General features: G+C 59.5%; 105 protein-coding genes, 8 tRNA genes, 1 other RNA gene, 2 pseudogenes and 1 riboswitch (2 of these 117 only partly in view). Of the genes and pseudogenes, 71 read left to right on the top strand and 45 right to left on the bottom strand.

Annotation, left to right across the window (positions count from 1 at the left end; all coding sequences use genetic code 11):
• On the top strand, positions 1 to 388 hold the end of the coding sequence (locus CARG_RS00295; protein WP_020975387.1) for a glycoside hydrolase family 25 protein. Its footprint begins 686 nt before the window's first position; the window shows 388 of its 1074 coding nt (coding positions 687-1074); the start codon falls outside the window, past its left edge; its stop codon occupies positions 386 to 388.
• Between the two features lie 403 nt (positions 389 to 791).
• Here CARG_RS00295 and CARG_RS00300 read toward each other — a convergent pair whose 3' ends face one another.
• The 9 genes from CARG_RS00300 to wzm all read right to left on the bottom strand — a co-directional run bounded on the left by CARG_RS00300 (position 792) and on the right by wzm (position 12883).
• The gene (locus CARG_RS00300) at positions 792 to 4145 is read right to left on the bottom strand and encodes an arabinosyltransferase domain-containing protein (RefSeq protein WP_020975388.1); all 3354 of its coding nucleotides are present in this window, start codon (positions 4143 to 4145) and stop codon (positions 792 to 794) included.
• Positions 4146 to 4214: 69 nt separating this feature from the next.
• The gene (locus CARG_RS00305) at positions 4215 to 6158 is read right to left on the bottom strand and encodes a galactan 5-O-arabinofuranosyltransferase (protein WP_020975389.1); all 1944 of its coding nucleotides are present in this window, start codon (positions 6156 to 6158) and stop codon (positions 4215 to 4217) included.
• Between the two features lie 66 nt (positions 6159 to 6224).
• On the bottom strand, positions 6225 to 6986 hold the full coding sequence (locus CARG_RS00310; protein WP_020975390.1) for a decaprenylphospho-beta-D-erythro-pentofuranosid-2-ulose 2-reductase: 762 nt from the start codon (positions 6984 to 6986) through the stop codon (positions 6225 to 6227).
• A gap of 118 nt (positions 6987 to 7104) precedes the next feature.
• A complete protein-coding gene (locus tag CARG_RS00315; RefSeq protein WP_020975391.1) occupies positions 7105 to 8577 on the bottom strand; it encodes an FAD-binding oxidoreductase in 1473 nt (490 codons plus the stop codon).
• An 807-nt stretch (positions 8578 to 9384) separates the two neighbouring features.
• A complete protein-coding gene (locus CARG_RS00325; protein ID WP_020975394.1) occupies positions 9385 to 9609 on the bottom strand; it encodes a hypothetical protein in 225 nt (74 codons plus the stop codon).
• A 10-nt stretch (positions 9610 to 9619) separates the two neighbouring features.
• Positions 9620 to 10102 carry a GtrA family protein gene (locus tag CARG_RS00330; RefSeq protein ID WP_081761679.1) on the bottom strand — a complete coding sequence of 161 codons (483 nt, stop codon included), beginning with the start codon at positions 10100 to 10102 and terminating at the stop codon, positions 9620 to 9622.
• A gap of 184 nt (positions 10103 to 10286) precedes the next feature.
• Positions 10287 to 11216: a galactofuranosyltransferase GlfT1 gene (gene glfT1, locus CARG_RS00335; RefSeq protein ID WP_020975396.1), complete on the bottom strand. Its 930-nt coding sequence runs from the start codon at positions 11214 to 11216 to the stop codon at positions 10287 to 10289.
• Positions 11209 to 12021, bottom strand: coding sequence for a galactan export ABC transporter ATP-binding subunit Wzt/RfbE (gene wzt, locus CARG_RS00340; protein WP_020975397.1), 813 nt, complete (start codon positions 12019 to 12021; stop codon positions 11209 to 11211). The genes glfT1 and wzt overlap by 8 nt, the downstream gene beginning before the upstream one ends.
• 13 nt (positions 12022 to 12034) lie before the next feature.
• Positions 12035 to 12883 carry a galactan export ABC transporter permease subunit Wzm/RfbD gene (wzm, locus tag CARG_RS00345; RefSeq protein WP_052331925.1) on the bottom strand — a complete coding sequence of 283 codons (849 nt, stop codon included), beginning with the start codon at positions 12881 to 12883 and terminating at the stop codon, positions 12035 to 12037.
• A gap of 116 nt (positions 12884 to 12999) precedes the next feature.
• On the opposite strand from wzm, the gene CARG_RS00350 reads away from it, so the two are divergent.
• Positions 13000 to 14265 carry an aminotransferase class V-fold PLP-dependent enzyme gene (locus CARG_RS00350; RefSeq protein WP_020975399.1) on the top strand — a complete coding sequence of 422 codons (1266 nt, stop codon included), beginning with the start codon at positions 13000 to 13002 and terminating at the stop codon, positions 14263 to 14265.
• 68 nt (positions 14266 to 14333) lie between these two features.
• Here the strand turns inward: CARG_RS00350 and CARG_RS00355 are convergent, their stop codons facing one another.
• Positions 14334 to 15290, bottom strand: coding sequence for an NAD(P)H-quinone oxidoreductase (locus CARG_RS00355; protein WP_020975400.1), 957 nt, complete (start codon positions 15288 to 15290; stop codon positions 14334 to 14336).
• Positions 15291 to 15348: 58 nt separating this feature from the next.
• Positions 15349 to 15435: transfer RNA gene (locus CARG_RS00360), tRNA-Ser, on the bottom strand.
• A 255-nt stretch (positions 15436 to 15690) separates the two neighbouring features.
• On the opposite strand from CARG_RS00360, the gene CARG_RS10400 reads away from it, so the two are divergent.
• Together CARG_RS10400 and CARG_RS00370 are read left to right on the top strand one after the other, a co-directional pair.
• Complete coding sequence (locus tag CARG_RS10400; RefSeq protein WP_020975401.1) at positions 15691 to 16038, top strand: MFS transporter; 348 nt, start codon at positions 15691 to 15693, stop codon at positions 16036 to 16038.
• A 21-nt stretch (positions 16039 to 16059) separates the two neighbouring features.
• Positions 16060 to 16150, top strand: a tRNA-Ser gene (locus tag CARG_RS00370).
• Positions 16151 to 16512: 362 nt separating this feature from the next.
• Here the strand turns inward: CARG_RS00370 and CARG_RS00375 are convergent.
• The 3 genes from CARG_RS00375 to CARG_RS00385 form a co-directional block, all read right to left on the bottom strand.
• Entirely contained in the window at positions 16513 to 16713 is a 201-nt protein-coding gene (locus CARG_RS00375) for a CsbD family protein (protein WP_020975402.1), read from the bottom strand.
• Between the two features lie 93 nt (positions 16714 to 16806).
• Complete coding sequence (locus CARG_RS00380) at positions 16807 to 17025, bottom strand: hypothetical protein (RefSeq protein WP_020975403.1); 219 nt, start codon at positions 17023 to 17025, stop codon at positions 16807 to 16809.
• Between the two features lie 67 nt (positions 17026 to 17092).
• On the bottom strand, positions 17093 to 17572 hold the full coding sequence (locus CARG_RS00385) for a nucleoside deaminase (RefSeq protein ID WP_020975404.1): 480 nt from the start codon (positions 17570 to 17572) through the stop codon (positions 17093 to 17095).
• A 7-nt stretch (positions 17573 to 17579) separates the two neighbouring features.
• Between CARG_RS00385 and CARG_RS00390 the strand changes: the two genes are divergently transcribed.
• Positions 17580 to 18599 (top strand): prephenate dehydrogenase, encoded by a 1020-nt coding sequence (locus CARG_RS00390; RefSeq protein WP_041747204.1) that lies wholly within the window; start codon positions 17580 to 17582, stop codon positions 18597 to 18599.
• A 49-nt stretch (positions 18600 to 18648) separates the two neighbouring features.
• Here the strand turns inward: CARG_RS00390 and hisC are convergent, their stop codons facing one another.
• On the bottom strand, positions 18649 to 19698 hold the full coding sequence (hisC, locus tag CARG_RS00395; protein WP_020975406.1) for a histidinol-phosphate transaminase: 1050 nt from the start codon (positions 19696 to 19698) through the stop codon (positions 18649 to 18651).
• 86 nt (positions 19699 to 19784) lie between these two features.
• Between hisC and CARG_RS00400 the strand changes: the two genes are divergently transcribed.
• The 5 genes from CARG_RS00400 to tgt all read left to right on the top strand — a co-directional run bounded on the left by CARG_RS00400 (position 19785) and on the right by tgt (position 24139).
• Positions 19785 to 19873 (top strand) — tRNA-Ser (locus tag CARG_RS00400).
• 31 nt (positions 19874 to 19904) lie between these two features.
• A tRNA-Arg gene (locus CARG_RS00405) sits at positions 19905 to 19977 on the top strand.
• A 215-nt stretch (positions 19978 to 20192) separates the two neighbouring features.
• A tRNA-Arg gene (locus CARG_RS00410) sits at positions 20193 to 20265 on the top strand.
• Between the two features lie 130 nt (positions 20266 to 20395).
• Positions 20396 to 22768 carry an MMPL family transporter gene (locus CARG_RS00415; RefSeq protein ID WP_020975407.1) on the top strand — a complete coding sequence of 791 codons (2373 nt, stop codon included), beginning with the start codon at positions 20396 to 20398 and terminating at the stop codon, positions 22766 to 22768.
• A gap of 132 nt (positions 22769 to 22900) precedes the next feature.
• Positions 22901 to 24139: a tRNA guanosine(34) transglycosylase Tgt gene (gene tgt, locus CARG_RS00420; RefSeq protein ID WP_020975408.1), complete on the top strand. Its 1239-nt coding sequence runs from the start codon at positions 22901 to 22903 to the stop codon at positions 24137 to 24139.
• A 157-nt stretch (positions 24140 to 24296) separates the two neighbouring features.
• Here tgt and CARG_RS00425 read toward each other — a convergent pair whose 3' ends face one another.
• The gene (locus CARG_RS00425; RefSeq protein ID WP_020975409.1) at positions 24297 to 24989 is read right to left on the bottom strand and encodes a queuosine precursor transporter; all 693 of its coding nucleotides are present in this window, start codon (positions 24987 to 24989) and stop codon (positions 24297 to 24299) included.
• Positions 24990 to 25019: 30 nt separating this feature from the next.
• Between CARG_RS00425 and gluQRS the strand changes: the two genes are divergently transcribed.
• The gene (gluQRS, locus tag CARG_RS00430) at positions 25020 to 25898 is read left to right on the top strand and encodes a tRNA glutamyl-Q(34) synthetase GluQRS (RefSeq protein WP_020975410.1); all 879 of its coding nucleotides are present in this window, start codon (positions 25020 to 25022) and stop codon (positions 25896 to 25898) included.
• Positions 25899 to 26185: 287 nt separating this feature from the next.
• On the opposite strand, the gene CARG_RS00435 is transcribed toward gluQRS, so the two are convergent.
• Positions 26186 to 26273, bottom strand: a tRNA-Ser gene (locus CARG_RS00435).
• Between the two features lie 111 nt (positions 26274 to 26384).
• On the opposite strand from CARG_RS00435, the gene ffs reads away from it, so the two are divergent.
• The 6 genes from ffs to recR all read left to right on the top strand — a co-directional run bounded on the left by ffs (position 26385) and on the right by recR (position 32395).
• Positions 26385 to 26480: signal recognition particle sRNA small type (ffs, locus tag CARG_RS09750), an RNA gene on the top strand.
• A 228-nt stretch (positions 26481 to 26708) separates the two neighbouring features.
• Positions 26709 to 27986 carry an aminotransferase class I/II-fold pyridoxal phosphate-dependent enzyme gene (locus CARG_RS00440; RefSeq protein ID WP_041746880.1) on the top strand — a complete coding sequence of 426 codons (1278 nt, stop codon included), beginning with the start codon at positions 26709 to 26711 and terminating at the stop codon, positions 27984 to 27986.
• 85 nt (positions 27987 to 28071) lie between these two features.
• Positions 28072 to 28659 carry a suppressor of fused domain protein gene (locus CARG_RS00445; protein ID WP_020975412.1) on the top strand — a complete coding sequence of 196 codons (588 nt, stop codon included), beginning with the start codon at positions 28072 to 28074 and terminating at the stop codon, positions 28657 to 28659.
• 74 nt (positions 28660 to 28733) lie between these two features.
• Positions 28734 to 31169: a DNA polymerase III subunit gamma and tau gene (locus CARG_RS00450; RefSeq protein WP_020975413.1), complete on the top strand. Its 2436-nt coding sequence runs from the start codon at positions 28734 to 28736 to the stop codon at positions 31167 to 31169.
• A 99-nt stretch (positions 31170 to 31268) separates the two neighbouring features.
• Positions 31269 to 31595, top strand: a complete 327-nt coding sequence (locus tag CARG_RS00455) for a YbaB/EbfC family nucleoid-associated protein (protein ID WP_020975414.1) — start codon at positions 31269 to 31271, stop codon at positions 31593 to 31595.
• Positions 31596 to 31738: 143 nt separating this feature from the next.
• A complete protein-coding gene (gene recR / locus CARG_RS00460) occupies positions 31739 to 32395 on the top strand; it encodes a recombination mediator RecR (protein ID WP_020975415.1) in 657 nt (218 codons plus the stop codon).
• A 47-nt stretch (positions 32396 to 32442) separates the two neighbouring features.
• Here recR and CARG_RS00465 read toward each other — a convergent pair whose 3' ends face one another.
• The 4 genes from CARG_RS00465 to CARG_RS00480 all read right to left on the bottom strand — a co-directional run bounded on the left by CARG_RS00465 (position 32443) and on the right by CARG_RS00480 (position 37382).
• Entirely contained in the window at positions 32443 to 33165 is a 723-nt protein-coding gene (locus CARG_RS00465) for a type 1 glutamine amidotransferase (protein WP_020975416.1), read from the bottom strand.
• Entirely contained in the window at positions 33166 to 34449 is a 1284-nt protein-coding gene (locus tag CARG_RS00470) for a MurT ligase domain-containing protein (RefSeq protein ID WP_020975417.1), read from the bottom strand. It abuts the gene before it with no gap.
• 3 nt (positions 34450 to 34452) lie between these two features.
• A complete protein-coding gene (locus CARG_RS00475; RefSeq protein WP_236620146.1) occupies positions 34453 to 36033 on the bottom strand; it encodes a DNA polymerase III subunit epsilon in 1581 nt (526 codons plus the stop codon).
• Between the two features lie 104 nt (positions 36034 to 36137).
• Positions 36138 to 37382 (bottom strand): alpha-hydroxy acid oxidase, encoded by a 1245-nt coding sequence (locus tag CARG_RS00480; protein WP_020975419.1) that lies wholly within the window; start codon positions 37380 to 37382, stop codon positions 36138 to 36140.
• 402 nt (positions 37383 to 37784) lie between these two features.
• On the opposite strand from CARG_RS00480, the gene CARG_RS00485 reads away from it, so the two are divergent.
• Entirely contained in the window at positions 37785 to 38606 is an 822-nt protein-coding gene (locus CARG_RS00485) for a hypothetical protein (RefSeq protein WP_020975420.1), read from the top strand.
• A gap of 188 nt (positions 38607 to 38794) precedes the next feature.
• On the opposite strand, the gene leuA is transcribed toward CARG_RS00485, so the two are convergent.
• Both leuA and CARG_RS00495 read right to left on the bottom strand, forming a co-directional pair.
• Positions 38795 to 40609, bottom strand: a complete 1815-nt coding sequence (gene leuA / locus CARG_RS00490) for a 2-isopropylmalate synthase (protein WP_020975421.1) — start codon at positions 40607 to 40609, stop codon at positions 38795 to 38797.
• A 372-nt stretch (positions 40610 to 40981) separates the two neighbouring features.
• A complete protein-coding gene (locus CARG_RS00495; RefSeq protein ID WP_020975422.1) occupies positions 40982 to 41896 on the bottom strand; it encodes a DMT family transporter in 915 nt (304 codons plus the stop codon).
• Positions 41897 to 42045: 149 nt separating this feature from the next.
• Between CARG_RS00495 and CARG_RS00500 the strand changes: the two genes are divergently transcribed.
• The 5 genes from CARG_RS00500 (at position 42046) to CARG_RS09965 (ending at position 47308) form a co-directional block, all read left to right on the top strand.
• Positions 42046 to 42822 (top strand): AzlC family ABC transporter permease, encoded by a 777-nt coding sequence (locus CARG_RS00500; protein WP_020975423.1) that lies wholly within the window; start codon positions 42046 to 42048, stop codon positions 42820 to 42822.
• Positions 42809 to 43192: an AzlD domain-containing protein gene (locus CARG_RS00505; protein WP_236620147.1), complete on the top strand. Its 384-nt coding sequence runs from the start codon at positions 42809 to 42811 to the stop codon at positions 43190 to 43192. Before CARG_RS00500 ends, CARG_RS00505 begins: the two co-directional genes overlap by 14 nt.
• A 65-nt stretch (positions 43193 to 43257) precedes the next feature.
• Complete coding sequence (locus tag CARG_RS00510; protein ID WP_020975425.1) at positions 43258 to 44523, top strand: aspartate kinase; 1266 nt, start codon at positions 43258 to 43260, stop codon at positions 44521 to 44523.
• Between the two features lie 14 nt (positions 44524 to 44537).
• Positions 44538 to 45584, top strand: coding sequence for an aspartate-semialdehyde dehydrogenase (locus CARG_RS00515; protein ID WP_020975426.1), 1047 nt, complete (start codon positions 44538 to 44540; stop codon positions 45582 to 45584).
• Positions 45585 to 45913: 329 nt separating this feature from the next.
• Positions 45914 to 47308 (top strand): LPXTG cell wall anchor domain-containing protein, encoded by a 1395-nt coding sequence (locus CARG_RS09965; protein ID WP_020975427.1) that lies wholly within the window; start codon positions 45914 to 45916, stop codon positions 47306 to 47308.
• 102 nt (positions 47309 to 47410) lie between these two features.
• On the opposite strand, the gene CARG_RS00525 is transcribed toward CARG_RS09965, so the two are convergent.
• Positions 47411 to 47992: an RNA polymerase sigma factor gene (locus CARG_RS00525; protein ID WP_020975428.1), complete on the bottom strand. Its 582-nt coding sequence runs from the start codon at positions 47990 to 47992 to the stop codon at positions 47411 to 47413.
• A 296-nt stretch (positions 47993 to 48288) separates the two neighbouring features.
• On the opposite strand from CARG_RS00525, the gene CARG_RS00530 reads away from it, so the two are divergent.
• Positions 48289 to 49848: a catalase gene (locus CARG_RS00530; protein WP_020975429.1), complete on the top strand. Its 1560-nt coding sequence runs from the start codon at positions 48289 to 48291 to the stop codon at positions 49846 to 49848.
• A gap of 92 nt (positions 49849 to 49940) precedes the next feature.
• Here the strand turns inward: CARG_RS00530 and CARG_RS00535 are convergent, their stop codons facing one another.
• From CARG_RS00535 to CARG_RS00560, 6 genes are read right to left on the bottom strand one after another with little or no spacing between them, the layout of a single operon-like run.
• Positions 49941 to 50249 carry a monovalent cation/H(+) antiporter subunit G gene (locus CARG_RS00535; protein ID WP_020975430.1) on the bottom strand — a complete coding sequence of 103 codons (309 nt, stop codon included), beginning with the start codon at positions 50247 to 50249 and terminating at the stop codon, positions 49941 to 49943.
• A complete protein-coding gene (locus tag CARG_RS09970) occupies positions 50249 to 50536 on the bottom strand; it encodes a monovalent cation/H+ antiporter complex subunit F (protein ID WP_144198638.1) in 288 nt (95 codons plus the stop codon). The genes CARG_RS00535 and CARG_RS09970 overlap by 1 nt, the downstream gene beginning before the upstream one ends.
• A gap of 4 nt (positions 50537 to 50540) precedes the next feature.
• Positions 50541 to 50969 carry a monovalent cation/H+ antiporter subunit E gene (locus CARG_RS00545; RefSeq protein WP_169733181.1) on the bottom strand — a complete coding sequence of 143 codons (429 nt, stop codon included), beginning with the start codon at positions 50967 to 50969 and terminating at the stop codon, positions 50541 to 50543.
• Positions 50884 to 52437, bottom strand: a complete 1554-nt coding sequence (locus CARG_RS00550) for a monovalent cation/H+ antiporter subunit D family protein (RefSeq protein ID WP_052331926.1) — start codon at positions 52435 to 52437, stop codon at positions 50884 to 50886. The genes CARG_RS00545 and CARG_RS00550 overlap by 86 nt, the downstream gene beginning before the upstream one ends.
• Before the next feature lie 6 nt (positions 52438 to 52443).
• Entirely contained in the window at positions 52444 to 52965 is a 522-nt protein-coding gene (locus tag CARG_RS09760) for a cation:proton antiporter subunit C (protein WP_020975434.1), read from the bottom strand.
• Positions 52962 to 55961 (bottom strand): DUF4040 family protein, encoded by a 3000-nt coding sequence (locus CARG_RS00560; protein ID WP_020975435.1) that lies wholly within the window; start codon positions 55959 to 55961, stop codon positions 52962 to 52964. Before CARG_RS00560 ends, CARG_RS09760 begins: the two co-directional genes overlap by 4 nt.
• Before the next feature lie 122 nt (positions 55962 to 56083).
• Here CARG_RS00560 and CARG_RS00565 point away from each other — a divergent pair, with 122 nt between their 5' ends.
• Together CARG_RS00565 and CARG_RS10130 are read left to right on the top strand one after the other, a co-directional pair.
• Positions 56084 to 57565 carry a YhgE/Pip domain-containing protein gene (locus tag CARG_RS00565; protein ID WP_081761536.1) on the top strand — a complete coding sequence of 494 codons (1482 nt, stop codon included), beginning with the start codon at positions 56084 to 56086 and terminating at the stop codon, positions 57563 to 57565.
• 62 nt (positions 57566 to 57627) lie between these two features.
• The gene (locus CARG_RS10130; protein ID WP_236620148.1) at positions 57628 to 57789 is read left to right on the top strand and encodes a hypothetical protein; all 162 of its coding nucleotides are present in this window, start codon (positions 57628 to 57630) and stop codon (positions 57787 to 57789) included.
• Positions 57790 to 57953: 164 nt separating this feature from the next.
• Here the strand turns inward: CARG_RS10130 and CARG_RS00570 are convergent.
• From CARG_RS00570 to CARG_RS00580, 3 genes are all read right to left on the bottom strand, one after another.
• A tRNA-Pro gene (locus tag CARG_RS00570) sits at positions 57954 to 58030 on the bottom strand.
• 94 nt (positions 58031 to 58124) lie between these two features.
• Positions 58125 to 59204 (bottom strand): metallophosphoesterase, encoded by a 1080-nt coding sequence (locus CARG_RS00575; protein WP_041747213.1) that lies wholly within the window; start codon positions 59202 to 59204, stop codon positions 58125 to 58127.
• A 67-nt stretch (positions 59205 to 59271) separates the two neighbouring features.
• A complete protein-coding gene (locus tag CARG_RS00580; RefSeq protein ID WP_020975439.1) occupies positions 59272 to 61644 on the bottom strand; it encodes a transglycosylase domain-containing protein in 2373 nt (790 codons plus the stop codon).
• A 179-nt stretch (positions 61645 to 61823) separates the two neighbouring features.
• Between CARG_RS00580 and CARG_RS00585 the strand changes: the two genes are divergently transcribed.
• The 4 genes from CARG_RS00585 to CARG_RS00600 all read left to right on the top strand — a co-directional run bounded on the left by CARG_RS00585 (position 61824) and on the right by CARG_RS00600 (position 63788).
• Positions 61824 to 62204, top strand: coding sequence for a WhiB family transcriptional regulator (locus CARG_RS00585; protein ID WP_020975440.1), 381 nt, complete (start codon positions 61824 to 61826; stop codon positions 62202 to 62204).
• A gap of 77 nt (positions 62205 to 62281) precedes the next feature.
• Complete coding sequence (locus CARG_RS00590; protein WP_020975441.1) at positions 62282 to 62443, top strand: DUF4177 domain-containing protein; 162 nt, start codon at positions 62282 to 62284, stop codon at positions 62441 to 62443.
• A gap of 1 nt (position 62444) precedes the next feature.
• Positions 62445 to 62903 carry a RidA family protein gene (locus CARG_RS00595; RefSeq protein WP_020975442.1) on the top strand — a complete coding sequence of 153 codons (459 nt, stop codon included), beginning with the start codon at positions 62445 to 62447 and terminating at the stop codon, positions 62901 to 62903.
• Between the two features lie 72 nt (positions 62904 to 62975).
• Positions 62976 to 63788: an MBL fold metallo-hydrolase gene (locus CARG_RS00600; protein ID WP_020975443.1), complete on the top strand. Its 813-nt coding sequence runs from the start codon at positions 62976 to 62978 to the stop codon at positions 63786 to 63788.
• Positions 63789 to 63876: 88 nt separating this feature from the next.
• Here the strand turns inward: CARG_RS00600 and glxR are convergent, their stop codons facing one another.
• Positions 63877 to 64560 (bottom strand): CRP-like cAMP-activated global transcriptional regulator GlxR, encoded by a 684-nt coding sequence (gene glxR, locus CARG_RS00605; RefSeq protein ID WP_020975444.1) that lies wholly within the window; start codon positions 64558 to 64560, stop codon positions 63877 to 63879.
• Between the two features lie 423 nt (positions 64561 to 64983).
• Between glxR and nth the strand changes: the two genes are divergently transcribed.
• The 5 genes and pseudogenes from nth to CARG_RS00630 all read left to right on the top strand — a co-directional run bounded on the left by nth (position 64984) and on the right by CARG_RS00630 (position 69430).
• Positions 64984 to 65694: an endonuclease III gene (gene nth / locus CARG_RS00610; protein WP_052331881.1), complete on the top strand. Its 711-nt coding sequence runs from the start codon at positions 64984 to 64986 to the stop codon at positions 65692 to 65694.
• On the top strand, positions 65694 to 66299 hold the full coding sequence (locus CARG_RS00615) for a TlpA family protein disulfide reductase (protein WP_020975446.1): 606 nt from the start codon (positions 65694 to 65696) through the stop codon (positions 66297 to 66299). The genes nth and CARG_RS00615 overlap by 1 nt, the downstream gene beginning before the upstream one ends.
• Entirely contained in the window at positions 66286 to 66975 is a 690-nt protein-coding gene (locus CARG_RS00620) for an NUDIX hydrolase (protein WP_020975447.1), read from the top strand. The genes CARG_RS00615 and CARG_RS00620 overlap by 14 nt, the downstream gene beginning before the upstream one ends.
• A gap of 8 nt (positions 66976 to 66983) precedes the next feature.
• A pseudogene (locus CARG_RS00625) lies at positions 66984 to 68191 on the top strand (MarP family serine protease).
• A gap of 354 nt (positions 68192 to 68545) precedes the next feature.
• Positions 68546 to 69430, top strand: coding sequence for an HAD family hydrolase (locus CARG_RS00630; RefSeq protein ID WP_020975448.1), 885 nt, complete (start codon positions 68546 to 68548; stop codon positions 69428 to 69430).
• Here CARG_RS00630 and CARG_RS09980 read toward each other — a convergent pair.
• The gene (locus CARG_RS09980) at positions 69354 to 70088 is read right to left on the bottom strand and encodes a hypothetical protein (RefSeq protein ID WP_144198439.1); all 735 of its coding nucleotides are present in this window, start codon (positions 70086 to 70088) and stop codon (positions 69354 to 69356) included. The two genes, CARG_RS00630 and CARG_RS09980, sit on opposite strands and share 77 nt — an antisense overlap.
• Before the next feature lie 154 nt (positions 70089 to 70242).
• On the opposite strand from CARG_RS09980, the gene CARG_RS00635 reads away from it, so the two are divergent.
• From CARG_RS00635 to CARG_RS09770, 9 genes are all read left to right on the top strand, one after another.
• A complete protein-coding gene (locus CARG_RS00635; protein WP_020975450.1) occupies positions 70243 to 70749 on the top strand; it encodes a phage holin family protein in 507 nt (168 codons plus the stop codon).
• A gap of 65 nt (positions 70750 to 70814) precedes the next feature.
• Positions 70815 to 71753 carry an alpha/beta fold hydrolase gene (locus CARG_RS00640; RefSeq protein ID WP_020975451.1) on the top strand — a complete coding sequence of 313 codons (939 nt, stop codon included), beginning with the start codon at positions 70815 to 70817 and terminating at the stop codon, positions 71751 to 71753.
• A 118-nt stretch (positions 71754 to 71871) separates the two neighbouring features.
• Complete coding sequence (ssd, locus tag CARG_RS00645) at positions 71872 to 72939, top strand: septum site-determining protein Ssd (protein ID WP_020975452.1); 1068 nt, start codon at positions 71872 to 71874, stop codon at positions 72937 to 72939.
• Complete coding sequence (locus CARG_RS00650; protein ID WP_020975453.1) at positions 72936 to 74126, top strand: TadA family conjugal transfer-associated ATPase; 1191 nt, start codon at positions 72936 to 72938, stop codon at positions 74124 to 74126. The genes ssd and CARG_RS00650 overlap by 4 nt, the downstream gene beginning before the upstream one ends.
• Positions 74107 to 74895: a type II secretion system F family protein gene (locus tag CARG_RS09480; protein ID WP_020975454.1), complete on the top strand. Its 789-nt coding sequence runs from the start codon at positions 74107 to 74109 to the stop codon at positions 74893 to 74895. The genes CARG_RS00650 and CARG_RS09480 overlap by 20 nt, the downstream gene beginning before the upstream one ends.
• Positions 74895 to 75452, top strand: a complete 558-nt coding sequence (locus CARG_RS00660) for a type II secretion system F family protein (protein WP_020975455.1) — start codon at positions 74895 to 74897, stop codon at positions 75450 to 75452. Before CARG_RS09480 ends, CARG_RS00660 begins: the two co-directional genes overlap by 1 nt.
• Positions 75453 to 75674: 222 nt before the next feature.
• Positions 75675 to 75812, top strand: coding sequence for a DUF4244 domain-containing protein (locus tag CARG_RS09765; RefSeq protein WP_081761682.1), 138 nt, complete (start codon positions 75675 to 75677; stop codon positions 75810 to 75812).
• A gap of 9 nt (positions 75813 to 75821) precedes the next feature.
• Positions 75822 to 76085 (top strand): hypothetical protein, encoded by a 264-nt coding sequence (locus tag CARG_RS09985; protein WP_020975457.1) that lies wholly within the window; start codon positions 75822 to 75824, stop codon positions 76083 to 76085.
• 5 nt (positions 76086 to 76090) lie between these two features.
• On the top strand, positions 76091 to 76453 hold the full coding sequence (locus tag CARG_RS09770; protein ID WP_144198440.1) for an Rv3654c family TadE-like protein: 363 nt from the start codon (positions 76091 to 76093) through the stop codon (positions 76451 to 76453).
• Here the strand turns inward: CARG_RS09770 and CARG_RS00675 are convergent.
• Entirely contained in the window at positions 76395 to 78701 is a 2307-nt protein-coding gene (locus CARG_RS00675) for a DEAD/DEAH box helicase (RefSeq protein WP_020975458.1), read from the bottom strand. The genes CARG_RS09770 and CARG_RS00675 overlap by 59 nt on opposite strands.
• Positions 78702 to 78905: 204 nt before the next feature.
• Between CARG_RS00675 and CARG_RS00680 the strand changes: the two genes are divergently transcribed.
• The 11 genes and pseudogenes from CARG_RS00680 to rfbA all read left to right on the top strand — a co-directional run bounded on the left by CARG_RS00680 (position 78906) and on the right by rfbA (position 89539).
• Positions 78906 to 79109, top strand: a complete 204-nt coding sequence (locus tag CARG_RS00680; protein WP_020975459.1) for a cold-shock protein — start codon at positions 78906 to 78908, stop codon at positions 79107 to 79109.
• Positions 79110 to 79225: 116 nt separating this feature from the next.
• Entirely contained in the window at positions 79226 to 82111 is a 2886-nt protein-coding gene (gene topA, locus CARG_RS00685) for a type I DNA topoisomerase (RefSeq protein ID WP_020975460.1), read from the top strand.
• Positions 82112 to 82325: 214 nt separating this feature from the next.
• Positions 82326 to 82631: a CD225/dispanin family protein gene (locus CARG_RS00690; protein WP_020975461.1), complete on the top strand. Its 306-nt coding sequence runs from the start codon at positions 82326 to 82328 to the stop codon at positions 82629 to 82631.
• A 110-nt stretch (positions 82632 to 82741) separates the two neighbouring features.
• Entirely contained in the window at positions 82742 to 83074 is a 333-nt protein-coding gene (locus CARG_RS09485; protein ID WP_081761569.1) for a DUF2752 domain-containing protein, read from the top strand.
• Between the two features lie 374 nt (positions 83075 to 83448).
• Complete coding sequence (locus CARG_RS00700; protein WP_020975464.1) at positions 83449 to 84495, top strand: alpha/beta hydrolase; 1047 nt, start codon at positions 83449 to 83451, stop codon at positions 84493 to 84495.
• A gap of 122 nt (positions 84496 to 84617) precedes the next feature.
• Positions 84618 to 84809 (top strand): annotated as a pseudogene (locus tag CARG_RS10660) (M1 family metallopeptidase); the annotation flags it as partial.
• Entirely contained in the window at positions 84801 to 85028 is a 228-nt protein-coding gene (locus tag CARG_RS10665; RefSeq protein ID WP_407637012.1) for a M1 family aminopeptidase, read from the top strand. The pseudogene CARG_RS10660 and the gene CARG_RS10665, both read left to right, overlap by 9 nt.
• Complete coding sequence (locus CARG_RS00710) at positions 85025 to 86233, top strand: hypothetical protein (RefSeq protein ID WP_020975466.1); 1209 nt, start codon at positions 85025 to 85027, stop codon at positions 86231 to 86233. The genes CARG_RS10665 and CARG_RS00710 overlap by 4 nt, the downstream gene beginning before the upstream one ends.
• 37 nt (positions 86234 to 86270) lie before the next feature.
• Positions 86271 to 87296: a dTDP-glucose 4,6-dehydratase gene (rfbB, locus tag CARG_RS00715; protein WP_020975467.1), complete on the top strand. Its 1026-nt coding sequence runs from the start codon at positions 86271 to 86273 to the stop codon at positions 87294 to 87296.
• Positions 87297 to 87331: 35 nt separating this feature from the next.
• Positions 87332 to 88672 carry a sugar nucleotide-binding protein gene (locus tag CARG_RS00720; protein WP_020975468.1) on the top strand — a complete coding sequence of 447 codons (1341 nt, stop codon included), beginning with the start codon at positions 87332 to 87334 and terminating at the stop codon, positions 88670 to 88672.
• A gap of 6 nt (positions 88673 to 88678) precedes the next feature.
• Entirely contained in the window at positions 88679 to 89539 is an 861-nt protein-coding gene (gene rfbA, locus CARG_RS00725; protein WP_020975469.1) for a glucose-1-phosphate thymidylyltransferase RfbA, read from the top strand.
• A gap of 9 nt (positions 89540 to 89548) precedes the next feature.
• On the opposite strand, the gene CARG_RS00730 is transcribed toward rfbA, so the two are convergent.
• The gene (locus CARG_RS00730) at positions 89549 to 90586 is read right to left on the bottom strand and encodes a glycosyltransferase family 2 protein (RefSeq protein WP_041747220.1); all 1038 of its coding nucleotides are present in this window, start codon (positions 90584 to 90586) and stop codon (positions 89549 to 89551) included.
• 73 nt (positions 90587 to 90659) lie between these two features.
• Here CARG_RS00730 and CARG_RS00735 point away from each other — a divergent pair, with 73 nt between their 5' ends.
• From CARG_RS00735 to CARG_RS00750, 4 genes are all read left to right on the top strand, one after another.
• Positions 90660 to 91352, top strand: a complete 693-nt coding sequence (locus tag CARG_RS00735) for a glycosyltransferase family 2 protein (RefSeq protein WP_020975471.1) — start codon at positions 90660 to 90662, stop codon at positions 91350 to 91352.
• Positions 91349 to 91705, top strand: a complete 357-nt coding sequence (locus tag CARG_RS00740; protein ID WP_020975472.1) for a DUF2304 domain-containing protein — start codon at positions 91349 to 91351, stop codon at positions 91703 to 91705. The genes CARG_RS00735 and CARG_RS00740 overlap by 4 nt, the downstream gene beginning before the upstream one ends.
• 69 nt (positions 91706 to 91774) lie before the next feature.
• A complete protein-coding gene (locus CARG_RS00745) occupies positions 91775 to 92641 on the top strand; it encodes a DsbA family protein (RefSeq protein WP_046204033.1) in 867 nt (288 codons plus the stop codon).
• Entirely contained in the window at positions 92641 to 93552 is a 912-nt protein-coding gene (locus CARG_RS00750) for a cytochrome c biogenesis CcdA family protein (RefSeq protein ID WP_020975474.1), read from the top strand. Before CARG_RS00745 ends, CARG_RS00750 begins: the two co-directional genes overlap by 1 nt.
• Here CARG_RS00750 and CARG_RS00755 read toward each other — a convergent pair.
• Together CARG_RS00755 and CARG_RS00760 are read right to left on the bottom strand one after the other, a co-directional pair.
• Positions 93549 to 94472 (bottom strand): GDP-mannose 4,6-dehydratase, encoded by a 924-nt coding sequence (locus tag CARG_RS00755; protein WP_020975475.1) that lies wholly within the window; start codon positions 94470 to 94472, stop codon positions 93549 to 93551. The genes CARG_RS00750 and CARG_RS00755 overlap by 4 nt on opposite strands.
• Before the next feature lie 46 nt (positions 94473 to 94518).
• A complete protein-coding gene (locus tag CARG_RS00760; RefSeq protein ID WP_041746885.1) occupies positions 94519 to 96087 on the bottom strand; it encodes an adenylate/guanylate cyclase domain-containing protein in 1569 nt (522 codons plus the stop codon).
• A 40-nt stretch (positions 96088 to 96127) separates the two neighbouring features.
• On the opposite strand from CARG_RS00760, the gene CARG_RS00765 reads away from it, so the two are divergent.
• The 3 genes from CARG_RS00765 to lpdA all read left to right on the top strand — a co-directional run bounded on the left by CARG_RS00765 (position 96128) and on the right by lpdA (position 98912).
• Entirely contained in the window at positions 96128 to 97312 is a 1185-nt protein-coding gene (locus tag CARG_RS00765; RefSeq protein WP_020975477.1) for a DNA polymerase III subunit delta', read from the top strand.
• 54 nt (positions 97313 to 97366) lie between these two features.
• A tRNA-Thr gene (locus CARG_RS00770) sits at positions 97367 to 97439 on the top strand.
• Between the two features lie 57 nt (positions 97440 to 97496).
• The gene (gene lpdA, locus CARG_RS00775) at positions 97497 to 98912 is read left to right on the top strand and encodes a dihydrolipoyl dehydrogenase (RefSeq protein WP_200895808.1); all 1416 of its coding nucleotides are present in this window, start codon (positions 97497 to 97499) and stop codon (positions 98910 to 98912) included.
• A gap of 54 nt (positions 98913 to 98966) precedes the next feature.
• Here lpdA and ramB read toward each other — a convergent pair whose 3' ends face one another.
• Positions 98967 to 100376 carry an acetate metabolism transcriptional regulator RamB gene (gene ramB / locus CARG_RS00780; RefSeq protein ID WP_020975479.1) on the bottom strand — a complete coding sequence of 470 codons (1410 nt, stop codon included), beginning with the start codon at positions 100374 to 100376 and terminating at the stop codon, positions 98967 to 98969.
• A 412-nt stretch (positions 100377 to 100788) separates the two neighbouring features.
• Here ramB and CARG_RS00785 point away from each other — a divergent pair, with 412 nt between their 5' ends.
• From CARG_RS00785 to CARG_RS00810, 6 genes are all read left to right on the top strand, one after another.
• Positions 100789 to 101544: a succinate dehydrogenase cytochrome b subunit gene (locus CARG_RS00785; RefSeq protein ID WP_020975480.1), complete on the top strand. Its 756-nt coding sequence runs from the start codon at positions 100789 to 100791 to the stop codon at positions 101542 to 101544.
• 39 nt (positions 101545 to 101583) lie between these two features.
• Entirely contained in the window at positions 101584 to 103590 is a 2007-nt protein-coding gene (locus CARG_RS00790; protein WP_020975481.1) for a fumarate reductase/succinate dehydrogenase flavoprotein subunit, read from the top strand.
• On the top strand, positions 103590 to 104339 hold the full coding sequence (locus CARG_RS00795) for a succinate dehydrogenase/fumarate reductase iron-sulfur subunit (protein WP_020975482.1): 750 nt from the start codon (positions 103590 to 103592) through the stop codon (positions 104337 to 104339). The genes CARG_RS00790 and CARG_RS00795 overlap by 1 nt, the downstream gene beginning before the upstream one ends.
• A gap of 83 nt (positions 104340 to 104422) precedes the next feature.
• The gene (locus CARG_RS00800; protein WP_041747222.1) at positions 104423 to 104773 is read left to right on the top strand and encodes a hypothetical protein; all 351 of its coding nucleotides are present in this window, start codon (positions 104423 to 104425) and stop codon (positions 104771 to 104773) included.
• Positions 104774 to 104874: 101 nt separating this feature from the next.
• On the top strand, positions 104875 to 106155 hold the full coding sequence (locus CARG_RS00805) for a DUF445 domain-containing protein (RefSeq protein WP_020975484.1): 1281 nt from the start codon (positions 104875 to 104877) through the stop codon (positions 106153 to 106155).
• A gap of 20 nt (positions 106156 to 106175) precedes the next feature.
• Positions 106176 to 106481, top strand: a complete 306-nt coding sequence (locus CARG_RS00810) for a DUF2516 family protein (RefSeq protein WP_020975485.1) — start codon at positions 106176 to 106178, stop codon at positions 106479 to 106481.
• Here the strand turns inward: CARG_RS00810 and purU are convergent.
• Positions 106478 to 107383 carry a formyltetrahydrofolate deformylase gene (purU, locus tag CARG_RS00815; RefSeq protein ID WP_020975486.1) on the bottom strand — a complete coding sequence of 302 codons (906 nt, stop codon included), beginning with the start codon at positions 107381 to 107383 and terminating at the stop codon, positions 106478 to 106480. The genes CARG_RS00810 and purU overlap by 4 nt on opposite strands.
• Before the next feature lie 73 nt (positions 107384 to 107456).
• Here purU and deoC point away from each other — a divergent pair, with 73 nt between their 5' ends.
• Positions 107457 to 108134, top strand: a complete 678-nt coding sequence (gene deoC, locus CARG_RS00820; protein WP_020975487.1) for a deoxyribose-phosphate aldolase — start codon at positions 107457 to 107459, stop codon at positions 108132 to 108134.
• A gap of 26 nt (positions 108135 to 108160) precedes the next feature.
• On the opposite strand, the gene CARG_RS00825 is transcribed toward deoC, so the two are convergent.
• The 3 genes from CARG_RS00825 to CARG_RS00835 form a co-directional block, all read right to left on the bottom strand.
• Complete coding sequence (locus tag CARG_RS00825) at positions 108161 to 108916, bottom strand: LmeA family phospholipid-binding protein (protein WP_020975488.1); 756 nt, start codon at positions 108914 to 108916, stop codon at positions 108161 to 108163.
• A gap of 325 nt (positions 108917 to 109241) precedes the next feature.
• Positions 109242 to 110066, bottom strand: coding sequence for a methyltransferase domain-containing protein (locus tag CARG_RS00830; RefSeq protein ID WP_020975489.1), 825 nt, complete (start codon positions 110064 to 110066; stop codon positions 109242 to 109244).
• Positions 110067 to 110142: 76 nt separating this feature from the next.
• On the bottom strand, positions 110143 to 110631 hold the full coding sequence (locus CARG_RS00835) for a DUF2505 domain-containing protein (RefSeq protein ID WP_020975490.1): 489 nt from the start codon (positions 110629 to 110631) through the stop codon (positions 110143 to 110145).
• A gap of 24 nt (positions 110632 to 110655) precedes the next feature.
• On the opposite strand from CARG_RS00835, the gene CARG_RS00840 reads away from it, so the two are divergent.
• Entirely contained in the window at positions 110656 to 111798 is a 1143-nt protein-coding gene (locus CARG_RS00840) for a UDP-N-acetylmuramate dehydrogenase (protein WP_081761571.1), read from the top strand.
• Between the two features lie 13 nt (positions 111799 to 111811).
• A riboswitch (TPP riboswitch) is annotated at positions 111812 to 111946 on the top strand.
• Positions 111939 to 113678: a phosphomethylpyrimidine synthase ThiC gene (thiC, locus tag CARG_RS00845; protein ID WP_020975492.1), complete on the top strand. Its 1740-nt coding sequence runs from the start codon at positions 111939 to 111941 to the stop codon at positions 113676 to 113678. It overlaps the preceding riboswitch by 8 nt.
• A 169-nt stretch (positions 113679 to 113847) precedes the next feature.
• Here thiC and CARG_RS00850 read toward each other — a convergent pair whose 3' ends face one another.
• Positions 113848 to 115343 carry the 3' portion of a long-chain-fatty-acid--CoA ligase gene (locus tag CARG_RS00850; RefSeq protein WP_020975493.1) on the bottom strand. It continues 244 nt past the right edge of the window, so the window shows 1496 of its 1740 coding nt (coding positions 245-1740); its start codon lies off the right edge, out of view; the stop codon is at positions 113848 to 113850.

Here is a 115343-nt window from a genome sequence, read left to right on the forward strand (position 1 = left end):
CAACGGCACTAAGTCCGACCTCGACGGCTTCGCAGCAGGAATGAATGTCAACCTCGGCCAATTGCTGACCCCCGGAATTGACCTGGGCCGCACCACTGCACAGCTCGAAGCCCTCGGAAACAAAAACCCCGAACTAGTTGGCGCGATCCTCGCACTGGGCGCTGGCATTGTGGCAGTCTCCACCGTCATGACCGTCGCCCAAAACAACGGGATCGACGTCGGCATGGCTAAGCAGATCGCAGAACAGGCAGAAACACTGGCTAAAGCTGGTCAGCTGCCCACAGGCGACCTGCAGACGATGCTGGCGGTCGGCGACTACACAATCGGCGACCTGCTGATCCTGCTGAAGAACGCTTTGAAGGTTGCCCGCGAAGCTGGACTGATCTAAGAAGCTCACCTGATCTGACGTAGCCGCAGCGAACTGGAGAGCCCGTCACTCCTTGGGAATATGTCCCGGGGGTGGCGGGCTTTGTCAGTGATTCACATACAGGGGTATCTGCGGTGGGGTTGGCTGCCGTGGTTCACTACACTCGCCTGCCCGGGTTGGGCAGGCTCATAATCGTTCACCCCGCCACCATCCTCACCAGATTTCTTGTCAGTGAATCGCTTACAAAGGTGTGGGGGAAGCGGTTGCGTTGGTGCGGTCCGCATCATGGGCAAGGAACAGTCCGCCTTGTCAGCAAATCACTAACAAAAACCGGCAGGCCCCGCCCCCACAGCCTCGCAGCAAACAAGACTGCAGCCAGCACAAAACCTACCGGCCAAACACGATCCAACGGCCGCACCAAAAACTAATCGTCGTCGGACGTCTTCATCGGACCCGGGGTCCACAACCCAGATCGCGTCATCAACTCCGTATCAACCTTTGCTTCCTTCGGATCCTCCCCAAGGCTATTCTTACGCAGCTCGTAGCGCTCCAAAGAACCCCAATCGCGCTGCCAGTCATTACGCAAGTAGGAAGGCACCTCGATGGAGTAGTTGATAGCCTCCGCAACACCCATAATGCCGCCACCGTTGTAGTCCTGCCAGGGGCTCAACGTAATCTTGCCGGGGCGGTCCGGGGAGACACGGAACTGCGGCACATTAGTCACACCGGCATAATGACCAAACGGTGTTTGGCAGGGGAACTGCAGCGCAACCGACCAGTCCAACAGCGATGGCGTATCACCAACAAAGTCGTTCAAGCTCGACAATGTCGGAATACGCGGCGGCGTGAACGCAACCCACTGATCCGGATCCAGGCTGGTGTCCTCCACCACGATTCGAACCACATTCGCTTCCGGCGCAATCCGATCAAGCGGCACCCGCAGGTTGCGCCAGGAAGGCTCCGGGCCAATATCAATCGGCTCGATCTCGCCCAAAGGTTTCGTGGTGCCATTTTCGGTGACACCATACTCAACAACTAGCTTCTGCCCATCTTGCAGAACACCGTTGATGTTGTGGTGCTTGATGCGGCCCGCTGCTGAAACAACGAGTAGCGGCTTGTCCTCACTGTGCTCCGGCAGTTCGTACCACTGGGTGGTGGTTTCTGCCGGGTATTGTAGGCCTTCGGTGTAGCTACCGACGACAGGAATCTGCGTGTAGTCCAGGCCGAATGGCAGGCGGGCCTTGGATCCGTTGATACCTTCCTCCCACCGGAAGCCACCGCTGAGGCCGGATGCCTGGCCGGCGGTGGTGCCGCTGTTGGTGTCTTCGTCGGTGGAACCTGCGATTGATCCCGCACTTTGGGTGGAGGTGTCTACGCCTTCGGGGTCAATGTAGGTGGGGATGTTGTTGGGTTTGAAGTTTCGGGAATCGTCGGTGGTGAGGGATTGCCCGAGGTCGCCATTTGTGGGCTGCAGGAAGGAGTCGTTGGTGTTGGTTTCCACCAGGGCGTCTTCCGCGAGGCCGCATTGTTGGCCTGCGAATGTGCGCAGGTTACCCAGGCCGATGGAGTAGGCGGGGTATTGCGAAATGAATGCCTTGCCGAGGCTGAGCAAAGAGAACGCCAGGACGAGGGCGGAGACGACTGCGATCGGTGCGGTGATGATGCCGCGGGTGGGTCGCGACGTCGAACGCATCGGAATTTTTGACGTTGCGGGGGCTGGTGTCGCAGTGTTTGCTTCGGCGCCGGTGTGGGGTTCTTTGGAGGAGTTTCGGAGGGTTTGTACCGCCGCAGCAAGCAGGACCATGAGTGCGATGAGCAGCATGACGGTGGAAGCTTCGATGCCCTTGAATTGGATGGTCTTGTCCCACCAGGGGATGCCGTAGCTGGAGACGTACCACCAGCCGTTGGTGGAGGACAGGGCGATGGCCAGCAGGAATAGTAGGGCGCCGATGAAGAGGGTTTGGTTGCGGGCGGATTGTGCGACCATGTGGGCTGCGGCGACCGCTGCGAGGGCGGCAAGCGCTGCGCCGATGCCGGCGTATACACCGAAGTGGTGGGTCCACTTGGTGGGGGTGAACATCATGAAGAACATGGTGCCGAAGAAGACCATCATGAGGCGGTGCGAGGGGCCGGCAGCCGCGCCGGGGACTTTGCCGTTGCGGAGGACCGATGCCAGCACGATTGCGAGGCAGGTCAGCATCATTAGGACTGCAAAGCGGCGGGTGAAGGAGCCGTCCACTGTCTGTTGCATGAGGGTTTGGTAGCGGACCCATTCGCTGTACCACGCCAGGGATGGGCCCTTGGCGCTGCGGACTTTGATGGCCTCTAGAACACCTGCGAGTGTCTGGTCGCCGAACACTGCGAGGAGGATGGCGGTTCCCGATGCGAGGAAGGGGGCGAGCATGGCGGCGATGGCGACGCGGCGTCGTGAATTATTTTCTTTGCGCCCTTGGTCGTTGGTGCGTTTGCGGGGGGCGCGGCGTTGAACGACACGGATGAGTGAGGGTAGGCCTGCGAGGAGTGCGGCGACCGCCATGAGGCCGGTGGGGCCTGCACCGAGGGAGATGGTGGCGATGATGACGCCGACCGCGGCAGGTAGCAGGCGGGAAGTGGCGATGGCGCGTTCGATACTGACCCATGTCAGCAGTGCACCGAGCGCGATGACTGGCTCGGGGCGGAGGCCGTTGTTGTAGACGATCCAGAAGCCGAGGAAGGACAGTGCGGCGGTCCATTGGGCGACGGCACGGGTGCTAATTTGCGTGCCGAGGCGGGGTAGGACTTCGCGGGAGATGATGAACCAGGTGATCAGGGCGGCGATCAGCTCCGGTAGGCGCATCCAGATGCTGGCTGTGGATACTTGGGCCATGGCGCCGAGGAGGTCATAGTAGGGTGCGCCGAAGGGGGATTCGGGCACGCCGAACCAACGGTAGTAGTTGGCCATGTAGGTGGCGTCGTGGGAGACGCGGGCCATGGTCAGCAGGTAGCCATCGTCGGAGGTATTGGCTCCGAAGATGTACCAGTAGCCCAGGACTGCGGCGACGGTGACGTCGATGATGCGGGGCTTGTACCAGTTGGGTGGGAGGATTTGGCGGGAGGAGCGCCCGTCGGTGGTGTCCATCAGGTGGAGGCAGATGAGGGAGATGATGAGGAGGGCGACACCCCCAAACATGGTGAGGTATTTCCACAGGGTGGGTGAGGAGGTGAAGCGGGAGTTCACTTCGGTGGTGGCGTGGAGTCCGTCGGTGGTGACTTGGGTGGGGTCGAGTTCGGTGTAGAAGCCGGTGACTTGTGGGCGGACGTCGCCTTCGATGGTGCCTTGGAATTTGGTGCCGGGGACTTCGGCGGTGGTTTCCGTGGAAGTGGAGCTGATGCTTAAGACCGCATCTTCGGGGAGTTTTTGCAGCTCATCGGCGCTGAGTTCTAGGGGGACTTGGTTGCGGACGATGACGTCGACTCCGCTGTCTGTCGAACGCACAAACAGGCCGCGGGCTGTGGGATCCTTGGAGTCAGCCGGGAGGGTGCCCAGAACCAGGGATTGGCCTTCGTTTAGCTTGTTGACGTCGCGGAGCGGAATGTCGGCGCTCCAGGTGACGGGCGCGTAGGAGATGAGGGGGGAAGTGAGGGAGCCGACCTCCTCTTGCGGCCATGACACTTCTGACTGCACTTGGTTGACAGGCATGAAGGGTGTGAGCACAAAGAGGATGAATCCGGCGATGCCGCTGATGATGGCGGCTAGCTGGATTCCCTTTGCTGGCTGCGGAGCTTCTACTGTAGACACGCGGGTAATTCTACAGGTCGCCCTGTGCGGTGCTGGGGATGCTGCGGTGGGGTGGGGGTGGTGTGGGTTTTACATGGGGAGTTTGCTGGCGACGACGAAGGGGCCGACCTGTTGCGTGCGCCATCCTTGGAAGGCTTGGGGGTTGAAGTAGATGCCGCGGAATCGGACGTTGGGGTTGTTGGGGTAGATGTCTTCGGCGAGGTCGTATTTCCAGCCGGTGCTGGAGGTGTCGTTGGTTTGGCCCCGGAAGATGAAGACGTCTGGTGCGCGCCAGGGGAGGTCGTCGATGGAGCGGTTAAAGTTTTTCGGCGCGGTCCATGATGTGGAGGCAAGATGCTCCACGGCGTCATTACGTTTGTCGAATTCTCCGAGGGGGTTTGCGTAGTGGGAGGTGAAGGCTTGGAAGCCGCGGTAGGGGTAGTAGGACATGAAGTTTTGTTCGTCGGTGAGGACGACAGTTTCACCTGGTTCGTAGCCCCAGTCTTTGAGGGTTTTGTCGATGGTGGCGTAGTAGGTGGCGGAGTCGGGGGCGTTTTTGTCGCCGCGTTCGCCGTAGCCGTCGGTGTCGGTGTAGGCCATTTCGATGGCGTGGGAGATGCGGTTGGGGATCTGTTGGGCGTAGCTGAGGCCAGCGATCGCGAGGATTGCGACCATGACGCGGGTGACGGTTGTGGCGGTGGCGGGGCGGGTTACTGCGGGGTAGAAGCGGGGGATTTCGACGAGGCGGAGTTCGGCGAGGGCGAGCATGCCTGCGGTTGCCAGTTGGATGGTGATGATTGCGTCGAGGCGGAAACCGAGGAGTGTTTTGCCTGATAGGGACACGATCATGGAGGTGACGATCCACCCGTAGAACACGATTTGGGCGATCAGCATGGAGCGCACGTCCGGATCGGCGATGCGGACGATGAGGTAGGCGAGGCCTAGGAGGCAGAGCAGGCCGACGAGGTTGAACTGCAGCATCGGCATGGGCACTTGGGCGCCGGTTGGTGGCAGGTAGTGCATGGCGGTGGCGCCGGAGTGCGGCTGGCCGCTGAGGATAGCCGTGAGGTAGGGCGCCCACACGGTGGAGGCGATGAGGGCGGAGCCGGTGCCGATGATGAGAAGCCGCAGGAGGGGTTTGATGCTGTGGTCGAAAACGACGGCGAACAGCGCCGCCATGACGCAGACGGAGAGCGCGACGACGGCGGTAAACAGGGTGTACATGGCGGCGGACACACCGATGTAGAGGGTGAGTCCGATGAGTGGCCAGAGGCTGCCGGTGAGTGCTCGGCGCATCATGACGGTGGCGGCGGGTACGCCCATGGTGATGATGGCGGCGTAGGGTTCGTCGGCGCTCATGACGATGGTGATGGAAGTGGTGACGAGGGCGATGCCACTGGCGACGGTGAGGCTACCGCAGATGCGCTGCCAGACGGGGACGAGGATGCTGCCCGCGGTGGCGAGGGAGATCAGCGCCCAGGGTTGGAACACTTCCCAACCGGCGAGGCCCAGGAGGTTCGCAAGTCGACCGCCAATCCAGAACCATGCCCCTGGGTAGTAGGAGGGCATGTCGATGTAGTTCATGTCGGATAAGTGGATGGTGTAGCCCATCCAGGTGAGGAATTGGGTGCGGAAACCCTGGTCCACGTTGATCCCGTCGAGGTAGAGGCGGGTCGCGGATAGGGGGATACCGAGGGTGGTGATCACCAGCGCGGCGGGGGAGAGGTAGAGGACTGCGTGACAGAACAGTGTGTAGGGGCGGGTGCGGCGTTTGTGCCCGAGTACGGCGCAGCCGCTGGCGACGGCGACGATGATGACGGCACCGGCGGTGGCCAGTGCTTTGGTTTGTTCTGAGTTCGCGAACGCGGGGAGGCTGGTGGTTTTGAGGATTTTCCAGGCCAGGAGGGTGAGGATGGCGGCGCCTAGGCCTGCCGCGAGGATCCCGAGGAGGGTGCGGGGCATGTCATGACGGTCGAGGTCGTAGTCCTCGCAGACGCTGCGGGCGGGCAGGCGGAGTGGCGTGGAAGGCGTCATGGTGTTTTACTTTACCGCCCCACCAGCGCGGTTTCGTGTACTGGTGGGCGGCGGAACAACCGTGGTTTAGAACGGGAGTTTGCGGAAGATGGGCTTGGGGATGTGCTGGAGGACCATCATCACGTATTGGAAGAGGGGGTGGACCCACACGGTGTCTTTTTTATTAATGACGCCGTCCACTACAGCCTTGGCGACATCCTCACGGTCGACGGTGAGCGGCGCTTCTTCAACATCGGCGCTCATCTTGGTGCGGACTTGGCCGGGGCGGACGAGGAGCACGCGGGCACCGAACTCGCGAAGGGCTTCGCCGAGTTGTTCGTAGAAGCCGTCGAATCCTGCTTTGGTGGAGCCATAGACGAAGTTGGAGCGGCGAACTTTAACACCGGCGACGGAGCTGAGTGCGACGATGGTGCCGTGGCGTTGGGCTTTCATCTTTTGGCCCAGCAGCACGCCAACGCTGACGCCACCGGTGTAGTTGATTTGTGCAGATGCGACTGCTTTTTCTTGGTTTTGCCACAGTTCTTCGGCATCACCGAGGGTACCGAATGCGACGATCGCGACGTCAACTTCGCCGTGTTCCCACGCGGCGTCAATAACCTTTGGGTGTGAGGAGAAGTCGGTGGCGTCGAAGTCGATGACGTTGACAGCGGTGGCACCGGCGGCCTCGATTTTTTTGACCGCGGCGTCGAGGTGACTGGAGGTTTTGCGGGCTGCGAGAGTGACGGTGGCGGAGCCGGAGGAGAGGAATTCTTCGACGATTGCCAGGCCGATGTCTGAAGTTCCGCCCAGCAGGAGGATGTGTTGAGGTTTGCCGACGGCGTTAATCATGAATGGTGTCCTTTTAGATTATTGACGATCGAATAGCGATTGTGAACGGTTGAACGTCCTGGTTGTTGGTGACCGGCAGGGTTGTAGCCGGTGACCAACGAAGGCCTATACGGGCTGTTTAGAGCTGCAGGCGACGCGACATGTCGGAGGCGAAGACGCCGTGGGGGTCGATCGCGTTGCGGGTCTTCAGCCAGCCGTCGAGCTCGGGGTACATTTTGTGGAAGTTTTCCGCGGAGGTGCGGGATTCCTTAGCGAGGTAGAGGCGGCCACCGAATTCCATGACGCGTTTGTCGAGTTCGTCGAGGAATGCGCCAAGGCCGGGTTTGATGGGGAAGTCCACGCAGACGTTCCAGCCGGGCATCGGGAAGGACAAGGGGGCCTTATTGCCTTCGCCGAACAGCTTGAACACGTTGAGAGCCGAGTAGTGGCCGCTGCTTTGGATATCGCGGATGATTTCCTTGAAGGGTTCCACTGCTTCGCGCGGGACGATGAATTGGTACTGGAGGAAGCCCTTGGAGCCGTAGCCGCGGTTCCATTCACCAATGAGGTCGAGGGGTTGATAGAACTGCGTGAGGTTCTGCACCTTGTTTTTGTAAGTGCCGGACTTTAGCCACCACAGTTCGCCGACGGCAATCATGGACAGCTTGTTCATGGTGAAGTTCGGGAAGATATCCGGAACCGTGATCAGCTGCGGGGCATTGAACTTGAGGGGCTGTTTCGCCAGTTTGGGTGAGAGTTCTTCCAGCTGGGCCAGGGTGGCTAGCGAGCCGCGGGAAATGGCGGCGCGGCCCAGTTTGGGTTCCGGGGAAATGGCGTCGAACCACGCGGAGGAGTAGGTGTAGTTCTTCTCGGAACCATCGGAGTGGAATTCGATGGTTGCATCGAGGTTCGGGGTGAGGTCACCGTCTGCGATGAAGTAGGCGGTTTCGGTGCGCGTCATTTTAATTTGTGCACGCAGGATGATGCCGGTCAGGCCCATTCCGCCCACAGTGGCCCAGAAGAGCTCCCCATTGGGATCGTCGGGGGTGCCGTTGGGCTCGAGGTGGAGGACGCGGCCGTCAGCGACGAGCAGTTCCATTGATACGACGTGGTTGCCGAAGGAGCCCGCGGAGTGGTGGTTTTTGCCGTGAATGTCCGGGCCGATCGCGCCGCCGATGGTGACCTGGCGGGTGCCGGGCAGTACAGGAACCCACAGGCCGTACGGCAGTGCGGCCTTCATCAGCTGGTCGAGGGTGACGCCGCCGTCAACGTCCACGATGGCGGTTTCGGTGTCGATAGAGTGGATGACGTTCAGCGGCTGCATGTCGACTACGACGCCGCCGGCATTTTGTGCAGGGTCACCGTAAGAGCGGCCCATGCCACGGGCGATGATGCCGCGCTTGAGGTGGTCTGGCTTTTCCGAGTTTTGGTCCGCTACCAGCTTGACGGCTTCGATGATTTTCTCGACGTCGGGGGTGGAAAGTACCTCGGCGGTGGTCGGGGCGGTGCGGCCCCAGCCTGTGAGCTTGCGAGCTTCTGTGTTCAAGCTGCCGTGGGCACCGTGCGAAGCTTCTTGAGCGACGGTGCTGGTCGTGCTTGTGTTGCTAGTCATTGTTTCCTAGGCTACCCGCTTTTTGTTGCTAGTTGGTTGTCGGCGCCTAGGGGCACGGGAGTGTGTTGTGTTGGAGGTTGGGCTTGGTATCAGGTTGGGGGAGCTAGGCGGGCGCGTGGATGTGTTCCACGACCCGATTGGAGGTAACAGAAGGGGCGAAAGTTAACTTTTGGGGTGTTTGTTGCAGATTTTGTAGAAAATTTTTTATGCCGGTCGACCTGCGAAAACGGAGATTTCTTCAAAATTTTTTCGCTCAGGCTGAAACATTTTCGAATCCTGATCGATAGAGTGGGTGAAGGACGGCGCGGCCGGCAAGAGGCCCGCCAACACATGAAAGGACTCGATATGACCGAGCTCATCCAGGACATCGCTAAGGTTTTCACCAGCCTCTTCGCTCACTCCTCCGGCATCGCAACCCAGTTCGTTGCAGACGTCACCAAGTTCCTGACCACCTTCTCCAAGTAATTTCCGGACGCTAGTCCAAAGATTTTCCTGAAAGGATTACCATGAACGACCTTCTCAACAACTTCGTGAACATCTTCACCCACCTCGGCAATGGTGTTCTTAACGCTCTCAAGGATCTCATCAGCAACATTGGTGCTGTGTTCACCTCCTCCAAGTAATTTCTTGGACAGGGTGCAAAGCCCTGCATGAAAAGTGCCCCGCTGGGTTTTCCCAGCGGGGCACTTTCGTCTTTATTCTCAGGCGTGCCAAAAAGTGTGCATCTTGGCCTACTGCCGCAGCATTTCCCCAGGTCGCGGTCTTCTAGGTGGTCAAGATGCACACTTTTTGGCACAACCACTTTGTTTAGAGGTCCATGATGGTTCGGATCTCCTCCGGGAGCTCCTCCTGTGAAGAAATCTGCGGTCCCAAATAGGCATTAAGGATCTCATACACGCGCGTCCGGCTGGCACTGTCCAAGATGGGCAGCTCCTGCGCCATCATCATGGTCATCTCGTTACTGAGCGGAGTGTTGGTTTTCTCCGCAGCCATGTGGACCGACTCTTGGGTCTTCTTCTTGAAACCGAACATGTGTAACACCCTACCGCCTGAAGATGAACAATCGCTGCACAACAAAATTGATGACGGTCGCCGTGCCCTGCGCCAAAATGAATGCAACGCCTGAAGCGATGACGTCAGGCATCATGTCATCGAGTGCGTGGTATCCCAGGGTGTAGCCACGGACGTTGACGAAGTAGGTCAACGTGTACAGCAGAGCAACCGCTAGGAAGCGCCGCATGGAGGGTTCTGCTTTGAACGTCCAGCGGCGGTTGATCATGTAGGCGGTGATGGTGCCTGCAATAAACCCGATGGTGCGGGCGACGTTGGTTGATGTGCCGAAGGCGAACTGGCTGAGCATGGTCAGGCCGAGATCGGGGATGGCCGATAGCGCGCCGGAGATGATGAACTTCAGCCCCTGGGTGGACACCTTGTCGGCGGCCTGTTGGGCGTCGGCTTCGTCCTCGCCGATGAGCAGCGGTGCGGCCGCACCGGTGGCGATCGTCAACTCCAGTTCGTCTTGCATACTGGGCTGCTCAGATTCATGCAGCCCGTGCTGGAGCGTCTCACCCTGCCCGTGCGCCTGGGTGGGTTCTTGCGCGTCGTCGGGAATGTCCTGTGCCATATCCGCCATCTCTCGTGTACTCGTTATCGCTGGTAGAGGCCATTGCCGAAGAGGCCGGCTGAACTGTGGCCTAGTGTCCGCCGGGCTAGTGTCCGCCGGGTCGCTCGAAGTGCTCTTTGCGCCCCATCTGGTGCAGCTTCAACCATTGTTTAAAACCGTTGACGTCGCGTCGCTGAACGAGGAAGAACCACGCGAAGCGCGCATATTCTTGCGGTAGCAGACGCCGCATGCCGGGCTGGTTCATGAGGAACCCGCGGTTGCGGTAGGTGAAGAAGCGTTTGCCTTCGTTGTCTGGGTATTGAGTGTGCATCCGGCCGCCCAGGATCGGTTTAAACTCATCGGAGCCATCCGGGTGCAGGTAAGCGGCAGACAGGCAGGTGCCGAATTTCAGGCCGCTGCGGCTCAGCCGCCGGTGGTATTCAACTTCATCGCCCCGGATAAACAGGCGGTAGTCGGGCACACCGATGCGTGCCATTGCGTCAGCGGAAATCAGAGCGCCATTAAACAGTGATGCGATGTTCGGCAGAAAGTCCTGCTCTTCGACAGGATGCTTGGGGTTGAATAGCTCACTGCGGTAGCGGCGCCATTCAATACCCCTACGCAGCGGGAACGCAAGTTTATCCGGTTCGGCAAGGTTACAGACCACTGGGGAGACCTCGTCCAAACAGTGCCGGGTTGCGCAGTCCATAAGGGTGGCGAGTACCTCGGTGTTTTCGGGGCGGCCGTCGTCATCGGCGCACCACACAGCCTCCGCGCCCAAAGCCAAGGCTTGCAAGAAGCCGTAGGCGAAACCACCGGCACCGCCCAAGTTGGTTGCGGAAGGAAGGTAGACGCCGCGATCCCCCGCGACGTCATTAAGCAAATTGCGAACTGCATCCTCGCAACCATTGTCCACAACAATCACCCACTCAACGGGTCGCGTTTGATTGGCGACGACGTCGAGGGATGCGCGCAGCAGGTCAACGCGCTTGTGGGTGACGATCACCGCAGCGACCCGTGAGTCTGCTTTAAGCATCGGGGGACTCCTCCAGCTTCTCTTCTTCCATGCGGGCCAGAAGGCGTCGAACGTGATCGGCTGCGCCTTTACCCTCGTAGGATTCCACAATGTCATCGACGGCACCGGCTTCACGAATGGTGCCATGGTCCACCCACAGTGCAGAGTCACACAGCTGGGCGAGGAAGTCATTCGAGTGCGACGCAAACACCAAGATTCCGGAGCGTTCCACCAGCTCCTCCAGACGCTTGCGTGCCTTCGCCATGAACGCGGCGTCAACAGCACCGATACCCTCATCGAGAAGGAGGATCTCCGGTTCGATCGACGTCACCACACCCAACGCCAAACGGATACGCATACCAGTCGAATACGTGCGCAGAGGCATCGCAAGGTACTCGCCCAGCTCGGAAAACTCCGCAATCTCATCCATCTTCTGCTTCATCTGCTTGCGGGTCTGCCCCAAGAACAAGCCGCGGATGATGATGTTTTCGTAGCCGGAAATCTCCGGATCCATACCGACACCCAGGTCAAACACCGGGGCGACACGACCGCGAATATGCGCAGAGCCACGAGTCGGTTCATAAATGCCCGACAGCAACCGCAGCAGGGTGGATTTGCCGGCGCCATTATGGCCAACAAGCCCGACGCGGTCACCCTCGCGCAAATGCAGGTTGATGTCCTTCAACGCCTCAACGACGACAACATTGTCACTATTGCGACCAATGGCGCCGCCCGCGGCACCCAGGAAGGCCTTCTTCATGGAGCGGGACTTGGCGTCGAAAATGGGAAAATCAACGCACGCGTTATACGTATCGATGGAAACCATGGGTGTTGCCTTCCTAAACCCAGTAGGACACTCGGAAGCGCCACTGCTTCATAGCTAGTAATGCCAGGAGGAGCCCGGCGACGGTGCAGCACAGCACCACAATCCAGTTGAGGGCGTGGATAGGGGCGCCAATCATCGGAGCACGGATGACTTCCATGTAGTGGTACAGCGGGTTAAGCATGGCAATCTTCGCGCGCTCGCTGACCGCCCCACCCTGCTCGGTGAGGGTTTGGGTAGTCCACACAATGGGCGTGACATAGAACAGCAGCTGCGTCATCGCCTCCAACAAAGGGGAGACGTCGCGATAGCGCGTGGCGATGATGCCAAAGAACATGGTCACCCACACCCCGTTGACGATCAACAGCGCCATCGCGGGGATCGCCAGCAGCAGATCCCAACCCAAAGGCCGGGGGAACACCAGCATCAGCACAACCCAGATCACCATGTTGTGCATGAGGAACAGGGCCTGCTTCCACACCAGGCGGTAACAGTGCACCGACAACGCAGAGGGCAACTGCTTAATCAGGCCCTCATTGTCAATGAAGATGTCAGAACCCTCCTTGATGCATCCAGAAATAAAATTCCACATGATCAAGCCAACGGTAACGTGCGGAAGGAACTCCGCCACCGGGATTTTAAACAGGACGGAATACAAAAGCCCCAGCGCCAAAGCCATCACACCCGTAGCGATGGTGATCCACAAAGGACCCAGGACGGAACGCCGGTAGCGCTGCTTGATGTCTTGCCACCCGAGTTGGAGCCACAGCTCATGCTGGCGGAACCCCCTCACCAGGTCGTTAATCGCTGCCGAGAGCGTCTTTGACTGGGACGGTGGGGAATCCGCGGCGTCAACACGCGTCATGCGAGCAACGTCGGTTGGGCGGTTGGATGATTGGCCTAGCACAGTGAACCACCCTAGCCGCAAAGGCCGCTGCCAGGGGAGAAGCACAGCCTTTAAACTCCTGTAAAGTGTCCTGCATGCCCTATGATGTTGCCTTCACTCGCGGACTGTACAGCAGCCTGAGCGACGGTTGGATCTACCTGAATGGGCAGAGTGCGCCGCAAATTCCCGAAAAGGTCAGTTCCGCTGTAGCGACCGCTTTTCGCACCTCGGCACAGATCGTTGACCCGGAGCCCGTGTCTGGTTCCCATTCGCGGGCGCTGCAGCAAGGATTGTTGGCAGGCTCGCATCATGTGGTGTCGGCGCGTAAAGCCATTGCGGACCTTGTGGGGGCGCGGCCCGACTGCGTATTCTTGGGCCCTAATCGCGAGAGCATGGTGGCGAGTTTCATTCGCGCTATGCGTCGCCGAGTGATGCGCCCTGGCGCTGGGGCTGTACTGACGTCCAGTTTGTCTTCTTCGGTTTATGACGTCGCGTTGGACGCTGTCGGCGTGCAGGGCGGGATTGGCGCGCAGGGTGTGCAAGGCCCGGTGGATGTTCGTGTGGCGTTGGCGGATTTGGGTAGCGGTTATGTCGACGAGCATCAGTTCACAGACCTTGTGGATGGATCTACCCGTTTGGTGGTTATTCCTGCTGCTCACAGCCTTGTGGGCACGGTGACTGATGTGCCAGCGATCGCCGAAATCGTGCGCTCGAAGTCCCGTGCGTGGACTCTAGTGGACGCATCGATGCTCGCACCGTACCGCCCAATCAGCTTTGAAACACTGGGCGTGGATGCGCTTGTTGTAGATTGCGCAGCCTTTGGCGGCCCGCAAGTGGCGGCGCTCGTACTACGAGACACCTCGATGCTGCAAAGGTTGGAACCCGTGGGCGGATCACTGGAACATGGCGCACTATCCAGCGGCCTGCTTGGTGGGGTGTCGGCGATGGTCGACCATCTTGCGTCCCTCGGCGGGGAACTCGTGGGCACGAGGCGCCGCCGCCTAGCCGGGGCACTCGAGGCAACTGCCACATACGTCGACGAGCTCAACGAACAGCTGCTGTTTGCCCTGCAGAACCTCAGCCACGTGCATGTCGTTGGAGTCAGCGGCGACGCAGTGGACAGCCCACCCCCAGCAGGGCGCATCGGCCGCGTCAGCTTCGTTGTACCCGGAGTCGACGCCGACACCGTACACCGACGCCTCCTCAACAACGGAGTAGTCACGGAGGTTAACCCCCCAGACCGGTTGCTGGAGGCAATGGGCGCACAAGAAGCTGGGGGCAGCGTCAGTGTAGGGCTCGCACCCTACAACACTGCCGCGGACATCACCGCTCTAGCTAGGGCGCTGGCCTCACTAGGCTAGGGCGCCCAGCCGGCTGCGCTGGGCCTGACTGGCTGGGCTAGAACCCGGCTTGCACCCAGCCGGATGGGCTACCACTTCAGAACAATTTTCCCGCTCACCTCACCCGATCCAAGCAAACGGTGAGCCTCCGCGGCGTCATCAAACGGCAGCACAGTATTGACCTGGTGGCGGATCGTGCCATCCGCATACATCGGCCACAACACACCCATCGTGTCGTGCACAATACGGGCCTTATCCTCCAAATCACGAGCCCGCAACGCTGTCGCAGAAATGGTGCCACGCTTGGCCAACAACTTGCCGATATTCAACTCGCCCTTAACCCCACCCTGCATACCAATGATCACCATGTGGCCATCCTTGGCAAGAGCCGTGATGTTGCTATCCAGGTACTTCGCACCGATGATGTCCAAAATGACATCAGCACGACCCTTCAGCTCCTCGGCGAAATCCTGCTCCCGATAGTTAATCGCAATATCAGCGCCAATATCCCGGCACAACTGAAGCTTCTCCTCGGAACCTGCGGTCACCGCAACATTTAACCCGAGAGCCTTGCACACTTGAATCGCGCACAAACCGATTCCGCCAGCACCACCGTGGATCAACGCCAACTGGCCCGCGCGAATCTTCGCGAGCATCCCCAAGTTGGACCATATCGTGCACGCAACCTCAACGATCCCCGCGGCCTGCTCAAAACTGAAACCCTCAGGAAGCGGAAGGATCTGTCCCTCCGGCACTGCAACAAGCTCCGCATAGCCGCCACCGGCAAGCAAACAACACACCTCGTCGCCTTCAGCGAAGCTGGTATCGCCCGGGTCGACAATAACGCCGGAACACTCCAGCCCCATGATCTCACTCGCGCCGGGCGGTGGCGGATAGTGGCCAGCCGCCTGCAAGAGGTCGCCTCGGTTAACACCCGCGGCCTTGACCCGGACGAGGGCTTCGCCTGGCGCAAGTTGGGGATCGTCAACCTCAGACACGTGGAGGGAAGTCTTGTCACTTGGGTCGCGTAATGTGATGGCCTTCATGCTGCCCCAGGGTAGCAAAAAACCCCAGATGGCCGACCACCTGGGGTTTTGCTTAACGCGGAGATGAAGGGATTTGAACCCCTGGTCCGTTTCACGGGACGCTCGCTTTCAAGGCGAGTGCATTCGGCCGCTCTGCCACATCTCCATGAGCCACATTCGGCGCCACATCATGGTAACCGAGTTCCACCCAAAATGTTAACCCAACCGCCCACCAGCACCAGCCACACCCCGAGCAGCGGGTTGTGAACAGCTTAGTGCGCAGGCCACTGCGGCATCAGTGTACGAAAACAGCCGGGGCTAACCTGCCGCGCGGGCATCAACAAACCGCATTAAACCCGCAGGAATTGCATACAGCGCCCTCACCGGCGAGGACGCACAACCCGCAAGGACCCATAACAACATGAATAGTCACACTGAAAACAACACAGACAACGAGCGCACAGACAACGAGCACACAGACAAAAAGCGCTGGTTCGCGCTCTACACCCTGGCCCTCGGCCTCGCGATGATCGTCGTCGACGGCGCCATCGTCGGAGTCGCACTGCCCGACATCATCACAAAACTCAACCTCAACCTCACCGACGCCCAATGGGTGAACTCCCTCTACTCAGTAGTGTTCGCAGCATTGGTACCATCCACCGGTCGCCTAGCAGACCGCATCGGACGCCGCCGCATGTTCCTCGTCGGTGCCGCAGTCGGAGCGGCAGTCTCTGGTGCTGTGCGGCCCGCCGATTTGGGGGCACTTTAGCGTTTAGGTAAGGTGGCTAGCGGTAGCGTGTCCGAGCGGCCGAAGGTGCTCGCCTCGAAAGCGAGTGTTGGGTAACCCCCAACCGCGGGTTCAAATCCCGCCGCTACCGCCAAAGCCCCTTCGCTAACACACCCGGTGAGGGGGCATTTTTTATGGGAAGCCCGTGCATGGCGTGCAAGTGGTCCAGCAGTTGTCGCGCGGGTGTGCACAATTATCGGGTGGGGTGGCCGCCTGCGGTTCGCGCCCTGGGGACATAGACGGTGTGGTGCTCGTGCGCCCGATATGTGTGCATGTTTTTCGGCAGGGAGCCACCGGTGTGTTTTGCGACCTGGGGAAACGGTTTTTGGTGGGCTCGCTGCCGAAATTTGTGCACGTTTTCCAAGCAACTCACGGCGGCCTACCCCTACCGACGAAAAAACCCCAGGCAAATAGCAGTTTGCCTGGGGTTTCAGTTCCCTCAAAGGGGCGCGGAGACTAGTCCTTCTTGAAAGCGCCGAGAACCTTGTCGACGCTCTCCTTGAGACGCTCGCCGGCCTCGTCGAACTTCTCCTTGAGCTCAGCCTTCACCTGATCGGACTTGCCCTCAGCCTCAAGCTTCTCGTTGCCGACAGCCTGGCCGACGCCTTCCTTCAGCTTGCCGCCGAACTCTTCAGCCTTGTTCTCAAAACCGCTCATGATGTGCTCCTAATTTGTGCGATGAATTCTCTACCAGCGCTAGCATGATGCGCTTGGTTTCTTTGTAGGTGACGAAAGGAGATAGGGGTGAAGTTACTTAGCCTCGGGCTGCTCACCAGCGGTATCGACAGCTTTGTCGCCCAGCTTGCTGTCGAGTAATTCGTCAGCTTTATTCAAACCCGCTTCAACGGCGCTCTTGGCCTTGTTAGCCATCTCGCCGTCGAGCTTGGAATCGATAACTTTGTCCGCGACTTCTTCGACTTTGCCTTTAAGGCCGTCGGTTACGTTACGGATCTGATCGCCGAATCCCATGTGCACTCCTATCGTCATGAGGCCACCGTCACATGCGCGGGGCCAACATCCCCTAAAGTACCTGAAGTCAGCGCAAATTGCTGAAGAACTCTTCCATTAAGTGTGCGCAGGGTTGCTCCAGCACACCCCCGCGCACCGCAGTGAACCCAGGCAGCACAGGGTCGCGGAGCACATCAATAACCGAGCCGCACGCCCCAGTCTTCGGTTCGTAAGCACCAAATACCACGGTGTTGATTCGTGAAGCCGCAATAGCACCCGCACACATTGCGCAGGGTTCCAAAGTCACGGCAAGGGTGCAGCCCTCCAAACGCCACCCATCACCAACGACGCCGACCGCATCCCTGATTGCGAGTATCTCGGCGTGGGCAGTGGGGTCTCCGTCGGTTTCCTTCCGGTTGTGTGCGTGCGCGATCTCGACCCCCGCGGCGTCATAAATGATTGCGCCGACAGGAACGTCTGCCGGTGGTGTGTCGCGTGCGACGTCAATGGCGCGGCGCAGCATAGTTTCGTCGCGTTCGACCCAGGAGGGAGGAGGCAGGGGACTCATGTGTGCCATGCTAGTAGGCGTGATGAGTATGCGACCTGTCTGCGTAATCGGCCTTGGTTTGATTGGCGGTTCCTTGCTGCGTGATCTCCACGCTAAAGGATGGCCAGTGTTTGGTTTTAACCGTTCACCTTCCGCGGTGAAGCAGGCGTGCGACGAGGGCTTTGATGCCTCGAGTTGCCTGGAAGATACGCTGCAGCGCGCAGAACGTGAGGGTGCGCTGATCGTGTTGGCGACCCCTATGCCCGCAATTCCGAGCATGCTTGATGCAGTGATGGAGCATGCGCCGTCTTGCGGCATCACGGATGTGGTCAGCGTGAAGGCGGAAGTGTACAGCCTGGTTTGTGAGCGTGGGCTGCAGGATCGTTACGTTGGTGGTCACCCGATGGCGGGCACGGCGAATTCTGGTTGGGAGGCCGCGCATGAGGGCCTGTTCCAGGGGGCGGCGTGGGTGGTGACTTTTGATCAGGCTGCGGAGGATCCTGAAGGTGTGAGTGAGCAATGGGTCGGATTGTGGCGTGATGTGGCGACGGTGGCGTCTGCGGTGGGGGCGGAGGTGATTCCGGCCCGGGTGGGGGTTCATGACGCCGCGGTGGCCCGGATTTCGCATTTGCCGCACGTGTTGGCGGAGGCTCTAGCGATCGTCGGGGACAATGGTGGGGCGTTGGCATTGTCGCTGGCTGCGGGCAGTTTCCGAGATGGTACTCGTGTGGCGGGTACGGTGCCTTCGTTGGTGCGCGCGATGTGCGAGACCAACAATGTGGCCTTGTTGGCGGCATTGGACGAGACGATCGATTTGCTGGTGGATGCTCGTGCGAATCTCGCGGGGGAAGAGTCAAGTGTGGAGGAACTGGTGGACGCTGGTTACCGTTCGCGGGTTCGTTACGAGGCGCGGGCCGGGGAGGCGCGTGGTGGGGCGTCTACTGGTGGGAGTAATCGTCCGGTGTTGCGGGTGAAGCCTGGGGCGCCGAAGTGGGTCAGTCAGTTGGAGCAGGCTGAGGCGTTGGGTGCCCGGGTGGACGTGTTTTAGGCACCCCGCATGGCGCTCCTCGGTTATTGGGGCGCCATGCGTGCGGGGTTTAGTTCAGTGAGTCCCAGGCCGCCAGGAAGCGGTCCATTTCTTCTTCGTTGGTGACGGTGATGCGTACGCCTTCGGGGAAGGCGCGGACGAGTACGTTGCGTTCGGTGAGTGCTTGTGCGGTTGCGAGTGCGTCGCCGCCTGCGAGGCTTTCGGCGGGGACCCAGACGAAGTTGGATTGGCTGGGTGCCGCGCCGATGGTTGTGCTGACGCGTTCGCGTTGTGTGATGACGTCGCGGGTGCGGTCGAGCAGTTCACTGCGGGCCTCTAGGGAGGCGAGGGCGGCGGCTTGCGCGAGGGTGCTTACTTCGAAGGGGGCTTGGACTTTACGCATGGCGGCGATGATGTGTGGGTTGCCGAAGGCGTAGCCGATGCGCAGGCCCGCGAGTCCGTAGGCTTTGGAGAAGGTGCGCAGCCCGATGAGGTTGGGGTAGCGTTTGACCAGTTCAGCGGCGTTGGGGGTGCTGGGTGCGGTGTTGTATTCGAAGTAGGCTTCGTCGAGTGCGACAACGATGTGGCTGGGCACTTTGGCCATGAAGGCGTCGAATTCGTCGGCGGTGACGACGGTGCCCGTGGGGTTGTTGGGGTTGCAGACGAAGATGAGCCGGGTGTTGTCGGTGATGGCGGCGGCCATGGCGTCGAGGTCGTTGCGCAGGTCGTCGGTGAGGGGGATCTGCACGGGGTTGGCGCCGGTGACGCGGACGAAGATGGGGTAGGCCTCGAAGCTGCGCCAGGGGAAGATGACGTCTTCGCCGTCTTGGCAGGTGATGGTGACGAGCTGTTGGCATAGGGTGGAGCTGCCGCAGCCTACGGTGACGTGGTCGATGGTGGTGCCCAGGTGGTCGGCGAGGGCTTCGCGCAGTTCGGTTGCGGCCATGTCGGGGTAGCGGTTGATTGTTGACGCCGCGTCGGTGATTGCTGTGTGCGCGGATGGTAGGGGGCCGAAGGCGACTTCGTTGGAGGATAGTTTGAGTGCGTCGGGCATGCGTTTGCCGGGGACGTAGTCGGGCAGTTGTGACAGGTCGTGGCGGAGGTGGGGTTGGGTGTTCATGTCGGCTAGTTTAGCGTTTTTTGGTGTGGGTTTTGCTCGCTTGTGTGGTGTTCGCTATGCTGTCTAGAGCTTGCGTAAGCTTGCGTGGAGGCGTGCCAGAGCGGCCGAATGGGACTCACTGCTAATGAGTTGTCCTTAGAAATAGGGACCGGAGGTTCAAATCCTCTCGCCTCCGCAGTTTCCCGCGTTATGACCGTGGGAACTATGCGCCCGTAGCTCAACGGATAGAGCATCTGACTACGGATCAGAAGGTTAGGGGTTCGAATCCCTTCGGGCGCACGTTTGGGAGATCTCCCGCATCCATCAGGATGTGGGAGATTTTTTTGTGTGCGGGGGTAGTGGCAGGGGGCCGAAACGGAAGGCAATGGGTGATTTCCTACACCCTGCTTCACGGCTGGGTGGCATGTGTAGCCGCCAAGAAACGCCTGGTAATGGTGGGATTTGCGGTAGTTGCTTGATCGGGGTACACTTACTCCTCGTTGCTAAAGCAGCATGCGCCCGTAGCTCAACGGATAGAGCATCTGACTACGGATCAGAAGGTTAGGGGTTCGAATCCCTTCGGGCGCACAGATGATAAAGCCGGATTAGTGTTAAAAACACTAATCCGGCTTTTGTTATAGGGTCTATTTTTTATCCCTCGCTGCACCACGGGTATGTCCCGTGGGCGTGAACCCCAGTTTGAAGGAAGGAACACTCCGTGGGCCGATTCCTCTACGCACTCGGCCGGTGGTCGTTTCGTAACCGGTGGATTGTTGTCGTTACGTGGTTGGTGGCTGCGATTGCCTTGGGTGGATCGTCGGCTGCTTTGAACAAAGGCTTCAACGATGTGTTTGAGATCCCCGGCACCCCCAGCGAGGCCGCCGCGGCGTCATTGATGAAGAACTTTCCGGACCAGCCGAATCCGTTGGAGGCTGCGGGTGTCACCGTGGTGTTTGCGGCTCCGGAGGGCCACACGCTGAGCGAACAGCCTTACGCCGGTGCGGTGGAATCGGTGGTGCAGCAACTGGATGCGACGGTGCCGGGCATTATTGATCGGCAGCGTTTCGGCAACCCCCTGACGCTCGACGGGCAGCTGCGCGAGATGGTGCTTGAGCAGTCTGTGGGCGCCGGGCTGCCGGAGGAAACCGCACGTAAAGACGCGAACAATATCTCGCTGATCAGCCAGGATGGGCGCATTGCCTATACCTCTTTTGCATTGGATGTTCGGGCGCCGGCGGATGTCACGGATGAACAGCGTGCCACGATCACCGCGGCGATGGACACCGGGCGCGAACAGGGCCTGCAGGTGGAGGCCGGTGGTGCTGGATTCGGTGATCCCTTGGTTATTAAAACGACCTCGGAGGCTATCGGCATGGCTGCGGCGCTACTCGTGCTGCTCGCGACCTTCGGGTCGGCACTGGCTGCGGGCATCCCGCTTGTGACGGCTTTGCTGGGGATTGGCCTCGGCACGACGGGTATTTTGTTGGCGACGCATTGGGTGCCGCTGAATAACACGACGCCCACCCTGGCGGTCATGCTGGGGTTGGCCGTCGGTATCGACTACGCGCTGTTCATTTTATCCCGCTACCGCTCGGAGTTGCGCGACCCACAGCAGACCCGCGAGCAGGCGGCAGCCCGCAGCGTCGCTACGGCTGGTTCGGCAGTGGTGTTCGCCGGCCTGACTGTCATTATCGCCCTGGTGGCGCTGGCGATCGTCAACATTCCCTTCCTTAGTTACATGGGCTTTGCTGCGGCCTTTACCGTGGCGGCGGCTGTGTTGGTGGCGTTGACTCTGGTGCCTGCTTTGTTGTCCTTGAGCGGTCGCAGGCTGTTTAGTCGGACGCGCTCCGAGGCGCTTCGCGCCGGCGCCAGCTCTTCTGACCTTCAGGAGGATGATGACGTCGCCTCGGTTGCGGCAGAAGGCTCCGCGGCGTCATCACTTAAAAAGGGTCGCGAGCAGCTGTCGACCCGTTTTTTCCGCAGATGGATCCGGGTGGTGACGAAGTTCCCGGCGATCACCATTGCTCTAGTGATTCTTGGTTTGGGCGCGCTGACGGGGCCGGCGCTAGACCTGCAGCTGTCCCTGCCGAACGACACCCTGTCCAACCGTGACACCACCCAACGCAAGTCCGCGGATCTACTGGCAGAGGGCTTTGGGGAGGGTATCAACGCACCATTTTTGGTTGTGGTTGACGCTCACGACGTTGATGTTGATGTCCCCGTGCTGTCCGGCATTGCCCAGGGTGACCGGGCGAAAGCGATCGGCGCGGCTTATGCCTACACCGTGCAGCAGCTCAGCGTTAACCCCGGCGTGAAGCACGTTCAGATCGTGGGGGCCAGCGCTGACGGTTCCGCCGCACAGATGCTGCTCACCCCGCGCACCGGCCCGAGCGACCCCAAGACGACCGCCTTGCTGGGCGCACTGCGCAGCCAGGACGCAGCCATTGAGTCCGCAACCGGAGTCGACGTAGGCATCACCGGGCTGGCGCCGATCCAGCAAGATGTCACCACCCGCCTGTACAACGCCCTGCCAACCTACCTAGCCGTTGTCGTGGGGCTCGCACTGGTGCTGCTGCTGATCATGTTCCGTTCCATTGCGGTGCCGGTGATGGCCAGCGTCGGGTTCCTACTATCCGTCGGCGCAGCCTTCGGCGCCACCGTGCTGGTCTGGCAGAAGGGCCTGTGGGGGTTGGTGAACACCCCAGGCCCCCTGATCAGCTTCATGCCGATCTTCCTCATTGGCGTGACCTTCGGCTTGGCAATGGACTACCAGGTGTTCCTGGTGACACGCATGCGGGAGCATTTTGAACGCGACGGGGATGCTGACGCCGCGGTGGAAGAAGGCTTCATCACTGGCGCGCCGGTGGTCACAGCCGCCGCACTCATCATGATCGCGGTGTTCGTGGCCTTCATCGACCAGCCCCTGCCGTTCATCAAGATCTTCGGATTCGCCCTGGGTGCTGGTGTGTTGTTCGACGCGTTCTTTGTGCGCATGGCATTCATTCCCGCGGCAATGACCTTGCTTGGCCGCGGCACATGGTGGCTGCCCAAGCCACTTGACCGCGTACTGCCACGCGTCGACATTGACTAGGGCGTTGATTAGCACATTGACTAGGACATTGACTAGCGCGACCACACGACGCGACACCCGCCCCCGCGACGTCATCAAACAACACACGGCGTCGGCAAACCCACAACAAGCAGTTGGATAGGATGAAAACCCATGAGCACCTTTGAGCTGCGCAACACCCTCGACGGCAGCGCCCACGGCCGCACCGGAACCATCCACACCCCCCACGGGGACATCCAGACACCCGCATTCATCCCCGTGGCAACCAAAGCGACCGTGAAAACACTCACGCCCGAACAGATCCGCCAATGCGGCGCGCAAGCCATTTTGTCCAACGCCTACCACCTCTACCTGCAGCCCGGGCCAGACATCGTCGATGAGGCCGGCGGCGTCGCCACCTTCGAAAACTGGCACGGACCCACCTACACCGACTCCGGCGGATTCCAGGTGATGAGCCTCGGCGTCGGGTTTAAAAAAGTCCTGGCGATGGATACCTCTGGCCTGAAAGAAACCGACATCAAGGCCCGCGGTAAGGACCGCATGGCGCACGTCGACGAAGACGGCGTTGATTTCCGCAGCGTGATCGATGGCTCCAAGCATCGCTTCACCCCCGAGGTCTCCATCCAGATCCAGCACCAACTGGGCGCGGACATCATGTTCGCCTTCGATGAGCTCACCACCCTTGTTGACACCCGCGAATACCAGGAATCCTCCGTGGAGCGCACCCACCGCTGGGCCAGGCGCTGCCTCGAGGAACACAACAGGCAGACCCAACTGCGCGCAGACAAACCACTGCAGGCACTGTGGGGTGTGGTCCAGGGTGCCCAGTATGAAGACTTGCGCAGGCAGGCCACCCGTGGGCTAGTGAGCCTGTCGGACGAATTCGAAGCCGAGGGCATGCGGGGGTTCGGCGGCTACGGCATCGGCGGCGCCTTGGAGAAAGAAAACCTCGGCACGATCGTGCAGTGGGTATGCGATGAACTACCCGTAGATAAGCCACGCCACCTGTTGGGCATTTCAGAGCCCGATGACTTGTTCACCGCAGTCGAAGCCGGGGCAGACACATTCGACTGCGTTGCCCCGACCCGTTTGGGCCGCCGCGGAGGGGTTTACACCCTCGATGGGCGGATGAACTTGAAGGGCGCGCGCTTCAAGCGCGACTTCACCCCGATTGATGAAGAACTCGGAGGATACGTGTCAGAAAACTACACCCGCGCCTACATTCACCACCTGCTGAAAGCTAAAGAGTTTTTGGCGGGCACCCTGTGCACGATGCACAACCTGTTCTTCATGCTCAAGCTGGTGGACGATATCCGCGCCAGCATTGATGGTGGCTACTATTACGAGTTCCGTGACGAGTTCATGGGGCGCTACTACGCAGGCAAAAAATAGCACCGTAGCGAAGGATAAAATTGGCGCGGTCGCTGCGAAGATTCTTCCAATTCCATGTGTTGTTTGTCATGACTCTATGGTGCATCGCCGCGAGCAATGCGCGCATCGGGGTTTGTCCGGATTTAGCCTTGATCTACAACCCCGAGGGGCACCCTAGTCAGTAGTTTTCGTGAGTCTTCACCCAGCGGATCACCGCGTAGGTGACCGGCATGATCGCAACCTCTACCGCCGTCTTCCACAGGAAGCCAACGATGGTGTAGTTGATGGTGTCGCCGACGGTGGTGATGCCGATGACCGGTGCAGCGATCAGACAGAACACTAGCGTGTCGCCAAATTCACCCACCACCGTAGAGCCAAGCAAACGTGCCCACAAGGTTTTTTCACCCGTGCGCTCCTTAATCTTCACCAACGCCCACGAGTTCAGCAGCTGGCCAACCAGGTAGCCCATCAGCGAGGCGGTAACGATGCGGGGCACAAGCCCGAGGATTGCCGCGAATTCATTTTGTTGTTCATAAAAGTCAGCTTGAGGCAGCGCGATAGCAATGTAGAAGGAAAACACCGCGATGAGCATCGCAGCGAAACCAGTCCAGATGGCACGACGGGTAGCGCGGAAACCGTAGCACTCTGCCAGGACGTCACCGATGACATAAGCCAAGGGGAACAGGAAGAACGCCCCGTCGGTGATGATGGGGCCGAACATAACACCTTTAGTGGCGGTGATATTCGAGATGATGAACACTGCTACAAACAATGCGAGCAGGATCGGGTAGTAGGACTTTTGGACTTGGATAAAACGGGCGTTACCGGACGACACCGCAGTGTCGCCCTGCCCAGATGCGAGTTTAGGCATGCACAGTATGGTGCCATAAACTTCCTAATTATGTCGGCAGGACGCTACGCACCGAGCCCCAGCGGGGACCTACATTTCGGAAACCTTCGCACGGCGTTGCTCGCCTGGCTGTTCGCCAGAAAAACAAGCCGCGAGTTCATCATGCGGATCGAAGACGTCGACTCGCAGCGTTCTTCAGCCGAATCTGCCGCCCGGCAGTTGGATGACCTGGCCTCCTTGGGGCTGGATTGGGACGGGCAACCGGTGGTTCAAAGCTCCCGCCACGAGGCCTACCAAGCGGCATTATCACAGCTAGAGACCTATGAATGCTTCTGTTCGCGTCGGGACATCCTGGAAGCCTCAGGCGCTGCCCATGTGCTGCCGGGCTGCTATCCGGGAACCTGCCGTGAGCTGACTGCACAGGAGCGGGAGTTGCGGCGTCAACAATTTGCTGAACAAGGGCGCGTGCCTGCCGTGCGATTGCGTAGTGACGTCGAGGAGTTCGAGGTTGTCGATTATTACAACGGCCGCTACGTGGGGCCGGTGGATGACTTTGTTCTGCGGCGAGGGGACTGGGCCTACAACCTGGCGGTCGTTGTTGATGACGCCGCGGGAGGGATCGACCAGGTTGTGCGCGGGGACGATCTGTTGAGCTCTGCGCCGAGGCAGGCGTACTTGGCGTCGCTGTTGGGTTATGCGGTGCCCGAATATGTGCATGTGCCGCTGGTTGTTAACGCGGAAGGAAAGCGTTTAGCCAAGCGTGATGGGGCGGTGACGTTGCGACAGATGCTTGAGCAGGGCCTGACTGTGGGGGATGTTGTCGAGCAGTTGGCTGGGTCGATTGGGGTGCCCGGTGCGCGCACGGCTGCGGAGATATTGGAGCGCTTTGACCCTCAGCTTTTACCCCGCGATGCTTACGTGTGGACGTAGCTTTGACGCAAAGGCAGCCCACAAAATCGCGGCAGTGTCTCGTTGCGTGAAACAGCACAAGTCCCGCAACGACCGCGACGCCGAGGCGAGGCGGCTGCTCGCACTAGTGGGACTAGAAGGCGAGGTAGTTACCCGAACTCCGAGGCTAAAGGAATCGGCTAGTAGCCAGCGGATGAGCGGGGCGACGAAGGGGGCGATCAGGGAATCAGGTGGTGTATCTGATCGTTAGCGGGGATGGGGTTCGGATACGAGAAAACCTCCTAGCTGTGAGGCTAGGAGGTTTCATTTGGCGGAGGATAGGGGATTTGAACCCCTGAGGGATTGCTCCCAACACGCGTTCCAGGCGTGCGACATAGGCCGCTAGTCGAATCCTCCACGTGAACTAAAACGTTCAGACCAAAACCATACACACCCCCGTGCCACAAAGCAAAAACCCAGGGGTGCCCTAGCTGCACTAGACGCGACGCCGCCCCTCCGCTACACTGTTTGATGATCTCGCGTGGCGTTATCTCATGAACTCCCCCAGGGCAGGAATGCAGCAAGGGTCAGTGGGCTCTGTCGGGTACGCGAGGTCCTTTATTTTTATGGGGGGTCGGGGAATGTGCACAAATTTCGGCAGCGAGCCATGTGGAATCGCGTTTTCCCAGGTCGTGTCTTTGTGGTGATGCTCTGTGCCGAAAATTGTGCACATTTTCGTAATCCGTCGCGTTCATACTTAGGATGCACTAGACTGGCCTGCGTACGTGGCGTCAAAAACGCTAGGCACGCCAAGCAAGCACAGCACACCAAGTAGGAAGGCGGCACAAGTCGATGTCAGCATCGCTCACAAGCATGAACCCGGAGGAGCTCGCCCAGTTCACCGCCGAGATCAAGGCCAAATACGAGGAATTCAAAGCACAGAACCTCTCCCTTGACCTCACCCGCGGCAAGCCCAGCTCAGAACAACTGGACTTCTCCGATGACTTGCTGGCACTGCCGGGCAAAGGTAACTTCACCGCCTCCGACGGAACCGACTGCCGCAACTACGGTGGGCTCACCGGTATCAAAGACATTCGCGAGATCTACGCAGAGCTGATGAACTGCGACATTAACAATGTTTACTGTGGCGACGCATCGTCGCTGAACATTGAGTTCGACCTCATCTCCTTCGCTTACATGTTCGGCACCCCGGATTCGCCTCGCCCATGGAAGGACGAGGCAAGCATCAAGTGGATCTGCCCCGTACCCGGCTACGACCGCCACCACACCATCACCGAGCACTTCGGCTTCGAAATGGTCACCGTCCCGATGCTCGAGGACGGCCCAGACATGGACGCCGTGCGTGAACTCGTCAAAGACCCCACGGTCAAGGGCATGTGGAACGTTCCCACCTTCGGCAACCCCACCGGCGTGAGCTACAGCGAAGACGTCTGCCGCCAGCTTGCGGAAATGGACACGGCAGCGCCGGACTTCCGGATGCTGTGGGACAACGCCTACGCAGTGCACACCCTGACCGACGAGTTCCCTCCGGTCCACGATGTTCTCGCCATGTCAGAGGCTGCCGGTAACCCCAACCGCTTCTGGGCATTCACCTCCACCTCGAAGATCACCTTCGCAGGTTCGGGCGTGTCCTTCCTCATCTCCTCCAAGGGCAACCTCGATTGGTACGCCAAGCACGCCAACGTTCGCGGCATCGGCCCGAACAAGATCAACCAGCTGGCACACGCCAAGTTCTTCGGCGACGCCGAGGGCGTGCGCGCAATCATGCGCAAGCATGCGGGTTCCTTGGCGCCGAAGTTCAACCGCGTTCTCGACATTCTCGATGAGCGCCTGGGTGGGCGCGACGTCGCAACCTGGACCAAGCCGGAGGGCGGCTACTTCATCTCCCTGGACGTCGTCGATGGCACCGCCTCCCGCGTCGTTGAGTTGGCGAAGGAAGCCGGCATTGCCCTGACTGGCGCTGGCTCCACCTTCCCCCTCAAGCAGGATCCCAACGACCGCAACATCCGACTCGCCCCCTCCCTGCCCCCGGTAGAGGAGCTCGAGATCGCTATGGATGGTGTCGCAACGTGCGTTCTGTTGGCCGCCGCTGAAAAGCTCGCCAACTAGGACCCGCGGCGCGGGCGAAACGCAGCGCATTGCTAGTCCACGCTAGTCCACTTACGATGGCGAACACGAGGGTGAGTAACTCAAGGTGAACTGGGAAGAGACCGCCTACTGGGTTGATGGGTTGCTGCCTGGCACCCCATCAATCGAGGTCCGCAGCGGATTCCACATCGGAATCACCACGACTGCTGCGCAGGATAATGACGCCGCGACCGCAGCGGCATCACCTGCCTCCGGGCAGCAATCTCCCGCGGGCGACACCATCGCCGTCACCCTTGATTTTTCAAACATCGACACCGGGCTGGAACACGAAGGACGGGACGTGCGCTGCGAACTGCTCGCGGTCGCCCACCAACCCGACATACGCACCCACCTGGTCACAGTCGCCAGCCGACTCCGCGACACCGCGCCCCATGAGCCTGCTCAACCCGGAACGCTCCTGCCTCACGCGCTGCCCGCGACGTCAACACCCCATGTGCTCCTTGTGGTGCCATGGGTATGGAACGGGCCCGTGCCCCAACTCGATGAACCAGAGCGACTGACGCTCATGCTGCAAGTGCTCCCCCTGACACAAGCCGAATACGACTACGCCATCACCTACGGTGTGCCCGCGCTGCAAGAAAGCATCGCGCAGCAGGGCATCGACATCCTTGACCTTGCCCGCGGCAACGGCTAATCGCCCTCGGCAGCTGGGTACCCCAGCCGTCAGCCAGGCCTGCGGGGATAGCCCACAACGGCTAAGGTAGGGGAGTGGCTTTATACCGTAAATACCGCCCGGCATCCTTCGGGGAAGTTGTCGGCCAGGAGCATGTAACCACCCCACTATCCGCAGCGCTCGATAGTGGGCGAATCAACCACGCCTACCTGTTCTCCGGCCCGCGCGGCTGCGGCAAAACATCCTCAGCCCGCATCATGGCGCGCTCCCTGAACTGCGTCGACGGGCCGACCTCAACCCCCTGCGGCAAGTGCCCCTCCTGCGTGTCGCTCGCCCCGGGCGGCCCCGGCAACCTGGACGTCACCGAATTGGACGCCGCCAGCCACCGCGGCGTCGACGACATGCGTGACCTCCGCGACCGGGCGTTTTACGCTCCGGCGGATTCCCGCTACCGCGTCTTCATCATCGACGAGGCGCACATGATCACCAACGAAGGCTTCAACGCCCTGCTGAAGATCGTGGAGGAACCACCAGAGCACCTCATCTTTATCTTCGCCACCACGGAGCCGGACAAGGTCATCCCTACCATCCGCTCCCGTACCCACCACTACCCATTCCGCCTGCTCACCCCGCCCGATATGCGCGGTCTATTGCAGCGCACGTGCGAGGCCGAAGGCGTGCGCGTCGATGATGCCGTCTTCCCCCTCATCATTCGCGCAGGCGGCGGTTCCCCCCGTGACTCCCTGTCCATCCTGGACCAGTTACTTGCCGGCGCGGGGGACGAGGGACTGAGCTACGAAATGGCCGTCCCACTGCTCGGCGTCACTGACTTTTCGCTTATTGACGCCGCGGTTGCTGCACTGTCCGCACGCGACTACGCAGGAATGTTCGGCGCCATCAATGACGTCATCAACGCAGGCCACGACCCCCGACGCTTCGCCACAGACCTACTGGATCGCCTCCGGGATTTGATGGTGCTACAGGTCGTACCAGATGCAGTCGCCGCAGGGCTAATCGACGTGCCTGAAGACTACGTACCCACCCTCCAACAACAAGCCCAGGCGTTCGCGCCGGGCGCGTTGTCATGGTTGGCTGGCGAGCTTAACTCCGGCATCGACGACTTGAAGGGCGCGACCTCTCCGCGCTTATTGCTGGAAGTGCTGTTTGCAAAGATGCTCGCTGGTAAGAGCGCGGCGGTCGCTGCTGTGGGCAATGCGGCGGGCGCTGCTAGAGCTACAGCTCAGGCGGCAACCGCGCCTGCGTCTGGGGCATCTGCACCCGGTGGCTCAGCCATTGGTGCTGCTGGAGCTGGGCCGGGTGCCATCCCCGATAACATGCCTGGGGCCGCCATCCTCCGACGCCGCATGGGGCTGGCTGAGCCTGCACAGCAAGAACAACCTGCCCAGAAACAACCGCCGGCTAAGCCTGCACCCGAGCGCATGCCAGCCGAGAAGCCAGCTGTTGCGCCGAAGCCCGCGCAGGCCGACGCCCCAAAGCCCGCCCAACCCGGGCAGGAAGGGCAACCCACGCAGACTGCGCCCGCCGCACAGAAACCTGCCGAGCACACGCCTGCCGAGCAGGTGCAGCAGCCTGAGCAGCCGCAACCTGAGCAGAAGCAGGCGGAGCAAGTGCAGCCTGAGCAGTCGCAGCCTGCAGAAGACCTGCTTCAGACGCTGAACACCAAGTGGGCACACATCCGCTCACTGATCAGCAACAAAAATGCTGTCGCCGGCATCCTGCTGGCAGAGGCAAAAATCGTTGGAATCAATGGTGACACGGTGCTGATCGGGAATAACACTGGTGCCCTGGTGCAACGCCTCAACGCCTCCAGTAACAATGACGTGATCGCCGAGGTCGTCTCTGCAGAACTCGGGCAGCAAGTCAGCGTCGAATGCGTGGTGGGCACCCACCCCCGGCAGGCGGGCGGGGATAGCGCCCCCCAGCCCGCCGCCCAACCCGCGCGCACGCAACAATCGCCACAGGCAGAGGAACCAGCAGAGAAGCCGGCCGAAAAGTCCGAAGAAAAGCCGGAAGAAAAACCATCAGAGGGGCAAACAACTGCTGCCCAGTGGGCGGCACCCGCGGCAAAACCCTCCAAGGCTGAGCAGCCAGAGGCACAAGACAACCTGCCCCGCTGGAAACAAGCCGCCGCCCGCGGCAATGCCAAACTACGTAACCAACAAACCTTCGGCGACGGTGTACCCTTGCCACCCGAACCAGACGACCCCTACGGCTACCCGCCGGATGAATCCATGCCCGGTGGATTCAATACCCCCGCACAGCCGAAAGCAGCCGCCAGCAACCCGCAGGTCGAAGCACAACCGAACCCCCGCGACGTCAACACCCCACAACCCGACGCCCCGCCCAACACCGCACCCCCACAGCAACACACCAACCCCGCGGACACTAGGGACAGCGAAGAAGAAGAACTCATCCGAGAAGCCCAAGACGCCGGCAGCTACGACCGGCGCGACGCAAAAGCAGTCGCCATGGACCTACTCGCCAAAGAACTAGGCGCCCGCCCGCTCTAAGCGAACAACCGTGACGCCGTAGTGCTCAGGCAGCTAGACTGGCCTAAGCCAGCCGACGTTCAACCGGCCGATAAAAACAACCCTCCCAAGGAGACACACATGACTCAGCCCGATATGAACCAGCTCATCCAGCAGGCCCAGCAGATGCAGGCCCAGTTGCAGGCCGCACAACAGGAAATCCTCAACTCCAGCGTCGAAGGCGAAGCCGGCAACGGCCTCGTAAAGGTCACCATGCACGGCAACGGCACCATCAGCGACGTACGCATCGACCCCCAGGTCGTCGACCCCGAAGACATCGACACCCTCCAGGACCTCATCACCGGCGCACTCCAGGACGCACACACCAAGGTGTCCAAGCTCGCCGAAGAAAAGATGGGCCCCCTGTCCAAGGGCTTCGGCAACGACGCACTCGGCGGACTGTTCTAACCCGCCCTTGACGGGCAATGCGCTAGTACACTTTTGCGCCACGCCCACAACTTAAGCCCCGCAGCCAGGGATCTGAACTAAAGAATCAGCCCGCTTGCGGGGTTTTCCCTTGTAATCATGCGTAACGGGTACACTAGGCACTCGTGTTTGAAGGACCACTGCAGGATCTCATCGACGAACTCTCCCGACTGCCCGGCGTCGGGCCAAAAAGCGCCCAACGCATCGCATTTCACATCCTGCACCAGGAACCCGAAGACGTCGACCGCCTTATCACCGCACTCGACGCAATCCAAACCGGCGTGCAATTCTGCCGCATCTGCTGCAACATTTCCCGCCAATCCGTCTGCCGCATCTGCGCCGACAGTGGCCGCGACCGCAGCCTCATCTGCGTTGTTGAAGAACCCAAAGACATTCAAGTCATCGAACGCACAGGGGAGTTTTCCGGCCGCTACCACGTGCTTGGCGGCGCACTCGACCCACTGGCTGGTGTCGGGCCAAAAGACCTCTCCATCAATGTGTTACTGCAGCGTATCGGCGGTGTTCTTAAGGATCGCGAGCTGGCCGACTCCACCCCGGAAGCCCCACTTTATGATGATGCCCCGGAGGTCACCGAAGTAATTATCGCCACCGACCCCAACACGGAAGGCGAAGCGACGGCGTCGTATTTGGCGCGGCTGCTGAAGGATTTCCCAGGGTTGACGGTGTCGCGTTTGGCTTCCGGAATGCCGCTGGGCGGTGACCTAGAGTTCGTCGACGAGCTGACGCTGTCGAGGGCGCTGAGCGGCCGCCACGTCCTCTAGCCCCGCCAAGCCCAGCGACTACAGCAACCGCGCTGAGAGGCAGTGGGCTAGCGCAGGCGCTCCTTGCGCAGCTGATCAACACAGTCAATGTCCAACGGCGCCAACTCGTCGACAGCAACCCCCATTGCGCGGGCAAGCAGCAGATCCGCCAACTCTGGGTTGCGGGCAAGCGCAGGGCCGTGCATATAGGTTGCGATGATGCTGCCCTGCGTCGCACCCTCTACACCAACATCGTCGGGGCTACGCGAACCATGGGCGTCACAATTGCCGACGCCGCGGGTCAACCTACCCAGCGGTGACGCATCCGACCCCAAAATGGTCGCGCCCATATGGTTTTCAAAACCCGTCAGCGGCGCCGTCAAACCATCAATGAGGGGTATTGATGCAACCTCGCCAATGGTGCGTTTGCCCAAAGAGGAGGTCGTGGCGTCAATCAACCCCAGCCCATCAACCATGCGCCCTGCGGCGCGGAAATTAGTTCCAAGCACCTGCAGTCCAGCACAGATCGCTAGGATTGGGCGCCCAGCCTCGGATGCGCGCTTCAAACCACCGTCAGCAGCCAAGTGTTGTGCCGCCAAAATTTGGGCAGTGTCTTCGCCACCACCCACGGTGTAGATGTCTAAGGACTCTGGTATCGCATCGCCGTAGCGCAGCTGCTTGACTTCCGCGTCGATGCCACGCATCCGCGCACGCTGACGCAACACCAGGGCATTGCCATCGTCGCCATAGGTGCCCAACACGTCCGGTAGGACCAGTCCGATGGTTAACATTTAGGCCTCCTCGGCGGTACGTGCAGATGCTTTTGCAAGGTCGCGCTTCAAATCGCGGAACGCAGTGTAGTTCGCGAGCACCTCGACCCGACCGGGCGGGCACGCACGGATCGCATCAAGCGTGTTCTTCACCAATTCATGCTCGATCGACGCATAGGTCAAACGCACCGCAAGGTCAGTGCCGCGCTCGCCGGCAGCAACCACCGCGACGTCATCAAAATCTTCGAACCTTACATCCCACAACCAGGACAAGTCCTCCCCATCAGCCACCTGACCATTGACGGCAATGACCAGGCCATCGGCGCTACGATCAACCATCGACAGTGCCTCCTGCCAGCCAGCCGGGTTTTTCGCAAGCAGCATGTGCACTTGGCGGCCCTCAAACTCAATGGTGGAGTAACGACCCGCGACCTCCTTGACCTGGCTCACGGCGTCAACAGCCTTCTGCGTATCCGCGCCACCAGTGACCGCTGCCGCCACAGCCTGCGCCGCATTACCGCGGTTAGCATTACCAGGAAGCTGCAGTGACAAGGAGAAACGCCCCTGAGGGGTCACAAGGTCCTCGCCCTCCAACCAATAATCGGGTGCAGGACGGCGGAACTGATGCCCATCCGCCAGGGGCTTAGTCGCACACCAATCCACACCATCCTCCGAACGCACAATGTGACTCTCGGTGCGGGGGCACGAGGTGGAATCCCCCGTCCAACCAGCGCCAGCAGCAACCCACACAACATTGGGATGATCGAATGCAACCGAGGTCACCATGACGTCGTCACAGTTGGCGACCACAGTCATCTCCGGGCGTGCCTGTAGACATTCGCGCAAGCGCCGCTCGATAGTGTTGATCTCTCCGACGCGGTCCAGCTGATCACGCGAGAGATTCAACAGCACCAAACAATCTGCATCAAGCTTGTCCGCGGCGGCAGGAACATGCAGTTCATCGACCTCCAGCACCACACGCTCCGCACCGCGACCCTCCAACAGTGCGGAGATGATGCCGGCGTCCATATTGTCCCCGCCCTCATTGCTGCATACAGTGGAAGTGGTGCGCATGGCAGCGGTCAGCATGCGGGTCGTCGTGGACTTCCCGTTCGTGCCAGTCACGATCGATACCGGCCGGACACCGGCAAGATTCTCCATCAGGCTGGGGTCAATAAACCCCGCCACTAGTCCACCAATCATGCCGCCGGCACCACGACCCGTAGCTCGTGATGCAACGGTTGCGGCTTTCGCAGCAGTGACCGCGACGGCGGTCCTAGCGCGCTGAATAGACTTGCTCTTCATTGCTCACAGTGTAGTACCGGGGGCCACATCTTCCACGAGCGACATGAACTCCGCGTCACTGACCAGGGGGATCCCCTTGCGGTCGCCGTGCATTGCCTTACCCGTTAGGTTGTCCCGCTGATTACACACCACAGCGGAGGTCTGCCGCGTGAGCTTTTCCGAATACGCCAACCCAGTGCGAGCCACCGCCTCGATGATGACATTCGGGTCCATCTCGATCTGCGGCGACACAACAATCTCCATACCCTGCACCAGCTGGTCGCGCAGCACACCCGGATTGATAAATGGTCGCGGTGCGTTCGCGGCGTCAATACGCACAATCGACCGCTGTAAACCAAAGCGATCCCCTTGGATCTCCTTCGGCGTGCGTTCCGCGAGCTCACCTTTGCGCAGCTTATTGAACATTTCCCACACCAATTCGGTGGATTCGCGGGACACGGCGGCCTCCGGCATCATCGCCCTGCTTATTGACGCCGCGGGATCGACGTCAAACCCAAGCGTGCGGGCGCAACCACGAATGCGGGTGTCCTCCAGATAGACCCCTTGGCGGCGCAGCGTAGACAAGGTGTCCACAATCCGCGTCGGGCGGGGAAGGCGGGTAAAGTTACGGCGCTGCTGCCCCTTGCGGCCGCGTCCCTTCGATCCTTTAGAATGTCGACGCTCAAGCCGCATGACCGCCCGGGTCTCAGACACAATGAAACCCCAGGTCCGAGGCGCATTATGCATAATGACAGTGCGGCCATCCAAGAAGCGCCCAATCGTGCGAGTCAGACTGGAATAACGGGGGGCCTGCGCAATATCGTCCTTAGTCAACCCATGCAGATGCTTCGGCCCGATGTCAGTGCCGGGATCAAACACACAATGGAATTCATTGACGACGTCGCCGGCCTCAGTGCGGGTTTGAATGTCCAAGGACACCAGACGCGACGTCGAAGGGTGAATACCCGAGGACTGGATGCTCACGACTGCGTACGGTGCCTCCTCAGGGGGAGCAGGGCGATCGAAGCGCGGGGGAGTGACGTCCTTACGACGGTATGTTGCCGACTCTTGCAGCTGCTGCACGTACTGGGTGTACTGAGGGTAGGAACCCGGCTCCGGCACATGGCGCTTGGACTGCTGATGCTGATGGCGCTGCTCGCGCGGCGCATTGGACTTACTCGGTTTTGGTCCGCCGGAACCAGTAGTACGGGGTTGGGTACCTGCACTGTCAGCTGGGCCACGCCGCCTACTACTGTGGCGACGCCCCCTGCGCTGGTTAGAGCCACCGCGAGAGTTACCCGAGTTGGCTGTATTGGACGTGCCATCTGAGCCTGTGTTGGTAACGTCGCCGCGCGCATTCGGTCGCTGCGACGCCCCGCTGTCGTCAGCGCTCTGCGGTGCCGCCTGAAACTGTGGGCGAGATGGCGCGGGATTCTGCTGACTAGCCTGCTCAGCGCTGTGATTAGCGCCCTGATTATTGCCGTGTGCCTGCGAGGAGCGGCCGCGGCGAGAACGCGACCGTCGGCGCCGTGAACGCGAAGACCGCCCGGAACCCTCCTGGGGGTTTCGGGAACTGTCTACGCTGGGGGAATTCTCGCTACTCATTGCGCTTCAGTATAGCGCCTGCGGTTAACCCTCGACGTCTACATCAGCATCCGTCAACAACGTTCAAGGCACACACTCCGGGCCCAGGCTACAAACAGACGAGTTTAGACAGAGGCGTTGAGCTTGACATGCTCCGGAGTGAGCTCATCCAACTTATTGACGCCCAACAGCTTGCACGTGCGGGTCATCTCGTCACGCATGATCTCCAAAGTGCGATCCACACCCTCCTTGCCGCCAGCCATCAAACCGTACAGGTAGGCCCGACCAATGAAGCAGAAATCAGCACCATGGGCAACCGCCGCCAACACATCAGCACCCGACATGATGCCCGTGTCCAAACCAAGCACCATATCCGGCAGAGCCTCACGCACCTGCGGAAGCAAATGAAGAGGCACCGGCGCACGGTCCAACTGGCGGCCACCATGGTTCGACACCACCAAACCATCAGCACCATGGTCAGCACAACGCCGCGCATCCTCCACAGTCTGCAAGCCCTTCACCACCAAGTTGCCCTTACACAAATCCCGGATCCAATCCAGGTCATCAAAAGTCAACGTCGGGTCGAACATCCTATCCGCCAAAGACGCCACCGTTCCAGAATGGCGAGACAAAGAAGCAAAACTCAGCGGCTCGTGCGTGAGGAAGTTAAACCACCATTCCGGACGGTACGCGGCGTCAACAACCGTCTTCGCCGTCAACTGAGGGGGAATAGTCATGCCATTACGCACATCCCGCAAACGAGCACCAGCCACGGCAGTGTCCACCGTCACGACTAGCGTCGAAAAACCAGCATCCGCAGCCCGCTGCACCAGCTCCTTGCTGCGCTCACGATCACGCCACAGATACAACTGGAACCAGCGCTCACCCTCCGGAGCATGCGCCGCGACGTCCTCCATCGAAGCCGTACCCATCGTGGACAAGGTGTAGGCGATGCCGGCATCAGCCGCCGCAGCACTGCCACCATATTCACCCTCGGAATGCATCATCCGAGTGAAGCCCGTCGGAGCAATCGCCAAAGGCATCGACCACTCGCGGCCGAAAATAGTCGTGCTCAAATCCGCATCAGCGACGTTACGCAGCACACCCGGCTGGAACTCGATCTCGCGAAACGCGCGCCGGGCCTTGTTGATCGAAATCTCGTCCTCAGCAGCACCATCGACATAATCAAACGGCGCAGTAGGCGTGCGGCGCTTAGCGATCGCCCGCAAGTCCCACACGTTCGCGGCTTTAGACAGGCGACGTTCCTTGAAATCGAGCGTCGGCTTAGCGAACTGCATCAGAGGCGCAAGGTCGCTGTACTTCGGTACGCGGCGCTTCAGGGCCGGGGGAGTGGGGCGCGAAGGGGACATAACGTGTGCCTTTCTACGGCTGGTGCGGGTGGAGGCCGTTGGGCCCTGTCGTGATTTCACAAGTGTAGGACTGTGTTCGTTTTAGGGGAACCTTATCCCCCCAGATGGGGCGAGTGGTTCTCGCGGCGGTGCAGGTTGCCTCATTCGCCGTTCTTTCGCCGCTCCATGGGATACAGAAAACCGGCAGATTTAGGCTTTTGTGATGTGTTTGTGCAGGTCGACTGGCCGCGGAGGGTAAATCTGCCGGTTTTCTGTACCTGTTGTGCGCGATCGCTACAATGAGGGGGCATGACACACTCGGGGGCAATTATTTACAGCGGGGTACTTTCGCCGTCACGACGAGCAGCACTATTCAGCGCGTACAGCGAAGGAGAGTTCAGCCTTGTCTACACAGCGGCTTATATGAAGACCGAATTGTGGCTGTCACTGACTCCACAGGAGCAGCTCATCGCGAAGGCAGTGGCAGCAACTGCAAGGCGCAAGCGTGCTGCAGCACGGGGCTTGGCTGCGGTTGCGTGCCATGGCCTGCCGATCCCCGGCGGATTGTGGTCGCCGCAATTCCTTACTTTTTCGGATGCTACTAAACGCGCACGACGATATTCAGTTGACCTATTACCAACTCGCTTCGGGGAGGCACGGGCGCTATCGTTGCTCGACAGCATCGTTGACGTTGGGAGCGTTCACAGCATTGAGGCGGCGCTGATCGCAGCAGAGCATCACGTGCGGACCCACCCTAAGGACTTGGCACGGGTGCGCAGCGCCCTGGCAGAAGCTCAGGATGTGCGTAACGCCGCAGGTATTCGCGCTCTAGCATCCGTGCTGAGCGCCACCAGTGAGAGCCCCCGCGAGTCCGAATTAAAATACGCCATGTGGCAGGAGCGGCTGCCGACTCCTCTAGCGCAGGCCAGGGTGGTGACAAGCGGGGGACGCTTTGTGGCACGGCCGGACTTCTTTTTCGAGGAGCAGGCGGTGGTGGTTGAATACGACGGCATAGAAAAACACACAGGCGCTTTCGGCACGGCTGTCGATGAGTCCCTGCGCCGCGAGCGAGAGCGCGAGCGGCAATTAATCAACCTTGGCATACGCGTCGTCCGTTTTGATCGTCGTACCTTTAGCGATGGTTCTGCCATGCTTGCGCTTCGTCAGGCGTTGTCTAGCCAGTATGCGCCGTTGGTTGCTCCGCGATATCGGATCGAAGGGGGTCAGCCTGCATGGCGGAGCTAGGCCGCATGGCGGGTAGGCGGCGGATGCACACCGGCGGATGTGCACCGACGGATACAAAAAACCGGCAGATTTGCCCATTGTGCGACGGCCACCTGGGAAAATAAACCGTCGGAAGCAAAATCTGCCGGTTTTTTGTACGACTTCTCGATGTGCAATGGGTGCAGCGCCCATCGTGGGCGCTGCGTTGATTAGCTCAGGGCGCGATTGACTGCGCTAGTAACTGCCTTCAGGGAAGCGTAGGTAATGGAGCCGGCGATACCGACGCCCCAGAACTTCGACCCATTGACGTCCGCCAGTACATAGGCCGCAGCCTCTGCATCGTCACCGGCGGAGCGAGCGTGCTGGGTGTACTCCTGCACCTCGACGTCAATCCCGACGCTTTCCAGGGCGTTCGCGTAGGCAGCGACTGGGCCGTTGCCGCGGCCCTCGATCTTCATGGCCTTGCCGCGCAGCACGATATCGACCGTGATGCGGGCCTCGTCGCGTTCGGTAGACGCGGCGTCAATAGCTACGCTGACCTGCTCCAAGGGGGTGGTGGCGTCCAGGTATTCGGTGGCAAAAATGTCCCACATCTGCTTGGATGCGACTTCGCCGCCCTCGGCGTCGGTGACGGCCTGCACCGTCGAGGAGAACTCGACCTGCATGGGGCGGGGGAGGTCGATGCCGTGGTCGGTCTTCATGATGTAAGCGACGCCGCCCTTGCCGGATTGGCTGTTGACGCGGATGACGGCCTCGTAGTTGCGGCCGACGTCCTTGGGGTCGATCGGCAGGTAGGGGACTTCCCACTGTTCGCCGCGCAGCTGTTCCCAGGCAACGCTGCTGTGGGTTCCGCCTGGGGTGACTTTGGCTGCCATGGCGTCGAGGCCCTTGTTGACGGCGTCTTGGTGGGAGCCGGAGAACGCGGTGAATACCAGGTCGCCGCCGTAGGGGTGGCGCTCAGGAACGCGCAGTTGGTTGCAGTATTCGACGGTGCGGCGGATCTGGTCGATGTCGGAGAAGTCGATTTGCGGGTCGACGCCTTGGGTCAGCATGTTCAGGCCCAGGGTGACCAGGCAGACGTTGCCGGTGCGCTCGCCGTTGCCGAACAAGCAGCCTTCGATGCGGTCGGCGCCGGCCATGTAGCCCAGCTCGGCTGCTGCGACGCCGGTGCCGCGGTCGTTGTGGGGGTGTAGGGACAGGATGATGGAGTCGCGGCGGTTCAGGTTGCAGCTCATCCACTCGATGGAGTCGGCGTAGACGTTGGGGGTGATCATCTCCACTGTGGAGGGCAGGTTGATGATGATGGGGTTGTCGGGTGTGGGGTCCATGACCTCGACGACGGCGTCGCAGACTTCTTTGGTGTAGGCCAGTTCGGTGCCGGTGTAGGACTCGGGGGAGTATTCCCAGCGCCAGTTGGTGCCGGGGTAGTCCTTGGCGATTTCTTTGATCAGTTCGGCGGCGTCGGTGGCCAGTTTTTTGATGGCTTCTTTGTCTTTGCGGAAGACAACGCGGCGCTGCAGGATAGACGTTGAATTGTAGAAGTGCACGATCACGTTTTTGGCGCCTTCGCAGGCTTCGAAGGTGCGGCGGATCAGGTGTTCGCGTGCTTGGACGAGTACTTGGATGGTGACGTCGTCGGGGATGCGGTCGCCTTCAATGATTTCGCGTACAAAGTCGAAATCGGTTTGGGAGGCGGAGGGGAAGCCGACTTCGATCTCTTTGTAGCCCATTTTGACCAGCAGGTCGAACATGCGTCGTTTGCGTTCGGGCGACATAGGGTCGATCAGTGCTTGGTTGCCGTCGCGCAGGTCAACGGCGCACCATTGGGGTGCGTGGGTGATTTTTTTGTCGGGCCAGGTGCGGTCGGGCAGGCGGATGTCTTCGACTTCTTGGGCGAAGGGTTGGTAGCGGTCGACCGGCATGGAGGAGTTGCGTTGTTTGTTCCATGCGGGTTGGCCGGGTGTGCGGTCGCCGGTTGGGGTGGTGATTTCTGCGGGGGCGGTGAAGAAGGTGTCGTTTGCCATGGGGCTTTCCTTTTCTTTGGTGCCGCGGGGTGTGCGGCTGTTTGGAAGTGTTGTTGGGTGCTGCCGGCAAGCGAGAGTGTCCGCGGCGGTCCGGCTGTTAACCTTGGTGTCCGCCGCGGCGCGTAAGTAGCCCGTTGATTTGCCCACGCGTGTGCCCGTGTGGGCTGGGGTGGGGTGCTGCAAACATATGACCTACCATACCACTGTGTGGGATGGGCTTTCCAAACTGGGGGTGATGACGTCGCGTTGTGTTGCGGCGGGCTGGGAGGTTGTAGCGGTCCGAGGCCTGGTTCGCGTGTACGGCGTTGCCTTTTATTCTGCTGTTTCCTGCAGTGACCCTAAGAGGGTCGAACGATCTGATGCTTGTGGGGTTTAAGCGTCGGTGCTTTGTGCAGGTGAAGCCTCGCTGTCAGAACCTGTGGCTTCTGCATCTTCTTCGGCGGTTGTTTCGGCACCTTTAATAGACAGTGCGATGGCGGCTGCGAACATTGCGATGAGAGCAGCGCCCATCCAGAGGTATTGGATGCCTTCGATTTGGAATTTCTCGCCGAGGATGAGGTAGCCGAGGGTGAATGCGACGATGGGTTCGCCGATGGTCATCGCTGGCAGGGACTGTTTGAGGTTGCCGGCGTTGAAGGAAAATTGCTGCATGACGGTTCCGACGGTCGCGGAGAACACGAGCATGTAGGGCTCCCAGTTGAGCACCAGGCCCAGTGGACCGTAGTGGAGGAAGATGTCCACCACAGCCTTGGACAGTACGGCGACGTAGCCGAAGATTCCGCCAGTGATGACGCCCAGCAGCAGTGCTTTATATTTTTGGGGTCCGCGCTTGGCGATGTAGTCCAGTAGTAAGAAGCCTGCGATGCCGATGATAAGTGCGGGGATCCACCTGTTCAGTGGCGGGTGGGTGAGCCCTGCGGCCGGTTTACCCATGATGACCAGGATGGCGACGGCGGCAGTCAGTACACTAGACCAGAACATCTCTCCGAAACCGACGCGGCGTCGTGCGTAGTGTGCTTCGAGGGGGAAGGTCAGCATCAGTTTGAGCACCAGGATTGGTTGCACGATGAGCACGGTGCCGAAGCCGAAGGCGACTGCTTGGAGGCCGTAGGCGATTAGTGCTGTGGATGTTCCTGCCCACCACATGGGTTGCCGCAGGGCAGCGACGAATGCTTCGCGGCTGTCCCCTGGGGCGTCTTGGGCGATGCGGTGTCGCACGACGGTACCCCAGGCAATGGTCATTGCCGAGGCGAACGCGAAGAGCACCGCTAGGTAGGAGTTGTGCACCCGAAAAACCCTAGTAGATTGGCGCGGGGTTTGCGTAGATATTAGCATTTCCTGGCGTGGAATGTCGCGGTCTCGTGCTCTCCTCTGATCTCTTTTACCTGCTGTTTAGTTGTTTTGTGTGCCATGTTCGGTGTGGGAAGGTGTGATTAATGACGTCGCGTTCGACTGTCGGTCCCCAGTTGTTTGCGGTGTCGGTGGGTTTGGTGCCGTTGGGGTTGGCGTTTGGCGTGTTGATTGCGCAGTCGGGGTTTGCTTGGTGGTGGGCGCCGTTGTTTTCTGTCCTCATTTATGCGGGTTCGATGGAGTTTTTGGGTGTGGGTTTGGTTTTGGGTGGGGTGAGCGTTGCGGGTGCTGCGCTGACGTCGTTGATGGTGAATTTTCGCCATATCTTTTATGGCTTGACGTATCCGCGGGAGGTGGTGCGGGGGAGGTTGGCCCGGGCGTATGTGACGTACTCGTTGACAGATGAGACGTATGCGATTGTGTCGGCGGTTCGGGCTGTGGGACCGGTGGCTGATCCCGCTCGGGCTACTGATTGTTCCTTCAATCCAGCCGACTCGCATGGGCTTGCTGAGCAGAGTTCCACTCAGGGTTTGTTGCAACTGTCAGGCCGTGAGTTGTTGGTGGTGCATGTGGTGTGCCAGTCCGTGTGGGTTGTGTCGGGTATTGTGGGCGCGGTGGCGTCGTATGTGGTGCCGGAGAGTGTGCATGGCGTGGAGTTCGCGTTGACCGCGCTGTTTATTGTTTTGGCGTTGGAGTCATTGCCGCCCGGCCGTTGGTGGTTGCCGGTAGGAGCAGCTGCGCTAGTGGGGGTTGTGGCTTCTGTTGTGGTGCCTGGTCGGATGTTGGCAGCGGCGTTGAGTGCGTATTGGTTGTTGCTGTTGGGGGCATATGTTCTTGGGGGTTCGTCTCGTGTGGGGCGTTAATTCTCCTGGTGCGTGGGGCTTGCCGCAGGGGGTTACTCCGGTGTATGCGTTGTCGGTGTTGCTGGCTGTGGGCGGGGTGACTGTGTTGTTGCGTTGGCTACCTTTTGTGGCAGCGCGTATGGTGGCGCGCTCGGGTTTCGCGCGGGTGTTGCGTTTGTTTATGCCGGTGGGGGTGATGGTCGTGCTGGTGGTTTATTGTGTGCGTGGTGTGCTCGATGATGCCGTAGCGGCTGGGGGTGGGCGCGGTTATGTTGCGGTTGTTGCGGCTGTGATGGTGACCGTTGGAGTGCATTGGTGGCGGCGCTCCGCGGCGTCATCAATTCTGGTGGGGACTGTTTGTTATGTGCTTTTGGCTAGCTTGTGGCTGTAGGTGGGTTGCGGTGCGGTAGCATTAGCGGGAAGTAAGATACCTGTCTTCCGAAAGGTGGAATCCTCGTGGCACTGATTGTGCAAAAGTATGGCGGTTCGTCGCTGGAGTCCCCGGAGCGTATCCGCAGCGTTGCCGAACGAATTGTTGCCACGAAGAAGCGCGGGCACGATGTTGTAGTGGTGTGCTCGGCTATGGGGGACACGACTGATGAGCTGCTCGACCTTGCTGCCGCTGTGAACCCGGTTCCACCGGCTCGTGAGATGGACATGCTGCTGACTGCTGGCGAGCGCATTTCGAATGCTTTGGTTGCCATGGCGATCGAATCTTATGGTGCGAAGGCTCAGTCGTTCACTGGTTCGCAGGCGGGTGTTCTTACAACGGAACGTCACGGTAACGCGCGCATTGTGGATGTCACTCCGGAGCGTGTCCGTGAGGCTCTCGATGAGGGCAAAATTTGTTTGGTGGCCGGTTTCCAAGGTGTCAACAAGGACACCCGCGACGTCACAACCCTAGGCCGCGGTGGTTCGGATACTACTGCTGTTGCCTTGGCGGCTGCGCTGAAAGCTGATGTGTGCGAGATTTACTCGGATGTTGATGGTGTGTACACCGCTGATCCGCGTATTGTGCCGAACGCTCAGAAGCTTGAAAAGATCTCCTTTGAGGAGATGCTGGAGCTCGCAGCTGTGGGTTCCAAGATTTTGGTGCTTCGAAGCGTGGAGTATGCGCGCGCTTTTGATGTGCCGATTCGAGTTCGTTCTTCGTACAGCAATGACCCCGGCACGTTGGTTGCCGGTTCGATGGAGGAGATCCCCGTGGAAGAAGCAACCCTGGTTGGCGTAGCCACCGATACGTCCGAGGCAAAGGTGACCGTTCTGGGTATTCCGGACACGGTGGGGGAGGCTGCGAAGCTTTTCCGTGTTCTTGCGGACAATGAGATCAACATCGATATGGTGTTGCAGAATGTGTCTTCGCTGGAGGACAACCGCACGGATATTACCTTTACGTGCCCGCGTGCCGATGGGCCGCGTGCGATGGAGTTGCTGAAGCGCTTGCAGTCGGAGGGCACGTGCGAGAACTTGCTGTATGACGATCAGATTGGCAAGGTGTCGCTGATTGGTGCGGGCATGAAGTCTCACCCGGGGGTTACTGCGGTGTTCTGCGAGGCTTTGCGTGATGCGGGTGTGAACATTGAGTTGATTTCGACGTCTGAGATCCGCATTTCTGTGATCTTGCGTGAGGCGGATGTGAAGACTGCTGCGAAGACTTTGCATGATGCTTTCGAGCTGGGTGGCGAGGAAGAAGCCACCGTTTACGCTGGTACGGGCCGTTAAAGGGAGCTGCTGTTATGACTACTATTGCTGTTGTTGGCGCTACCGGCCAGGTGGGTCGCGTGATGCGTACCTTGCTGGAGGAGCGTGATTTTCCGGCGGATACGGTGCGTTTCTTTTCGTCTCCCCGTTCGGCTGGGCAGTCGTTGTCTTTCCGTGGCGAGGACATCGTTGTTGAGGATGTGACGGCTCAGACTGTTGAGTCTTTGCAGGGTATTGACATCGCGGTGTTTTCTGCTGGCGGTGCGGCTTCGCGTGAGTTTGCGCCGTTGTTTGCGCAGGCTGGTGCTCGTGTGGTGGATAATTCTTCGGCGTGGCGTAAGGATCCTGAGGTTCCTTTGGTTGTGTCGGAGGTGAACCCGGAGGCTCTGAATGAGGTGCCGAAGGGCATTATTGCGAATCCGAACTGCACGACGATGGCTGCGATGCCTGTGTTGAAGCCGCTTCATGACGCCGCGGGGCTTGTTCGTCTACATGTGTCTAGCTACCAGGCGGTTTCTGGTTCTGGTTTGGCTGGTGTGGAGACGTTGGCGAAGCAGGTTGCGGAGATCGGTGATCGTAATGTGGAGCTGACGCATGATGGTTCTGTCATGCGCGAGACTGTGACGGATTCTGAGTTTGGCCCTTATGTTGCTCCGATTGCGTTTAATGCATTGCCGTTTGCTGGCAATTTGGTTGATGATGGGTCTTTGGAGACTGATGAGGAGCAGAAGCTTCGTAATGAGTCTCGGAAGATTCTTGGTTTGCCGGATTTGAAGGTTGCTGGCACCTGTGTGCGTGTGCCTGTTTTTACTGGTCATACGTTGACGATTCACGCTGAGTTTGAGCGTGCGATTACCCCTGAACAGGCAGTTAAGGTGCTTAATGGCGCCGCGGGGGTTGAGGTTGTGGATGTTCCGACGCCGTTGGATGCTGCGGGGAAGGACCCGTCATTGGTGGGTCGTATTCGTCAGGATCAGTCGGTGGATGACAACAAGGGTTTGGTGCTTGTTGTTTCTGGTGACAACCTGCGCAAGGGTGCTGCGTTGAATACGATTCAGATTGCTGAGTTGTTGGTGCGCTAGTTTTTGTGCGCTGGGGGTGGAAAAGGGTGGTCGCGGTGTTTTTTGTCGACCACCCTTTTTGTGTTGTTGGCTAGCCGGTGTGGGCGCATTGGTGTGCTCCTTTCACTGCATGTGGTTTTCTTGTGCCACCGTGTGTACCACAGTGTTGACAATTGCAGCGCTTACCTTGTTGAAGTTGTTGCGCAGTAGGGGTCTGAGGTGTAGTCTAATGATGGCGTTGAGCTGGAATTTTGCTGAAATCCTGTGGATATGTCCCCTTTTATGGAAATTTCCTGTCATCAGTGCTAGCGTGACCAGAGAAGTTTTTCCAATTTTTTTAGGAGTTTATTATGCGGCGTTCTTTTGCTGCTGTAGCGGCTGCGTCCGCTTTCGCTTTGAGTGTGCATGCTGCACCTGCTTTCGCTGAAGAGGCTGAGCAGCCGGTTCCCGCTGAGGCTGCACCGGCACCTGCTGAGGCTGCACCGGCACCTGCTGAGGCTGCACCGGCACCTGCTGCGGCTGCACCGGCACCTGCTGAGGCTGCACCGGCATCTGCTGAGGCTGCACCGGGTAAAGAAGCTGAAGGTGAAAAAGAGGGCGAAAAGCCTGCTCTGAACATCGGCGATAACGGCTACGTTCAGCCCGAAAACGGTTTCACCCGTGGCGAGGTCGTTAAGACCGAAGAGAAGTTCACCAACGACAAGGGTTGCAACAACTGCACCCGCACCACCGAGACCATCAGCAATAAGGTCAACCTCGAGGGTGCTGCAGTGTTCAACATGGGTCTGAAGGACTACTCCAACAACGGCTTCACCAAGAAGGTCTGGAATCCCAACAACCACCCGAACCTCAACCCTGAGGGTGACAAGAACCCCGAGGGCGCTGGTCCCGGCAACGTTGAGATGCAGCATTACCTACTCGGCAAGAGCATCATCGCTTGGCGCCCGGTGTTCGCTACCGACTACCCGATGAGCACCGCTGAGATCACTATCGATCTGCCGGATGAAGGCTACGTGGCTTCTGACGCTACCAGCTGGTACGTCGACCGTTACCTGCCTGCTGTCGCTGGTAAGCAACAGCCTTACAAGAACAAGCTGGTTCCTTCCGAGGTAACTGTGGTGGGCAAGAAAGCTACCGTCAAGTTCGCTTCCCCGATCGACGCTTACAGTGGTTGGGCTGGTGTCTTCACCAAGGACTACGGTGTGGAGGGCTTCGACAAGATCAAGAACGCCAACAAAGAGGCCACCATGAAGGTCACTGGCGAGTGGGACGTCGAGAAGATCAAGAAGATGAAGGAAGAGGCTGAGAAGGACGGCAAGACCCTCTACGGCAACCCCATCGCTTTCAAAGATGGCTCCCTCGAGAAGGTCACCGAGACCTGCGATTGCCCTCCGGAAGATGAGCCCGGTAACCCCGGTCACAAGCCCAGCAACCCCTCTGGTTCCTCTGACGTGCCTGGTTGGTTGATCCCCATTGCTGCTATTCCGCTGATCCCGGCTCTGGTTGGTTCTTCCACTGGTTCCTCCACCCCGGCTCCTCAGGCTCCTGCAGCTCCTGTTGCACAGGCTCCGGCTGCTGAAGCTCCCGTGAAGGGCATTGAGAAGGGTGTTGCAAAGCAGCAGGCTCCCGCCGCTTCCGAGAAGCGCGTGCTTGCTAACACCGGTGCTGACGTTGCTGGCCTCGCTGGCTTCGGCGCTGCACTGATGGCTGCCGGCGCTTTCGTCGCTGGTCGCCGCCGCAAGTAACATCACAACTTAGTCGGGCCCCGCGGGGCCCGACGGGTTAAATAACGCCCGCCGCACTGTTTAGTGCTGGCGGGCATTATGCGTTTTTTGATGCGCTGTTTTTTAGATGGCGCGCAGTCCCGGCGAGTCTTCGCCGCTGTTGGTTTCGGTGGAGGCTGCGATGATGTCCGCGCGGGCGCGGGCGACGCGGGACCGGATAGTTCCTACGCGAACGCCGGCGATTTTCGCGGCCTCTTCGTAGCTAAAACCCAACACTTGGGTGAGGATCAATGCTTCACGCCGCTCTTCTGGCAGCTCGTCGATGAGCAATCGGGCGTCGACCCACTCGGACCAAGAATTAGACGTCGGGGTGGTAGCTTGTGCGTCTTCGTATTCGGTTGCGGACTTCAGCGGTCGGGCTCGATCGTGGCGGATGCTATCTACCCATGTGCGGCGCGCAAGGGAAAGGATCCATGTGCGGGCGCTGGAGCGTGCGGCGAAGCGGGGCAGTGCCCCTAGGACGCGCAAGAAGGTTTCTTGGGTGAGGTCATCGGCAGTGTCGGGGCTGCTGAGGTGCGCGAGCAAACGCCAGACGTCTTTGTGTGTGGCACCGATGAATTCATCGAGGGCCTGACGGTCACCACGGCCGGCTTTGAGCGCTAGCTGGGTGACGTAGGCGTCGGTTTCTACGTCGGCATAGGTCACGGTGTTCTACTTTAGCAGGGGGTGCTTTTGCCTAGTGACTTTCCAGGGTAGTGCGCAGGGTGTGGCAAGCTGTCGTGTGCGCTGGCTGAGTGGTGCGTGCCCGATCATAGCTAAGTATTAATAGGTTTCCAATTGATTGGCTCGAAATGGTTTGCGGTTTTTCCTATAGAGGTGTAGCTTATGAATTGTGAGAAATTCATAGGGCTGACTTAAGTCTTGTGCTCGAGTAACCCAGCGGACCAGCCCCCGCTGTACACACGGACCTGGCCCACACTTCGTAAAAAAAGGAGCAACGCATGACCAACCAGTCTGCATCTAACAACACTCCCACCGTTGACGACATCGTCAACCGCGGCCAGTGCCCCGTCGCCCACGGCGCTACAACCTCTCTCGCTGGCGCTCCTGTTGCCAGCGAGAACCACTCCATCACCACCGGCCAGCAGGGAAGCGTCGCGCTGCACGACTTCCACCTGATCGAAAAGCTCGCTCACTTCAACCGCGAGCGTGTCCCGGAGCGCGTCGTCCACGCTAAGGGCTCCGGCGCTTTTGGCGAGCTGACCGTCACCGAGGACATGTCTCCGTACACCTGCGCGGCACTGTTCCAGAAGGGCACCGTCACCCCGATGCTCGCCCGCTTCTCCACTGTCGCCGGTGAGCAGGGCTCTCCTGATGCATGGCGCGACGTCCGTGGTTTCTCTCTGAAGTTCTACACCTCTGAGGGTAACTACGACATCGTCGGCAACAACACCCCCGTGTTCTTCATCCGTGACGGCATCAAGTTCCCCGACTTCATTCACTCTCAGAAGCGCCTCCCGGGTTCCGGCCTGCGAGATGCGAACATGCAGTGGGATTTCTGGACCCGCACTCCTGAGTCCGCACACCAGGTCACCTACCTCATGGGCGACCGCGGCATCCCGAAGGACTTCCGCCACATGGACGGCTTCGGTTCCCACACCTACCAGTGGATTAACGAAGCTGGCGAGCGTTTCTGGGTGAAGTACCACTTCAAGACCCGTCAGGGCTGGGAAACCCTCACCGATGCTGAGGCAACCGAGCTTGCTGGTCAGGACGCCGATTCCTCCCGCACCGATCTGTACGAAGCTATCGAGCGCGGCGACTTCCCCGTCTGGGATGTTAAGGTGCAGATCATGCCGGTCGACGAGGCAGAAGGCTACCGCTACAACCCCTTCGACCTGACGAAGACGTGGTCGCACAAGGATTACCCGTTGATCCACGTTGGTCATTTCGAGCTGAACCGCAACCCGCAGAATTTCTTCGCTCAGATCGAGCAGGCTGCGTTTGCGCCTTCTAACTTGGTTCGCGGTATCGGGTTCTCCCCGGACAAAATGCTGATCGCTCGTGTTTTCGCTTACGCCGATGCGCATCGTTACCGCGTGGGTGCGAATTCCGAGCAGTTGCCGGTGAACGCTCCGGTGTGCCCTGTGAATTCCTACTCGCAGGATGGCGCGATGACGTACTCCTTCCAGGCTCCGACTCAGCCGGTGTATTCGCCTAATGGTGAGGGCCGCGACAATGGTGCTTTAGATCCTGAGGGTTCTTCTGGTTCGGGTGTGACTGTCGGTGTTGCCGGCGATCTGGGCCTGTGGGACACCCACGGTACTGACTTCACTCGTGGTGCTTACGTGCAGCATGCCGAGGATGATGATTTCATCCAGGCTGGCATCCTTGTGCGCGAGGTGCTTGATGACGCCGCGCGCGAACGCTTGGCGGGCAACATTGCGCGTGCCATGGGTGGTGTGAACGAGCGTGTCGAGCAGCAGTGCTACGAGTACTGGACCAACGTTGACGCTGACCTTGGTGCTCGTGTGAAGGAGCTTTTCCAGGCAGCTAAGTAAGGCCGTCTAAGGGGTAAAAAAGGGCGGGCATGTTTCTTGAAGTCGAGAAGCATGCCCGCCCTTTTGTCGGCATTATGCCTACATGACACTGATTATGTTGTGTGCTGCTCCTGTTCGGTGTTGTAGATGGAGCGGCCAACATAGAAGTTCGACACGCTAGCCACCACAAGCAGGCCCACAACGGCTAAAACCACGCGCACAAGGTTGTGCCAGTCAAACCCGCCCACAGCGGTGTCCTGGACAAACACCCCGATGACCGCCAGTGGCAACGCAACATAGCTCAGAACGCTCATCACATTGACCTTGGACAAAGCATCCGGGGCTCGCACTACAGCGATAGCCGTAACGACTGCAGCCGCAGCCGCAGCAACAAACAACACGGCAGCAACAACACTAAGCATTAGCGGCGCCCCCTAGACAGCATCCGGGCCAACGACACTGTAGACAGGCCACCAAGCAACGCCGCTAGCACAGCAACTTCGAAGACAATAGAGACGTCAGCAAACACGCTCCACACCAGGAACACGCCGACCATCCCGTAGAAAATCAGATCGGACATCACAATCCGAACCGCAGCACTGCGGGTGCGCACAACAATCACCAAACCGACCGCAATACACAACGCGAACGCTGCAATTCCGGCGCACGAAACCCAACCAAACCAAGTCGGTACAGACTCAAAATTCAACACCTTAAGCCCCTTCCACCGCAGGCCACAGCCTACGTTCCATATCGGCTAAACCGTCCAAAACTTCCTGCTCATCCGCACCAAAAACGGCCTGCACCAGCAAGTATTCCGGAACCCCCGCGGCGTCATCAATCACACCAATACTCATGGTGCCGGGAGTCATCGTGATCGACGTCGAAAACGCCGTCACCAAAGCATCAGACGTCACCCGCAGCGGATAGCGCACCACCGCAGGATGCATCTGAGAGTGCGGCCGCAGAGCATCAACAGCAATCGACCACGCACCAACAAACACCTGGCCAATCAGCCACAACGAATACACAACCCAATGGGCAAACAATCGCATCCTAATGCCCCTCTCCGACTGCATCAGCAGGATCGCCCAACACAGCGTGCTGGTAACTATCCACATCAACCAACTGGGCGGACGCATGATCCACCGCAGCAAACAACGGGCCAACCGCAACGAACATGGCCAAGGACACAGCCGCCATAGCAGCAGCCGGGGCCAGACGCGGCAACGTCACCACAAGGCCCGGCGGAGTGCGTTCCGCATCCATATCCTTGCCCCAGAACACCTCACGCCACAGGCGCAGCATCGAAAACAGCGCACCAAGCGACGCAACAATAATCACCCCAATGGCAACCCACGCCTGGGTGCCACCCGAGCGCGCAATCTCCATCACGGCGAAAACCTTCGCCCACACACCGGAAAACGGTGGCAAACCAACGATCGAAAACGCGCCCATCACAAACACGGCAGCAACCAAAGGATCACGCCGCGCCAGACCAGACAACTGGTGCAGACGCCCCGTGCCGTAGGTTTCCTCGATCGCGCCGGTAGTCAACACCAGCGCGCCGATGGTGACCATGTGGTGGAGCATGTAGAACAAACCAGCTGCCAGCGCCGACTTCGGATCGGAGGCAACAAAAGCCAACATGATCACGATGAATGGCATGCCGACCACCATCTGATAGGCAACCACACGGCGCATCGTGTACTCGCCCAAACCAGCGAAAGAACCGACCATCATCGATGCGATCGCGAAGATCATAATCAGGCCCGACCAGTGAGTATCCAGACCGAACACCACCGTGAAGATGCGGAACAGTGCGTACACCGCAACCTTTGTGTGCAGGCCGGAAAACAGCGCCATGACAGCCGGAGACGTCCCGGGGTACGTGCGGGGCAGCCAGGTGTGGACAGGGAACACGCCGGCCTTCACAACCAGCGCGATCACCACCAAACCCATCGCCACAACAACAGGTTTGTCACCACGCGCCGCGCCGGCTAGCACCGCAATGTTCGCCGACCCATAGGTGGCGTACACCAAGCTCACGCCTATCAGCAGCACAGTTGACGTCGCCAGGTTCACCAGCACGAACATCCTGCCGCCCGCCAGACGCGACCAGGTGCCCGTCATAGCAATCAGGCCGTAAGAGGGCAGCAGCATCACTTCGATAAACACAAACAGGTTGAACAAATCACCCGTCATCAACGCGCCGTTGACACCCGCCGTCAGCATCAGCGCCAACGCCGGATAGAACCGAGCGCGGGTTTCCCCCACAACAGTGGCGAACCAGTTAGCCGTCAGAGCCACCAATGACGTCGCGACAATCATCAACGCAGTCACACCATCGGCGACAAACGGGATGGCCACACCACCCGAATACAGGCCAACATTGTGCCCAAGCGGAGCATCGTAGGTAGCGGCGTAGAGCCACACACCTGCGAAGATACCCGCAGCAGGGACGGCTAGGTGCAGCACATCGCGTGCCACACCACGGACAATCACAGCCAGCGCAGCAGCCACCAGAGGCACAGCAACAAACAGTGGCAGCATTGCGGCAGCATTCAACGGTGCACCATGGACAGCACCTTCAGCAGCAAATATGTGCATCATCATTTAGTGCTCAGCTCCTTGAGCGCCACTGCCCGCGCCGTCCTGTTGTTTCTGACCATCTTCGTGCTTAGCCTTCTGCTGCTTGTGTTGCTTTTGCTTCTCGTGCCGCTGCCTCTCAGCCTCATGCACAGCATGCACGCGACGACCACGACGCGTGTGAGGAGAAATCGGGGAAGCCTTACGTGCTCGAGAATCCAAAGAAGATTCATGTTCGGGATCTTCTGCGCTGCGCGTATCGTCCGAGCGGCCCAATGCCGCCAAAGCCAACATGAATGCCGTTGTCGCCATCGTGATCACGATCGCCGTCAGCACGAAAGCCTGGGGCAGAGGGTCCGCGGCGTCATCAATAGATGTGCGGCCAGCGAAAGGCTCACCGCGCCACGCGCCGATACCCGCAGCCAAAATAATCAAGTTGGTTGCATGGCTGATCAAACCCATGCCAATAACAATGCGGACCATTCCGCGCTGGAGCGCCAAGTAGACACCGCCAGCCATCAACACAGCAATAGTCAAGGCGATAATCATCGGCGATCACCCTCTTCCTTATCCCTGGGTTGATCAACGCGTCGAGCAGTAGAAACAGAATCCGTAGTGACTGCCCGATAAGGAGTGAACTGGGCGCCCACCACCGAGTGCACCGGCGAGGTTTGAGCCTCCTGCTCTGCGCGGGCCTCCTTGTGGAGATCCGACGCGGGAAGTGGGTTGGATCTGCTCCGAATAAACGGCAGCAACAACTTGTCCACACCTGGTCGGCGCGTACCGCCCAAAGCATTGATAGCCAACGTGACCATTCCCAGCACCGCAAGGAACACGCCGACGTCAAAAATCATGGAGGTTGTCACGTGCTCGCCCGCGATATGCCCGTGGATCGGGAACAGGAATGACCCCTTCAACAAACCAAGGAATCCAGAGCCCAACGCAGTCAACATGCCCACCCCGGTGAGAATGAACGGTAGGTTGGGGCGAACAATCCTACGGTCAGCAGGCTTAGACAAGTAAGCCAGCATGATCGCGCCGCTAGCTACCAGGGCGGCAATGAATCCGCCGCCAGGGGCATTATGGCCGCGCATGAAGATGACAAAGCTCAACACCAACAACACTGGTGACAGAACCTTCAACACAGTGCGCAGCGGGATTGAGTTGCTGAGCTCCATGCCGAAGGGCGGCGGAGTGTCCTCATCTCGGCTGTGGCGGGGGATCGAACCGACAACCGCGGCGATCACCACACCAGCCATGCCCAAGACGCTGAGCTCGCCCATGGTATCCAGCGCACGGAACTCGACCAGAATCGTGTTGACCACGTTGCTGCCACCTGAAATGCTCGGGGCTTCCTGCAGGTACCACATAGCCAGATCCGGCCGGTCATGGCGCCCCACCAGCGCGTACACGCCGATGAATGTCACGACACCGACCAGCACGGCCAAGGTACCAGCGGAGAACTTCTTGGTGTTGCCTGTTTGGATGAAATCCGTGGGCTGGAAGCGGACAACCATCATCATCACGACCACAATCAGCAGCTCCACCAGGAACTGCGTGAGGGCAACGTCAGGCGCGCCCAACAGCAAAATCTGCAGGGTCACACCGACGCCTGCGATGCCCAGCAGGACCACAGCCAACAGACGATTGTGAGTGCGCACCAGCGCTAGTACGCTGACGATCACGATGATCAGCGGCAGCACATCCATCGGCTGGTCAATACCCGGAACTCGCGGCGCAAGCTCAATCCCCGTCGAGCCGGGGCTCAGCAGCGCCCCACCGGCGAGATAGAGGATCAGCAGCAGCGGGTAGGTCAAGTGGCGTGAAGGGCTGAGGGAATCCGCCATTGACGCCGCAAAACGACCCCACTTTTGTGAACGATTGTAGAGCTTATTGAGCAGATCGTTACCGGTTGTCGGGAAGAAGTTCTTCGGGGTGATCCACTCAAACAGTGCGTGACGGTAAGCCACCATCACTAGCGCCACGCACATAGCTACCGCGGAGATCAGGAAGGGCAACGTGATGCCATGCCACAGTGCCAAATGCAGGTGGGCCCGATGTGCCGTGGGGGCCGCGGCCGCCACCAAGGAATCGATGGGGGAGTCCAGGCGGGATAGGAAAAAGACGATGGGTAATGACGCCACGCCGGGCAACGCAGCAGGCAGCCACAGGCGCACAGGTGCTTCGCGTACCTCCGACATGTCACGGCGACCGTCGACAAACGCGCCGAACACCAGCCGGGTGGAGTAGGTCATGGTGAAGACAGCGCCACTGAACGCGGCGATAAGCAAAACGATTACACCGCCGTTAGCTAACGGCGCACCGGTGAAGGCCTCCAGCATGGCTTCCTTGGACACGAAGCCAAACATCGGTGGAATAGCCGCCATCGACAAAGCGCCGATGACCACAGCTGTGAATGTGAAGGGCAGCTGTTTGTACATTTTTCCTAGGCGGCGCACGTCACGGCTATGTGCTTGGTGGTCAATCACGCCAATCAGCATGAACAGCGAAGACTTGAACATGGCGTGCGCCAGGGTGTGCACCGCAGCAGCCGCCAAAGCGAAGGGGGTTCCAACACCAATGGTGGCAACAATCCAACCAAGGTGGGACACCGTCGAATAAGCAGTGAGCTTTTTCAGGTCGGTCTTTTGAATAGCGAATAGCGAGGCCATCACGGCAGTGGACATGCCAACGACGATCAACAGAACATTCCACACATGGTTGTCATGGAACACTGCGGAGAAACGAAGCAGCACGTACACACCGGCCTTCACCACCGCAGCAGCATGCAGAAACGCCGACACGGGGGTGGCCGCAGCCATCGCCTCAGGCAACCAGAAGTGAAAGGGCAACTGGGCAGACTTTGTAAACGCCGCCACAGCAAACAACACAGCCAAGGCGGTCGCCATGCCTGGCCGCTCTACCCAAAACTCCGACTGCAAAATCTCATGCAAATCAGTGGTGCCAGCTGCTGTAGCGGTGATCGCAGTGGCGGCCAAAAGGGACAAACCGCCGGTGAACGTCAACACCAACGTGCGGATAGCTCCCGCTTCACCACCGGAACCAGCGCGCGCGATCAAGAAGAAGGAGCCAATAGAGACAAACTCCCAAGCGATAAACAGCACCACAATGTCATTAGCCAGCACCAGCAACAATACAGCCAGCATGAACGCCGACATGATCACATAAAAACTCGTATTCGAGTCCTTATGGTGCAAATAGCTCGCCGAATAGATGAACACCACCGCGCCCACACACAGCGCAAGCATCGCGAAGAACACGCTGAGTGCATCGCCACGGAACGCGACGTCAATATGCTGACCAGGTGCGGGGAAATCCCGCACCCACGTCGTCGACCACTCGACGGCGCCAGAACCATGCCCTCCACCTGCAAAAACTGTAGGGAACGTGCCCGTCAACACGCCGGCTGCGGCAACATACATCAGTCCCAAAGGCACACCCGCTGCGCGGTCCATAACCCGGACCAGCACAGGGGAGCACACAACAGCTAAAGCTGCTATGCCAAGAACAATCATCAAAGACACGGGGCTTTTCCACCTACAATCGTCACATTTTCACCGTTTTCCAACGTTACCAGTGTTTAGTCCCGCGCTTGCCCGGTGCGCCTATCAATAAGACAGCCGCAAAACCCCTACATTCATCAAGCATGAGGCTAAAGTCGCGCACCCCCCAGATACTTCTCGCGCTCGCAGCCGTGGCCACCGTCGCCTGCGGCGCAACCTATACTGCGACGACCGACACCGGCATCGCATCCACCTGGACCGGGCCCGAAGAACCCGAAGGGGCCCCCAGTGCGCAGATTGACGCCACCACAGCCCAAGCCCTCACCGAAGCTCGCCGCGCGGCGGGCGAAGCCGCAGCCCAAGCAGGGTTCCTCGACACCGGCGTCCAAGAGCTCAAGGGCGGCATCGGGCAACTCAGCAGCCGATCCGGCGAGATCATCGATGGTGCAGCCCAATTGCACGATGGCGCAGAACAGCTCAACCAGGGGCTCATCCAACTCCAAGCCGGCACGGGGCAGCTCGGCAACGGAGCCACCCAAGTCGCCGACGGAGTCGCGCAAGCCGTTGAACAGGTGCAAGCAGTAGCCGTCATTCAGTCCCAAGTCCTGGGCGCCATGGACCAAGCGGACAAAGAACTCGCCCGCTCACAAGACCCCGACATCGTCAACCTCCGCGGCCAGCTCAAGGAATTGCGCACCCAAGCCGAACAATTCGGCATCGACGGTGAACTCGCCGACAAACTCGACCAACTGCGCAGCGGTTCTCGCGAAGTCGCCAACCAACTCGCGGTCCCCGGCTACGGCTACCACGACGGAATCTACAAAGCAGCACAAGGCGCAAAGCAACTTTCCGAAGCCACCGGTGAACTAGACAGCGTGGCTAAGCAAGCCACCGATGGCATCGGCCAACTCGACCGGGGCGCCACAAAAATCGCCGACATGTCCACCAAAAACCAAGACGCCGTCGCAGGCGTCCGACGCGCACTCCCACGCACCAGCGCAACCCCCGCGGCGTCAACAAGCGGAAACAACACTGATGACGCCGCTCCTGCCGAACGCGGCAGCCTGCCCCCACTGTATGCAGTACTCATCGCGGCAGCCACGCTGCTTGGCGCAACGCTGACCCGCATCAACGCGAAGAAGGATTGGTGGCAGGTTCTTGCGATTTCTACAACCGCTACCGTCACCTACGCCATCTTGGCAGGCACGGCGACAGCCGCTGGGGTCGTGCAGGCCTGGGTTCTGCTGACCGTTGCAGCCTATGGGGCGACAGCAGGCACCCAGTGGGCGCGCCGGGCACTGGGACCAGCAGTCGGAATGCCGCTGATTTTTGCTACTGTCGCAGTTCAAATTGGTGTCGTGACCTGGGCGTGGAAGCAGTCCACTGCGGTAGAGCTCAGCCGCGGGTGGGAGATTGTCAACGCTTTGATGCCGGTGAACTACCCGGCGTTGGGCTTGAGCACACTGGGCAATGATGGTCCGGTCGCGCCGATGCTACTGTCCCTTGCGGTGGTTGGTGTGCTGGCGGTGTGCACCGTGGTCGGCAACGGCCTGTCGCAGCGCGCAGCCCTGCGCGATACGCGCGTGGCTCTGCCGAAATCAGAACTGGAATCAGAAGAGGCCTAGGGGCGCAGAAACATACCTGGGTATGACGACGCGTAGGGCTTGCTGTCGGTAGCATGAGCGCCGTGGCAGCCCAAGAACCCCAACCCTTCAACACCGCGACCTGGTTAAAAGACAGCATTGCGGCTATTGCTGCGGCGGCTGTGTCGGCGCTTGGTGCGGGTAGTGAAGGTTTTGCCCCGTGGGGGTTTGTGCTTGTCGCTATCGCTGGTAAAGCCAGTGCCTAACAGTATAAAAACTGCCTGCGCATTGGCTCGGTTTGTTAGTGATTCACGTACAAAGGTGGCGGTGCGGTAGGGGCGCGGGTGTGCACGTTTTCGTGTGGCCCGGGAAAGCGAAAAGGCCAACAACCTGCAAACAGTAAATTTGCTGGTCATTGACCTAATCTAGATGGTCGGGATAACAGGATTTGAACCTGCGACCTCTTCGTCCCGAACGAAGCGCGCTACCAAGCTGCGCCATATCCCGATGAGCGTTAATCCAGGACTCGGGAAAAAGGGGCGCCCTGGCTGCTACCTCGGAATATCTTAATGCACGGCCTTAACCTGCGCAAAGTGCCAGCTTAAGCCCCGCTCACACGCGGAGTTTCCGTCAACAAGATGCGGGTGGCCGACGGTTTACTCATAATCCGCTGCGGGACAAACTTCGATGTCCCCAGACCATTACTGACGTGCATCCACAAAGCCCCAAAGCGGTGCATGCCAGACACTCGAGCCGCATCAATCCCGCAATTTGTCACCAGAGCATGCCCCGTGGGCTGCGCGGCAGATAGGCTGCCGGCAACACCGGAACCCCAACGATTGGGGATCTCCTCCGGGACAGACGCGTGGGCCAACACATCACTCACCCGAGAATCACTTGAAAAACGAGAGTTCCCCGGCCAGGGAACGCGGACGCGAGGCAAACACAACTGGCCACCATGCGTATGCCCAGACAGTGTCAGCTGGTAGCCGTCGGCCTCGAAACGCTCCAACACCCTCGGCTCCGGACTGTGCGTCAAGCCAATAGAGATATCCGCCTGGGCATTAGGGGCCCCAGCGATGCTCCCATAGTCGTCGTAGTTATGGTGCGGATCGTCAACACCCGCAGCAGCCACACGCAAACCGTTGGCGCTGAACTCATGGCGCTGATGGGTGCAATCCCTCCAACCGCGCTCCACAAACGCAGCGCGCATCCCCTTCCACGGCAACTCCACCCCACGAGCTTTGCGCTTCTTACCCAGTAGATAATTTGCCGGATTAACCGGCGAAGGGCCGAAATAGTCATTCGTGCCAAACACGAACAACCCAGGAGTGTTTAGCAGCGGATCAAGAGCCCGCAATACCTCCGGGACCGCATGGGCGTCACTCAAATTATCCCCAGTGTTCACCACCAAATCGGGCTCGCACTCAGCCAAAGACTGCACCCATTGCTGCTTGGCGCGCTGCCCCGGGATCATGTGCAGATCCGACAGATGCAACACGGTAAAAAACCCTTCATCCTCCCGACCAGCACGAGCTAACGTACCAGGCTGTAACACCGGAAGCTCAACAGTGTGCAGGGTGAAACGCCGCAGCTCCGCCAAACCATGGCCAATCACCGCAGCGCCAGCCCCCACCCCCAAACCAGCACTGACCCCGAGCACGCTCAATGCGCGGTTCAATCCACTTTTTCCAGTATCCACGCCACAAGCCTACTAGCGAGCACTCGACCCGAGCACCCGCAATCAGCTAATTCGCGCCCAAAGAACGCAATAGATCATCAATCACAGCGCCAAGATCGTCCGCGACGTCATTACCCACCTGCACCTCAGGCTGCGCAGGAGACGGCGGTGCAGATGGACGCGAGGACCCATCCGACAACTCAAGCGTCAACGTATCCCCCTGCATCACGGCCTCCCCGGTGCGGATACCAACAACACGCCCACGAGGCATGCCATCACCCGGGACAAACGTGATCGAGACCTTGTAGCCAGCCTTCTCCAAACGCTTGCGGGCATCACCCTCACTCAAACCACGAACCGACGGCAAATCAGACACACCCAAGCCGCGCCCAAACTTCGGATCCATAGCAGGCAACACCCCATCCGCCGCGCCCGGAATACCACGGGCAGCAGCAAACCACGTCCGAGCAGGCTCCATGCCACCATACAAATCACCATCAGGGCACTGGCGCAACGGCGACGTGCACAACGGGGTGGGCGTCACGCCATCGTTGTACACATACGGCACAGCAGCAAGACGGGAATTAAAGCCCATAAACGCCGCCGAAAAATGGCTCTCCGTCGTGCCAGTCTTCGCAGCTGTAGGAGCCCTCCAACCCGCAGCCTTAGCCGCATCTGCAGCAGTGCCATCCACGACGTCCTCACTCAAAGCATTCGCCAAGGCGGCAGCAACATTTTCTGGAACAGCACGCTCGCAATCGGGAACATCAAGATCAACCGCCTGGCCATGGCGATCCAACACCTTGTTGATAGGGTTGGGCTCGCACCACATGCCGCCACTGGCGATCGTCGCCGAAACATTCGCCAACTCCAGCGGATTAACCGCTGTCGGGCCCAACGTATACGAACCCAAATTGTGCGACTTCACATACTCCGCAATCGAAGACTCGCCGTCAAAGCTGCCCGGCTCAACATAATCCCGAAGCCCCAAACTCACCGACATATCCACCACATTCGACACCCCCAACTGCTCAATGAGCTTCACGAAGGTCGTATTCGGCGACTGCGCCAACGCCTGCTTCAACGTCATCTGAGGCTTGTAGAGGCCAGAGTTTTCCACACAATAGGTATCCGGCGGGCAGTTTTTCGCCCCGCCATCACCCATGCCGCGCGCCTCGAAACGCGGGGGAACATCCACCATGGTGTCGACGCCCATGCCCTTTTCCAAAGCGACCGCAGCGGTAAACACCTTGAACACGGAACCTGCGCCCGCGCCCACGCGAGTGAAAGGCTGAGGGAGGACCGTCTGGCCAGCATCCAAATCAAGACCGTAATCACGCGACGACGCCATCGCCACAACCTTGCGTGACTTCTCCCCGGGCTCCACCACATTCATAACCTCCGCAACCCCGGGGGTGGTGGGGGACACTTGCGAGGTCACCGCCTGTCGCGCGGCCGCCTGGGTTGCGGGATCAAGAGTCGTATCGATGGTGTAAGCGCCCGTGGCGACCTCATCGAAATCAAGCCCCTTCTTGGACAAATAATCGAGCACATAATCGCAGAAGAACCCCCTATCGCCAGCAGCAATGCAACCATTCGGCAAGCCCTGCGGCTGTTCCAAAACACCTAGAGGTTCCTGCTTGATGGCCTGCGCCTGCTCGATCGTGATCGCTCCAGACTCCACCATGGTGTCCAATACAGTGGCCCGGCGCTCGGCCACACCCTCAGGGTTGGTGTAGGGATCAAGCAAAGAAGAAGACTGCACGATGCCTGCCAGCATCGCCGCCTGTGCGACCGACAATTCAGAAGCGTGGATACCGAAGTAGGTGCGGCTTGCTGCCTCGACTCCATAAGCACCATTGCCGAAAGGGACAATGTTGAGATAGCGCGCGAGGATCTCGTCCTTATCATGTCGGCGATCTAGATCAGAGGCCATCCGCATTTCGCGAAGCTTGCGGGGAATCGACTGCTCCACCGCGAGCTGTTGCTCGGCTTCGTCTTCGGCGTCAACCAGCAACAAATAGTTCTTCACATATTGCTGATCAATTGTTGACGCCCCCTCACTCACCGCACCCTTAATGATGTTGCGGCCCATGGCGCGCAATGCACCCTTCCAGTCAACCCCCTCATGCTCGTAGAAGCGGCGATCCTCCACGCTGACGATTGCCTGCTTCATGGGTTTGGCGATCTGGTTTGAAGGCACGTCGAAGCGACGCTGCTTGTAGATCCATGCGATCGATTCCCCCGCGGCGTCATTAATTGTGGTGACTCCGGGGGCGGAACCCTCTGTGAGGTCGGTGAGGTTTGAATCCATTGTCTCCTCTGCTCGGCTGACGCCGGCACCGCCGAGAACGGCAAGGGGAGTGAGAGTCAGAGCAGTTGCAAGCCCCGCAGCGGCGATGGCGGCGGTGAGCTGGCCCAGGGATTTCAAGGAAGACACACCAAGACTCTACTGAACAAAAGGCGTGAAAGTCGCTTGCCAAGGTCGCGAAGCATCGAAAAACCTGCTAAAAATGTGACGTGGTAGAGCGTTTCATGTGACTGGCTTCGACAACAATCTATTATGTGTGTAGACTCACATTTGGAACGATCCCTATAACATATTAGGAGGGTGGCAGCATGACAACTCCGCTCTTACACACACGGACGCGCAACCCCTACGGCACCATCGGCCAAAAAGCGTCCAGCACTAATCCCCACAGCGGGATCAACCCACACGCGCCCGAAAAACGAGGCGACTGGGTCATGCGAGCAAAGTGCCGCGATGTAGACCCAGACTCCCTATTTGTCACCGGCGCGGAACAACGACAAGCAGCGGAAATCTGCAGCCTCTGCCCCGTGATACTGCAATGCAGAGCAGACGCGCTAGACAACAAAGTCGAATTCGGAGTGTGGGGCGGACTCACCGAACGGCAGCGCCGAGCAATCCTGCGCAAGAACCCACACGTGACCAACTGGTACGAATACTTGTCCAACGGTGGCGAACTGATCGGCCTTTAGAGTAGATAAGACCAGTTAAAAACCGCCCAAGCGTGCCCCATGCCCCACACTGAAAACCAATGGGTACAGTGTTGGGCATGGCTAAAAAGTTTGAATACGCAACAGTCCCACTGTTGACCCACGCAACCAAGCAAATCCTCGACACCTGGGGTGAAGACGGCTGGGAACTCGTCAGCGTCGTTCCCGGCCCCAACCCGGAAAACGTCGTTGCCTACATGAAGCGCGAGGTCGAAGCATAAAATGACCACCAGCGAACGCCTCAGAGAACTCGGCATTAGCCTTCCCCAGGTTGCAGCACCCGTAGCCGCCTACGTGCCCGCAATCCGCACCGGAAACCAAGTCTGGACATCCGGCCAAATCCCCTTCGTCAACGGCGAACTCGCAGCAACCGGCAAAGTCGGTGCTGAAGTGTCCGCAGAAGACGCCTACAACTATGCGCGCATCGCAGCGCTCAACGCACTGGCTGCAGTAGACGCACTCGTCGGTATCGACAAGGTCACCCGCGTCCTCAAGATCGTCGGATTCGTGGCATCCGCAGAAGACTTTGGTGGACAGCCCGCCGTCATCAATGGGGCATCTGAACTCATGGGTGAAATCTTTGGCGACGCAGGCGCCCACGCTCGCTCGGCAGTTGGCGTTGCGGAACTTCCCCTCAATTCCCCTGTTGAGGTGGAAATTATCGTAGAAATTGCCCCCTAATGCGGGCAAAACTTCGCAAGTAGTGCCGTAAAGGGTGCCCATGCGAGCCGCAAGCCTACTAAGCTTGGGCACATGGAGCACCCAGCCTACAGTCAACTCCGGCCGGTCACCCCGTCCGCAGCAGTTGTTCTTTGCCCCAATCCCAGCTATGCGACCCTAGAAGGCACCAACTCCTGGGTCATTCGCGCTGAAGGGGACCCCTGCAGCATCATCATCGATCCAGGCCCTGAGGACGAAGGCCACCTCAACGTTCTCAACTCAAAGTCCGACAAAGCAGCACTGATTCTGCTGACGCACCGTCACCATGACCACGCCGACGGCGCACTGCGTTTCAGGCAGCTCACTGGCGCCCCCATTCGCGGCGTCGACAAATCCTACTGCCGTGATGCCGAACCACTGGTTGATGGCGAGATCATCACCGTAGAGGGCGTCACCCCCCAGATCGAGGTCGTCGCAACGCCCGGGCATACGGCAGACTGCGTGTGCTTCTACATTTGGAGCGGTGTTCCGCACGAGTCCACCCTCGAAGGCATCGTCACCGGCGACACCATCGCAGGCCGACACACCACCATGATCTCCGAAACCGACGGAGACCTGGGCCTATACCTCGAGACCTTGTCTCGCTTGGAAAAAGACGGACAAGGTGTTGCCCTTTTACCGGGCCACGGTCCCGACCACCCCGACGTCTCCGTCGTTGCACGCAAATACATTGACCGTCGTGAACAGCGTCTCCAGCAAGTCCAAGATGCACGGAAACAGCTTGGTCCTGACGCCACCCTCAAGCAGATTGTTGATGCCATCTACACCGACGTAGACCCCGTGCTACGCAACGCTGCAGAGCAGTCCACGCGCGTGACCCTGCGCTACCTCGACAATAATCAATAAACATCAAAGCACTGGGGCCGGCGAGTTTTCTTTACTCGCCGGCCCCAGTGCTTTCAACAAACGCAGCTGCAACCGCAGACTAGGCCTTTTAGCGGGCGCGCTTAGCCAAATGCTCCGTATCGCTGATAAGAACAGACTTGCCCTCGAGGCGAATCCAGCCGCGGTGAGCGAACGTAGCCAGGGCCTTGTTCACGGTCTCGCGAGAAGCGCCAACGAGCTGCGCAATTTCTTCCTGCGTGAGGTCGTGGTTAACCCGCAAAGCCGAACCCTCTTGGCTGCCGAAACGGTTAGCTAGCTGCAGCAAGGTCTTTGCAACGCGGCCAGGAACGTCGGTGAAGATAAGGTCAGCCAAGGATGCATTGGTGCGGCGCAGGCGTCGGGCCAGAACGCGCAAAAGTTGCTCTGAAATTTCCGGGTGCTCGCGGATCCAGCGGTGCAGCATACCGGAGTTCATGGTAGCTGCCTGAACTTCAGTGACACACACAGCAGAGGAGGTACGGGGGCCCGGATCGAATATGGACAGCTCGCCAAACATATCGGAAGGACCCATCACAGTCAGGAGGTTTTCGCGACCATCGGGGGCGTGGCGGGCGAGCTTCACCTTGCCGACGGTGATGATGTACAGGCGATCGCCGGGCTCGCCTTCTTCGAAAATGGTGGTACCGCGCGGGTAGCGGACGGTTTCAAGATCCTGGATCAAGTTGGTAACTGCAACGGGGTCGACGCCCTGGAAAATACCAGCTCGGGAAAGGATTTCCTGTACGGCTTCCATAAGTACTCCTTGGCTTGCTGTGCCGCGATCGCCCCGGAGGTACCTTAGGCCATCGCTGTTAACGGGAATAAAGCTAATTCACATACTACTATGTGCCAGATCACGATGGCTAGTGTGGAGTGGAATTTCTGAGTGGTACTGTCGTTTAGTTTTTGGGACGCTGATCTTAAATTGATGGTGTGTCCTGCCCAGAGGGCTTCGCACTAGCGGTGCAGAAATCCTCTACGCGTTCCATTTGCATTGTGAACACTGCGAGGACAATCGGCGTGAAAAGAAACAGGATTGCCATCATGAGGCATAGTTTAGCGCGCCGCAATGACCGCTCTCACACAAGGCCCGCGCAGCCCGTGTAGTAGCCGATGCCCCTGTACATTGGCTGTCCATAGAAGCCTTTCACAGTGGGGTTTTACTATTGTTGTCACTATGTCTTTGGCCACTGAGTCACCGCTAGCCCTCAAACGTCGGGCCCGCCGGATTAATCGGGAGTTAGCCGAGCTCCACCCAGATGCTCGATGCGAGCTTAACTTCACCAACCCCCTGGAGCTTCTGGTGGCGACGGTGCTGAGCGCCCAGTGCACCGACGCCCGTGTAAACAAGGTAACCCCGGCGCTGTTTGAGCGCTTCACTGATGCTGAAGACTACGCAGAAGCTGATATTGAAGAGGTCGAACGCTATATCCGATCCACCGGTTTTTACCACAACAAAGCCAAAAACCTAGTTGGCTTGGGCCAAAAAATTGTGGAGGATTTCGGCGGGGAAGTACCTAGCGATATCGAAGATTTGGTCACGTTGCCTGGCGTTGGGCGCAAAACCGCGCATGTCATCCGCGGGCATATCTTCGGGCTGCCGGGTTTACCTGTGGATACTCACTTTGGCCGCTTGTGTCGCAGGTTGGGACTGACGAACCAAGAATCCCCACTCAAGGTTGAAAAAGAAATCGGTGCGCTGATCGAACCCGCCCAATGGACGGCCTTTTCTGATCGTTTGGTTTTCCATGGTCGTCGGGTATGCTTTGCTCGCTCACCGCATTGTTGGGAATGCGGCATTGCGCGTTTATGCCCATCCGCAACCGTCGCGGCGTCATCAACATCTAGCGCACGTAAAGCTGCCGCCCGAAAGTCAGGAACGAAGTGATGAATACTCCTCGTAAGTTCGCTATTGCTTCGGCGGTGGGCGCGTTAATCATCGCCGCGCTTATGGTGCTGATGCTGGTTGGTCTTTTCGGTTTACCTTCTTCAGATTCCAACGATGGTGCACAGTCGCAAGGCGGGGTATCACAGCAGGATTATGACGCCGCGGATGTTCCTGCGCGCCCGGATTGTCCCGTCGGCGACGTGGCCGGGGTGCAGCTGCCGTGTTTGGGTGGCCAGGTGCAGCCAGATTCGCAGGCACCTGCGGCGACTGTGGTGACGCTATGGGCGTGGTGGTGTCAGCCCTGTCGACAGGAACTGCCTGTGTTCGACGAATTCGCGGCGGCACATCCGGAGATGCGCGTGTTGGGTGTTCATGCTGATACCGATGCGGCTGCGGGGGCGTCATTGCTCGATGAGCTGGGGGTGCAGTTGCCCAGCCTGCAGGATTCCAGCAATTCCTTCGCCGGCACATTGGGGTTGCCAGGGGTGGTGCCGATCATGGTTGTCGTGCGCCCCGACGGTTCCTTCGTGCCTGTCGCGAAGGTATTCGATTCGGTGGAACAACTGGAGGCGGTGGTACAGGAGGCCATGCATGGGGCAACGTAGCGACTTGCCTGAAGTTCCCCAGTGGCTGTCACCATTGGCGGAGGCCACCCACTCGGGGCGTTTTTATGAGGCGATCTCGGCACGCTCCCGGTACACGACGCACCCGGTGAGCTCCGCGGTGTTGATGCTGTTTGCCGGCAACCACTTGGATGATGCGACGGTGTTGCTGACCCATAGGAATCCGTCCATGCGTGCGCATTCCGGCCAGGTTGCTTTTCCGGGCGGGCGGATTGATCCAGAAGACGAAACGGTTGTTGACGCCGCGTTGCGCGAGGCCCAGGAAGAAACCGGCATTGACCCCCGCGGCGTCGACATTGTTGGTGTACTTGATGGGGTTGCGGTGCGCTCGGCTGCGCAGGCGGTGGCGCCGGTGGTGGGTTTTTGGCGGCAGCGTTCCCCGTACGGCGTGGTCAGCCCTGCGGAGGCCGATGATGTGTTCGAGGCACCCATAGCTGAGCTAGTTGCGCCGGAAAACCGTCTGCGCGTGGGGCATAAGGGCTGGCAGGGGCCTGCTTTTCGCCACCGTGGTTATGTGATTTGGGGTTTCACGGGTGGTTTGTTGGATGCGGCGCTGCGTAGTTCGGGTTGGTTGGAGCCTTTGCCGCCGGGTGAGCCGGAGCCGTTGTTTGAGGTGCTGCGCGCCTCCCGCAATGGTGAGCGCACGGATTTAGACTGATACAACCTATGCTTAGTTCTGGCCAGTTTGCGTTAGTTGACGCCGCGATTGCCCTGCTGCTGTTGTATGCCGTGTTTAACGGTTGGCGGCAGGGTGCTGTGGCGTCGGTTTTGAGCACCGTGGGGTTGCTCGCTGGTCTGATTTGTGGGGTGGGTCTGGCTCCGGCTGTCATGTCGTTGACTGATGCGACGGCGATTCGTTTGTTGTTGGCGTGCGGCACGATCATCATGCTGGTCGGGTTGGGCAACCTGATTGGTGGGTTGGCTGGCGCGAGTTTGCGCGACAACATGCGGATGAAGCGCTCGTTGAAGATTGATTCGGCTGTGGGCGCTGTTTTTCAGGTGTGCGCGGTGTTGATTGTCACGTGGCTCGTGGCGATTCCAATTGCTGGTGCGTCGCTTGGCCGTTTGAGTACTGACGTTCGTCGTTCTGCTGTGTTGGGGGTTGTGGATCGTTATGCGCCGCAGTCGTGGGCGCAGTGGCCGACGCGTTTGTCTGCGATGTTGTCGGATACCGGTTTGCCACCGCTGGTGTCTCCTTTTGAGTCGACTGAGTCGAAGGAGGTCGCTGCGCCGAAGGTAAAGGTTGATGACGTCGCGTTGGTTGAGCGTTTGCGTCCGTCGGTGATCCATGTGGTTGCGGATGCTGACCAGTGCCGTCGTCGGTTGTTGGGGTCGGGGTTTGTCAGTGGTCCTGATGAGGTGATAACGAATGCACACGTCGTGGCGGGTAGTGCTGCGGTGCGTTTGGATACGGTGTTGGGGATGAAGGACGCGGAGGTTGTGTACTACAACCCGCAGGAAGATATTGCGGTGTTACGTAGCCCTGGGTTGGGTTTGCCGCCGTTGGAGTGGGCTGCGCAGCCGGCGACAACGGGGGAGGACGCGATTGTGATGGGATTCCCCGAGTCGGGGCCGTTCGAGGCTGCTCCTGCGCGTATCCGTGATCGTATTACGGTTAATGGGCCTGATATTTATGCGTCGACTCGTGTGGATCGTGAGGCCTACACTGTGCGCGGCACTATTCGTCAGGGCAATAGTGGCGGTCCTGGGGGGTGGTGGATCTTGAGGGCCATGTTCTCGGTGTGGTGTTTGGTGCTGCTACGGATGCCACGGATACCGGTTATGTCTTGACTGCTGCGGATGTGCGGGCTGCTGTGGGGGATGTGTCGGCAGCTTCTTCTCCGGTTGATACCGGTGCGTGCGTGGCTAAGTAGTTCTGGGGTAGTTCCGGGCACGCAAAGAGAAAAAGAAAAAAGGCATTAAAAAGGCGGCTCGTACTCGGGGGGGTGTGAACGAGCCGCCAACCCGGCGGGGGGTGCCGGGGCCGGCCACGCGCTCTGGATAAATCCAGGGGGGCCATGCACCAATTACAATACTGATAGTGCATAATGCTGTCAAGTGTGCCGCTGAACTGCTGTTTTGTTGGCATGGTGTGGTGGTGTTTATGCCTTGTATGGTGTTGTCCTACTGCTGCCGGGGCGGACTGTTGTGGACTACACTGGGCAAGCGTGAAAGCAGGACCTTCGGATCAGCCACACCGGCAGACTTCCGCTACGCCCGCGCGGTCGATGCGGGGGCAGTCAGCCGGTAAGAAGGTTGCTGCATTTTTCGACCTAGACAAGACCATCATCGCTAAGTCCTCTGCCTTTGCTTACGGTCGCCAATTTTTGGACAACGGACTTATCTCCCCTGGGGTTGCAGCCCATTTGGCTGTGGCGCAGGCTGCCTACCGTCTGGTTGGTCATTCGAACGATCAAATGGACAGTACCCGGGACAATCTAGCGTCGATGGTGCGGGGCTGGGACGTCCAGCAAGTGTCGGATATTGTGGAGACAACCTTGCATGAGGTGGTGTCCCCCGCGATCTACATGGAGGCGCGCGAGCTGATTGCTTTGCACGAGGCTGCGGGGCACGACGTCATTATTGTTTCTGCGTCGGCTGCGCAGTTGGTCGCTCCGATAGCCCGCGAGCTGGGTATTCGCGATGCTGTGACGACCACCCTTGAGGTACAGGACGGTCGTTTCACGGGGGAAGTCCTGTTCTATTGCAAGGGGGAGCGCAAGGCCCAGGCGATTCGTGACCTCGCCGCTAACAGGGGCTACAACCTGGAGGCGAGTTTTGCCTATTCGGATTCGGCCACGGACATCCCCATGCTGGAGGTCGTGGGCAATGCGGTGGCCGTCAATCCCGACAGGGCACTGAAGCGCTACGCAAAAAAGCACGGCTGGACGATCCGTTCGTTTAAAAATCCGGTGCCCTTGTTTACGGTCCCATCTCGCAGGCGCGTGGGTGCGTGGGCTGCGGGGTTGGTGGCTGTCGCGGTGGTTGGTGGGTGGCTGCTGGGCGCGTCGGGGCCTGGCCGGATGACGGCACCGGCTAGAACTGCTGAATTATGCCGGAGGCTTCCTCGGCGCCTACGGTCCACGATTGAAGGCTTGATTCCACCCATGTAATGACGCCGCGGGGGTTAGCGTTGAAATCTTTGATCTGCTGGTGAAGCTCGTCGCGGTGGCGCACCCAGTAGAGCTCGGGCACGAACAGGGCGTGCGGGTCCAGGCCAAAAGTGGTGGCTACTAGGCGCGACGCTAACAGTCCGATGAGCGGACTGCGTGGGCCGAAGGCGTTGCTGTTGGTTATTTCGGCGTGGGCGATGGCGGCGAGCACGGGCGCATGGTCGGCGGGACTGTTGTGGCAGTGTGTGATCAGCGAGCTCAGCGCGTGGATGCGTTCTGTGGCATCAACGTGCGGTGTGCCCGTGCCGCCCAGCAAAGTATCGGCACTGAGGAGTATTTGCAGGGGTGCGCGTGAAAACGTTGTGGTGGTGCTGAGGATGTGGCTGGGGGTTAGAAGCGAGTAGGCGCTTAAACAGGTTTGCTGGGTTGCGGTCGTGGGGTAGAGGCGGTGGGCTGTGAGTGCGGACCGGATTAAGGCTTCCGCGCTGATTTCTGCGCTGCGCCTGAGGATAATGGGGCGGCGTTGGGTAGCGGCCGTTTTGGTGAGTACCGCGTCGATGGGGGCCTGCAGTTGAGGGTGGTCGCACAGGGAGCGCAATGGGCTGTACGCGGCCTTGTGTGTTGGCTCGTTTGCTGGCTTGTTTAGCGGGGCAGGCACGAATCCAACCCTAGTGCCTAGCAACCCGCTTGGGTGGGTAGGCGGGCTTTTCGAGTGGGGTGGGTGGACTATCCGGGGCAATAACTGGCAATATGGTTAGAGTATGTGTCTGTAGGGACATGTGAAACGCACGAAAACGCAAGGAATACTTACTGTGAGCACTAAAGACGGGCTTTACACTGACGGCGCGCACGACTTCGCTCCGAAAGCTGACTCGATTCCGCTGGTTGATGTCGATACACGCCCCGCAGGCGAGGGTTCTATCGGCGATCTTATTAGCGATGCAACCACCCATATGTCGAGTCTGTTCCGCAGTGAGGTCGAGCTCGCCAAGGCCGAGCTCGCTGCCGAGGCGAAGAAGGGCGTAGTCGGTGGTGGCCTGTTTGGTGTGGCCGGTGCCATCGCTTTGTACAGCACCTTCTTTTTCTTCTTCTTTGTCGCCGCTTTGCTGAGCCTGTGGCTTCCGGTGTGGGCGGCCACCTTAATTGTGTTCTTGCTGATGCTCGCTGTTGCGGGTTCTTTGGCTTTGGTTGGCTTTAAGAAGGTCCGTGGGGTGAGTGCTCCGAAGGAAACCATCGAGTCCGTCAACGAACTGAAGAAGCTCGTGCCGGGTAAGGCTCAGAAGCGGCTGTCGGGTAACACTTCTGGGATGTACACCTAGTTTTTTCTTTCAATTGGTGCCGCGCGGCGTTGTGTTCGCGCGGCCTTGGTGTTTGTGGAGGTAGCGTGGCGGTTTCTAGTGCACTGTCTCCCCAGGTGTTGTCCTTGCAGGGGCCGTTTGAGCATGTGTTTGTGCATACCCGTGGTGTGCGGATTCATTGTGTCAGCGCTGGCCAGCAGTCTGATCCCTGTGTGTTGTTGATTCATGACGGCGGGGGCTGTTGGGCTGATTTTCGTCGGGTGCTGCAGCCTTTGGCTCAGGCTGGTTTTCATGCTGTGGCCGTTGATGTTCGGGGGGCTGGCATGTCGGATAAACCCCCGTCGGAATATGGTTTGCGTTTTTTGGCGGGGGATATGTCGGGTGTGATTCGCCAAATGGGTCATGACGCCGCGATTGTGTGCGGTGCAGGTACGGGTGCTGCGGTCGCGTGGGCGCTGGCTGTGGGCTACCCGCAGTGTGTGAAGGCGTTGGTGTCGGTGGCCGGAGGCTATCCGGCTGATGTGCGTTCGGCTGCGTTGCGCAGCCCTGTTTTTGCGGTTGCTCCTGCGTTTAGGGCGGCGGCTATTGCTTTTCCTTCTGTGTTGAAGTGGTGGGCTAAGCGTAATCCGGTGGCGTGTTCGCGGTGGTGGTTGCGGGCGGCTACTGGTCCTGATTGTGATGTGTCGGCGTTGGCGTGTGGTGTCAGTGATGCGCAGGTGCGGGAATGGGTGTTGCGTATTGACGCCGTGGATAACACGGTGGCTGCGTTGGCTCGTTATTTGCGAGTGTCGTGGGCGCCGGCTCCGTCCAAGTGGGCGAACGTTCGGGTGGGGGTTCCGGTGAGCATGGTGGTGCCGGACGAGTGTGGTGGGTTTTGGAGGCTTCTTGCCAGGAAGGCGACCGCTCGTTGTGCTGGTGGTGTCGGGGTGCGGGTGGTGAGTTTTCCGCAGTGTGGTCGAAGCCCGCACATGGAACAGCCCGATAATTTTGTGCAGTTGATCGCCCAGGCGTTATCCACAGATTAGGTGCGAATTAGCCAGATCTGACAAGCGCCCTGCGATGCGATCCTGGGGTTTTATGCTTTATCCACAGCCTTGAAGTAGGGGATCGACGCTTGCGTGCACCTTCGTCACAGTGGGGTGCATGAAACAACACATCCCTTCGAGTACCCGTACCGTTGGAGCATCAGCGGCGGGGGCCAGTAGTGCTCCCATCATCGTGTGGGTTGATGACCAAGCGCTTGCTGCCGAGGCCATGAACGCTGCAGCTGCTACAGGCAGGCAGGCGGTCCGCATCGATGATCCGGAGCGCGCGAGGGCGCTGTGGCGTAGAGCCCATGCCGTCATTGTTGACGCGACAGCAGGGCACATCGTGCGTGGTCAAGGGTGGGAGCGTCATCCGCGCGTGATTCTGCTTGGTGCGGAGCATGGGGAGCCCGAGTGGAAGCTCGCTGCGTTGCTGCATACCGAGGCTGTGTTTCGCGTGCCTGCGGAAACACCTGATCTGCTGCGACTGTTGGGGCATAGTTCGGGCGAGGCGCTCGGCAATCAGCGCAGTGAGGGCAGCCGCATCACCGTGGTCACGGGTGCCGGTGGTGGGGTCGGAGCAAGCACATTTGCTTGTGCCCTTGGTTTTCGCTGTTCAGGTTTTGTTGTTGACGCAGCCTACCCGCTGGGCCGCCTCGACCTCATCTGTGGGCTCGAAGAACACCCCGGGATGCGGTGGGACGACTTAAGCGGCAACACGCAAGGCCTTGATGCTGCAGAGCTAGCTGCCGCAGCTATCACCCACGATGGGTGCTCGTTCTTGACCGGCGAGCACCCTCCTGCGGCGAGGGTGTTTCGCGACGTCATTGATAGCGTCGAAAACTACCCGGGGCATTGCATTATCGACATGCCGTGGCACTCTCCGTGGCGCGATAAAGTCCTAGCTGCTGCAGATGATGTCGTGGTGGTGGCGCCGGCAGAGCTGCGCTCCAGTTTGTTGCTCAAACAGCAGGTAGAGGCGCTTAATGCTCTGTCCGTGGAGCATGTGGTGGTCGCGACCCATAGGGGATGGTCGGGGCTGAGCGGGGCGGACATAGAAAAAATAGCTGGAGCTGAGGTGATAGCGGAGTATCCGCATTCGCAGTCGCTGGCCAAACGCATCGAATTGGGTGGGGCACGTTCGTGGCCGCGACCCATGCTCCGCGCAGTGGAGGCAGTGCTATGAGCCCACGCACGCGCACCCCCCGAAGCACGCACCAAGCGGGGCCTCAAGAAGGACACAGGGTCAACGAGGAACTGGTTGACCGCATCGTTAGAAGGATTGCTCACGAGGTAGGTCTGAGTGCTACCGGAGAGCTTGCGGCTGCTCGCCGCGCAGAAATCATCCGAGAAGAAGCCGGCGTGATCAGCGACCACGCGGTGTTAGAACTTCTGCGAACGTTGCGTCACGAATCCGAAGGCATTGGAGCACTGGAGCCACTTCTATCGCTGCAAGGGCTCACAGACATCGTGGTCAATGGGCCCGACGACGTGTGGTTTGACCGAGGCCAAGGCATGGAGAAAAGCCCACTGGTTTTTGAAGATGAAGCCCACGTGCGCTCCTTGGCCACCCGCCTAGCCTTGGCATGTGGCAGGCGACTAGACGACGCAGCCCCCTACTGCGATGGTCGCATCCTGCGGGATGACGGCAGTGCCATTCGCGTGCATGCTGTGCTGAGCCCACCGGCAGACGGAGGCACCTGCATCAGCCTGCGTGTACTTCGTTCAGCGCGCCTGGGGCTGGGCGACCTTTTGGATAAGGGCATGATGCCCGAGGGCGTTGCCGCACAGCTCGCCGATATTGTGCACAATCGCCAGGCCTTCCTGATCGCTGGTGGAACCGGCAGTGGAAAGACCACGCTGTTGGCAGCCATGCTCACAGCAGTCGCCCCCACCGAGCGCATAATCTGCATCGAAGATACCGCGGAACTCAGCCCCACGCACCCCCACGTTGTCACCATGGTGGCGCGCAACAACAATGCGGAAGGAACAGGAGAAATCACCCTATCCGATTTGCTCAAACAAGCACTACGCATGAGGCCCGACAGGATTGTGGTGGGGGAAATCCGTGGGGCAGAAGTCGTCGATTTGCTGGCGGCGCTCAATACGGGGCACGAAGGGGGAGCCGGAACCCTTCACGCCAACAGCATCCACGAAATACCCGCACGAATCGAAGCCCTCGCGGCACTAGGTGGGCTCGACCGCGAAGCCGCTCACGCTCAGCTGAGTGCAGCAGTCGACGTTGTCATTTCGGTAGCGCGCACCCGCGAGGGCCGCATTATCGACGAAATCGGACGGATCGAGGGACCCCCTTTGCGCATCCGCAGCATATGGAAAGCAGGTGAGACAGAGTATGAACACCGCCTTGGGTAGCGCTGAATCGACATTGTTGCCGGCACTCGCCTGTGCTGCAGCGCTGCTGATTGTTCACGGCGCGCCGGCAGGACGAATACAAAGCCAGCAGCGTGCAATCGATCAAAGACTCATCGTCATCCCCATGGCGGCCCTAGGGGTGGCGAGCCCATTGCCTATCAGCGTGGTTGCCGCTTTGTGCATAACAGGCCTGAGTATTCATGCCTGTGCCACCGCATTGTGGGCTGCCCAGCGCCGAGCCACCCAAGCCCGTGAAGCATCCACCATATTGGGACTTCTGCGTGCTGATGTTGATGCCGGCGCCACCTTTGGTGAAGCACTCAAGGTAGCCGCCGAACAAACCGGCAATGCCGCATGCGCCACAGCAGCAGCGCACGCACATCACCCAGCCAAAGCCGCCGCGGCACTAGCCGCAAGTGAACAACCCGATATCGCACGGCTCGGCAGAGTGTGGAGCAGCACTCACACCCACGGAGTGAGTCTGCACGCCGTGCTGACCCAACAACAACACCAAGTCGATGCCTGGCTGAATCGAAGAAGCAGCACCCAAGCCGGTGCCCAGGGAGCACTAGCGACCGCACTAACACTCAGCGTGCTCCCCGTAGCTGGCATTGCACTTGGTCACGCGCTCGGAGCCGATCCCATCGGCTTTCTCAGTGGAGGGGGAGTGGGGGCACTAGTTCTCCTACTCGGAGTGACCTGCGATGCGATCGGCATCTACTGGTCCACCCGGATCATTCTAAAAGCGACCACAAAGAAAGGGCACTGATGACCCTGACCTTCAGCTTCCTATGTACTGCCGCCGGACTCGCGGTCTTCCCACACGCACACTCCGCCCATCGGATGAGCAACCGCGCGCGTGACGGACCAACGCCCCCATCGCTGGATGAAGCCGCAGACATCGAACTATTCGCCGCATGTTTGGACAGCGGACTCGCCATAGTCACCGCCGCTGCCATCGTAGCCACAGCAATTACCCCTGCAGGTAGTGCGCCGGAAGTGACGAACCGATGGCACACCCTGGCACGGCTGCTCAGCCTCGGCGTGCCCGCTGACAAGGCATGGGCCTCGTTCGAAGGGCCTGGGGCTCACGAATTGGTGCAACTCGCGCGGATGCACGAACGCAGAGGAGTACGGATCGCTGAAGGGTGCCGTCGAATCTCAGCCCGACTGAGACAGGACGACAACGATGCAGCGGTCGCCACTGCGGAACGCGCCGGGGTACTCATCGCAGCACCACTAGCACTGTGCTTCCTGCCAGCATTCATGCTGCTGGGGCTCGTGCCCGTGGTGGTAGGGCTCGGGCGCACCATGTTCGGCCTATAGCCGCCTGGTTTGGTAGCCCAAGGACCGGACAACTTACAACGACAACCCAACGACAATCAAAGGAGACAAACGATGAACATCAACGAACACACGAGCACGACCGGCTTTCCGAACAACGATCCGATCGCGCCGGGCGCCCCGCAGAACAAGCAGCGATCAGCCGGGAGCACGACCGGGCAACGCGGAGGCGTGTGGAGGAGCTGGCACGAAGAAGCTGACGGCATGACCACCATCGAATACGCCATGGGCTCGCTTGCAGCAGCGGCACTAGCAGCCGCACTGTACGCGGTGGTCAGCGGTGGAAAAATATCCAAAGCCCTCACCGATATCGTCATGCAAGCCCTGAACTCCGTGAGCTAAACCCCGTAGATGGTCACGCTTGAAGCCGCACTGTCGCTCAGTGGACTCGTGGCTGTTTTTGTGCTCATGATCGGTGGAATCGCCATGGGCGCGTCCTACATAGCCGCCATTGATGCGGCCGGGATTGCCGCCCGCGCACACGCAATCGGCGAACCCTTACCGACCAGCTTGGGAGACAAAGACATCCGCATCAACGACGACGGTGCGTGGATACACGCCACGGCAACCATAGGACGCATGCACTACACCGCCCACTACCCGAAGGAGGATTAACCCAGGTGGAACGCTCCGACGACACTGCCCACACACCGCCACCAGAGGCTGGGGATTCTGGCTACGCTAGCGTGACCACGGCCGGTCTCCTAGCAGCACTCGTCGCAGTGATGCTGACTATTGCTGCTGCAATAGGGCACGTCGCGGAGCGCCACATCCACCAAGTAGCAGCGGACCTGGCAGCAGTAGCAGCTGCACAGGCACTGTGGTCACCTACTCAACGCGACCCCTGCACTAGCGCACATCAGGTGGCGGACGCCCACGGTATCAGCATCGACACCTGCACTATAGACGGACTCGACGTCATTGTTAGGACTTCGCGGGCACAGTCGCGGGCAGGCCCAATAGAAGACGCAACACAAAAATAGCCCCAGCCTTGTGCAGCGGCTGATTGCCGTTACCGCACTTGGGGGATTGGATACAGGAAGGGCAACCGGCTGAGCAATCACAGTGCTCCACCCGCTCCAACGTTGCGGAAATCCACTCGCGAAAACGCTCGTGACCGGCATCGGAAAAACCAGCTCCTCCGGCATGCCCGTCATAGACAAACACCGTGGGCATACCTGTGTCTGCGTGGACAGCCGTCGAGACACCACCGATGTCCCAACGATCGCATGTTGCAATCAACGGCAACAAGCCAATGGCTGCATGCTCCGCAGCATGCAGCGCGCCCGGGATATCGGGAAGCGCCGCGAGCAAACCCGGGTCGATCGTGTACACAACCGCCCTAGTAGACACCGTGCTGGGAGGCATGTCCAGGGCAATCATTTGCGAGCCATTGGGTGCAGGGATCACCCCGCTGCCATCACGAAGCTTCCGGACATAGCCGACAACACGATCGGTGACTTCCACGTTGACGCACGCCAATTCCACCCCCGGCGCAGGCGTAGATACCGCTACCTGTTCAGGGGGATCGATGATGCGAATATCAGTCGTTGAACGCGCAAAAGTTGTCCACTCCGGGCACTGCGCGTGAACCATTGCCAAGCCTTCGTCGAGATCCAAAGAGTCAACAACAAAAGTCTCACCCCTGTGCACATACACAGCCCCCGGATGCACTTGCGCTGGTGCTCGACCACTGTCCACGGTGCCCAACACCCTTCCAGTGTCCTCAACGATCAACACCTGGGAGGACTGGCCGCGCATCTGAACATGCCCATGCGCACCCGGTTCCCGAGCAAAGACCCCGCGTGACCGCCGAACAAGCAGCCCCTCCGCAGCCAACTCGTCGATGACATCTGGAAACTCGGCTGCCTCCTCGAGCGACAAGGGAACCTCGCCTGCAGCACACCACAAATGCCCCTTGAGGATGAAAGGGTTGAGGGGATTAAAAACGCTCCGCTCAACCGGTGTTCCCAACAATCTATCCGGGTGGTGAACCATGAACATGTCCATCGGGTCATCGCGAGCAACCAACACCACCAAAGAGCCCTGGCCACGACGGCCAGCGCGACCAGCCTGTTGCCAAAAACTCGCGACCGTACCCGGGTAGCCAGCGCAGACGACAATATCCAGCCCCCCGAGGTCAATACCTAACTCCAATGCGTTGGTTGCCGCCACGCCCATCAGCTGACCCTCGTCCAATGCGCGTTCGAGGGCACGGCGCTCCTCTGGAAGATAGCCAGCCCTATAGCTCGCCACCGGGGCGTCCGTTAACTCCTGGACATGCAACGCCACCTGCTCTGCCTGACGCCGCGAACGGGTGAAGCAGAGCGTGCGCGCGCCCTCGTCCACAGCGGTAGCCATGAGCCGCGCGGCGTCAGCGGAAGCGGAAATGCGCTGCGACACTAGCTCGCCGACCCCTGGCGTTCCGGCCTGATCATCCTTCAATCCGGGCTCCCACAGCATGATCGTGCGGGGACCTTGGGGCGAGTGGTCCTCCTCGATAGCCAATACGTCCCGCCCGCCCAGACGCTCGGCATGCTCTGCGGGGCCGTTGATGGTTGCAGACGCGAACAACAACACCGGCGAGGAACCATACCGCCTGCACACCCGCAGTAAACGGCGGATCAGCCACGACACGTTCGCGCCAAAAAGTCCGCGGTAGACGTGCGCTTCATCGATGATGACGAAGCGTAGATTACGCAGCAGGCGCGCCCACTTTTCATGATTGCCCAGGATCATGTGCAGCATGTCGGGATTGCTCAGAATAAAACGGGCCTCGTTGCGGATAGTCGAGCGGGTGTGTGCGGGGGTATCGCCGTCATAGAGGGCCACCACCACCCCCGGTGCGTTGATTCTGTTGAGTTTGCGCAGTTGGTCCGCGCCCAGGGATTTTGTTGGGCTGAGGTAGATGGCGCAGGCGTGTTTGTCGACGCTGAGGGTGCACAGGACGGGCAGTAGGTAGGCCAAGGATTTACCGGAGGATGTGCCCGTAGAAATAATGACGTCGCGTCCGTTAAAGGCGGCTTCAGCGAATTGGGCTTGATGGGTGTACAGCTGGTTGCCGTCGACGATGTCTTTGAGCCAGGGGGCATCGTCGGCCCATTCCGGCCAGGGCGCATAGGAGGCTGCACGAGGTGGGATGGTGTGCATGTGCGTCACGCGTGAGTCCGGAAGACTATCGGCGAGTATTTTTCCGATCTCTTCACCAAAAAAAGGGTTTTTGTCGACCACCTGTCAAACTTTCTTTTATGCCCTGAGCAGCAGCTTAGTAATTATTTTCATTATTGGGGTGTTTTTTGCTGGCTTTTCATGACACACTAGACCCAGGCTAGTAATTTTTGTTATCACGAATCATCGGGGTAGACGGAATCGCTGTGCCTAGCACCACCTGAAGTATGGGCGGTGCTGTACAACGAAGATTAAGAAGGTATTGCAATGGCACAGGGAACTGTGAAATGGTTCAACGCGGAGAAGGGCTACGGCTTCATCGCTCCCGCTGACGGTTCTGCGGACGTTTTCGTCCACTACTCCGAGATTCAGGGCAACGGTTTCCGTAGCCTGGAAGAGAACCAGCTCGTCGAATTTGAGGTCGGCGAAGGTGCTAAAGGCCCCCAGGCTCAGAACGTCACCGCTGTCTAAAAACAGCTGACGTGAGCTTGTCAAAGCTGCGTGGTGAGAAATCACCGCGCAGCTTTTTTATTATTACTGTGTAGTCTGTGTAGGACACTTCACTAAAAGACGTTAGGCAACAACTCGTGGCACAGCAGCAAGCAGGAACTAAACGCCTGGTCATTGTCGAGTCGGCGACAAAAGCGAAAAAGATCGCCCCTTATCTGGGCAGCGACTACATCGTGGAAGCCTCGGTGGGACACATTCGTGACCTCCCCCGTGGAGCTGCCGACGTGCCCGCCAAGTACAAAAAAGAAAAGTGGGCCCGCCTGGGTGTCGACGTCGAACACGACTTTGCACCCCTGTATGTGGTGAGCCCCGACAAGAAGAAAAAGGTTGCCGACCTCAAGGCGAAGCTCAAGCAGGTTGACGAGCTCTACCTCGCTACAGACCCCGACCGCGAGGGCGAAGCAATCGCATGGCACCTTCTCGAGGTGCTCAAGCCTAAGGTTCCAGTTCGCCGAATGGTGTTCAACGAAATCACCAAGCCGGCTATCCTCGCGGCGGCGGAAAACACTCGAGAGCTCGACGACAACCTGGTTGATGCGCAGGAAACCCGCCGCATCCTCGACCGCCTCTACGGCTACGAAGTGTCGCCGGTGCTGTGGAAGAAGGTCATGCCTCGTCTGTCCGCCGGCCGCGTGCAGTCCGTCGCTACCCGCGTGATCGTAGAGCGCGAGCGTGAACGCATGAACTTCACCTCCGCCGAATATTGGGACATTGTTGCCACATTCGATGCCGGGGGAGTATCGACCGCCACCAACCCCTCGCAGTTCGATGCGCGTCTGACCGCCGTAGACGGCTCACGCGTTGCTGCTGGCCGTGATTTCGGTGACGACGGTAAGCTCACCGCGGCCGCAACTAAAGCCGGCGTTATTATTGTGGACAAACAGCGCGCCGAATCCCTGGCGAACTCGCTTGAGGGGGCGTCCGCCACCGTCGACTCGGTTGAGGAAAAGCCCTACACCCGCCGGCCCTACCCGCCGTTTATGACCTCAACGCTGCAGCAAGAGGCCGGGCGAAAACTCCACTACACCTCCGAGCGCACCATGCGCATCGCCCAGCGACTGTACGAAAACGGCCACATCACCTATATGCGTACCGACTCTACGTCGCTGAGCCAGTCAGGTATTGACGCCGCGCGCGCCCAGGCCCGCGAACTCTACGGGCCCGAATATTTGTCGCCGCAGCCGCGCCAGTACACCCGCAAGGTCAAAAACTCGCAGGAAGCCCACGAGGCTATCCGCCCCGCGGGCGAGCGCTTCAGCACACCCGAACAGCTGCGAGGCGTACTGGACGCGGAAGAGTACAAACTCTACGAACTGATTTGGCAGCGCACGGTAGCCTGCCAGATGGCTGATGCCAAGGGCATGTCAGTCAAGGTCTCTATCAGCGCCAACGAATGCGAATTCAGCGCAACCGGCCGCACCATCGTCTTCCCCGGTTTCCTGCGTGCTTACGTCGAAACCAGCCGCACCGCTGACGGACGCGACGTCGCAGATAATGCTGAAAAGCGCCTGCCTTTGCTGGACGAAGGCCAAAAACTTGATGTGCTGAACCTCTTGGCGGACGAGCACTCCACCAACCCGCCTGCGCGCTACACCGAAGCCTCATTGGTGAAAAAGATGGAGGACCTGGGTATCGGCCGCCCGTCAACCTACGCCTCCATCATCAAGACCATTCAAGACCGCGGCTACGTCTACTCCCGCGGCAATGCTCTCGTTCCCAGCTGGGTGGCGTTCGCTGTGGTCGGGCTGATGGAATCCTCCTTCAGCTCCCTGGTGGACTACGACTTCACCTCCTCCATGGAAGACGAACTCGACGAGATCGCCGCGGGGCAGGAAAACCGCACGGAATGGCTCAATGGCTTCTACTTCGGTAATGACAAAGCCAGTGACAACATGGCTGATACCATCGCCCGCTTGGGCGGATTGAAGCACCTGGTGGGCGACAACCTTGAGCACATCGACGCCCGGGAAGTGAACTCCCTGCGCCTGTTTGATGACTCCGAAGGGCGCCCGATCATCGTGCGCGTCGGCAAGTTCGGCCCCTACCTCGAACGGGTCGTCGGCACCGATTCGGAGGGCAACCCTGAGCACCAGCGCGCAAACCTACCCGATGCAATGACCCCGGATGAACTCGATCTCGAGACCGCCGAAAAACTCTTCGCCACCCCACAGTCGGGCCGCGAATTGGGCCGCAACCCCGCCAACGGTCGCATGATCGTCGCAAAGGAAGGCCGCTTTGGTGCCTACGTCACCGAACTGGTCACCGATGAGGAGAAGGCCGGCGCCCTGAAGGTTGCAGAAAAGGTCGTCGCAGACGAACGCGCAGCCGAAGACGCGCAGCGCGCAGCAGAAGGTAAGAAGCCTAAGAACTGGGAAACCAAAACCGCTGCTGCAGCTAAAGAAAAGCGCATCAACCAGGTCATCGAGGAAACCCTCAAGCCTGCGACAGCATCACTGTTTAGCAGCATGGAGACCGCCACGGTCACCCTGGATGAGGCACTCAAACTGCTGAGCCTTCCTCGTGAGGTCGGCATGGACGGTGAAGAAATGATTACCGCCCAGAATGGTCGCTACGGCCCCTACCTGAAGAAGGGTAGTGACTCCCGCAGCCTCAGCAGCGAGGAACAAATCTTCAGGATCACCCTCGACGAAGCCAAGAAAATCTACGCCGAACCCAAGCGACGCGGGCGTGGCGCGACGTCAGCAAGCGCACTGCGCACCCTCGGGCTCAACGACGTGTCCGGCAAGCCGATGGTCATCAAGGATGGGCGCTTCGGCCCCTACGTTACAGACGGCACTACCAATGCCTCCCTCCGTAAGGGCGACACCCCCGAAACCATGACTGACGCCCGCGCATGCGAGTTGCTGAGCGAACGCCGCGCAAAGGCACCCGCAAAGAAGACCACCAAGCGGACGGTCAAAAAAGGCCGGAAGACCACGAAAAATGCTGCAAAAAAGACCTAATGGCCTTGCGCTAGCAGCAGGTCGCGGTGATGTGCTTGTAGCCTGGTGATCGCCAGGTTCTAAGCGCCTGCGGGGTTGATCCCACTTAGGGGTACTTAGGGTGTTAGGGGTCACTGTGTGCTAGCCTCAGTGCCAAGTGATCGGAAATCAGGTCACACCCACATCGAGTGCGGTTGCCACTACCGCACCCAAGCTTTTAGGAGTGAAGCCTTTTATGACCTACCCCAGCGCACCACAGCCCCAGCAGCCGGACAACGGCATGATGAAGCCCAACAACTTCCTCATCCCCAACATCCTGGCAACGATCTTCTGCTGCCTCCCCGGTGGCATCGTCGGCATCATCATGTCGCTGAAGGTCGACAAGCTCTACAACGCGGGCGACATTGTTGGTGCACAGCAGGCATCCAAGACCGCTAAAACCTGGATGATCGTCAGCATCGTCCTCGGCCTGGTTGCCTCCATCGCTTACTTCATCGCTATGTCGATGGGGCTGATGGCCACCACTGCAACCGGCTACTGATCCTTTCGTAACGTAGCCGCAACTTTATTGGCACTGTCGTGAGTATCAGACTGACGCTCAAACATATCGCTCCCATAGCGATCGGCGCTGTGGGAGCTTTGTGCGTTCACATGGCCAACCCCACCGTGCCCGGCGGGGCCATCCCCACATGCCCATCCAAGGCACTATTTGGGGTGTGCTGCCCCGGGTGTGGCACCTCGAGGATGATCTATTCGCTGACCAACGGCGATATCGCTGCGGCGATCCATTACAACGCCGTGGCGTTGACATTCCTTGTTGTTCTGGCGTGGACCTGGGTTGCGTGGGTCGCGCGTGACAACGGCAAGCAATGGGCTGGGATAGGGCAGTGGAAACACGCAGCCAGTGTCACGCTTGCGATAGTCGTGGTGTGGGGGGTTATAAGAAACCTTCCCTTCGAACCCTTCGCCAGCCTGTGGGTGTAGGGATGGCGGAATAAAAAAGCTGGGCGCTACCGATATCGGTAGCGCCCAGCTTTTTGGGGATGATCAGTTTTTTAGATGGAGCCCAATGCGTTGGTCACAAAGCTGGTTGCAGAAGAACCTGCGTGGAGGATCTGGCCGAGGAAAGCGTTGATGGCGATGATGATGTTGTCGAAGATCTGTGCGGGATTCATGATGCTCCTAGAGGGAAGGTAAAAAGTACAATTACTGCCCACACTATCGGCAGCAACCAGCAAAACGTAACATTTCAGCCACATTTCATATAAACAAGCTAGTAAAAAGCCTGCGTGTTCTGATAGCTTGGAACACGAGCTTGTAACATTTTTAACTCTGTTTACATCTGGTAGGGACTTTTCATGAAAAAATTCGCGGTCACCGCGCTTCTGACTGCCGCACTCGTTGCCGCAGCTCCCAGCGCACATGCAATGCCGGCAGCCGAGCTAGCGGGCGACACCCCACGAGCAACCGTCACCATCGGCGAAAAAGCTCTCGACAAAGACCCCACTTGGCGTGAGACAGTCAAGAACTACCCCGGCCGAGTCAAGGAAGTATGGGCGCACTCGCCCTCCATGAACCGCGACATCCCCTTGCTGGTCATCACCCCGGCGGATAACTCCGTTCCCCGCCCCATCCTGTACATACTCAACGGTGGTGACGGCGGCGAAGGCCGCGCAAACTGGGTTGCTCAGACTGACATCATCAACTTCTACCTGGACAAGAACGTCAACGTCGTCATCCCGATGTCTGGCAAGTTCTCCTACTACACCGACTGGGTAGGCGAGAACGCATCCCTCGGTGGCAAGCAGATGTGGGAAACCTTCATGACCAAGGAACTCCCCGAGCCCCTCGAAAAGGCACTGGGCGCCAATGAGAGGCGCGCCATCGCGGGTATGTCGATGTCCGCAACCACCACCTTGCTCTACGCAGAGCACCACCCCGGTTTCTACGACGCAATCGGCTCCTACTCCGGTTGCGCACAGACCAACGATGGCCTCGGCGAATTCGGCGCGATGCTGACCCTCAACCGCGGCAACGCCACCCTGGAGCAGATGTGGGGCCCCAAGGGTTCCCCCAACCGCATCTACAACGATGCCCTCATCAACGCCAACAAGCTCAGCGGCCCGATGTACATCTCCAACAGCTCCGGCCTGGCCGGGCACTGGGACCTCTACGCTAGCCCCCGCACCGGTGGTGACTCCTCCAACGTCGCCACCCAGGTGATCAACGGCGGCGTCATCGAAGGCGTGACCAACGTCTGCACCCACGACCTCAAGGCGAAGCTTGACGCCGCGGGCATCCCTGCCACCTGGAACTTCCGACCCATGGGCACACACTCCTGGGGCTACTGGGAAGACGACCTGCGCGACTCCTGGGCAGTGTTCGCACCCGCCCTCGGTGTCTAAGCAGCATTCGATCCAGATTGCGTCAACCCCCGCAGCGTGAGCAACACTGCGGGGGTTTTGCTATGCGCAACCCTAACGCGTATTCGCCCCCAACGCATCTGCTGCTAGTACAGTCTTCAAAGGTGAGCCGAAAAACCCCCATCCCCGGGACCACGGACCGATACACCTGGATCGATTTCAACCTCGGATTCCACGTCCGACACTACGACCTCGAGCTCGACTATCGAGTAGTGAACAACCGACTAGCCGGCACCGCCACACTCACGATCGACAACTACCGTCCGTTGAAGACCCTCACCCGCGACATGTTCGATGACCGCGTCTACAAGTGGGGCGCTATCGCCGTCCACGTCTTGCGCCGCCACATGGGTGACGAGGCCTTTTTTGCTGCGCTGCGCGCCTATGTCGCCGATGGCCGCCATGGAGTCGTCGAACCCATCGACCTGCGCAACCATCTGTCGGCCCAGTCCGACGCGCTCATCGACGAACTGCTTAAGCAGTGGATTTACAGCCGGGAGCTGCCGCAACTATGAGGTATCTGACAATCGCAACCGCCTTGGCGGGAATTTCCGGTTTTGTCGTAGTGATCGTCGCCGCATGGGCGTTGGGTGCAGATGCGGAACTCACCGCAGACTTCAGCGCCTACTGGGGCCTGTTTTTCACCGGCACTGGCGTGCTCACGGGCTTCATGCAGGAAACAACGCGTTCTGTATCGGCCGCGAGGATTTCTCAAGTGATGACGCCGCGGGACACCGCGCACCCTGTGCGTTTGGCGTGGATGGTGGGTGCGGTGCTTGCCGCCGGTATCGCGCTATCGTCGCCAGTATGGATGGGGCAGATCGTTTCCCATTCTGTTGGGCTCGGCGCAGGACTATTGGCCGTGGGGTTGGGAAGCTATGCGGTGCAGGCCGCTGTCGCTGGTGTTTTGTCCGCTCACCAACTATGGCCCCAGTATGCGTTGCTCATTGGGGCGGATTCTGCAGTGCGCATGGTCGCTGCCGTGGGCGCGTGGTTGGCGGGCTATGAACTCGTGGCGTTCATGATTATCACCGTCATGGGCGCGGCCTCCTGGATGTTCCTGGCGGCGCTGTCCGCCCCCGTGCGTGAAGCGATGAAGAGCACCGCGGACTGCGCGACGGGGGTGTTCATGCGACGCAGCCTGACCGCCATGGCCGCAGCAGGCGCAACGGCAGTGCTGATCGTTGGTTTCCCCACCCTGGTGAAATTCACCAACCCTGACACCACCGGGCAAGCCATCACTGCCGCCGGCGTTGTTTATGCCGTGATGCTCACCCGCGCTCCGCTGCTTGTGCCACTGCAGCAATTCCAATCGGCACTCATCGTGCGCTTCGTCGACAACCGGCACCGCCTGGGCCAAGCACTCAAAGGACCCCTGGCCATCGTGTGGGCAGTCGGCAGCGCGGGAGCACTCACTGCATGGTTGCTTGGGCCCTGGCTCATCATGGTGGTGCTACGCAGAGACACCTTTGCCGTACCCGGTTGGGCATTAGCCGCCTACACCATTGGTGCCGCATGCACCGCGACCATGATGGTGGTGGGTACCGCCTGCATAGCAGCCGAAAAACACGGCCTGTATCTACTGGGCTGGGTTGTCGCCACCCTCATCGCCATAGGGGCTCTGATGCTGCCCTACAGCCTCGCCATCAATGCCATACTCGCGCTGACCGTGGGGCCCCTGGTCGGCACCATTGTGCAAAGCATTGGCTTGCGCCGCTAGACCACCCATTTAGCCAAAGGCGCTAGAATCAGCCACCATGAAGACTTTGCTGGTCACCGGTGGCGCCGGATTTATTGGAGCCAATTTCGTTCGACTCACCCTCGACAAATACCCCCAGTACAAGGTGATTGTTGTCGACAAACTCACCTATGCAGGCAACCGCGCCAACCTCCCACTCGACGGTGACCACGGGGCGGGCGACTACTCCGACCGGCTCGAATTTGTCCACGGCGACATTTGCGACGCCGCACTCATTGACGGACTCGTGCAGCGATGCGACGTCATCGTCCATTTCGCCGCGGAAAGCCACAACGACAACTCCCTGGCCAACCCCCGGCCATTCGTCGACACCAACATCATCGGCACCTTCACCCTGCTCGAAGCAGCACGCAAGCACGACAAGCGCTTCCACCACATCTCTACCGATGAGGTCTTCGGAGACCTCGAACTCGACGACCCCAACCGCTTCACCGAAAGCACCCCCTACAACCCCTCCAGCCCGTATTCCTCAACAAAGGCAGGCAGCGACCACCTGGTGCGCGCATGGATCCGCAGCTTCGGGCTCCAAGCAACCATCTCCAACTGCTCCAACAACTACGGGCCCTACCAGCACATCGAAAAATTCATCCCCCGACAAATCACCAACATCTTGTCCGGCCGCACCCCCAAGCTTTATGGCACAGGGGAACAGGTCCGCGACTGGATTCACGTCGATGATCACAACACCGCCGTCCACCTCATCCTCGAACGCGGAACAATCGGCGAAACCTACATCATCGGCGCAGACAACGACCACGTCAACAACAAGCAGGTCATCGAAATGATCTGCGAACTCATGGACGCCCCCGGCTACGAACACGTCGCCGACCGCCCTGGCCACGACATGCGCTACGCCATGGACTCCACCAAGCTCCGCCGCGAACTCGGTTGGCAACCCCAATACACCGACCGGGACCTGCGCGACGGACTCACCCACACCATCCAGTGGTACCGCGACAACACCGACTGGTGGCAAGGCGCAAAAGAACAGGTTGAAAACACCTACGCCACCCGCGGCCAATAACCGACCGCAGGCATCACAACACCAAGGAAACACACATGTTCGGCAAAGAGCTCACGCGCACCCACACCCCCATCGAAGGCCTCGATGTTTTCACGCTGCCCGTCCACGGCGACAAACGCGGCTGGTTCAAAGAAAACTGGCAACGGGAAAAAATGCTCGACTTTGGGCCTGTGCAAAACAACATGTCCTTCAATGCTAAAGCCGGGGTCACCCGCGGGCTTCACGCCGAACCATGGGACAAGCTCGTCTCCGTCGCCACTGGCGAAGTCTTCGGCGCCTGGTGCGACCTACGAGAAGGAAGCCCCACCTACGGGCAGACCTACACGCACACCATTGACCCCAGCGTTGCAGTGTTTGTGCCCCGCGGCGTCGCCAATGGATTCCAAGCACAAGTCGACGGCACCGTCTATTCCTACCTCGTCAACGACCACTGGTACCCAGACGCGAAATACTACTTCGTCAACCTCGACATGATCGACTGGCCCATCAGCCTCGACCAGGCCGAAATTTCCGACAAAGACCGCAACCACCCGCAGTTGGCTGACGCCACCCCCGTGCCGCCCACCACCACCCTCGTCATTGGCGCAGGCGGGCAACTTGGCCACGCACTCCGAGATCTCCTCGGAGATAGCGCCGAATATTGGGACCGATCCACCCTCGACATGGGGGCAATCGACTACGACACCCTGAAAGGCATGCGTAACTGGCATCAAGTTGGCACCATCATCAACGCAGCCGCCTACACAAAGGTTGACGCCGCGGAAGACGAAGGCCGCGCAGACGCCTGGGCCACCAACGCCCGCGGCGTCGCCACTCTCGCTCGACTAGCAACGGAACACCATATTCGCCTCGTGCACGTCTCCAGCGACTACGTCTTCGATGGCACCCAAGACATCCACGACGAAGAGGAAGCATTCACACCGCTCGGTGTCTACGGGCAGACTAAAGCCGCGGGAGACATCGCCGCAGCGACCTGCCCCAACCACCTCATCATCCGCACCAGCTGGGTCATCGGCCACGGCCGCAACTTCGTTGGAATCATGCGCGACCTGGCCGCACGCGGCGTCAACCCTCGAGTTGTCGACGATCAGATAGGCCGCTTGACCACAGCCGATGAAATCGCCCGCGCCATCGTCCACCTCAACACACTCGGCGCAACAGGAACGTTCAACGTCAGCTGCGCCGGCGACCCCGTTAGCTGGGCCGACATCGCCGCTGAAATCTTCAAAAAGGAAGGGCGAGACCCCCAAGACATCACCCGCGTCAGCACCGAAGAATTCGGCGCAGCAGCACCCCGGCCGCAGCACAGCACCCTCAATCTGGCGAAACTCCAAGCCACTGGCTACGAGCCCAGCGACTGGCGAGTGGTAATTTAAGCCCTTATGAAGGGCATTATCCTCGCCGGCGGATCAGGCACCCGGCTGTATCCGATCACCAAAGGCATCTCCAAACAACTGATGCCGATCTACGACAAGCCCATGGTTTACTACCCCCTGACCACCTTGATCCAAGCCGGCATTCACGAGATCCTCATCATCACCACCCCGGATGATCGCCCCCAATTCGAACGCCTTCTAGGGGATGGCCACGAATGGGGACTCAACCTCAGCTACGCCGAACAGCCCAGCCCCGACGGACTCGCACAAGCCTTCATCATTGGCGAAGAATTCATTGGCGAAGACTCCGTTGCCCTTGTCCTCGGCGACAATATCTTCGACGGACACCAACTCAGCCACAGCCTCGCAAGCCTCGGCGAGCCACAAGGCGGCACAGTATTCGCCTACGAAGTATCCGATCCAGAGCGATACGGCGTGGTTGAGTTCGACGACAGTATGCGCGCCGTATCCATCGAAGAAAAACCCACCCACCCCAAGTCCAACTATGCTGTGGTCGGTCTCTACTTCTACGACAACAACGTCGTCGACATCGCTAAAAACATCACCCCCTCCGAACGCGGCGAGCTCGAAATCACCAGCATCAACGAGGAATACCTGAAGCGCGGTGCACTAAAAGTTCACCGCCTCAGCCGAGGTGACGTGTGGCTAGACACCGGCACCATCGATTCCATGAGCGAAGCCAGCGCCTACGTAGAAGTTCTACAAAAACGCACCGGGACCATCATCGGAAGCCCGGAAGTCGCCGCTTATCGCGCCGGACTTATTGACGCCGCGCAACTCGAACGATGCGCAGAGGCACTGATGAAATCTGGCTACGGCGCCTACCTCAAACGAGTAGTCAACTAGGACAGACGGCTACCGTGTGACGGCCTTCAGAATTGCGCGGGCAAGACGGTAGTAGCCGGCATAGCCCGCCGCAGCCAGCCGAGACGTCGAGATCGGCCCGAGGAAGGGATTGTCCACGCTGTAATCCATCCGCTCGAGGAACTCCACTGGGGAGATATTGTGCTCCACGCGCCGGCGGAAGACCATGATCTCCGGCAAAGCCTTGATAAGCAACCGTGTTGACTTCACCTTCAACCCCAAGCGGCCCTGCTTCGCGGCGATCAGCCATAAACCCAAGCCAACCCCCACCAACTGGGGTGCCAGCACCGCGATCACAGATGCCGGCCACGTGCCCATGATGAAAGCCAAGCGGTTGCGTTCAATATACAGCCACTTATAGTCTCCTTTTTCGTAGTCGTATTCGTGGTGCACCCGGGCGCCATGCAGCAACCCGATCCGGCCCCCCGCCAACAACAATCGCGCCGAGAAATCAGTGTCCTCGTGGTACATGAAATACAGCGTTTCCATGCCGCCGAGACGCTCCCACCAGGAACGACGCACGGCCAAACACGCCCCAGACGCAATGGAAATATCGCTAAAGCCTTCTCGGATCTCACAGTGTGAGCCATACCCATTGACCCAACTCAACCCAGAAATATGGAGCGCATTCCCGGCGGAATTTACTGTCTCATCCGGCAACACCAGGTAGGGCATCCACGCATCGAGCTCCGGTGCGCCCTTCCGCACAACATCCAGGAGATTGCCATCCTCGACATAGGTGTCCGGATTTAAGAAAAACAGGACATCGACGTCACCCGCAGCCTTCGCCCCCACATTGCAGCCGGCCGCAAAACCACCATTATCGTGCTCAATGATCTCCAAGGAGCCAGCATGCGTCAGCTCACGCAGACGCGCACCCACCGCGGCGTCAAAACCCCACGGCTTTTTGTTATCTACAATCACCACGCGATCCCCCGAACGTAACTGAGGAACAAAAGACTCCACCAAACGGGGAATCAACCCCTCATGCCCATAAGAAACAATCACGATGCCCAGGCGATTATCCATTCCACCAAGCATAGTGACATCCGGAGGCAATCCCACCACGCAGGGCCCGGAGCGGCTAGAGTAGACAACCATTATGGACAATAGCGACACCTGGCTGATCATCCCCTGCTACAACGAGGGATCGGTCATTAAAGACGTCATCGAAGGCGCCCGAGAAACATTCCCCAACATCGTGGCAGTCAACGATGGCTCGGCAGACAACTCCGCCGAGCAAATTCACGCTGCGGGCGCACACCTAGTCAACCACCCCGTAAACCTCGGACAAGGCGCGGCGCTACAAACCGGTGTTGAATACGCGCGCGCCCAAGCCGGAGCCCGCTACTTCGTCACCTTCGATGCCGACGGCCAGCACCAAGTCAAAGACGTCGTCGCGATGCTCGAACGCCTACGGAGCGAAGACGTTGACATCATCGTCGGAACACGCTTCGCCGGACCGAAAAAAGACGACGACCAAGTGCCGCTGATCAAACGGATCGTGCTGAAAACGGTCGTGTTGCTGTCCCCGCGAACCCGCAGGCTAGGACTCACCGACGCACACAACGGCTTGCGTGCCTTCAACAAAAAAGTCGCGGATGAACTCAACATCCGCATGAACGGCATGAGCCACGCCAGCGAATTCGTCGCCCAGATGGACGAAAAAGGCTGGAAAGTCAGCGAACAGCCAGTAGACATCCTCTACACCGAATACTCCATGAGCAAAGGCCAATCGCTGATCAACGGCGTCAACATCCTGTCCGACGGACTGCTAGCAAGGAAACTTCCATGAGCCAACAACTAATCATTCAACTCATCCTGCTCATCGCCACCGCAGGGCTGGTGGTGTACTTCCTTGGCAACCGCCGGAAGGCACGCGCGAAAGCCGGCGTGAAACTCGGATTCCTGGTGTTTATCTTCGCCTGCGTCTGGGCCATGCTGCGCCCCGAAGACCTCACCAAGGTTGCAAACTTTGTGGGCGTCGGTCGCGGAACAGATCTGCTGCTCTACGGACTCGTCGTAGCCTTCATGTTTACTACCCTGAGCTCCTACATCCGCTTCCGTGAACAAGAACTTCGCTACGCACGATTAGCACGCGCTGTCGCCCTCCAAAATGCGGTAAAGCCTGAGGATCAGATAAGCTAGGTCCCTGCACACGACCTCGTAGGGAGCATCTTGAAAAACGTAACAAAAACAACCTGGGCTTTTCTCGCGATGCTCATTATCATCGCCGGCCTGGGTGGATATGTCTTGGGGGAACGCGGAAACAACACCGCAAACAACGCAGCAGCCGGCGGGGGAACTGCGACTACAGGTGAGGGCACTGGGGCACAGGGCGGCGACACAGCAGCTCTCGCAGCACTAGTCGCACCGGGCAAAGGCGACCGCACCGAGAAAGCCATCAAAGCCAACGACGACGGCACCTACGATGCAATGATCTTCGGCCCCGGTGGCCCGCTGGAAACGCAGGATGACATCCTCAACATCCACCGCCGCAACCCCGCAGACCCCTTCGCCATCGGCGCCATTGACGCTCCGGTCGTCATCAGCGAATACTCCGACTTCGAGTGTCCCTTCTGCTCCCGCTACGCCAACCAAACAGAACCCACCATCCTCAAAGATTACGTGGATAAGGGCCTGGTTCGTATCGAATGGAATGACATGGCCATCAACGGCCCCAACGCAGTGGCAGCGGCCAAGGCTGGCCGCGCAGCCGCGGAGCAAGGCAAGTTCCAAGAGTTCAAGCACGCCCTCTACAGCGCATCCAAGGACATCAACGGCCACCCCGGCTTCGACATCGATGACTTTGTCCGCTTCGCCGAAGAAGCAGGCGTTGAAGACATGGACAAGTTCCGTGAAGACGCCACCAGCGACAAGTTTGACCAGGTGGTCTCCGAGGCACGCGCCTACGCAAGCAGCCTAGGCGTCACCGGCACCCCGGGCTTCCTCGTAGGTGACCAGTTCATCGCCGGTGCACAGCCCACAGAGAACTTCATCGAAGTCATCAACAACCAGCTCGCCCGAGTACAGCAGGGAATCAACTCGGTTCCCGAAGAGGCAAAGAAGGCAGCTAAAAACTAATGACTATCGGAATCGCAGGCGCCTTCCTCGGAGGCGTCTTGGCTTTGCTGAGCCCCTGCTCGGCGCTGTTATTGCCCGCCTTCTTCGCCTACGCATTCGGCTCTAAGCGTCAGCTCGTTGCACGCACCTTCGTGTTCTTCGTCGGCCTGTCCATAGTGATGATCCCCCTCGGTGCAGCCGCAGGTTCCTTCGGTTCCTTGCTCGCCGAACACAGAGGAACACTGATCATGGCCGGTGGCGTACTGATGATCCTCATCGGTATCTACACCTTCCTTGGTTTTGGATTCAGCATCCCCGGATTGTCCAAACTATCGGGCAGCGTTAACGCCAGCGGCTGGCTAGGGCAGTTCCTCCTGGGTGCCGTCTACGGCTTTGCAGGTTTCTGTGCAGGCCCACTGCTGGGTGCTGTGCTGACCACAGCAATGGTGAGCGCCAGCAGCATCTACGGCGCAGTGGTGCTGGGTGCATACGCACTCGGGATGACAGTTCCACTGTTCATCCTCGCTTTACTCTGGGAACAATTCGACCTCGGAAACAAGCAGTTGCTGCGCGGAAAAACGTGGATGCTGGGCCCGATCAAGCTCAACACCTTCTCGATGGCCGCAGGCATCCTGTTCATCCTGATTGGTATCTTGTTCCTCACCACCTACGGCACCTCCGACCTACCAGGGCTGATCTCTACAGACACCCAGTTCCAAATCCAGGAAAAGGTAGCCGAGCTGAGCTCTCACATCACCAATGCGCAGGTCCTGCTGTGGATCGCGATCGTGGTGGCCGTGATCTTGTTCTCCAAGGTCCGTGAACAGGACAAGCGCGCCGCCCTCGCAGAGCAGGCTGACGAAGTCGACGAAGAGGCCGACGAAGAGGCCGACGACGAAGTCGCCGATGAAGCGACCGTCCCCAACCCCTAGTTGTTGCGGAAGTAGTCCACCGTGCGGGCTACACCCTCAGCGATGCTCACCTTAGGTTCCCATCCAAGAACCTGGTGGGCACGCTCATAGGACAAGCACGAACGGGGAACATCCCCAAGGCGTGCGGGGGCGTATTCCGGATCATCCTCAGCCCCCGCGGCGTCAGCAACCAAGGTGTGCAACTGGCGGTCGGATGTCTCCACCCCAGTGCCAATGTTGAAACGCATGCCGCCACCGATCTCGCCGCTGGCCAGGTAGAAAGCCCGAACAACATCGCCGACGAACACATAGTCGCGCGTGTTTCCGCCATCGCCAAACACCCGAGTCGACTCGCCCGCCAGCAAACGCTGAGAGAAAATCGCCACCACACCGGCCTCCCCATGAGGATCCTGGCGAGGGCCGTAGACGTTCGCAGGCGCGATATGCGAGCATTCCAGGCCATAGAGGTGACGGAAAGTATTCAGATAGGTTTCGCCACTGACCTTCGAAGCCGCGTAGGGGGAGTGCGGGTCGACCGGAAACTCCTCGGTGACGGGGAAAGTGTCCGGCTCACCGTAAATGGAACCGCCGGAAGAAGTGAACACGATTTTGCGCACATTATGACGCCGCGCTGCTTCCGCAAGACGGATGGTCGCCAGGATGTTTGTCTCGGCGTCATGAATAGGATTCGCCACGGACTCCCGCACATCAATCTGCGCAGCAAGGTGGAAAATCACCTCGGGCTGAATCTGCCCAATTAGTGCATCGAGGTCAGCGCTCAGGATATCGGCTTCGAAAAAATCGACATTTGCGTGGGCAAGATTCTCACGCTTGCCCCGCGACAAATTGTCGATAACAGCGACCTGGTGGCCCTCAGATAGCAGAAGGTCAACAAGGTTGGAACCAATAAAACCGGCGCCACCGGTCACGAGAGTTTTCATAAACCCCTAGGCTAGCAGCCACTAGGCCAAGCCAGTGGGATCTGCGCTAGGACCTGTCGGCGAGTGTGGGGCGCACAGGGCGCGCCAGCCGCGTCATCTCTTTACGACCACGCAATTCCACGGATTTCAGCACTGTCCAACGCGCCTGCTCAGCCTCATTAGCATCGCGCAGCGTCGTGGCGGAGGTCAGCACCCGCCCGGGGGTGTCTTTAGCCAGCTCGGTCAGGCGGGCAGCCTGGTTAACCGCATCCCCAATCACCGTGTATTCAAAACGATCATGTCCGCCGATGTGGCCAGCGACCACTCGGCCTGAGGCAACCCCGATGCCGCAGGAGAGCTCCATATCTTTCAGCTCAGCCTTTAATTCCCGTGCTGCGGCCAAAGCGTGGCCCGTGGCGTCTGTAATCGGAAGGGGAGCGCCGAACACAGCCAACGCGGCGTCACCCTGGAATTTATTGATGATGCCCTTGTGGCGGTGCACCACGTCCACAACGTGCTCGAAAAACTCGTTGAGCGCCAAGACGACCTCTTCAGGCGTGTGGTTGACCGCAAAGGTGGTAGAACCAATGACGTCCACAAACAGGACAGCCACCTTGCGATCTTCACCGCCCAGTGTGGGGCGCTCTTCCAGTGCTCGGCGCGCGACCTCGTCGCCAACATAGCGGCCGAACAAATCCCGGACACGTTGGCGCTCGCGTAAACCACGCATCATTTCGTTAAACCCAGCCTGCAGCACGCCAAGTTCGGAACCATCGTAGATATCCACCAGGGTGTTGACCTCCCCGCGCCGCACACGGTTGATGGCGTCCTGGAGTTCCTGGATGGGGTCGACGATGCTGAGCAGCACTAGCCAGGTGCCGGTGAAACCGGTAATCAGAGCGAGCAGCGACAGGGCGATAATCGCGGGAATGATGCGTTCCGCACTGTCGCCATTGGTCGCATATTCGGTGAAATGTCCGGGTGTGGCGCTGAAATATCCAAAATGGTGGCCGATGACCAGCAAAATGATGCCCACCACTGGTATGCCGGTGGACACCGCCCACGTTGCTAGCACTCGCTGGCGGATCGGGGGCTCCAAGGTTGAGTCCTCGAAGCGTCGCGCCAGGGCGGCGGCAGCGATCGGGCGCACAAGACGTGCAGCCTCGAGGTAGGTCATCATGACGATCAGCACGCCACCCAGGGCTGTGGTCAGGACTGTGATGAGTGCCAGGCGCGGGTCCAGGATCCAGGAGGCCACGCCCACGATCGCAATGCCGACAAGCCACACGATGCCGCATAGGCCCGCCTGGTAGACGGGGATGCGCATCACCAAATTTCTGACCATGTTGGGGTCGTGGTCGTCGGGGTTTCTTTGCCAGCGCAGCACCGGGAGGAATAACCAGCCGGTGACAACGATGCCGGCGAAAACCGCGAAAATCAGGTAGCCGACACCAATCATGGTGAGGCGCTCGCGTGCGGCGGAGCTGAACTCATCGACCGCAGGCAGCGGCATCAGAAACTTCAAAAACGCCATCAAGGCGAGTGCACCAAGGACGTTTGATGCCAGAACGGAGGCAGCATACGCCGGCCATGATGTTGACCATAGCCATTTCACACTCTGCAGGATGCGACGCATGGCTTCCACTCTAGCCGCAGCGAGTCGTTAGTCTAAAGGGGTGACTGACGTCTTCGATTCCCTAGCCCCCGGCACCGTAGCCCACACGATGCTTTATGACGCAGCGTGCGCTGCCCGGCGCCACGAAGACGGCCCAGCGTTGACGCACTCTTGGCTGTTCACGGGGCCTCCTGGGGCGGGGCGTTCGACTGCGGCACTGGCTTTCGCGGCGTCATTAGTGTGTACGAATGATGACGTCGTGGGGTGTGGGCACTGCGATGCGTGCCGGGCCGCACTGGGGGGAAGCCACCCGGATGTCACCCATGTCGTGCCCCAAGAACTCACGCTGCGTGTCTCCGAAGTGCGTGATCTTATAAAGGTGGCGTCGACGCTGCCGACTGAAGCTCCGTGGCGGGTACTGATCATTGAAGATGCGGATCGTTTGCGCAACGAGGGTGCGAATGCGTTTTTGAAGACTGTGGAGGAGCCCCCGACCCGAACGATTATTGTTCTGTGCGCGCCATCGACGGAGGACATGGTCGTGACGCTGCGTTCTCGCTGCCGCCATGTGTACATTCCCACCCCCTCGGTGGAATCTGTGGCGCGGGTGTTGATGGGGCAGGGGGTGGCGCAGGCGCCGGCGATGCTCGCGGCGTCAGCAACTAATCAGCACATTGGGCGGGCGCGTCATCTTGCGACGACTAAGCAGGCGCAGGTGTTGCGGGCGCAGGTGCTTAATGTGGCGGAATTGGTGTATCACGGTGACGTCGCGTTCCGTACCGTCAGCGGTTTGTTTGAGGCCATCGAAGCTGAGGTCGCGGCGAGTTTGGAAGCCAAGGAAGCCGAGGAGAAAGTGAAACTTGAGCAGGCCCTGGGGATGGGGGGTAAAGGAAAAGGTGCGGCGAAGGCTGCCCGCGGAACCAAGGGCACGGTTGACGATTTGGAAAAGAAGCAGAAGTTGCGGCGGACTCGTGGTGCCCGCGATGGTTTGGATCTGGCGCTGGGGGATCTGGCGGGCCTGTACCGTGATGCTTTGGTGCACAAGGGGGATGCGGGGGTGGGACTCACGCATCCGGATTTCGAGGGTTTGTCTCGAGAATTGGCGGAGAAAAATTCCGAAGAGGCACTGTTGGCCTGCATTGATGCGTTAGCGCAGTGTCGTGCTGATGTCGCTGCTAACGTGCGTCCAGCCGTGGCGTTAGATGCACTGGTGGGGCGTTTGCGGCTGGCCTGTGGGGTGCGCTAGAGTATCGACTCGGTGATGGAGACGGCGCACCTCGTTCGTGCGCCTGACACACTGGCCGCCTTAGCTCAGTCGGTAGAGCATCTCACTCGTAATGAGAAGGTCGCGAGTTCGATTCTCGCAGGCGGCTCTCTTTTTTTACCCTGGGTGTTGGGTGATGGGTGGGGGAGCACGTATCATGAGGGGCGTGTCTGATCATTATGATGTTGTAGTCCTCGGTGCGGGCCCTGGTGGCTACGTATCCGCCATCCGCGCAGCTCAGCTTGGCCTGAAGGTAGCTGTCGTCGAGAAGCAGTACTGGGGCGGGGTGTGCCTCAACGTTGGCTGTATTCCTTCAAAAGCGCTGCTGAAGAACGCTGAGCTTGCCCACACCTTTAACCACGAGGCCGATTTGTTCGGCATTTCCGGTGAGGTTTCCTTCGACTTTGGCAAGGCGCACGCGCGTTCCCGCAAGGTATCTGCGGGCATCGTTAAGGGCGTGCACTACTTGATGAAGAAGAACAAGATCACCGAAATTGACGGCTGGGGCTTTTTCACCGGTCCGAAGGAAATGGAGATCCGCGACGGTAAAGACGCCGGTTCCACCATCACCTTCGACAATTGCATTATCGCAACCGGTTCCGTTGTCCGCTCTCTGCCGGGTGTCGAGCTCGGCGGCAACGTGGTCTCCTATGAGGAGCAGATCCTTAACAGTGACCTGCCTGAGTCCATGGTTATCGTTGGTGCGGGCGCTATCGGTATGGAATTCGCCTACGTGCTTGCTAACTATGGCGTGGACGTCTCCATCGTTGAGTTCATGGACCGCGTTCTGCCGAATGAAGACGCTGATGTTTCCAAGGAGATCGCCAAGGCATACAAGAAGCTTGGCGTGAAGCTCTACACCGGCCACAAGACCACCGCGGTTCGCGATAATGGCGACGGTGTCGAGGTTGATATCGAGTCCAAGGATGGCTCGAAGCAGGAAACCCTCAAGGCTGATCGCGTGATGATTTCCATCGGCTTCGCCCCCCGTGTCGAGGGCTTCGGTTTGGAAAACACTGGTGTGAAGCTCACCGAGCGGGGCGCTATCGACGTTGATGATCGCATGCGCACCAATGTTGACGGCATCTACGCAATCGGTGACGTGACCGCCAAGCTGCAGCTTGCTCACGTCGCTGAAGCCCAGGGTGTGGTTGCTGCAGAGACTATTGCAGACGCCGAGACCATGGAGCTTGGCGATTACATGATGATGCCGCGCGCTACCTTCTGTAATCCCCAGGTTGCTTCCTTCGGCTACACCGAGGAGAAAGCTCGCGAGAAGGCAGAAGCTGAGGGGCGCGAGATCAAGGTTGCTACGTTCCCGTTCTCTGCTAACGGTAAGGCCCAGGGCTTGGGCGAATCCGCAGGTTTCGTGAAGCTGATTGTGGACGCTGAGTTCGGCGAGCTGATCGGTGGCCACATGGTTGGGTCCAATGTCTCTGAATTGTTGCCGGAGCTCACCTTGGCTCAGCGTTTCGACCTGACCGCTGAGGAAATCGGCCGTAACGTGCACACCCACCCGACCCTGTCCGAGGCTATGAAGGAAGCAGCCGAGGGCACCATGGGTCACATGATCAACCTGTAAAAAGGCGGGTTGCGGGGCGCCTGCTACCAGGCGCCCTCACTTTTGCGTGACGGTCTAGTATGGTGCGACGGTCGATTCGTGCGCGTTGACGTTGATCGGCCGGTGCACCGGGGGGAAGGCACGTTGGGCGCAGTGTTCGCGGGTGCATACCCTGCAGCCTGCGCCGATGGGGGTTGCGGAACGTGAGTCTATGTCGAGTCCGTCGGCGTAGACGGTTCGTTGCGCATGGCGAGCTTCGCATCCAAGTCCGATGGCGAAGAGTTTGCCGGTGCCGTTAAATCGCGTCCGGTGGTGGCGTACGGTCCGGGCAATCCACAGGTAGTTGCGGCCGTCGGGCATCTGCGCAACTTGGCGCATGATGGTTCCGGGGTTGGTGAATGTTTCGTAAACGTTCCATAGGGGGCAGGTGCCGCCTGCGTGGGTGAAGTGGAAACCGGTGGCTGACTGTCGTTTGCTCATGTTTCCTGCGCGGTCGACGCGGACGAATGTGAAGGGGATGCCACGTAGATTGGGGCGCTGCAGCGTGGATAGTCGGTGGCAGATTGGTTCGTATCCCACTCCGTATTCCTGGCACAGAAATTCGATGTCGTACCGTGATGTTTCGCAGGAATGGTGGAACATTTCGTAGGGGAGTATGACGCTTGCGGCGAAGTAGCTGGCGACGCCTTTAAGCGCAAGGGTACGGCTGTCGTCGCTGCTGAAGTAGCCACTGTCAACGGCCTCCTTCAGTAGGGTGCCGGCTTCGAGGTGGCTAAGTTCTCCCGCGAGTCGGAAGGCGCGCTGCCCTGGGGTGAGGTGCGCGGAGATAGTAAGTTCCCGTGTTTGTGCATCGTAGTGGTGGAGGCTTTCACCGACGTTCGTGTTGTGTTTGATGATGACGCCGTGTGTGTCACTGAGGCGCGCAGCGATGGCGTCTTCAGTTGCGCGGATATTGAGCGGGGTGATGCCTAGCTGTCTGGAGAGGTCTTCCGCAGCGAGATCGATGTCGCCGAGGTAGTTCTGGCGGGCGTAGAAGAAGTCTCGGACTTCTTCGTGAGGCATTGCGAGTACTCGGGGTTCGTTGGGGTCCTGGTGCCGGTTGTCGGTTGCTGCGGATAGCTTGTCCCGGACATTGCGGTAGCGGCGGTGCATGTCGACCATGGCGCGCGCGACGTCAGGATGGTCGTGAACCAATTCGGAAAGTTCTTGGAGCTCGATGTCGCTGGTGCAGATTTCTTTGTCCAGTACGACGTCTCGGACCTCTGCAAGGAGCCTGGAGTCGTCATCGCAGGAAAAGAAGGTAGCGTCTACACCGAATGCTTCGGTGATTTTCAGCAGGACGGGGACGGTCAGTGGGCGGGTGTCGTGCTCAATTTGGTTGACGTAGCTAGCGGACAGGCCGAGTGTGGCTGCAAGAGTGGCTTGGCTGAGGTCGCGTTCGCGACGAAGTTGTCGGAGGCGGGAGCCTACGTAAGTTTTGCCCATGCCGCCACTATACGAGACCCGGATCACTGTTGCGAAGAGTTGCAAATTTTTCTGCGATGTTGTGTGTACTTCGCCGGGCGATGGTGCCCAACTTTTATTGAGGGATCGCAGATATGCAACTTTTGATTGACTTTAATCGGGGTGAAAAGAAAGTTTATTGACTTTTTCCCAAAAAAGGCCGCCGGGAAGTATAACCACTAGATGTTCGGGGGCGCTGAGCCTGTGCTGTGCTGGCATTATGTAGGTGTGGGGGAGGGAGAAGCTCGCCTCTGCGCCGGAGCCTCCAGGTCAGGCTATCCTAAAAGGAAACCTGCAGGTCAGCGGCTTGAGTGTGAAGTGTGTCACCTAACCTAATCCTGGGTGGATCAACCTAAACTTAAGGCTTTACAGTAAGAGGGACACTGGAGGTGCCATGACTATTACATTTAATGACCGTGACGCAATCGTCCACGGAAAAATCACTGAAAAGCCGCTGCGTGAGCGGCCGTCCTACCCGACGTGGGCAATGAAGTTGACCATGGCCATCACTGGCCTGATTTTCGGCGGCTTCGTGCTCGTCCACATGATCGGTAACTTGAAGATCTTCCTCCCCGAGCACGACGGCAAGCCCGCCATCGATGTCTACGGTGAGTTCCTCCGCACTGTCGGAGAACCGCTCTTCCCCCGTGAGGGCATCCTGTGGATCTTCCGCATCGTCCTGCTGGTTGCACTGGTTCTGCACGTCTACTGCGCTTTCGCGCTCGTGGGCCGCGCACACCAGTCCCGCGGCAAGTTCCGCCGCACCAACCTGATGGGCGGACATCAGTCCTTCGCAGCACGCACCATGATCGTCACCGGTCTTGTTCTGCTGCTGTTCATCCTGTTCCACATCGCCGACCTCACCCTGGGTGTTGCACCGGCAGCTTCGGACAGCTTCCACCACGGCGATGTTTACGCCAACCTGGTTGCCAGCTTTAGCCGTTGGCCCGTTGCCATCTTCTACATCCTCGCGATGCTGTTCCTGTTTATGCACCTGTCGCACGGCATCTGGACCGCAGTAAGCGATCTCGGTATCACCGGCAAGCGCACCCGCGCAGTGATGCTGTTCATCTCTTACCTGGTTCCGGCCCTGGTAATGGTGGGTAACATCTCGATCCCGCTGGCCATCGCCACCGGCTTGATCAGCTAATCGGGCTCACGCCTTACATAGCCATTAAAGGAAGACGATATGAGCACTCACTCTGAAACTATCGCTAAGCCCGACTTCACAGCTCCCGCCTCCGTGGTGGAAGGTGTGACCATCGGTAAGGTCCTCACCGACCATTCGCCTGCTGGTGTCCCCATGAAGGATGCTTGGCAGTACCACAAAGACCACATGGAGCTGGTCTCCCCGCTGAACCGTCGTAAGTTCCGCATCATCGTTATCGGTACCGGCCTGTCCGGTGCTGGTGCCGCCGCAGCCCTCGGCGAGCTCGGATACGACGTTAAGGCTTTCACCTACCACGACGCCCCGCGTCGTGCACACTCGATCGCCGCACAGGGTGGCGTTAACTCCGCCCGCGGCAAGAAGGTCGACAACGACGGTGCATACCGCCATGTTAAGGACACCGTCAAGGGTGGCGACTACCGCTGCCGTGAGACCGACTGCTGGCGTCTTGCCTACGAGTCCGTCCGCGTTATCGACCACATGAACGCTATCGGCGCCCCCTTCGCCCGCGAGTATGGCGGAACCCTCGCCACCCGTTCCTTCGGTGGTGTGCAGGTCTCCCGCACCTACTACACCCGTGGCCAAACGGGTCAGCAGCTCCAGCTGTCCGCAGCTGCAGCTCTCCAGCGCCAGATTCACCTCGGCTCCGTGGAGATCTTCACCCACAACGAGATGGTCGACCTGATCGTCACCGAAGAAAACGGTGAGAAGCGCTGCCAGGGTGCCGTCATGCGCAACCTGATCACCGGTGAGCTCACCGCTCACACCGCACACGCAGTCATCCTGTGCACCGGTGGTTACGGCAACGTCTACTACATGTCCACGCTGGCCAAGAACTCCAATGCTTCGGCCATCATGCGTGCATACGATCGCGGTGCCTACATGGCATCCCCGTCGTTCATTCAGTTCCACCCGACTGGCCTGCCGGTCAACTCCGAGTGGCAGTCCAAGACCATCCTAATGTCGGAGTCCCTCCGTAACGACGGCCGTATCTGGTCGCCGAAGGAGCCGAAGGACGATCGCGACCCCAACACCATTCCGGAAGAGGAGCGCGACTACTTCCTCGAGCGCCGTTACCCCGCATTCGGTAACCTGGTGCCCCGCGACGTCGCATCCCGTGCGATCTCTCAGCAGATCAACGCAGGCCTTGGTGTAGGCCCCATGCACAACTCGGCATACCTGGACTTCCGTGACGCCATCGAGCGCCTCGGCAAGGACACCATTAAAGAGCGCTACTCTAACCTCTTCCAGATGTACGAAGAGACCATCGGTGAGGACCCCTACACCACTCCGATGCGTATCGCTCCTACCTGCCACTTCACCATGGGTGGTCTGTGGACCGACTTCAACGAGATGACCTCCATCCCGGGCCTGTTCTGCGCAGGCGAATCATCCTGGACCTACCACGGCGCGAACCGCCTGGGTGCAAACTCTCTGCTGTCCGCATCCGTCGACGGCTGGTTCACCCTTCCGTTCACCGTCCCCAACTACCTCGGCCCCTTGCTGGGCACCGAGCGTCTCGCTGAGGACGCCCCCGAAGCACAAGCAGCAATCGAGCGCGCACAGGCACGAATCGACAAGCTGATGAGCATCAACGGTAACCACGGTCCGGAGTACTTCCACCGCCAGCTCGGTGACATCCTGTACTTCTCCTGTGGTGTGGCACGTAACGTCACCGATCTCGCCTCCGGTATCGAAAAGATCCGCCAGCTGCGCAAGGACTTCTGGTCCGACCTGCGCATCACCGGCACCCCGGACGAGATGAACCAGGTCCTCGAATACGCTAACCGCGTCGCTGACTACATTGACCTGGGCGAACTCATGTGTGTCGACGCTCTCGACCGCGATGAGTCCTGTGGTGCACACTTCCGTGACGACCACCTCTCCGAAGACGGCGAGGCTGAGCGTGACGACGACAACTGGTGCTTCGTATCCGCATGGGAGCCCGCTGGCGAGAACAAGTTCATCCGCCACGCAGAGCCCCTGTACTTCGATTCGATCCCGCTGATGACAAGGAACTACAAGTAATGAAACTCCATCTTGAAATTTGGCGTCAGGCCGGACCGAACACCGAGGGCGGCTTCGAATCCATCGACGTCGACGACGCTGTCGAGCAGATGTCGATCCTGGAGCTGCTTGACCACGTCAACGAAGGCCTCATTGAGTCCGGCAAAGAGCCGTTCGCATTCGCCTCTGACTGCCGCGAAGGCATCTGTGGTACCTGTGGCCTCAACGTCAATGGTCGCCCCCACGGTCCCGAGAAGAACAAGCCTGCCTGCCAGCAGCGTCTGTTCAACTTCAACGACGGTGACACCATCCAGCTCGAGCCGCTGCGCTCCGCAGCGTACCCGGTGATCAAGGACATGATCGTCGACCGCTCCGCACTGGACCGCGTCATGCAGCAGGGTGGCTACGTCTCCGTCAACGCCGGTACCGCACCGGATGCTGACACCCTGCACATGAACCACCAGACCGCCGAGCTCGCTCTCGACCACGCAGCCTGCATCGGCTGTGGCGCTTGTGTCGCCGCCTGCCCGAACGGTGCTGCGCACCTGTTCACCGGCGCGAAGCTCGTCCACCTCTCCCTCATGCCCCTGGGCAAGGAAGAGCGCGGCAAGCGTGCCCGCAAGATGGTCGACCAGGTCGAGACCAGCTTCGGCCCCTGCTCCCTGTTCGGTGAGTGCGCTGATGTCTGCCCCGCCGGCATCCCGCTGACCGCCGTCGCAGCAATCAACAAGGAACGCGCTCGCTCCGCCCTGCGCGGCAAGGACAACTGATTGTGATCTACCCCCATCTGCAGCGTGCATGATGGGGGCCTAGGTTATGATCTATGCTAGACAACTTGAAAGAAAGGCAGACCATGTCTGAAACCATCGAGGTGCAGCAGTACCGCGAAGAGGCTTTCCGCGTCTTTGAAGGTGAACCCACCTACGTTGACGGTTACTTGCCGTCGAGCTTCGACTCGCAGCACTCCTCCCTTCAGCGTTCCTCAACCTGGTGCGGCATGGGGCTTGTCCTGACCGCACTTGCCGGCCTTGGCACCCTCATTTTTGGGTTCGCCACCCTAGACTCCGGCACCCAGGAGCACGCAACCACCTTCATCTGGATCGGCGCTATTTTGACGCTGGTCTGCGTGGTTGGCGGCTTCGGTCTAATCCACTACGGGCGCCGGTACTACCGCGCTTACGTAGCAGCAACTGGGCGTAAATAGCACCCAGTAGCACCTCCGCACGTTAGGGGAGGAAGCACCCGCAACGGGGCTTCCTCCCCTTCGTGTGTCTAGGAATCAGCGACACAAGGATAATCGTTTACATGGACACAACACTCGACGTCCCCGGCCCCTCGCCAGAGGTCGAAGCCCAGCGTCGTGCACAGCTGCGCCGCTACAAAGCCATCGCTACGGGCCTGCTGCTGTTCGCCACCGCCATATACTTTTACTGCCGATGGCTCGAGCAATCCGATCCCGCACCCTGGGTCGGATTCGTCCGAGCTGCAGCCGAGGCTGGCATGATCGGTGGGCTCGCCGACTGGTTCGCAGTCACAGCCCTGTTCCGTCGCCCGTTGGGTCTGCCCATCCCGCACACCGCGATTGTTAAAAATAAAAAAGACCAAATCGGCGAATCACTGTCCGGATTCGTGGGTGAAAACTTCCTTAATGCTGAGCTTGTCACCCAAAAAATCCGCTCGGCGGATCTCCCCGCCAAGGCTGGTTCCTGGCTATCCAACGAGGACAACGCCCAAAAAGTCAGTAGCGAAATAGGTAGCCTGACAGCCAGCATCCTGCGCGCCATCGACCCGCAGGACGGCGAGGCCGTCATCAAACACAGCCTCATCGAGCCCCTCGCCGCACCAGAGTGGGGTCCTCCCGCTGGGCGCATGCTCGAGCAACTCATCGACAGTGGCCGCACCGAACCCATCATCGATGAAGTGTTTGCCTGGGCACACCGCAAGGCCATCGGCGCTGAAGAGTTCATCACTCTTATCCTTGACGAACGCCGACCGACGTGGGCGCCGAAAATCCTCAACGAGGTCGTTGGCCAAAAAGTCCACAGCGAGCTCGTGAAGTTCACCCACGCCATGTCCACTGACCCCAACCACGAGGCCCGCCGCGCAGCCCGAACCTTCCTCAATAACTTCGCCGCGGACCTCCAAAACGACCCCGCCATGATTGAGCGTGTCGAAAAACTCAAAGCAGATATTCTCTCGGCACCCCAGGTAGAGGCCATCCCCGCTCAACTGTGGGCGCGAACGTCAACCATGCTTGCTGACGCCGCGGAAGACCCGACGTCATTAATCCGGACAAAAATTGCTGACGCCGCGCACAATTGGGGCACACGACTGGCCACCGACCCAGTGCTCCAGCAGCGCGTGGATGAGCGAATCACCCGGGCGGCAGCCTTCCTCGCAGACAACTACGCCGATGACATCTCCAGCATCATTTCTGAAACCATCGAACGTTGGGATGCAGACGAAGCCAGCGAGAAAATTGAATTGATGGTCGGCAAAGACCTGCAGTACATCAGGCTCAACGGTACCGTGGTGGGTGCACTTGCCGGCCTGCTCATCTATTCTGTTTCACACGTGATCTTTTAAAGAAAAGGACAAACCACCCCATGCTCACTCTGCCCGCGATGACCCTGCCCAGCATGCTGATGTTTATCCTCGTCACGGTGCCTTACACAGTGGCGTTTTGGGGTGCAGCAATTGCTGGGATCGCAGGCGCCTTCACCGCAGCGACCACCCGCGACGACGCTTTCCCCGCAGCCGACCGCCAACCCAAATGGATCTGGGTCGGCCTACTGAGCGTTGCGTCTATCCTGTGCTGGGCGGGTTCGACCTTCCTCGCCGTGGTGGGGGCCGTCATCATCTGCATTTATTGGTGCGATGTGCGCCCCCAGATTCGCCTGTTGATTGGCTAGTCGAAAATAACGGTGCGGTTGCCGTACACCTGCACCCTGTCCTCCAGGTGGAAACGCAAACCACGTGCGAGGACATTTTTTTCTGCATCGCGCCCAATGCGCTGCATGTCTTCCGGGGTCTCTTTGTGGGTGATGCGAATGACGTCCTGCTCAATGATGGGGCCGTCATCCAAGTCCTGGGTGGCGTAGTGGCAGGTGGCGCCGATCAGTTTGACGCCGCGCTTGTATGCCTGGTGGTAGGGGCGGGCGCCCATGAAGGATGGCAGGAAACTGTGGTGGATGTTGATCGCGCGGCCTGACCACATTTCACACAGGTCCGGGGGTAGGATCTGCATGAAGCGGGCGAGCACAATCGCGTCCGGTTCATAAGAATTAACCAGCTGTGCGACCTCGTCGAAGGCTTTACGCTTGCCGACTGCGTCCTTGGGGAAAGGCACGTGGAAGAATGGCACGCCGTGGTTTTCGGCGACTTCGCGCAGGTCCTCGTGGTTACCGATGACTGCTTTGATGTCCATGGGGTAGTCGTTTTGTGCCACGCGGCCCAGCAGATCGTGCAGGCAGTGGCCTTCTTTGGAAACCAGGAGGACTGCAGATTTGCGGCGGGCAGTGTCCCATATCCGCCAGCGGGTGCCTTCGCCGAGCTCTGCGGCTAGTTCAGCGAATTGCTCACGCAGCTCTTCCACAGAGGCGTCGAGGGATTCTGCGCGGACTGCTTGGCGGGTGAAAAACCAGCCGGAGTCTGGGTCTGTGAAGTAGCCGGCCTCTGTGATCCATCCGCCGTGGCTGGCGATAAAGGCGGAGAGCTTCGCGACGATACCAGTGGTGTCGGGGCATCCGAGGGTGAAAACGATATGCCTGTCGGTGGTGGCTGTCGGTGCAGGTGCGGGGCTGGCTGTACTCATTGTTCACAGTCTAGTGTCCGGGTAATTCTGGCTCTACTTATGGGTGGTGCGCGGGCCTCGGTAGGGTAGTGGCATGACTATTGATCGTGCGCAGTTGGCCGCCATGATGGACTACACCTTGCTCAAGCCGGAGGCCTCGGCCGAGGATGTGCAGGCACTGATTGATGACGCCGTGGAGCTCGGCGTAGGCGCTGTGTGTGTCAGCCCCAACATGCTGTTTGCTTGCACGTCGGCTGCTGATAAGGGGTTGCGTGTTGCTACCGTGGTCGGGTTTCCCTCGGGCAAGCATGATGCCCTGATCAAGGCTGCGGAGGCGCGGCTGGCGGTGCAGTTTGGCGCCGTCGAAGTGGACATGGTTATTGACGTCGCGCGGGCCATCGCGTGCGATCAAAATGCCATCATTGCGGAGGTTGCTGCGGTGCGGGAGGCTGTGCCGCAGCCTGTGGTGCTGAAAGTTATTTTGGAAACTGCCTTGCTGGGTGAGGAGCAGATCGCGGTGGCAGTGGAGGCTTGCGTGCTGGCAGGCGCGGACTATGTGAAGACCTCTACTGGTTTCCATCCTGCAGGCGGAGCCAGCGTGGAGGCCGTACGAGCAATGAAACGCGCGATCGGGAACCGTCGGGTAGGCATTAAAGCCTCCGGTGGTATTGGCACCTACGAGGATGCTGAGGCCATGGTCGCTGCGGGCGCTACCCGCCTGGGGGTTAGCGCGGCTCGTGCGATCCTCGATGGGGCTCCTAGCGTTGGGTAGGGTCGACCGTCCTCATCTCGGCGATTTTACTGGCCCAACTCTGCAAGATTAACGTTGGTGCCGCTTAATGCGACCTGCAGGCCCCCGTCAGTCACGTCAAAGCTGTCGACCTTCAGACCCTGGGAAAAGGAGTCTGCGGAGTTACGTAGTCCTTCAGTGATCGCTGCAGTCGCCTCTGCGGGCAAATCTACTCCAAACAGCTGAGCATTTGTCGCCTCAAAGGCCACGTGCCCGCCCTCGAGCACTGGCTTGAGGTGCAATTCGGCTGCACCATCGGTGAACTGCACTGCCAGTGTTCCCTCTGCAGGTTCAGAGGTAATGCTTGTGATCTTCACCAGTTGGCTGAACAATGCCCCGGCAAGATCCTCCAAGGATGTCGCATTCTTTGGCTGCGACATCTGTTCCTTCATAGCCAATTGTGCCTGCGCGAGAATAAAATTATCGGGCAGAACCGTCGTCACGTGCAGCGTGGTGGCAATCGGGGCATCCTCGTTTTCAAGATTGAGTCCGTCAATGGTGATATGTGCTTCGGGGTCGCCGACGACTTGCGGGTTGTCGCCCGTAACCACTTCGAGCGTGCTGGGATTGTCAATTTCTACATGGTGAATGTTCTTTTGCAGCGCCCCCAGCAATACGGGGTAGGCGCCGAAAGAGATAGTCGCTTGCGGGTTGTCCTTCTTTAGCTCGTTGGTGATGTTCGAGCGCGTTGCGAACTCGCCACCGGCAAACAGTACGACGGCCAGGACGAGGAGGGCTGCGAACACAGCGGTAACTTTTTTCATGCGTTCCACCCTAGCCTCTAAACAGCCCCGATCGCGGCGGCAAACGCAGATGTGGATCGCCCCGCGCGTTCACTTTTATGAAATAGTTCACAATATTATGGATTCTATGTTATGGGACATCATTGTTCGCTAGGCTGCTTTTCAAGCAAAACTAATTAGCTGTCTTGGAGGTTCCACTGCCCGTCCCACCATGATTACGCCGCGCAGTGACAGCAGTTGTATCAGTTGTCGCCGCGGGGGCGATGGAAAATTCTATCTTGTTCATACTTCCCTTGATTTTCTGCCGCATGGTATGTACGGGTGAGGTCCTGAGTCCGGCCGCACACTAAAACGACCAGGGGACTGTCAGCCAATTGTCCCGAAGTAGTCTGCGCTGTGGCGTGTGTGGCCATCTCAAAGACTTTCGGGCCTCAAACCAGCGCACTCGTGGCCCGAAAGCAGCGAAAGGTGCCGCGCGATCCCACGCAGCATCCGCCTCGTCAAGAAGCTCGCGCACCGTATCACCCTCTACGTTCCGATGAATAAGTGCCTTCGGTAGACGCTCCGCTAGCTCACTCGGCCGCCCCACATCCCATGGATCCCACGCCAGCGTCAACGACCTTGGACCTTCAGCACCCAACAACACCCACGCCATGCGCCGACCAAGCTCATCACAGGTACCCTCCACAAACACCCCGCCGGGTGCCAAACGTGAGCACACAGTCTGCCACGCAGCATCAACCTGCGCGACGTCATACTGTCGCAGTACATTGAAGGCACGAACCAATTGAGGCTGATAACCAGCAAGCTCAAACCCACCGAGCTCGAATCGCACCCCATCTCTCGGCGGCAACACCCGGGCAGGATCAATTTCCAAACCCACCACCTCCACATCAAAGCGGCGGCCCGTGGGGCAACGGTGCGGGCTCGAATCCAGCATTCGCTTCCACTCACAGGTTGTGGCGTAACTAGCCCCATAACCAACATCCACCGCCAGCGGACGGTCCGTACCAGCCGAACGCAAAGCAGCTATTACCGCAGGGTCAGTGCGCATCCACCGGTCGCAGCGGCGAAGCCGATTGGTGTTGGTCGTACCGCGAGTAATCACACCCACCGGCTTACCGGCGGTCACGTTGAACTGCGCCCGAAGATTGTGTGCGTGATCAGCCATGATAAAAAAGCCAAAAAACCTACAGCCCCGGCACAATCAATCCAATGTGCGCGGGGCTGCGTGTAAAAAACAGTGCCTAGAGGTTCTCGGAGATCCACTTTTCGGTCAGCGCGCCCTCATTAGCGACGAGCTCGCCGAGTGCTTCCGCAACCTTCGGCTCAATCGCAGGACCCATGAAAGGAATGGTGACGTTGACCTCATTGTCGTAGGTCAGAGTGGTGGTGTCGGCACCAGCCGCAGCCACGGAACCCTTGAAGTCAACCGGTGCGCCCTTCACATCAGCGGTGTAATTGAAGGTGAAGGAATCCCCATCGAGTTCGCTGACGGTGACGACGCGCTTGATCTTCAAAGACTGGGAGATCATGGCGCGCACGGCCTCCGGCAGAAGGTCCATCGGCATGATTTCGTACAGGACGGCCTCGTTGCCGTCGAAGGAATGAACCTCGCCAGCTTCGGTGGAGAGGTTGGCTACGTTGTAAGCCCAGTAGTCCGCGTTGGTCAGTGCGGCGTGCACTTTATTCGCGGGGTGGTTGATCGTCACGGTGTGCTGTGCGCGAGAAGTCATAGACAACAGACTACCGTTAGATGCATGTCTGAGATACTTACCCCGGACCTCATGGCGCGCCTTCGAGCGTTCGACGGCGTCGATGTGCAGGAGGCAACGTTTGCTTCGCTGACAACCCTGCGTGTCGGTGGCCGGCCACTGGCATGCGTAGTATGCAACACCACCGAATCGATTGCCCAGGTCGTAGGCCTGCTGGATGAGCATTCGGTACCGCTGTTGGTTGTGGGTGGGGGTTCGAATCTCCTCGTGTCAGATGATGACGTCGCGATGGTCGCTGTGGTGCTGAACAATCGCGGCGTCAAGATTGATGCTTGCGACACCTCTGCGGGCGACGGGCCGGTGTACGTGCGCGCCCAAGCCGGCGTCGTCTGGGACGACCTAGTCGCGCAGACAGTCGACCGTGGCTTGGGCGGCCTGGAATGCTTGTCGGGAATCCCCGGAAGCGTGGGGGCTACCCCCGTGCAAAACGTCGGCGCCTACGGGGTCGAGGTGTCGGACGTGCTGCGTCGGGTGCGGCTCTACGACCGCACATCGGGCGAGCTGGAGTGGGTAGAGCCCGAGGCACTGGACCTGGCCTATCGCTACTCGAACCTAAAATTCACAGGTCGCGCGGTCGTCGTGGAAGTCGAATTTCAGCTCAGCGCGGATGGATTGTCGGCACCGCTCCGCTTCGGCGAACTGGCCCGCACCCTCGGCGTCACAGAGCAAGAAGGCAGCGGTGCGCGATGCCCCGTAGCCCAAGTGCGCGACGCCGTCCTTGGATTACGCCGCGGCAAAGGCATGGTCGTCGACCCAAACGACCACGACACCTGGAGCGCCGGATCCTTCTTCACCAACCCCATTGTTGACGCCGCGTCAATTAAGCAGGTGCGCGAATGCATCGCCGCCCACGTACCAGACGACACCTACGCCACAATGCCCTGCTTCGAAGTAGATGGCGGCTACAAACTATCCGCAGCATGGCTCATCGACAAGGCCGGGTTCACAAAAGGCTACCCAGGGGAGGGCGCACCCGCTCGACTATCGACCAAGCACACACTGGCCCTCACCAACCGCGGCGACGCCACCGCTGCAGACGTCGTCGCTTTGGCGCGCGATGTCCAACGCGGCGTCAACAATATTTTCGGGGTGCACCTAGAACCCGAACCAGTATGGGTCGGATTTTGATAGGTTAGAAAAGTCCACCCACCGCGGGAGCGAACCATGCTTCGCTGAGAGGGCACAAGCCACAGGCCGCTAACAACAGCCGCCAGGAGTGCCGACCGCTTGAACCTGTCCGGGTAATGCCGGCGTAGGAAGGAGAAGGTGTGTCCTCACGCACCCCAAAAACCAAGCAATCCACCAAGTCAGCACCACCCGCCCCAGGGCAACTGACAACAGGCCCCATCTACCGCAGCCACAAAATCTACAACCAAGTGGACTTCGAAGGGCTCACCCTCAACATCCTCGCCCGCCGCATCGATTTGACCAACGGCGAACACTTCGACGTATACGACACCTCCGGGCCATACACCCTGGAAAACCCCCAACTCGACCTACACACAGGACTAGAAAAAGTCCGCGACAGCTGGCCCAAACCCGCCCCAGCACCAGCAAGCAATGAACACCCAGAACTCAAAGTACCCACACAACTAGCCTGGGCACGTGCCGGCATCATCACACCAGAAATGGCCTTCTGCGCAGCACGCGAAGGCTTCACACCAGAAGAAGTCCGCGAAGAAGTCGCCGCAGGCCGCGCCGTGATCTGCGCCAACCACAAACACCCAGAAATAGAACCGATGATCATCGGCAAAAAATTCGCCGTCAAGATCAACGCAAACATCGGCAACTCCGTCGTAACCTCCTCCATCGCAGAAGAAGTAGAAAAAATGGTGTGGGCAACCCGCTGGGGCGCAGACACCATCATGGACCTATCCACCGGAGCCGACATCCACGAAACCCGCGAATGGATCCTACGTAACTCCCCCGTACCCGTCGGCACCGTACCGATCTACCAAGCACTAGAAAAAGTCAACGGAGACCCCACCAAACTAACGTGGGAAATCTACAAAGACACCATCATCGAACAATGCGAACAAGGCGTCGACTACATGACAGTGCACGCCGGAGTACTACTGCGATACATCCCCCTAGCCGCACACAGAGTAACCGGCATCGTCTCCCGCGGTGGCTCCATCATGGCAGCCTGGTGCCTCAAAGAACACCGCGAATCATTCCTCTATACCGAATTCGCCGAGCTCTGTGACATCCTAGCCTCCTACGACGTCACTTTTTCCCTCGGCGACGGCCTCCGCCCCGGCTCCATCGCCGACGCCAACGACGAAGCCCAACTCGCCGAACTACGAACCCTCGGCGAACTCACACTCATCGCCCGCTCCCGCGGCTGCCAAGTCATGATCGAAGGCCCCGGCCACGTCCCAATGCACAAAATCGCAGTCAACGTCGAATGGGAAGAAGAGTGGTGCCACGACGCCCCCTTCTACACCCTCGGCCCCCTCGCCACCGACATCGCACCAGGCTACGACCACATCACCTCCGCCATCGGCGCGGCAATCATCGGGCAAGCTGGCACCGCCATGCTGTGCTACGTCACCCCGAAAGAACACCTGGGTCTGCCCAACCGAGACGACGTCAAAACCGGTGTGATCACCTACAAGATCGCCGCCCACGCAGCCGACCTAGGCAAAGGGCATCCCCGTGCACAGGAACGCGACGACGCGCTGAGCAAGGCACGTTTTGAGTTCCGCTGGCACGATCAATTCGCCCTCGCGCTGGACCCGGACACCGCAATCGAATTCCACGATGAAACCCTTCCCGCCGAGCCAGCGAAGACTGCTCACTTCTGCTCCATGTGCGGGCCCAAATTCTGCTCGATGCGAATCTCCCAGGACGTGCGTGATTATGCCGCCGAGCACGGCCTTGATTCCGTTGAAGCTATCGAGGCAGGGATGCGGGAAAAGTCGGAAGAATTTGAGGCGAAGGGAGGCACTGTGTACGTGCCTTTGACATCGTTGAAGACACAGACGACGCCTCCTGTAGGGAACTGATCCGACCAGCTGGTGCGGACCAGTTTGTTAGTGAATCACTGACAAAACGCGGGTACTGGGGTTCTTTGTGCGTTTAGGGGTGGTCTATTTGCACAAGGTTGGGGTGTGTGGGGGATTCTTTGGGAGAATAGCACCTCTCTATTCTCCCAAAGCCCTGGTCGCGGGCAGGCTAGCGCTTCTTCTTTTCCAAGCGGGCGACCAGCTGCTCCCGCACCTCACGGCGCCGAATCTTGCCCATCTGATCGCGAGGCAACTCCTCAAAGTGGTAGAATGTCCGCGGAACTTTGTAGCGAGTCAACAATTCTCGGCAGTATTCCTTCAACCCATCAGGATCAAGAGCACCACCCTCTACCAAAGTGATGGCTGCGACCACGTTTTCGGAGCCGTCTTCGCGGGGCAAACCGACGACCGCACAGTCCTCAATGTCTGGGTGGTCGAGCAGTACTTCCTCCACCTCAAGGGGGTAGACGTTGAAGCCACCGGTGATGATGACCTCCTTGATGCGCGCCACCAGGCGGATAAAGCCGTCTTCTTCCATCACGCCGACATCCCCTGTGCGGTACCACTCGCCGTGGAAGGACTTTTCAGTGGCGTCAGGCTGGTTGAGGTAGCCCTGGAAGACCTGCGGTCCGCGAACCAGCACTTCGCCTTCCATCCCGTAGGGCTGTGTTTCGTCTAGGTTGTCGGGGTTGGCGATGCGCACATCGGTGTCGGGGAAAGGCACACCAACATAGCCGGGGCGGCGGTCATCGTTCATCGGGTTTCCGACGATGATGGGGGAGGTTTCGGTCAGGCCGTAGCCTTCGACTAGGCGGCCGCCGGTGAATTGCTCCCAGCGTTCCACGGTGCGGACGGGCAGGGTGGATGCGCCGGAGAAGCTGTTGCGGATGCCGGAGATGTCGATGCCGCTTTCCTCCGCGGCGTCAACAATGCGTTCGTAAATGGCTGGCACGCCTGGCAGCCAGGTGGGGGTGTGCTTCTTCATGATTTTCATGATCAGCCGCAGGTCGGGGGCGGGCAGGAGGACAATCTCGCCGCCGACATAGACGCCCAGGGTGGCTGTCATGGTGAGGCCGTAAGCGTGGAACATCGGCAGTGCGGCCAGCAGGATTTCTTGGCTCTTTTCGCCCAGTCCAGGTACCCAGGCTTTGCCTTGCTGGATGTTGGCGAAAAGGTTGCCGTGGGATAGCTGTGCGCCCTTGGGGACACCGGTCGTGCCGGAGGTGTAAAGGATGAGTGCGGTGGTGTCGATCGTAACGTCGTCCGGGGTGGTGACGTCGCGTCCGTCACCGCCGATGGCATTGCCGAGGAGGATTTCCCACGGCACTGTGTTGGGGGCGTCGCCGGTGAGCTTTTGGCGGGCTTTGTGTACGGCGGGGATGGGTAGTTTGAGCGCGAATTGTTGGGTTTTGGGCATCGCTAGCGTCATGTCGACGCTGATGATGGTTTCCAAATCTGTGATTCCGCGTAGTTTTTCGAGCATGGGGGCTGCTTTGTCCCAGCAGATGGCGACGCGTGCGCCGTGGTCTTTGAAGGGGTACTCGAGTTCGTGCGGGGTGTACAGGGGGTTGTGTTCGACGACGGTGGCGCCCAGTTTGAGTACGGCGTAGAACGCGGCGAGGTGCTGGGGGCAGTTGGGTAGCAGGATGGCGACGCGGTCCCCGG

Source organism: Corynebacterium argentoratense DSM 44202 (genome assembly GCF_000590555.1).
Lineage (GTDB): Bacteria > Actinomycetota > Actinomycetes > Mycobacteriales > Mycobacteriaceae > Corynebacterium > Corynebacterium argentoratense.

Coding starts and splice junctions, on each gene's coding strand:
- CARG_RS00745 (WP_046204033.1), top strand. CDS start 91,775: ATGCTCATTATCATCGCCGGCCTGGGTGGATATGTCTTGGGGGAACGC.
- CARG_RS00750 (WP_020975474.1), top strand. CDS start 92,641: ATGACTATCGGAATCGCAGGCGCCTTCCTCGGAGGCGTCTTGGCTTTG.
- CARG_RS00465 (WP_020975416.1), bottom strand. CDS start 33,165: ATGTTAACCATCGGACTGGTCCTACCGGACGTGTTGGGCACCTATGGC.
- CARG_RS00840 (WP_081761571.1), top strand. CDS start 110,656: ATGTCTGAGATACTTACCCCGGACCTCATGGCGCGCCTTCGAGCGTTC.
- tgt (WP_020975408.1), top strand. CDS start 22,901: ATGAGCACCTTTGAGCTGCGCAACACCCTCGACGGCAGCGCCCACGGC.
- CARG_RS00535 (WP_020975430.1), bottom strand. CDS start 50,249: ATGCTTAGTGTTGTTGCTGCCGTGTTGTTTGTTGCTGCGGCTGCGGCT.
- rfbB (WP_020975467.1), top strand. CDS start 86,271: ATGAAGACTTTGCTGGTCACCGGTGGCGCCGGATTTATTGGAGCCAAT.
- CARG_RS00795 (WP_020975482.1), top strand. CDS start 103,590: ATGAAACTCCATCTTGAAATTTGGCGTCAGGCCGGACCGAACACCGAG.
- CARG_RS00830 (WP_020975489.1), bottom strand. CDS start 110,066: ATGGCTGATCACGCACACAATCTTCGGGCGCAGTTCAACGTGACCGCC.
- CARG_RS00615 (WP_020975446.1), top strand. CDS start 65,694: ATGAATACTCCTCGTAAGTTCGCTATTGCTTCGGCGGTGGGCGCGTTA.
- CARG_RS09985 (WP_020975457.1), top strand. CDS start 75,822: ATGGTCACGCTTGAAGCCGCACTGTCGCTCAGTGGACTCGTGGCTGTT.
- CARG_RS00390 (WP_041747204.1), top strand. CDS start 17,580: ATGCTAGTAGGCGTGATGAGTATGCGACCTGTCTGCGTAATCGGCCTT.
- leuA (WP_020975421.1), bottom strand. CDS start 40,609: ATGGCAAACGACACCTTCTTCACCGCCCCCGCAGAAATCACCACCCCA.
- glxR (WP_020975444.1), bottom strand. CDS start 64,560: ATGGAAGCCGTACAGGAAATCCTTTCCCGAGCTGGTATTTTCCAGGGC.
- CARG_RS00760 (WP_041746885.1), bottom strand. CDS start 96,087: ATGCGTCGCATCCTGCAGAGTGTGAAATGGCTATGGTCAACATCATGG.
- CARG_RS09480 (WP_020975454.1), top strand. CDS start 74,107: ATGAACACCGCCTTGGGTAGCGCTGAATCGACATTGTTGCCGGCACTC.
- CARG_RS00500 (WP_020975423.1), top strand. CDS start 42,046: ATGACGTCGCGTTCGACTGTCGGTCCCCAGTTGTTTGCGGTGTCGGTG.
- CARG_RS00590 (WP_020975441.1), top strand. CDS start 62,282: ATGGCTAAAAAGTTTGAATACGCAACAGTCCCACTGTTGACCCACGCA.
- CARG_RS00355 (WP_020975400.1), bottom strand. CDS start 15,290: ATGAAGGCCATCACATTACGCGACCCAAGTGACAAGACTTCCCTCCAC.
- CARG_RS00630 (WP_020975448.1), top strand. CDS start 68,546: ATGCGGGGGCAGTCAGCCGGTAAGAAGGTTGCTGCATTTTTCGACCTA.
- CARG_RS00800 (WP_041747222.1), top strand. CDS start 104,423: ATGTCTGAAACCATCGAGGTGCAGCAGTACCGCGAAGAGGCTTTCCGC.
- CARG_RS00710 (WP_020975466.1), top strand. CDS start 85,025: ATGAGGTATCTGACAATCGCAACCGCCTTGGCGGGAATTTCCGGTTTT.
- CARG_RS10665 (WP_407637012.1), top strand. CDS start 84,801: ATGTTCGATGACCGCGTCTACAAGTGGGGCGCTATCGCCGTCCACGTC.
- CARG_RS00755 (WP_020975475.1), bottom strand. CDS start 94,472: ATGAAAACTCTCGTGACCGGTGGCGCCGGTTTTATTGGTTCCAACCTT.
- CARG_RS00690 (WP_020975461.1), top strand. CDS start 82,326: ATGACCTACCCCAGCGCACCACAGCCCCAGCAGCCGGACAACGGCATG.
- CARG_RS00825 (WP_020975488.1), bottom strand. CDS start 108,916: ATGAAAAAAGTTACCGCTGTGTTCGCAGCCCTCCTCGTCCTGGCCGTC.
- CARG_RS00620 (WP_020975447.1), top strand. CDS start 66,286: ATGGGGCAACGTAGCGACTTGCCTGAAGTTCCCCAGTGGCTGTCACCA.
- wzm (WP_052331925.1), bottom strand. CDS start 12,883: ATGACGCGTGTTGACGCCGCGGATTCCCCACCGTCCCAGTCAAAGACG.
- CARG_RS09760 (WP_020975434.1), bottom strand. CDS start 52,965: ATGATTATCGCCTTGACTATTGCTGTGTTGATGGCTGGCGGTGTCTAC.
- CARG_RS00305 (WP_020975389.1), bottom strand. CDS start 6,158: ATGACGCCTTCCACGCCACTCCGCCTGCCCGCCCGCAGCGTCTGCGAG.
- CARG_RS00720 (WP_020975468.1), top strand. CDS start 87,332: ATGTTCGGCAAAGAGCTCACGCGCACCCACACCCCCATCGAAGGCCTC.
- deoC (WP_020975487.1), top strand. CDS start 107,457: ATGACTATTGATCGTGCGCAGTTGGCCGCCATGATGGACTACACCTTG.
- CARG_RS00805 (WP_020975484.1), top strand. CDS start 104,875: ATGGACACAACACTCGACGTCCCCGGCCCCTCGCCAGAGGTCGAAGCC.
- CARG_RS00330 (WP_081761679.1), bottom strand. CDS start 10,102: ATGCAAGACGAACTGGAGTTGACGATCGCCACCGGTGCGGCCGCACCG.
- CARG_RS00325 (WP_020975394.1), bottom strand. CDS start 9,609: ATGTTCGGTTTCAAGAAGAAGACCCAAGAGTCGGTCCACATGGCTGCG.
- CARG_RS00455 (WP_020975414.1), top strand. CDS start 31,269: ATGACTCAGCCCGATATGAACCAGCTCATCCAGCAGGCCCAGCAGATG.
- glfT1 (WP_020975396.1), bottom strand. CDS start 11,216: ATGCTTAAAGCAGACTCACGGGTCGCTGCGGTGATCGTCACCCACAAG.
- nth (WP_052331881.1), top strand. CDS start 64,984: ATGTCTTTGGCCACTGAGTCACCGCTAGCCCTCAAACGTCGGGCCCGC.
- CARG_RS00650 (WP_020975453.1), top strand. CDS start 72,936: ATGAGCCCACGCACGCGCACCCCCCGAAGCACGCACCAAGCGGGGCCT.
- ssd (WP_020975452.1), top strand. CDS start 71,872: ATGAAACAACACATCCCTTCGAGTACCCGTACCGTTGGAGCATCAGCG.
- CARG_RS00740 (WP_020975472.1), top strand. CDS start 91,349: ATGAGCCAACAACTAATCATTCAACTCATCCTGCTCATCGCCACCGCA.
- CARG_RS00545 (WP_169733181.1), bottom strand. CDS start 50,969: ATGCGTCCGCCCAGTTGGTTGATGTGGATAGTTACCAGCACGCTGTGT.
- CARG_RS00375 (WP_020975402.1), bottom strand. CDS start 16,713: ATGAGCGGTTTTGAGAACAAGGCTGAAGAGTTCGGCGGCAAGCTGAAG.
- CARG_RS00660 (WP_020975455.1), top strand. CDS start 74,895: ATGACCCTGACCTTCAGCTTCCTATGTACTGCCGCCGGACTCGCGGTC.
- wzt (WP_020975397.1), bottom strand. CDS start 12,021: ATGGTTTCCATCGATACGTATAACGCGTGCGTTGATTTTCCCATTTTC.
- CARG_RS00700 (WP_020975464.1), top strand. CDS start 83,449: ATGAAAAAATTCGCGGTCACCGCGCTTCTGACTGCCGCACTCGTTGCC.
- CARG_RS00425 (WP_020975409.1), bottom strand. CDS start 24,989: ATGCCTAAACTCGCATCTGGGCAGGGCGACACTGCGGTGTCGTCCGGT.
- CARG_RS00680 (WP_020975459.1), top strand. CDS start 78,906: ATGGCACAGGGAACTGTGAAATGGTTCAACGCGGAGAAGGGCTACGGC.
- ramB (WP_020975479.1), bottom strand. CDS start 100,376: ATGGGCAAAACTTACGTAGGCTCCCGCCTCCGACAACTTCGTCGCGAA.
- CARG_RS00600 (WP_020975443.1), top strand. CDS start 62,976: ATGGAGCACCCAGCCTACAGTCAACTCCGGCCGGTCACCCCGTCCGCA.
- CARG_RS00440 (WP_041746880.1), top strand. CDS start 26,709: ATGTCAGCATCGCTCACAAGCATGAACCCGGAGGAGCTCGCCCAGTTC.
- CARG_RS00835 (WP_020975490.1), bottom strand. CDS start 110,631: ATGACTTCTCGCGCACAGCACACCGTGACGATCAACCACCCCGCGAAT.
- CARG_RS00730 (WP_041747220.1), bottom strand. CDS start 90,586: ATGGATAATCGCCTGGGCATCGTGATTGTTTCTTATGGGCATGAGGGG.
- CARG_RS00595 (WP_020975442.1), top strand. CDS start 62,445: ATGACCACCAGCGAACGCCTCAGAGAACTCGGCATTAGCCTTCCCCAG.
- gluQRS (WP_020975410.1), top strand. CDS start 25,020: ATGTCGGCAGGACGCTACGCACCGAGCCCCAGCGGGGACCTACATTTC.
- CARG_RS00790 (WP_020975481.1), top strand. CDS start 101,584: ATGAGCACTCACTCTGAAACTATCGCTAAGCCCGACTTCACAGCTCCC.
- CARG_RS00515 (WP_020975426.1), top strand. CDS start 44,538: ATGACTACTATTGCTGTTGTTGGCGCTACCGGCCAGGTGGGTCGCGTG.
- hisC (WP_020975406.1), bottom strand. CDS start 19,698: ATGAACACCCAACCCCACCTCCGCCACGACCTGTCACAACTGCCCGAC.
- CARG_RS00485 (WP_020975420.1), top strand. CDS start 37,785: ATGAAGACCGAATTGTGGCTGTCACTGACTCCACAGGAGCAGCTCATC.
- CARG_RS09485 (WP_081761569.1), top strand. CDS start 82,742: ATGGCCAACCCCACCGTGCCCGGCGGGGCCATCCCCACATGCCCATCC.
- rfbA (WP_020975469.1), top strand. CDS start 88,679: ATGAAGGGCATTATCCTCGCCGGCGGATCAGGCACCCGGCTGTATCCG.
- CARG_RS00350 (WP_020975399.1), top strand. CDS start 13,000: ATGCCCTATGATGTTGCCTTCACTCGCGGACTGTACAGCAGCCTGAGC.
- CARG_RS00385 (WP_020975404.1), bottom strand. CDS start 17,572: ATGAGTCCCCTGCCTCCTCCCTCCTGGGTCGAACGCGACGAAACTATG.
- CARG_RS00735 (WP_020975471.1), top strand. CDS start 90,660: ATGGACAATAGCGACACCTGGCTGATCATCCCCTGCTACAACGAGGGA.
- CARG_RS00475 (WP_236620146.1), bottom strand. CDS start 36,033: ATGAGTAGCGAGAATTCCCCCAGCGTAGACAGTTCCCGAAACCCCCAG.
- CARG_RS00530 (WP_020975429.1), top strand. CDS start 48,289: ATGACCAACCAGTCTGCATCTAACAACACTCCCACCGTTGACGACATC.
- CARG_RS00310 (WP_020975390.1), bottom strand. CDS start 6,986: ATGATTAACGCCGTCGGCAAACCTCAACACATCCTCCTGCTGGGCGGA.
- purU (WP_020975486.1), bottom strand. CDS start 107,383: ATGAGTACAGCCAGCCCCGCACCTGCACCGACAGCCACCACCGACAGG.
- CARG_RS00810 (WP_020975485.1), top strand. CDS start 106,176: ATGCTCACTCTGCCCGCGATGACCCTGCCCAGCATGCTGATGTTTATC.
- CARG_RS09765 (WP_081761682.1), top strand. CDS start 75,675: ATGACCACCATCGAATACGCCATGGGCTCGCTTGCAGCAGCGGCACTA.
- CARG_RS00565 (WP_081761536.1), top strand. CDS start 56,084: ATGAGGCTAAAGTCGCGCACCCCCCAGATACTTCTCGCGCTCGCAGCC.
- CARG_RS00315 (WP_020975391.1), bottom strand. CDS start 8,577: ATGACTAGCAACACAAGCACGACCAGCACCGTCGCTCAAGAAGCTTCG.
- CARG_RS00585 (WP_020975440.1), top strand. CDS start 61,824: ATGACAACTCCGCTCTTACACACACGGACGCGCAACCCCTACGGCACC.
- CARG_RS10400 (WP_020975401.1), top strand. CDS start 15,691: ATGAATAGTCACACTGAAAACAACACAGACAACGAGCGCACAGACAAC.
- CARG_RS00785 (WP_020975480.1), top strand. CDS start 100,789: ATGACTATTACATTTAATGACCGTGACGCAATCGTCCACGGAAAAATC.
- CARG_RS00480 (WP_020975419.1), bottom strand. CDS start 37,382: ATGTCCCCTTCGCGCCCCACTCCCCCGGCCCTGAAGCGCCGCGTACCG.
- CARG_RS00380 (WP_020975403.1), bottom strand. CDS start 17,025: ATGGGATTCGGCGATCAGATCCGTAACGTAACCGACGGCCTTAAAGGC.
- CARG_RS09965 (WP_020975427.1), top strand. CDS start 45,914: ATGCGGCGTTCTTTTGCTGCTGTAGCGGCTGCGTCCGCTTTCGCTTTG.
- CARG_RS00470 (WP_020975417.1), bottom strand. CDS start 34,449: ATGAAGAGCAAGTCTATTCAGCGCGCTAGGACCGCCGTCGCGGTCACT.
- CARG_RS00550 (WP_052331926.1), bottom strand. CDS start 52,437: ATGCACATATTTGCTGCTGAAGGTGCTGTCCATGGTGCACCGTTGAAT.